General features: G+C 45.5%; 106 protein-coding genes (2 of these 106 running past the window's edge). 67 read left to right on the forward strand and 39 right to left on the reverse strand.

All coding sequences use genetic code 11. From position 1 onward, the window contains the following. Window positions 1-295, reverse strand: the beginning of a protein-coding gene (locus MHI14_RS07565) for a phosphotransferase family protein (RefSeq protein ID WP_341130099.1). Its footprint begins 656 nt before the window's first position; 295 of the gene's 951 nt are visible here — the first part of the coding sequence; its start codon is at window positions 293-295; its stop codon lies beyond the left edge, outside the window. Window positions 296-398: 103 nt separating this feature from the next. Between MHI14_RS07565 and MHI14_RS07570 the strand changes: the two genes are divergently transcribed. Then, window positions 399-1,562, forward strand: a complete 1,164-nt coding sequence (locus MHI14_RS07570; RefSeq protein ID WP_341130100.1) for an iron-containing alcohol dehydrogenase — start codon at window positions 399-401, stop codon at window positions 1,560-1,562. A gap of 154 nt (window positions 1,563-1,716) precedes the next feature. Here the strand turns inward: MHI14_RS07570 and MHI14_RS07575 are convergent, their stop codons facing one another. Together MHI14_RS07575 and MHI14_RS07580 are read right to left on the reverse strand one after the other, a co-directional pair. Then, complete coding sequence (locus MHI14_RS07575) at window positions 1,717-2,142, reverse strand: hypothetical protein (RefSeq protein ID WP_341130101.1); 426 nt, start codon at window positions 2,140-2,142, stop codon at window positions 1,717-1,719. A 25-nt stretch (window positions 2,143-2,167) separates the two neighbouring features. Further along, on the reverse strand, window positions 2,168-2,572 hold the full coding sequence (locus MHI14_RS07580) for a hypothetical protein (RefSeq protein ID WP_341130102.1): 405 nt from the start codon (window positions 2,570-2,572) through the stop codon (window positions 2,168-2,170). A 239-nt stretch (window positions 2,573-2,811) separates the two neighbouring features. Between MHI14_RS07580 and MHI14_RS07585 the strand changes: the two genes are divergently transcribed. Continuing rightward, complete coding sequence (locus MHI14_RS07585) at window positions 2,812-4,869, forward strand: methyl-accepting chemotaxis protein (RefSeq protein ID WP_341130103.1); 2,058 nt, start codon at window positions 2,812-2,814, stop codon at window positions 4,867-4,869. A gap of 99 nt (window positions 4,870-4,968) precedes the next feature. On the opposite strand, the gene MHI14_RS07590 is transcribed toward MHI14_RS07585, so the two are convergent. From MHI14_RS07590 to MHI14_RS07615, 6 genes are all read right to left on the reverse strand, one after another. Beyond that, window positions 4,969-5,355 (reverse strand): RidA family protein, encoded by a 387-nt coding sequence (locus MHI14_RS07590; protein WP_091027950.1) that lies wholly within the window; start codon window positions 5,353-5,355, stop codon window positions 4,969-4,971. A gap of 19 nt (window positions 5,356-5,374) precedes the next feature. Next, entirely contained in the window at window positions 5,375-6,751 is a 1,377-nt protein-coding gene (locus MHI14_RS07595) for an amidase (RefSeq protein ID WP_341130104.1), read from the reverse strand. A gap of 193 nt (window positions 6,752-6,944) precedes the next feature. Continuing rightward, window positions 6,945-7,973, reverse strand: a complete 1,029-nt coding sequence (locus MHI14_RS07600; protein ID WP_341130105.1) for an ABC transporter substrate-binding protein — start codon at window positions 7,971-7,973, stop codon at window positions 6,945-6,947. Between the two features lie 34 nt (window positions 7,974-8,007). After that, on the reverse strand, window positions 8,008-8,874 hold the full coding sequence (locus MHI14_RS07605; protein ID WP_091027958.1) for an ABC transporter permease: 867 nt from the start codon (window positions 8,872-8,874) through the stop codon (window positions 8,008-8,010). Next, window positions 8,874-9,650, reverse strand: coding sequence for an ABC transporter ATP-binding protein (locus MHI14_RS07610; protein ID WP_249911987.1), 777 nt, complete (start codon window positions 9,648-9,650; stop codon window positions 8,874-8,876). Before MHI14_RS07610 ends, MHI14_RS07605 begins: the two co-directional genes overlap by 1 nt. 241 nt (window positions 9,651-9,891) lie before the next feature. Then, window positions 9,892-11,571, reverse strand: coding sequence for a PucR family transcriptional regulator (locus MHI14_RS07615; RefSeq protein ID WP_341130106.1), 1,680 nt, complete (start codon window positions 11,569-11,571; stop codon window positions 9,892-9,894). A 218-nt stretch (window positions 11,572-11,789) separates the two neighbouring features. Here MHI14_RS07615 and MHI14_RS07620 point away from each other — a divergent pair, with 218 nt between their 5' ends. The 3 genes from MHI14_RS07620 to MHI14_RS07630 all read left to right on the forward strand — a co-directional run bounded on the left by MHI14_RS07620 (window position 11,790) and on the right by MHI14_RS07630 (window position 13,177). Next, window positions 11,790-12,266, forward strand: coding sequence for a hypothetical protein (locus tag MHI14_RS07620; RefSeq protein ID WP_341130107.1), 477 nt, complete (start codon window positions 11,790-11,792; stop codon window positions 12,264-12,266). Window positions 12,267-12,369: 103 nt separating this feature from the next. Continuing rightward, window positions 12,370-12,708, forward strand: a complete 339-nt coding sequence (locus MHI14_RS07625; protein ID WP_341130108.1) for a hypothetical protein — start codon at window positions 12,370-12,372, stop codon at window positions 12,706-12,708. An 88-nt stretch (window positions 12,709-12,796) separates the two neighbouring features. Next, window positions 12,797-13,177 carry a hypothetical protein gene (locus tag MHI14_RS07630; RefSeq protein ID WP_341130109.1) on the forward strand — a complete coding sequence of 127 codons (381 nt, stop codon included), beginning with the start codon at window positions 12,797-12,799 and terminating at the stop codon, window positions 13,175-13,177. Between the two features lie 283 nt (window positions 13,178-13,460). Here MHI14_RS07630 and MHI14_RS07635 read toward each other — a convergent pair whose 3' ends face one another. Continuing rightward, window positions 13,461-14,675, reverse strand: a complete 1,215-nt coding sequence (locus tag MHI14_RS07635) for a peptidase M56 (RefSeq protein ID WP_341130110.1) — start codon at window positions 14,673-14,675, stop codon at window positions 13,461-13,463. Window positions 14,676-15,141: 466 nt separating this feature from the next. On the opposite strand from MHI14_RS07635, the gene MHI14_RS07640 reads away from it, so the two are divergent. Then, on the forward strand, window positions 15,142-15,567 hold the full coding sequence (locus tag MHI14_RS07640; RefSeq protein ID WP_341130111.1) for a hypothetical protein: 426 nt from the start codon (window positions 15,142-15,144) through the stop codon (window positions 15,565-15,567). 82 nt (window positions 15,568-15,649) lie between these two features. Here the strand turns inward: MHI14_RS07640 and MHI14_RS07645 are convergent, their stop codons facing one another. Together MHI14_RS07645 and MHI14_RS07650 are read right to left on the reverse strand one after the other, a co-directional pair. Next, a complete protein-coding gene (locus MHI14_RS07645; RefSeq protein ID WP_146117046.1) occupies window positions 15,650-16,075 on the reverse strand; it encodes a hypothetical protein in 426 nt (141 codons plus the stop codon). Window positions 16,076-16,448: 373 nt separating this feature from the next. Continuing rightward, window positions 16,449-16,811 (reverse strand): iron-sulfur cluster biosynthesis family protein, encoded by a 363-nt coding sequence (locus MHI14_RS07650; RefSeq protein ID WP_017687018.1) that lies wholly within the window; start codon window positions 16,809-16,811, stop codon window positions 16,449-16,451. Window positions 16,812-17,100: 289 nt separating this feature from the next. Here MHI14_RS07650 and MHI14_RS07655 point away from each other — a divergent pair, with 289 nt between their 5' ends. The 8 genes from MHI14_RS07655 to MHI14_RS07690 all read left to right on the forward strand — a co-directional run bounded on the left by MHI14_RS07655 (window position 17,101) and on the right by MHI14_RS07690 (window position 30,063). Beyond that, window positions 17,101-18,129 (forward strand): LacI family DNA-binding transcriptional regulator, encoded by a 1,029-nt coding sequence (locus MHI14_RS07655; RefSeq protein ID WP_091027982.1) that lies wholly within the window; start codon window positions 17,101-17,103, stop codon window positions 18,127-18,129. 180 nt (window positions 18,130-18,309) lie between these two features. Beyond that, window positions 18,310-19,581 (forward strand): ABC transporter substrate-binding protein, encoded by a 1,272-nt coding sequence (locus tag MHI14_RS07660; RefSeq protein WP_091027983.1) that lies wholly within the window; start codon window positions 18,310-18,312, stop codon window positions 19,579-19,581. Window positions 19,582-19,682: 101 nt separating this feature from the next. Continuing rightward, a complete protein-coding gene (locus MHI14_RS07665; protein ID WP_036668619.1) occupies window positions 19,683-20,570 on the forward strand; it encodes a carbohydrate ABC transporter permease in 888 nt (295 codons plus the stop codon). Beyond that, window positions 20,563-21,408 (forward strand): carbohydrate ABC transporter permease, encoded by an 846-nt coding sequence (locus MHI14_RS07670; protein ID WP_017687022.1) that lies wholly within the window; start codon window positions 20,563-20,565, stop codon window positions 21,406-21,408. The genes MHI14_RS07665 and MHI14_RS07670 overlap by 8 nt, the downstream gene beginning before the upstream one ends. 90 nt (window positions 21,409-21,498) lie before the next feature. Next, window positions 21,499-22,995, forward strand: a complete 1,497-nt coding sequence (locus tag MHI14_RS07675; protein WP_091027986.1) for a glycoside hydrolase family 30 protein — start codon at window positions 21,499-21,501, stop codon at window positions 22,993-22,995. Window positions 22,996-23,351: 356 nt separating this feature from the next. After that, a complete protein-coding gene (locus MHI14_RS07680) occupies window positions 23,352-26,387 on the forward strand; it encodes a beta-galactosidase (RefSeq protein WP_341130112.1) in 3,036 nt (1,011 codons plus the stop codon). Window positions 26,388-26,830: 443 nt separating this feature from the next. Beyond that, window positions 26,831-28,177 (forward strand): glycoside hydrolase family 43 protein, encoded by a 1,347-nt coding sequence (locus MHI14_RS07685; RefSeq protein WP_341130113.1) that lies wholly within the window; start codon window positions 26,831-26,833, stop codon window positions 28,175-28,177. Between the two features lie 41 nt (window positions 28,178-28,218). Beyond that, window positions 28,219-30,063 (forward strand): RICIN domain-containing protein, encoded by a 1,845-nt coding sequence (locus tag MHI14_RS07690; RefSeq protein WP_341130114.1) that lies wholly within the window; start codon window positions 28,219-28,221, stop codon window positions 30,061-30,063. A gap of 130 nt (window positions 30,064-30,193) precedes the next feature. Here MHI14_RS07690 and solA read toward each other — a convergent pair whose 3' ends face one another. Next, window positions 30,194-31,327, reverse strand: coding sequence for an N-methyl-L-tryptophan oxidase (gene solA / locus MHI14_RS07695; RefSeq protein ID WP_341131683.1), 1,134 nt, complete (start codon window positions 31,325-31,327; stop codon window positions 30,194-30,196). A gap of 132 nt (window positions 31,328-31,459) precedes the next feature. Between solA and MHI14_RS07700 the strand changes: the two genes are divergently transcribed. The 6 genes from MHI14_RS07700 to MHI14_RS07725 all read left to right on the forward strand — a co-directional run bounded on the left by MHI14_RS07700 (window position 31,460) and on the right by MHI14_RS07725 (window position 36,097). Next, window positions 31,460-32,017, forward strand: a complete 558-nt coding sequence (locus MHI14_RS07700; protein WP_249912002.1) for a GNAT family N-acetyltransferase — start codon at window positions 31,460-31,462, stop codon at window positions 32,015-32,017. A gap of 110 nt (window positions 32,018-32,127) precedes the next feature. Next, the gene (locus MHI14_RS07705) at window positions 32,128-32,883 is read left to right on the forward strand and encodes an exodeoxyribonuclease III (protein ID WP_249912003.1); all 756 of its coding nucleotides are present in this window, start codon (window positions 32,128-32,130) and stop codon (window positions 32,881-32,883) included. A 233-nt stretch (window positions 32,884-33,116) separates the two neighbouring features. Continuing rightward, the gene (locus tag MHI14_RS07710) at window positions 33,117-34,100 is read left to right on the forward strand and encodes an alpha/beta hydrolase (RefSeq protein ID WP_249912004.1); all 984 of its coding nucleotides are present in this window, start codon (window positions 33,117-33,119) and stop codon (window positions 34,098-34,100) included. 50 nt (window positions 34,101-34,150) lie between these two features. Then, window positions 34,151-34,297 carry a hypothetical protein gene (locus MHI14_RS07715; protein ID WP_221824551.1) on the forward strand — a complete coding sequence of 49 codons (147 nt, stop codon included), beginning with the start codon at window positions 34,151-34,153 and terminating at the stop codon, window positions 34,295-34,297. A 32-nt stretch (window positions 34,298-34,329) separates the two neighbouring features. Then, the gene (locus tag MHI14_RS07720) at window positions 34,330-34,908 is read left to right on the forward strand and encodes a hypothetical protein (RefSeq protein WP_341130115.1); all 579 of its coding nucleotides are present in this window, start codon (window positions 34,330-34,332) and stop codon (window positions 34,906-34,908) included. A gap of 211 nt (window positions 34,909-35,119) precedes the next feature. Continuing rightward, window positions 35,120-36,097 (forward strand): diaminopimelate dehydrogenase, encoded by a 978-nt coding sequence (locus MHI14_RS07725; protein ID WP_434060076.1) that lies wholly within the window; start codon window positions 35,120-35,122, stop codon window positions 36,095-36,097. A 160-nt stretch (window positions 36,098-36,257) separates the two neighbouring features. On the opposite strand, the gene MHI14_RS07730 is transcribed toward MHI14_RS07725, so the two are convergent. Together MHI14_RS07730 and MHI14_RS07735 are read right to left on the reverse strand one after the other, a co-directional pair. Beyond that, window positions 36,258-37,112 (reverse strand): pentapeptide repeat-containing protein, encoded by an 855-nt coding sequence (locus tag MHI14_RS07730; RefSeq protein ID WP_289390047.1) that lies wholly within the window; start codon window positions 37,110-37,112, stop codon window positions 36,258-36,260. Window positions 37,113-37,206: 94 nt separating this feature from the next. Next, a complete protein-coding gene (locus MHI14_RS07735; RefSeq protein ID WP_341130116.1) occupies window positions 37,207-38,250 on the reverse strand; it encodes a LacI family DNA-binding transcriptional regulator in 1,044 nt (347 codons plus the stop codon). 245 nt (window positions 38,251-38,495) lie between these two features. On the opposite strand from MHI14_RS07735, the gene MHI14_RS07740 reads away from it, so the two are divergent. From MHI14_RS07740 to MHI14_RS07755, 4 genes are all read left to right on the forward strand, one after another. Next, window positions 38,496-39,770, forward strand: a complete 1,275-nt coding sequence (locus tag MHI14_RS07740; protein WP_133385756.1) for an apiosidase-like domain-containing protein — start codon at window positions 38,496-38,498, stop codon at window positions 39,768-39,770. A 66-nt stretch (window positions 39,771-39,836) separates the two neighbouring features. Beyond that, window positions 39,837-40,880 (forward strand): Gfo/Idh/MocA family protein, encoded by a 1,044-nt coding sequence (locus MHI14_RS07745; RefSeq protein ID WP_249912009.1) that lies wholly within the window; start codon window positions 39,837-39,839, stop codon window positions 40,878-40,880. A gap of 2 nt (window positions 40,881-40,882) precedes the next feature. Continuing rightward, window positions 40,883-41,971 (forward strand): ethanolamine utilization protein EutH, encoded by a 1,089-nt coding sequence (gene eutH / locus MHI14_RS07750; protein ID WP_249912010.1) that lies wholly within the window; start codon window positions 40,883-40,885, stop codon window positions 41,969-41,971. 89 nt (window positions 41,972-42,060) lie between these two features. Next, window positions 42,061-44,001: a beta-glucoside-specific PTS transporter subunit IIABC gene (locus MHI14_RS07755; RefSeq protein WP_341130117.1), complete on the forward strand. Its 1,941-nt coding sequence runs from the start codon at window positions 42,061-42,063 to the stop codon at window positions 43,999-44,001. Window positions 44,002-44,125: 124 nt separating this feature from the next. Here MHI14_RS07755 and gdhA read toward each other — a convergent pair whose 3' ends face one another. Further along, window positions 44,126-45,511 carry an NADP-specific glutamate dehydrogenase gene (gene gdhA / locus MHI14_RS07760; RefSeq protein WP_176872533.1) on the reverse strand — a complete coding sequence of 462 codons (1,386 nt, stop codon included), beginning with the start codon at window positions 45,509-45,511 and terminating at the stop codon, window positions 44,126-44,128. 388 nt (window positions 45,512-45,899) lie between these two features. Between gdhA and MHI14_RS07765 the strand changes: the two genes are divergently transcribed. From MHI14_RS07765 to MHI14_RS07785, 5 genes are all read left to right on the forward strand, one after another. Further along, entirely contained in the window at window positions 45,900-46,373 is a 474-nt protein-coding gene (locus MHI14_RS07765) for a GreA/GreB family elongation factor (protein ID WP_091028010.1), read from the forward strand. Continuing rightward, window positions 46,363-46,869, forward strand: a complete 507-nt coding sequence (locus tag MHI14_RS07770) for a cation:proton antiporter regulatory subunit (protein ID WP_341130118.1) — start codon at window positions 46,363-46,365, stop codon at window positions 46,867-46,869. The genes MHI14_RS07765 and MHI14_RS07770 overlap by 11 nt, the downstream gene beginning before the upstream one ends. Window positions 46,870-46,872: 3 nt before the next feature. Then, window positions 46,873-48,078, forward strand: a complete 1,206-nt coding sequence (locus MHI14_RS07775; protein WP_341130119.1) for a cation:proton antiporter — start codon at window positions 46,873-46,875, stop codon at window positions 48,076-48,078. A gap of 559 nt (window positions 48,079-48,637) precedes the next feature. Beyond that, a complete protein-coding gene (locus MHI14_RS07780) occupies window positions 48,638-49,354 on the forward strand; it encodes an expansin EXLX1 family cellulose-binding protein (protein ID WP_017687038.1) in 717 nt (238 codons plus the stop codon). A gap of 110 nt (window positions 49,355-49,464) precedes the next feature. Next, window positions 49,465-50,412 carry an alpha/beta hydrolase gene (locus MHI14_RS07785; protein WP_341130120.1) on the forward strand — a complete coding sequence of 316 codons (948 nt, stop codon included), beginning with the start codon at window positions 49,465-49,467 and terminating at the stop codon, window positions 50,410-50,412. Between the two features lie 72 nt (window positions 50,413-50,484). On the opposite strand, the gene MHI14_RS07790 is transcribed toward MHI14_RS07785, so the two are convergent. Next, window positions 50,485-51,363 (reverse strand): PhzF family phenazine biosynthesis protein, encoded by an 879-nt coding sequence (locus tag MHI14_RS07790; RefSeq protein WP_341130121.1) that lies wholly within the window; start codon window positions 51,361-51,363, stop codon window positions 50,485-50,487. A 194-nt stretch (window positions 51,364-51,557) separates the two neighbouring features. Between MHI14_RS07790 and MHI14_RS07795 the strand changes: the two genes are divergently transcribed. Next, complete coding sequence (locus MHI14_RS07795; protein WP_249912016.1) at window positions 51,558-52,484, forward strand: NADP-dependent oxidoreductase; 927 nt, start codon at window positions 51,558-51,560, stop codon at window positions 52,482-52,484. On the opposite strand, the gene MHI14_RS07800 is transcribed toward MHI14_RS07795, so the two are convergent. After that, the gene (locus tag MHI14_RS07800; RefSeq protein WP_341130122.1) at window positions 52,468-53,103 is read right to left on the reverse strand and encodes a type 1 glutamine amidotransferase family protein; all 636 of its coding nucleotides are present in this window, start codon (window positions 53,101-53,103) and stop codon (window positions 52,468-52,470) included. The genes MHI14_RS07795 and MHI14_RS07800 overlap by 17 nt on opposite strands. Window positions 53,104-53,304: 201 nt before the next feature. Here MHI14_RS07800 and MHI14_RS07805 point away from each other — a divergent pair, with 201 nt between their 5' ends. Further along, complete coding sequence (locus MHI14_RS07805) at window positions 53,305-54,042, forward strand: cyclase family protein (protein ID WP_341130123.1); 738 nt, start codon at window positions 53,305-53,307, stop codon at window positions 54,040-54,042. Window positions 54,043-54,262: 220 nt separating this feature from the next. Here MHI14_RS07805 and MHI14_RS07810 read toward each other — a convergent pair whose 3' ends face one another. Then, window positions 54,263-54,583, reverse strand: coding sequence for a winged helix-turn-helix transcriptional regulator (locus MHI14_RS07810; RefSeq protein WP_091028020.1), 321 nt, complete (start codon window positions 54,581-54,583; stop codon window positions 54,263-54,265). Window positions 54,584-54,774: 191 nt separating this feature from the next. Between MHI14_RS07810 and MHI14_RS07815 the strand changes: the two genes are divergently transcribed. The 4 genes from MHI14_RS07815 to MHI14_RS07830 all read left to right on the forward strand — a co-directional run bounded on the left by MHI14_RS07815 (window position 54,775) and on the right by MHI14_RS07830 (window position 58,118). Beyond that, a complete protein-coding gene (locus MHI14_RS07815; RefSeq protein WP_341131684.1) occupies window positions 54,775-56,208 on the forward strand; it encodes a DHA2 family efflux MFS transporter permease subunit in 1,434 nt (477 codons plus the stop codon). A 256-nt stretch (window positions 56,209-56,464) separates the two neighbouring features. Further along, window positions 56,465-57,139, forward strand: a complete 675-nt coding sequence (locus MHI14_RS07820) for a nitroreductase (RefSeq protein WP_091028023.1) — start codon at window positions 56,465-56,467, stop codon at window positions 57,137-57,139. A 105-nt stretch (window positions 57,140-57,244) separates the two neighbouring features. After that, window positions 57,245-57,670 carry a hypothetical protein gene (locus tag MHI14_RS07825; RefSeq protein WP_341130124.1) on the forward strand — a complete coding sequence of 142 codons (426 nt, stop codon included), beginning with the start codon at window positions 57,245-57,247 and terminating at the stop codon, window positions 57,668-57,670. A 322-nt stretch (window positions 57,671-57,992) separates the two neighbouring features. Beyond that, entirely contained in the window at window positions 57,993-58,118 is a 126-nt protein-coding gene (locus tag MHI14_RS07830) for a hypothetical protein (protein ID WP_339310297.1), read from the forward strand. A gap of 457 nt (window positions 58,119-58,575) precedes the next feature. Here MHI14_RS07830 and MHI14_RS07835 read toward each other — a convergent pair whose 3' ends face one another. Together MHI14_RS07835 and MHI14_RS07840 are read right to left on the reverse strand one after the other, a co-directional pair. Next, the gene (locus MHI14_RS07835) at window positions 58,576-59,076 is read right to left on the reverse strand and encodes an AAA family ATPase (protein WP_341130125.1); all 501 of its coding nucleotides are present in this window, start codon (window positions 59,074-59,076) and stop codon (window positions 58,576-58,578) included. Window positions 59,077-59,306: 230 nt separating this feature from the next. After that, a complete protein-coding gene (locus MHI14_RS07840; RefSeq protein WP_091034774.1) occupies window positions 59,307-59,507 on the reverse strand; it encodes a hypothetical protein in 201 nt (66 codons plus the stop codon). 219 nt (window positions 59,508-59,726) lie between these two features. Between MHI14_RS07840 and MHI14_RS07845 the strand changes: the two genes are divergently transcribed. The 3 genes from MHI14_RS07845 (at window position 59,727) to MHI14_RS07855 (ending at window position 62,440) form a co-directional block, all read left to right on the forward strand. After that, window positions 59,727-60,179, forward strand: a complete 453-nt coding sequence (locus MHI14_RS07845; RefSeq protein ID WP_341130126.1) for a hypothetical protein — start codon at window positions 59,727-59,729, stop codon at window positions 60,177-60,179. 549 nt (window positions 60,180-60,728) lie between these two features. Beyond that, complete coding sequence (locus MHI14_RS07850) at window positions 60,729-61,736, forward strand: ROK family protein (RefSeq protein WP_341130127.1); 1,008 nt, start codon at window positions 60,729-60,731, stop codon at window positions 61,734-61,736. Between the two features lie 62 nt (window positions 61,737-61,798). Then, entirely contained in the window at window positions 61,799-62,440 is a 642-nt protein-coding gene (locus MHI14_RS07855; RefSeq protein ID WP_341130128.1) for a sugar O-acetyltransferase, read from the forward strand. Between the two features lie 60 nt (window positions 62,441-62,500). Here MHI14_RS07855 and MHI14_RS07860 read toward each other — a convergent pair whose 3' ends face one another. From MHI14_RS07860 to MHI14_RS07870, 3 genes are all read right to left on the reverse strand, one after another. After that, window positions 62,501-64,321, reverse strand: a complete 1,821-nt coding sequence (locus MHI14_RS07860; protein ID WP_341130129.1) for an ABC transporter substrate-binding protein — start codon at window positions 64,319-64,321, stop codon at window positions 62,501-62,503. A 75-nt stretch (window positions 64,322-64,396) separates the two neighbouring features. After that, the gene (locus MHI14_RS07865; RefSeq protein ID WP_339789852.1) at window positions 64,397-65,908 is read right to left on the reverse strand and encodes an ABC transporter permease; all 1,512 of its coding nucleotides are present in this window, start codon (window positions 65,906-65,908) and stop codon (window positions 64,397-64,399) included. Between the two features lie 36 nt (window positions 65,909-65,944). Beyond that, entirely contained in the window at window positions 65,945-67,387 is a 1,443-nt protein-coding gene (locus MHI14_RS07870; protein ID WP_256332201.1) for an ABC transporter permease, read from the reverse strand. A 150-nt stretch (window positions 67,388-67,537) separates the two neighbouring features. Here MHI14_RS07870 and MHI14_RS07875 point away from each other — a divergent pair, with 150 nt between their 5' ends. After that, window positions 67,538-69,289: an ABC transporter ATP-binding protein gene (locus tag MHI14_RS07875; RefSeq protein WP_339310290.1), complete on the forward strand. Its 1,752-nt coding sequence runs from the start codon at window positions 67,538-67,540 to the stop codon at window positions 69,287-69,289. 111 nt (window positions 69,290-69,400) lie between these two features. On the opposite strand, the gene MHI14_RS07880 is transcribed toward MHI14_RS07875, so the two are convergent. The 3 genes from MHI14_RS07880 to MHI14_RS07890 all read right to left on the reverse strand — a co-directional run bounded on the left by MHI14_RS07880 (window position 69,401) and on the right by MHI14_RS07890 (window position 72,188). Next, complete coding sequence (locus tag MHI14_RS07880; RefSeq protein WP_341130130.1) at window positions 69,401-70,180, reverse strand: hypothetical protein; 780 nt, start codon at window positions 70,178-70,180, stop codon at window positions 69,401-69,403. A 114-nt stretch (window positions 70,181-70,294) separates the two neighbouring features. Then, window positions 70,295-71,056 carry a LuxR C-terminal-related transcriptional regulator gene (locus tag MHI14_RS07885; RefSeq protein ID WP_341130131.1) on the reverse strand — a complete coding sequence of 254 codons (762 nt, stop codon included), beginning with the start codon at window positions 71,054-71,056 and terminating at the stop codon, window positions 70,295-70,297. 67 nt (window positions 71,057-71,123) lie between these two features. Beyond that, complete coding sequence (locus tag MHI14_RS07890) at window positions 71,124-72,188, reverse strand: suppressor of fused domain protein (protein WP_341130132.1); 1,065 nt, start codon at window positions 72,186-72,188, stop codon at window positions 71,124-71,126. A 147-nt stretch (window positions 72,189-72,335) separates the two neighbouring features. Between MHI14_RS07890 and MHI14_RS07895 the strand changes: the two genes are divergently transcribed. The 5 genes from MHI14_RS07895 to MHI14_RS07915 all read left to right on the forward strand — a co-directional run bounded on the left by MHI14_RS07895 (window position 72,336) and on the right by MHI14_RS07915 (window position 79,115). After that, window positions 72,336-72,629 (forward strand): antitoxin Xre/MbcA/ParS toxin-binding domain-containing protein, encoded by a 294-nt coding sequence (locus MHI14_RS07895; protein WP_091028056.1) that lies wholly within the window; start codon window positions 72,336-72,338, stop codon window positions 72,627-72,629. A 291-nt stretch (window positions 72,630-72,920) separates the two neighbouring features. Next, the gene (locus MHI14_RS07900; RefSeq protein WP_074096040.1) at window positions 72,921-74,378 is read left to right on the forward strand and encodes a glycoside hydrolase family 1 protein; all 1,458 of its coding nucleotides are present in this window, start codon (window positions 72,921-72,923) and stop codon (window positions 74,376-74,378) included. A 192-nt stretch (window positions 74,379-74,570) separates the two neighbouring features. Continuing rightward, entirely contained in the window at window positions 74,571-75,995 is a 1,425-nt protein-coding gene (locus MHI14_RS07905; RefSeq protein WP_091028057.1) for a glycoside hydrolase family 1 protein, read from the forward strand. A gap of 233 nt (window positions 75,996-76,228) precedes the next feature. Further along, window positions 76,229-77,080, forward strand: coding sequence for a BglG family transcription antiterminator LicT (gene licT, locus MHI14_RS07910; RefSeq protein ID WP_036668684.1), 852 nt, complete (start codon window positions 76,229-76,231; stop codon window positions 77,078-77,080). Window positions 77,081-77,207: 127 nt separating this feature from the next. After that, complete coding sequence (locus tag MHI14_RS07915; RefSeq protein ID WP_091028060.1) at window positions 77,208-79,115, forward strand: beta-glucoside-specific PTS transporter subunit IIABC; 1,908 nt, start codon at window positions 77,208-77,210, stop codon at window positions 79,113-79,115. A 70-nt stretch (window positions 79,116-79,185) separates the two neighbouring features. On the opposite strand, the gene MHI14_RS07920 is transcribed toward MHI14_RS07915, so the two are convergent. Next, window positions 79,186-80,091, reverse strand: a complete 906-nt coding sequence (locus MHI14_RS07920) for a LysR family transcriptional regulator (protein ID WP_091028062.1) — start codon at window positions 80,089-80,091, stop codon at window positions 79,186-79,188. Between the two features lie 184 nt (window positions 80,092-80,275). Between MHI14_RS07920 and MHI14_RS07925 the strand changes: the two genes are divergently transcribed. Beyond that, complete coding sequence (locus tag MHI14_RS07925; protein WP_091028065.1) at window positions 80,276-80,863, forward strand: ankyrin repeat domain-containing protein; 588 nt, start codon at window positions 80,276-80,278, stop codon at window positions 80,861-80,863. A 50-nt stretch (window positions 80,864-80,913) separates the two neighbouring features. Beyond that, the gene (locus tag MHI14_RS07930; RefSeq protein ID WP_341130133.1) at window positions 80,914-82,257 is read left to right on the forward strand and encodes a uracil/xanthine transporter; all 1,344 of its coding nucleotides are present in this window, start codon (window positions 80,914-80,916) and stop codon (window positions 82,255-82,257) included. Between the two features lie 69 nt (window positions 82,258-82,326). Here MHI14_RS07930 and MHI14_RS07935 read toward each other — a convergent pair whose 3' ends face one another. Next, window positions 82,327-82,704, reverse strand: a complete 378-nt coding sequence (locus MHI14_RS07935; protein WP_133385742.1) for a PilZ domain-containing protein — start codon at window positions 82,702-82,704, stop codon at window positions 82,327-82,329. 188 nt (window positions 82,705-82,892) lie between these two features. Between MHI14_RS07935 and MHI14_RS07940 the strand changes: the two genes are divergently transcribed. The 7 genes from MHI14_RS07940 (at window position 82,893) to MHI14_RS07970 (ending at window position 87,381) form a co-directional block, all read left to right on the forward strand. Then, window positions 82,893-83,360, forward strand: a complete 468-nt coding sequence (locus tag MHI14_RS07940) for a DUF6386 family protein (RefSeq protein WP_176872535.1) — start codon at window positions 82,893-82,895, stop codon at window positions 83,358-83,360. Between the two features lie 28 nt (window positions 83,361-83,388). Further along, window positions 83,389-84,069 carry a hypothetical protein gene (locus MHI14_RS07945; protein ID WP_341130134.1) on the forward strand — a complete coding sequence of 227 codons (681 nt, stop codon included), beginning with the start codon at window positions 83,389-83,391 and terminating at the stop codon, window positions 84,067-84,069. Continuing rightward, window positions 84,029-84,745: an SMI1/KNR4 family protein gene (locus MHI14_RS07950; RefSeq protein ID WP_341130135.1), complete on the forward strand. Its 717-nt coding sequence runs from the start codon at window positions 84,029-84,031 to the stop codon at window positions 84,743-84,745. The genes MHI14_RS07945 and MHI14_RS07950 overlap by 41 nt, the downstream gene beginning before the upstream one ends. A gap of 14 nt (window positions 84,746-84,759) precedes the next feature. Continuing rightward, complete coding sequence (locus tag MHI14_RS07955; RefSeq protein WP_341130136.1) at window positions 84,760-85,089, forward strand: hypothetical protein; 330 nt, start codon at window positions 84,760-84,762, stop codon at window positions 85,087-85,089. A gap of 36 nt (window positions 85,090-85,125) precedes the next feature. Then, a complete protein-coding gene (locus MHI14_RS07960; RefSeq protein ID WP_341130137.1) occupies window positions 85,126-85,527 on the forward strand; it encodes a hypothetical protein in 402 nt (133 codons plus the stop codon). 173 nt (window positions 85,528-85,700) lie between these two features. Further along, window positions 85,701-86,249 (forward strand): sigma-70 family RNA polymerase sigma factor, encoded by a 549-nt coding sequence (locus tag MHI14_RS07965; protein ID WP_249912037.1) that lies wholly within the window; start codon window positions 85,701-85,703, stop codon window positions 86,247-86,249. Beyond that, the gene (locus MHI14_RS07970; RefSeq protein ID WP_341130138.1) at window positions 86,239-87,381 is read left to right on the forward strand and encodes a DUF4179 domain-containing protein; all 1,143 of its coding nucleotides are present in this window, start codon (window positions 86,239-86,241) and stop codon (window positions 87,379-87,381) included. The genes MHI14_RS07965 and MHI14_RS07970 overlap by 11 nt, the downstream gene beginning before the upstream one ends. 123 nt (window positions 87,382-87,504) lie before the next feature. On the opposite strand, the gene MHI14_RS07975 is transcribed toward MHI14_RS07970, so the two are convergent. Beyond that, the gene (locus tag MHI14_RS07975; protein ID WP_341130139.1) at window positions 87,505-89,490 is read right to left on the reverse strand and encodes a beta-galactosidase; all 1,986 of its coding nucleotides are present in this window, start codon (window positions 89,488-89,490) and stop codon (window positions 87,505-87,507) included. Window positions 89,491-89,604: 114 nt separating this feature from the next. Here MHI14_RS07975 and MHI14_RS07980 point away from each other — a divergent pair, with 114 nt between their 5' ends. The 4 genes from MHI14_RS07980 (at window position 89,605) to MHI14_RS07995 (ending at window position 94,974) form a co-directional block, all read left to right on the forward strand. Further along, window positions 89,605-90,447 carry an AraC family transcriptional regulator gene (locus MHI14_RS07980; RefSeq protein ID WP_091028081.1) on the forward strand — a complete coding sequence of 281 codons (843 nt, stop codon included), beginning with the start codon at window positions 89,605-89,607 and terminating at the stop codon, window positions 90,445-90,447. A 289-nt stretch (window positions 90,448-90,736) separates the two neighbouring features. After that, window positions 90,737-91,780, forward strand: a complete 1,044-nt coding sequence (locus MHI14_RS07985; protein WP_036617386.1) for a pectate lyase family protein — start codon at window positions 90,737-90,739, stop codon at window positions 91,778-91,780. Between the two features lie 306 nt (window positions 91,781-92,086). Continuing rightward, window positions 92,087-93,565: a methyl-accepting chemotaxis protein gene (locus tag MHI14_RS07990; protein WP_176872537.1), complete on the forward strand. Its 1,479-nt coding sequence runs from the start codon at window positions 92,087-92,089 to the stop codon at window positions 93,563-93,565. A gap of 185 nt (window positions 93,566-93,750) precedes the next feature. Beyond that, the gene (locus MHI14_RS07995) at window positions 93,751-94,974 is read left to right on the forward strand and encodes a GNAT family N-acetyltransferase (RefSeq protein WP_341130140.1); all 1,224 of its coding nucleotides are present in this window, start codon (window positions 93,751-93,753) and stop codon (window positions 94,972-94,974) included. Window positions 94,975-95,100: 126 nt separating this feature from the next. On the opposite strand, the gene MHI14_RS08000 is transcribed toward MHI14_RS07995, so the two are convergent. Both MHI14_RS08000 and MHI14_RS08005 read right to left on the reverse strand, forming a co-directional pair. Next, a complete protein-coding gene (locus MHI14_RS08000) occupies window positions 95,101-95,466 on the reverse strand; it encodes a VOC family protein (RefSeq protein ID WP_341130141.1) in 366 nt (121 codons plus the stop codon). A 164-nt stretch (window positions 95,467-95,630) separates the two neighbouring features. Beyond that, the gene (locus tag MHI14_RS08005; RefSeq protein ID WP_341130142.1) at window positions 95,631-97,283 is read right to left on the reverse strand and encodes an alkaline phosphatase; all 1,653 of its coding nucleotides are present in this window, start codon (window positions 97,281-97,283) and stop codon (window positions 95,631-95,633) included. Window positions 97,284-98,008: 725 nt separating this feature from the next. Between MHI14_RS08005 and MHI14_RS08010 the strand changes: the two genes are divergently transcribed. Continuing rightward, the gene (locus tag MHI14_RS08010; protein WP_341130143.1) at window positions 98,009-100,252 is read left to right on the forward strand and encodes a carboxylesterase/lipase family protein; all 2,244 of its coding nucleotides are present in this window, start codon (window positions 98,009-98,011) and stop codon (window positions 100,250-100,252) included. A gap of 146 nt (window positions 100,253-100,398) precedes the next feature. Then, window positions 100,399-100,611 carry a hypothetical protein gene (locus MHI14_RS08015; protein ID WP_289390004.1) on the forward strand — a complete coding sequence of 71 codons (213 nt, stop codon included), beginning with the start codon at window positions 100,399-100,401 and terminating at the stop codon, window positions 100,609-100,611. A 136-nt stretch (window positions 100,612-100,747) separates the two neighbouring features. Here the strand turns inward: MHI14_RS08015 and MHI14_RS08020 are convergent, their stop codons facing one another. Both MHI14_RS08020 and MHI14_RS08025 read right to left on the reverse strand, forming a co-directional pair. Further along, on the reverse strand, window positions 100,748-102,334 hold the full coding sequence (locus MHI14_RS08020) for a choice-of-anchor I domain-containing protein (protein WP_341130144.1): 1,587 nt from the start codon (window positions 102,332-102,334) through the stop codon (window positions 100,748-100,750). A 227-nt stretch (window positions 102,335-102,561) separates the two neighbouring features. Further along, window positions 102,562-103,344, reverse strand: a complete 783-nt coding sequence (locus MHI14_RS08025; RefSeq protein WP_341130145.1) for an SDR family NAD(P)-dependent oxidoreductase — start codon at window positions 103,342-103,344, stop codon at window positions 102,562-102,564. A 148-nt stretch (window positions 103,345-103,492) separates the two neighbouring features. Between MHI14_RS08025 and MHI14_RS08030 the strand changes: the two genes are divergently transcribed. The 5 genes from MHI14_RS08030 to MHI14_RS08050 all read left to right on the forward strand — a co-directional run bounded on the left by MHI14_RS08030 (window position 103,493) and on the right by MHI14_RS08050 (window position 107,627). Next, window positions 103,493-104,386, forward strand: a complete 894-nt coding sequence (locus MHI14_RS08030) for a LysR family transcriptional regulator (RefSeq protein ID WP_341130146.1) — start codon at window positions 103,493-103,495, stop codon at window positions 104,384-104,386. Between the two features lie 126 nt (window positions 104,387-104,512). Further along, a complete protein-coding gene (locus MHI14_RS08035; RefSeq protein ID WP_341130147.1) occupies window positions 104,513-105,472 on the forward strand; it encodes a helix-turn-helix transcriptional regulator in 960 nt (319 codons plus the stop codon). A gap of 5 nt (window positions 105,473-105,477) precedes the next feature. Further along, window positions 105,478-105,642 (forward strand): hypothetical protein, encoded by a 165-nt coding sequence (locus MHI14_RS08040; protein WP_341130148.1) that lies wholly within the window; start codon window positions 105,478-105,480, stop codon window positions 105,640-105,642. 147 nt (window positions 105,643-105,789) lie between these two features. Beyond that, window positions 105,790-106,992, forward strand: coding sequence for an MFS transporter (locus MHI14_RS08045; RefSeq protein ID WP_341130149.1), 1,203 nt, complete (start codon window positions 105,790-105,792; stop codon window positions 106,990-106,992). Between the two features lie 191 nt (window positions 106,993-107,183). After that, entirely contained in the window at window positions 107,184-107,627 is a 444-nt protein-coding gene (locus MHI14_RS08050; protein WP_091028110.1) for an Hsp20/alpha crystallin family protein, read from the forward strand. A gap of 139 nt (window positions 107,628-107,766) precedes the next feature. Here the strand turns inward: MHI14_RS08050 and MHI14_RS08055 are convergent, their stop codons facing one another. Beyond that, entirely contained in the window at window positions 107,767-108,324 is a 558-nt protein-coding gene (locus tag MHI14_RS08055) for a DUF1697 domain-containing protein (RefSeq protein ID WP_341130150.1), read from the reverse strand. Window positions 108,325-108,358: 34 nt separating this feature from the next. Further along, a complete protein-coding gene (locus tag MHI14_RS08060; protein WP_341130151.1) occupies window positions 108,359-109,009 on the reverse strand; it encodes a hypothetical protein in 651 nt (216 codons plus the stop codon). 336 nt (window positions 109,010-109,345) lie between these two features. On the opposite strand from MHI14_RS08060, the gene MHI14_RS08065 reads away from it, so the two are divergent. Then, on the forward strand, window positions 109,346-110,980 hold the full coding sequence (locus tag MHI14_RS08065) for a nucleoside hydrolase-like domain-containing protein (RefSeq protein WP_341130152.1): 1,635 nt from the start codon (window positions 109,346-109,348) through the stop codon (window positions 110,978-110,980). Window positions 110,981-111,065: 85 nt separating this feature from the next. On the opposite strand, the gene MHI14_RS08070 is transcribed toward MHI14_RS08065, so the two are convergent. Then, entirely contained in the window at window positions 111,066-111,629 is a 564-nt protein-coding gene (locus tag MHI14_RS08070) for a TetR/AcrR family transcriptional regulator (RefSeq protein WP_047843882.1), read from the reverse strand. Further along, window positions 111,622-112,836 (reverse strand): MFS transporter, encoded by a 1,215-nt coding sequence (locus MHI14_RS08075; protein ID WP_133385719.1) that lies wholly within the window; start codon window positions 112,834-112,836, stop codon window positions 111,622-111,624. The genes MHI14_RS08070 and MHI14_RS08075 overlap by 8 nt, the downstream gene beginning before the upstream one ends. A 219-nt stretch (window positions 112,837-113,055) precedes the next feature. On the opposite strand from MHI14_RS08075, the gene MHI14_RS08080 reads away from it, so the two are divergent. Together MHI14_RS08080 and MHI14_RS08085 are read left to right on the forward strand one after the other, a co-directional pair. Next, a complete protein-coding gene (locus tag MHI14_RS08080) occupies window positions 113,056-113,862 on the forward strand; it encodes an alpha/beta fold hydrolase (protein WP_341130153.1) in 807 nt (268 codons plus the stop codon). Between the two features lie 25 nt (window positions 113,863-113,887). Beyond that, window positions 113,888-114,871, forward strand: coding sequence for a sensor domain-containing diguanylate cyclase (locus tag MHI14_RS08085; protein WP_341130154.1), 984 nt, complete (start codon window positions 113,888-113,890; stop codon window positions 114,869-114,871). A gap of 134 nt (window positions 114,872-115,005) precedes the next feature. On the opposite strand, the gene MHI14_RS08090 is transcribed toward MHI14_RS08085, so the two are convergent. Then, on the reverse strand, window positions 115,006-115,343 hold the 3' portion of the coding sequence (locus MHI14_RS08090) for a DUF5123 domain-containing protein (RefSeq protein ID WP_445670331.1). 1,150 nt of this gene lie beyond the right edge of the window; the window shows 338 of its 1,488 coding nt (coding positions 1,151-1,488); its start codon lies off the right edge, out of view — the gene reads right to left on this strand; its stop codon occupies window positions 115,006-115,008.

The following is a 115,343-nucleotide window of genomic DNA, read 5'->3' on the forward strand; positions in this document are numbered from 1 at the left end:
AGATCAAGCTTCGATCTTGAGTATGAGGTTCAGTTGATAAACTAAAGGGTACATTGGCTCCCTGTAAAAATAATCTGGACAAGGCAGAGCGTTCAATGAACGTGGCCTTTTTTGTCACGAGAGAAATATCCCTGTTCACTCCATTTACAAGGAATTCAATATGATGTCGAAGCAATTCAACGGCTTGAAGTCCCGCACCGACAGGGTTACTTTTGATACTTCGAATGTGAATATCCGAGGATACATATTGATTAATGGTTTGTTTTATTAATTGTTGTAATGTGATAGACTCCATACTTATCTGTGAACTCCTTTTTGTATGTATTTGTTTTTACGAATAAAGAGAATTATAATGGTGGATGCACAAAATTTCAGACTTTTTTGGAGGAACATACGTAATGAGATCTTTTCAGTTTTATAATCCGACCCGGCTGATTTTTGGCAAAGGGCAACTTCAAGCACTACAGACCGAAGTTCCAAAATACGGAAAACGTATTTTGCTTGTATATGGTGGTGGAAGCATCAAACGCAGCGGGCTGTACGATCAGGTAATCAGCCAGCTGAATGAAATCGGAGCAGAGGTTACGGAACTGGCCGGTGTAGAACCAAACCCACGTCTGTCTACGGTTCACAAGGGTGTAGAGTTATGCAGAACACATGATATTGATTTGGTTCTTGCGGTTGGCGGCGGCAGTGTACTAGATTGCGCTAAAGCCATCGCAGTAGGGGCCAAATACGATGGAGACATGTGGGATGTTGTGGTGCGCGAAGCAACTCCAGAAGGCGGACTTCCACTGGGTACAATTCTGACGATGGCAGCGACAGGTTCCGAGATGAACAACGGTTCAGTAATTACCAATCAGGACACGCAGGAGAAATGGGCATGGTTCAGCGAGTATTCTTTCCCAGCGTTCTCGATTCTTGATCCGGTGAACACATTCACCGTACCTCTGGATCAGACGGTATACGGCATGGTGGATATGATGTCTCATGTGTTTGAACATTATTTCCATCTGGATACAAATACACCGGTTCAGCTTGGGTTCTGTGAGACGATTCTTCGTACCGTCATCGATACAGCTCCTCGCCTGATCAAAGATCCAGAAAACTATGAACTGCGCGAAACCATTCTCTACTGTGGAACAATGGCGCTTAACGATGTCCTGAATATGGGTCTTGCCGGAGATTGGGCTTCTCATAATATTGAACATGCCGTGTCGGCTGTGTATGACATTCCCCATGGGGGAGGCCTTGCGATCCTTTTCCCACACTGGATGAAACATAATCTGGATGTGGATGTAGATCGATTCAAACGTATGGCCGTTAATGTATTTGATATCAACCCTGCTGGAAAGTCGGACAAACAAGTTGCTGAGGAAGGCATTCAAGCGCTGCGTACATTCTGGACTTCAATTGGTGCCCCTAGCCGTCTGGCGGACTATGACATCGACGACAGCCAGATTGATGTGATGGCTGATAAAGCGATGCGATTTGGTCCGTTCGGATTCTTCAAAAACTTGCAGCGTGAAGATGTAGTACAAATTTATCAAGCTGCACTGTAATTGTAAATCTCACAATCACTTTGTATAGTGAGTCATATTAAACAAGGACCTTCCTGTATTACTTAGGAACGTCCTTGTTTTTTTATTATGACATCATATCGTGTACTCTCCACCGTTTATCTGGACTTCAATGTCATGTGATCCCCTTTTCGAATTAATCCTTCGGTTCAACTACGGCTTCATTGACAGGGGGATCCTTTCGTTTCAGATACATCTTGCTTGGACGATGCAAGAGCACGATAAGCAGGGCGAAAAGATGAATCAGGGTAAACAGGTTACTCTCATTCGGAATGGCAACGAATAGCGCCAGACTCAGAAACGTCACGGTGAGCTTGAACTTTCTTTTGGTGATGAATATAACAGCGAGCAGGCTGGGACCGATGATAAACAACATTCTGGCTGAGATTACGCCAGAGGCGTAAGCCAGATCATCTCCTTTGCGTAAGAAACCCAGATAGGCCTCCATGTTCTGGTTGAAGTCAATGAGGAACACGATAAAGGACACAATCACGTAGATCAGTTTCACACTCAATAAAATGCGCACGACATTTAATAGCGTAGGTAATGCTGTTTTTACCATATCACTTCTCCTATTCTCTTCGAATCTATAACCGCAGATTCTTCTGGTTGTATTCTTCCCGAGAGCTTTCCTGCTTCAGATACACCTTGCTGGGCTTGTGGAGCAACAGAGTAAGCAACATAAAGACGTGCAGCAAGACGAGAAAATTCTGAAAGAACACAACGCAAAAAAATAAGGCCAGGCTCATAAATGTAATTGTTAGCTTATAACTTCGTTTGGAGATAAATACGATAGTCAGAATTGGGGGAACCAGAACCAAGAGCACACGGAGCCCGATGCTTGTAAAATAGGCGATCTGATCAGATAGCGGAAACGCGAAGTAATCCGCACTATTACGGAATAGATCTGCAATAAGGAATGTCATGGAAATCCCAATGAAGATGGATTGTACGCCTAACAGGGCACGGATAACATTTAATAAAGTAGGCATTTTCGGATTCAATGCGTTTTCCCTCTTCCTGCACGATATGTATTTCATATATTATACGATGTTGATGTCATATTTTGTATTAACCCAAAGTCTTCATTTTCCAATCGTGTGCAGTGGCCTTTGACCTAGTATAACTGGGGAAACAGCTTACAGATTATTTGATATCGACCGATATAAAGTAGATACATAGAATTTGGACTTCATAATGATGAAAATGAAAATGGATGGTGAATGTAATCATGGTATTTAGCAAGGCAAGAGAACGCATGCGCAACATGTCGTTCAGAGTCAAATTACCACTTATGATCAGTCTGCTGGTGTGTATCGTGCTGGCGGTAACTGCGGTAGTGTGTTACAGCGTAGCGGCAGTTATTACACTCGACAAAAGCAAAGATGAAATTAAGGCAACCTCGGACCGGGTGGGGGCAGGTTTGTATGCTTCACTAAGTTTGGAAGAACAATCTACCTTTCTGATTACAACACATCGTACCTTCCGGGATCTGCTAGAGATTCGGAATACGGATGGGCAGGAAGGTGAGAACTTTTTCTCGGAAAACAATGAACTGCTGGATAAGGCAAGTGGTATTCTCGCGGACAGTCTTGCAGGTATGGAAGGTAACAACAGTCTGATTTTGTTGGATCGGAATGGCATTATTGTTGCAGCGAATGATCCGGCAGTTATCAAGGCGGAACGCGGAGATCGGGCATATTTCCAAGAAGCGATTCAGGGTAAAAACGTGATTAGTGAAGGGATTGTAGCCAAGTCCTCAGGACAACTTGGTACGGCTTTTGCCATGCCAATCTACAATGAGAATCAAGAAGTACAGGGAGTGCTCGTATCTGCGGCATCCACCTCGTTCTTCGTTAATCAGCTACAAAATATCAATATTAATGATGAGGGAAAAGTGATCATTCTGGACCGTGTAGGTACGGTCATCTACGATTCAGCGGATGAGAAGTTGGCAGGCCAGAAGATGGAGTCCGGCGAATACCAATCATTGATAGATCTTGCTCCTGGCGCTGAACTACAGCAAGGGGATATTAGCACAGATGAGAAAGTGGCGTATTACTCCAAAATCCCAAGATCCGACTGGACCGTCGTTGTTGAAGATAAACTGAGCGATGTGCAGAAGCCTTTGCGTGCGATGGCAAAACAGATGTATATTGTTCTGTTTAGTGCTATTGCGGTTTCCGTCGTTGCGGGTATTCTGATCTCTTTGCTGGTAACCAGACCAATTACAAGACTAACCGTGTTGTTCAGACAGCTCGCGGGCGGCGACCTGACGGTGCAGGCTCAAGGTAAATATAGCGGAGAATTCAAACAATTGGTGGACAGCTTCAATACCATGGCAGCAGGCAATAAACAGTTGATCTCCAGCATGAACCATTCCATCGGCATCCTGAAAACAAGTACATCCGAGCTGGAACAGTCCACTCAGCAAACTTCGACCACGATTGCCGAAACAACGACAACAGCATTTGAGATTTCACGAGCCATGGAGTCCCAGGCGAACGATACGGGAGCCATTGTGGATAAATTCATGAATGTTGGTAACAAGATTGCCAACGTGAATGGGATGTCGCAGGCAGTGAAGTTCAAGGCAGATGAAATTACGGATGCATTCAAAAATAATCATGAAGTTATTGATGCACTCATTGCGGTGAACGGGCAAAACGAGATTGAAGTTGGCAACATCTCCAAAATTACAGTCCAACTCGCTGAAAGCTCCTCGGGCATTCACCAGATCACGGGTACGATTGCCGAAATTGCAAATCAGACGAAATTACTTGCGTTGAATGCTTCGATTGAGGCCGCAAGAGCAGGTGAGCAAGGGCGCGGCTTTGCCGTGGTTGCTTCCGAGATTCGCAAGCTGGCAGAGCAGACAACAGCTCAATCGGAGGATATCAACCGAATTGTGATGCAGACCATTGATCACGTGGAGCAGAATAACCGAAGTGTTCAGGCTATTGAAGCGATTGCGGAACAGCATAAGAGCAGCGTTAGCCAGACCAAGGAGACATTCAATTTTGTCACCGAGAATATGAATGAGATGATGAGCCAGGTTCAGGCTATTGCCACTGAGATCGAATCCATTGAACGTGATAAGGATGAAGTCATTGGAGCTGCACAGAACTTGTCCGCTTCCGGTGAAGAGGTGTCGGCTTCTGTTGAGGAAGTCACAGCAACAATGCAGGAACAGTCCGGCATGACGGAACATTTGACAGATATGGTGCAGAGAATCGATGAACTGACCAAACAACTTGCCGAAGAAGCATCTCGCTTCAAAACAAAATAGGAATACGAAAAGAAACCGATTTCTCAAAAGAGAACCGGGTTTCTAGACAAAGAGAGCACCTGTACCCATCTATGGCTACAGGTGCTCTTTGGTGATGTGTTACTCTCCTCGGACGGAAGGCGCATACGCCAGCACTTCCATTTCAATTAAATAAGGGCCTAACCCGCTAAATACGGTAATACGGGCGGGATAGGGCTGCTTAATCATTCGCGCATACACTTCGTTGTATTCGGGCTGATCCTCGACTCGGGCCAGATGAGTGGTTACCTTCACAATATGATCGAGTGTAAGTCCGGCTTCTTGAAGGATCACCTCAATATTACGAATGCACTGCTCAGTCTGCTCCTTAATGCCGCCGATAGGCTCAAGCGTCTGTGGATCAACGCCTACCTGACCTGCAACGTAGACCAAATCTCCTGCGCGGACAGCATGGGAGAAAGGAAGCGGGAATTTGGGTGCTGCACTTGCATGTATGATGGTAGACATCGTAGCTGTCATTCCTTTCCTAATGAGTGTGTATATTCGGTGTTATCTGATTCCAGTTTGTAGCCTGCTGATAATGATGAGCGATGGACAACAAGCGGTCTTCTCTCATGTGTGGACCGGCAAGCTGCATGCCGATAGGCAATGGCTTCCCTGAGGTGGTATCAAACCCGATGGGTACGGTGATGGACGGTAGACCTGTATTGGTAAACGGTCCGTTGAAAATCGGGCTGCCTGTCTTGTATCCATGTGGAGCTACATATGGTGTTGACGGAGTCAATAACACATCCACTTCATCGAACATCATCATCATCTCGCTCCGGAATATCGTTCGGATGCGTTGTGCCTGCAAATAATCAACGGCACTCGTCTGGTAGCCGAGCTCAAGCTGTTCCCGCATTGTGTGGCCGTAACGATCAGAGGCTTCCGCGAAGCGTTCCTGATGGAAGGCGGCAGCTTCCGCTCGCATAACCGTACGATGAGCAGCAATGGTTTCTTCCATATAAGAAGGCAGGTCAACTTTCTTCCATTGCATGCCCAGCTTCTCAAGCACAGCGCTTGCCGACTCTACTGCTAACAAGATCGCCGGTTCATCGGTCTGGAAGAAGTTGCTCGGTAGCCCGATCACCATTCCTGAAATAGGATGCTCAAGAGCACTTGTTAAGTCTGGCTTGCCATAAGGAAGCGTGAAGGAGTCCAGCTCATCTTGCCCGGCCATCGCTTCCAGAACGATTGCGTTATCTTGTGCAGATCGAGTGAAGGCGCCAATATGATCCAGGCTCCAGCTGGCTGTGATGACACCATTACGGCTAACCCTGCCGTAAGTCGGCTTCATGCAGGTTAATCCGTTGTAAGCTGCGGGTCTAAGCAGAGATCCAAAGGTCTGTGTTCCGAGTGTGAAGGAAGCCATGCCAGCCGCTACTGCAGCGGCGGAGCCGGAGCTGGAACCGCCCGGGGTATGTTCTAGATTCCACGGGTTGCGTGTTGGCGGTTCACCTCCCTGAAAGGCGTATTCCGTCGTAGTTGTCTTGCCGAGCAGGATAGCGCCTGCAGCTTGCAACTTATTAATTACAGTTGCATTCGTTCCGGGTACGAAGTCAGGAAAGGTACTTGAACCGGCCGAGGTGCGTATGCCAGCGGTATGGATAATGTCTTTGGCTCCATATGGAATGCCGTGCAGAGGGCCGAGATATTCGCCATTCATCAGTTTTTGTTCAGACTCTCTTGCGGCCTGCAAAGCCTGTTCGGCGGTGACTGTAACGAAGGCTTGCACAGCAGGTTCTACTTTCTCAATGCGATTCAAATAGGATTTCGTAAGCTCAACAGGAGATATCAACTTGTTTTTAATCAATTTTGCGGCTTCAGCAATGGTCAGCTCATTCAGTGGTTTCGTAATCATCGCAGAGGCACGCTCCTATGCGGAGGGTTGGGTCCTATTTCTTCTGGCAACTTGAAGCTTCGAATCAGCTTCAAGTCGGCTGTAAATAGGGCAAGCTCCTCGCTGGTAATAACTCCGTTCGCGTATTTCGCACTTTCCGTACGGCGGTGTGTGTGATAGTCGTCTTGGTTCAGAGTAATCAACCTTTCTCTCTCTATTTGGTGAAGCTTGGATCGATAATATCCTCGTAAGCGAGTTCTTCCTTCAGATTACCGATGAATCGCTGCATATCGATTGCGGTGTTAAAAGCTGATTCATTGATGAGCCCATCAGCAGGGTATACCTTGCTGTCGATCATGCGTTGTACTGCTTGCTCCACGACTTTCTGGTCCAGATTCGGGAATTCCTTCACTGCAACAGCTTTGGCGCCTTCAGGGTTCGATTGAATAAACTCCAGGGCTTGCTCGATAGAGTTGACAAAGCGCTGGGTGAGATCAGGATTCTTTTCAATGAAGCTTGCGGTTGTATTCATCGTTGCAAAGGCAAAGTCAGGATAATCCTTCGTGAAATCATGGACAATATGCAGCCCTTCTGCAATGCCTTGATCCAGCTGAGGTTCGTAAACAATAGCAATATCGGCTTTGCCGGCTAATACAGCACCAAGCTCTGAGCCATTCTGAACCTCGGTGATCGTCACATCCTTGTCGATATCAATGTTGTTGTCAGCAAATAGTTTCCTCAGTAAGCTGTTCGAGCTTGTAGGTGCCAAGCCCACAACGATGGTTTTACCTTTGAAATCCGCTGTCGAATTCACGGTTACTCCTTCTCGTGCAACTGCCCATACTGGAGCACTGCCAGATAGAAGGACCAGTGAGCGAGCATCTCCGCCCTTTGCATTAGCAAATGCGACATGCTCAGGACCGTGGAAGGAGAACGCGGACTCGCCTGAGATCACCGAAGACAATGCTGTTGGACCGCTTCCGGCAGCCCGGATGGAGGATAGCTCAATGCGATTCTCCTTTAGGAATCCTTGGTTATTCGCTACATAGAGCGGAAGGTAGAGCAGGTTGTGATATACCTCCGACACCATAATTTTGTCCACCTGCGTATTGGGTTCGCCCCCAGTACTAGATGAACCTGCACCACTTGCGGGTGTTGTGGCATTGCTACCGCACGCACTGAGCAGTGTAGTCAAAATAACCGTCATCGCTGCTAGAAAAGCTATCTTTTTGAATGTACGCATTAGTCATCAGGCTCCTTTAATGGTTGTAGGTCGGCTATACGAATGTGGATTTGCTGCTGGTCTTGTTGTCATTCCATGGAAGGAGACGGGATTCGAGATAACCGACACAGGTGTAGAGGAGCATCGCGACCAGCATAAGCATGAACACGCCGACCCATACGGCCGGAAGGTTGAACAGGTTACCTTCGACGAACACCATATGTCCGAGTCCTTTATCTGAAGAGATGAATTCTCCACCAACAACAGACACCAGTGCCAAACCGATATTGATCCGGAAGGCTGAGATGATCCATGGCAGAGAGGAAGGAACGATAATTTTACGGAAAATTTGTGATTTCTTTGCACCGAAGGATTTCATCAGGTTGATCTGGGATTCGTCGATTTGATGAGTCGCTTGATAGGCGGATAATAGCGCTACGATAAATGTTGCTACGGAGGCCAGAGCAATCTTGGAGAAGATGCCTGAGCCAAACCAGATGATAATCATGGGAGCGAGTGCGATCTTCGGAATACCGTTCATAGCTACGATGAATGGATCAAGCACACGGGCGACGGACTTGGAATACCACATGAGCAGTCCTGCCAATGAGCCGATTAAGCTACCGGCTACGAAGCCGATAACGGTGGCATTCACCGTTGCAAATGCGTCTGTAAGCAGCTGCCCTGAGCTGGCCATCGTGATGGCAGCATCGAGAATGGCGCTTGGTGATCCCATGAGGAATCCATTAACGAGCTTCAAACGAACGGCGGATTCCCAGATCACCAGGATGACCGCTACAATAATGAACCGCCACAGCATCGTTATCAGCCATTCTTTGGAGAATGTGGATTGTCTCCGCTTGTTCTTCGCAACTCCAGCAGGCTTCCCGGCAAGGGTAATTTCAGGTGATGTGCTCTTCATTAGCTGATCCTCCCCATTTGGATATCAAGCTCTGACCAGATCGATTCAAAATACTGCTTGAACTTCTGGTCGGAGCGGGCTTTCAATGCTGAGCCATATTGCGAGGCGAGACCAATGTCATACACCTGCTTCACGGTCGTTGGTCGCTTACTCATGACGGCAATACGGTCGGATATGGCGATGGCTTCCTCAATGTCATGAGTGATCAGGACGCCTGTCTTGCCCTCGGATTTGAGAATGGATAAGATTTCATCTTCCAGAATGAGTCTGGTCTGATAATCAAGTGCTGAGAAGGGTTCGTCCAGTAATATAATATCGGGCTGGGTAACGAGGGTACGAATGAGGGCTACACGTTGGCGCATACCGCCTGATAGCGTGGAGGGATAGGCTCCTGCGAATGAAGCCAGGCCATAACGATCCAGATAATCCATGGCAATATCGCTGCGATCCTTTTTGGACAAGCCCTTCACTTCCAAGCCTAACGTGACATTGTCCAGGATGCTTCTCCAAGGAAGTAACAGGTCCTTCTGCATCATATAACCGACATGCCCGGTGGTCTGATCAATCTCTTCGCCACAGACGATAACCTTGCCATTTGTTGGCTTAAGCAGACCCGCGATAATGTTGAAGATCGTACTCTTACCGCAGCCGCTCGGTCCCACGATGCTGAAGAACTCCTGCTTTTTGATTTGCATCGAAACCTCAGCCAGGACCTGAATATCTTCTCCGGTTGCACTGACAAATGATTTGGATACGCCTTGTATCTGTATAGCCATGATAGGTAGCCCCTTTCCTACAGCCTGATGTTTGTTTATTTCTTGATGTGAAATGGTGTTAAGTAATATAACATTGATGAATATATTCCTAATCATATAGACTGATTGACGAATTGTCATTAGTTACTCTGAACATAAAAATAGAATTAAATCAGTTAAAATGCACAAATGAAGATTGAATCTGAATTGAATATGAAAAGAAAACAAAAAAACGTGTCATTATACATGACACGTCCTCGGTTCAAGTCGTATGATTAGCTTCGCTAGGGGCTGGATGAACATTCAGAAGGGACTCAAGTGCGAAGGCAAGTCGGAAGCGCAGGCTCTCCATCGGGTCCTTAATGTTCCTGCCGGTTAGTTTCTCGCATTTCTCCAATCTGTAGATCACTGTATTGCGATGTACGAACAACTCTTTCGCTGTATCGACGATCTGGCAATGATTCTCATAGAAAGAGGACAGGGTTTTCATAAGTTCACTGCGCTCGTTCGGATCTCGGTCTTCGAAGGGTTTAAAGGTTTCTTGATGAAATTGCAGCATCTCATCGTAAGGAATCATGCGCAGCAGACGGCTTATATCCATGGTTTGATAGGAATGAGCGAAGCGTGTCTTGCGCATCTGATAGCCGGATTGGAGCGCCTTGACTGCTTCTTTATAGGAGAGTCCAATATCCAATACGTTCGTGTAGGGATTACCTATTCCGAAGGATAGGCTGAGCTGCGACTCCGTATACAGATTGCTCGCGATCCGCTCAAGCTGCTGAACAACGGTATGTTCGTCCCAAGACGATTCGGCCAAAAAGACGAGTATGCCGAACTGGTCGTTCTTAGTGAACATGACAAAGGAGAGATCCAATCTGGCCAACTCCTGCTTAATCAGCTCATAATTAGCGTCTCGTTCCGAGATGAACCGCTCTTCCCCGGAGGAAGTAGAGTTCTGCTTAGGTATGCCCGCTAAGGATTCATCCTTTTTGGCAACGATGAGAACAGAACTTCCTTTGGCTTGCAGCCCATATTTCTTGCCGCGGTGCAGCGCTTCTTGTTCCGAACGAATGAAGCCTTGAATGAGATCGGAGAAATATTCATTTTTGTAACGGCGGGAGCGTTCCTTGACGGCTTGTTTCTTGGTTAACTCCAGACCGATCACATTGACGGCTTGTTCCAGTGCCAGAGTGGAGAGCTTAGAGCTTGCGGAACTGTCGTATAGTGCGATCAAATAGCCCTCGTGCCGATCCGTGAAGATGGGATGAAGCTCGGCGTGTCGATATTTATCAGCAGTAAGCAGGCAGATCGAGATTGCGGTATGGAAGGAAGGATGCTCATCTATAATTGTCAGTATGGGCGCGGCGAGAGACTGATGATCCATCTGTTGTGCATAATGGGAGCTTGCCGTAATCTGCTTCTTTGAACCAAGCAGAAGTACAGGTGAGGATAGCAACTGAGACAACGTATCTACGATGGATGGTATGCCTTTTCCCTGCATCACCATCGTGGAAAATTGCTTATGAATAGACAAGGCGTAGTGTAGCTCATGGGTTTTGTTCTGAAGGATAGCACTGATTGAATGTTGAAATATTTCACCGAGAGTATTGTCTATCTCGGACAGTTCGATGATTGGGAAGCCCAGCCTGTCGGCTGTCTCAAGCAGTTGCGGAGATAATTCAAGAGAGAAACGCTGTGTCTTGACAGCAAGCGCCGCACAACCAATCGCGTGCATATCTGTAATGAATGTAAGATGAGCATCGGGGCGATCTTTCAGGATATAACCGTTTGTCAGCAGCATATCTCCCGTCTTCAGGAATTGTACAATATCTGGGGCATCCATAATATTAATAGATTGCACCAAGCGATCAAGGCCGCGATGCCCGGCAATAACCTTTGCTTTGGAGAGAATGGGGATAGTTAATAACTGTTGCAGATCCATCTTCAACCCACTCGCTTTCATAATGATATGTTATAAAATCTAACATTAAGTGAGGTGGGCGTAAAGAAGAGTTTGGATAAAGAGGCTGAAAGATAGATGTAAACAAATTTCTCATAAATATAAAAACTTTCCAATAATTCAATGCGTTATACTAAATAGATCTAAAGAAAATTTGATCACTATTACCAACGCTATAACTAAAAAGGAGTTCTCAATCCATGAAAGGAAAAGGATTAGTATCGCTTTTACTTGCCAGTGTTGTTGCTAGTTCTATTTTAGTAGCATCGACTACAACTGCGGAAAGAGTTGTAGCCCAAACTCCGATGGAAGCAGCAACGGAGTATTTTCAGGCTTACATTGCTAAAGATGTAGAGGGAATGATGTTTTATTCTAAAGATACCAATTATTTGGATGAGAAAAGTCGTGAAGAAGGATATGTAAAGGATCTTAAAACTAATCCAACTACAGGGTATGAAATTGTGGAAACCAAAAAAATCAACACGGATGAAGTTCAACTTTATGTAGTTCAAAAGTATGCAGGACAAGGCTACGAACAGTCACCACCACTCCCGTATAAAATTTTCAAAAGCGAAAATGGATGGAGGGTTTTAGTAGAGCCACTAGAAATCAATACAGTGACAGGTGAAGTCACTAAAGGTACACCGATTCACGCTTGGCAGTATACAGATCATTAGTTGTTGTATCTGGTTTCTACTAAAACAAAGGCCCAGTTGAACAAGAAGGCAAAGAATTTATGAATGCACACACATTATAGAAACGATTGAGGAGTGACCTCCAATGAAAAAATTCTTTATCAGTACGGCATTAATAATGACTGTTTCGGCAGTGACTGCTTTAAGTATTTATGCGAGTAATTATTATGATGATGCTAAAGCGGATAACCCAAACTATCCGGATTTTGGTCCTGCAGTACAATTATCAGAAGAGGAAATTAATAGAGCTCTAGAAAATGTCAGTAGTATAACGACTTCTTTTGGAACATTTAATAGGGTACCCGAGAAAGACGCCTTCATTTCCGAAAATGAAACGGTGGATAACTTAGATCATTTAACTGCTGATACCAAACAGATTTTTTCTCACGGTAATTACTTTGTGAAAAGCGGTTCCGAGGAATAAATTTATCAGAAATTAAGATCGACACTTCATTGATTGGGAATGGTTCTTTTTAGGGAGTGGGAACGATAGAAGTCACTGGTTAAATTCAGTGTTTGATGAAAGCGTTGAGTTTATTATTTTGGATTTGTTACAGATGGGGAAAGAGAAGCCAATCGTAGTAGATACTTTTATGGAACCTGCTTATCTAAGGGAGATTGTTAACCCCAACCGCGTTGTTTATATGTTTGCAGAAGATGACCTAATTCGAGCGGAGTATCTGGATCGGGATCATCTGAGAGGCATGGAGGGTTTGTTCCCTAGTTTATCAGATCCACAACGTGCACGAGACGAAACATTAAACACGGTGGTTAGAGCATCGAATCATTACCTGCAACAAGCAGAGCAGTATCAATTAAAATGGTTTATGAGAACATCTCAGTCCAATAAAGATCAGATGTTACTGGAAGTTGAAAAGCATTTTGGTTTTTGATGATACTGAATTGTCAAATTATATCCGTCGTCATTTGATACATTAAATGAACCCCAGAAAGTAGCCGATCAGCTTGTGAACTGCACCCATTTGTTAAACACGACTAACAATGGAGGTGCAGTTCACGTGATCGGTTGTTTTTGTTCAGCTAACAGCAGGTTAACTTAGCCTTAGCTGAAAACCTCCGCTTCAATACTTATAATTCAACGTAATGACCGACGGTACGAATTGATCCTCCTTAAGTGCTAATCTGATTTTGATAATGTTGACCTCATTTTCCTGGTTATTGGACAGGAGCGATTACTAAAGCTTTAAGATTTTCTTCCTGGTGTTTGTCCACCCCAAGGAAAAAAGCCGCATAATAAATACCGTCTTGCTTCCACACGTAATACGTTTGAGTTTTGAACTTCAACTGATTGTTATCCGAATGGACAGGCTTCCAATAGATATGATCCTTATCTTTATATGCCGATATTTCGATACCGTTAATCACCAATTTGTGCATGAACGACAACTTGTTCACATCCACAATAGGGGCTTTGCTCTGATAATAATCAATCATGTCATTTATTTCATAAATGGAGGAGTTGTAAGGAACGCGATAACTATTCTTTAAGGCGTCTGTGTCCGGTCTGATGGAGAACCCGGTGTTCTGATCGTCAGCTTGCTGCATAATCGAATCGGAAAGTTTAAGACCATAGTCTGATATGGTATACGGGAATTTCACTGGAAAGCCAAGAATATGTTTTGCTTCCTGCAAATCCGTCTTATCATATAAAGGGAATGAATTGCCCTCACCCTTATAATCGACATATTGAACTTGTTCTGGCAAAGCAAATGACTGAACGATTTTCACCAGCTCTTCTTGTGTAAGATCAGCGCTAAAATAATTGATCGAATACGTTACACCGTTTTCCTGCCATACAAAACTTTTGGCTTTTTCAGGTTTTTTCTTATACTTGGGCCTTGTAGTGGTGTACATAATACCCTTCATACTGCCTAATGTCAGGTCTACTTGCTGGTAAGAAGGAGCAAGGTCTGGTTCTTGGGAATATGAAGCCCCCCACAACAATTGATGCTCCAGCAAAGTGCCGTTCCCTTTGGAAGCTTGTACTTCAAAGTATTGTTCGTCTTGTTGGCCAAAGTTCGATACGAAAGTGATCGTAACGAATTCAATCCAGTCTGCTTTATTGGCTTTACTGAAATTCTCATTTAAATCCACACTTCTTAGGCGATACCCTTCGGGCAGATAATCAGGCACTTTAAAGTCAAACGTTGAAAAAGCGAGCGCCCGGTCCAGATTATGAAACCATTTGAACGATGGAATCAGTCTGTCGATCTGAAAGGAGGAAACCGTATTTTCTTCCTTTGAATCCGTTGCTTGAGAAGCATTTGAATCGACAATGGCGTTGGTAACCAAAACTGCGCTTAAAACTAATATCAGCAAAATAGCCGTGGCAAATAGTTTGTATGAACCTTGTTTAAACTTCGTAATCATTGTAACTCTCCGTTTCGTCTCATTCTAGTTGTTGAAAATGAAAGATTAATCCGTGGATGAGAGCTTTGGAAAAAACGAGACAGCATAAGAAGTGTCATGCTATGAAAAAGATTCCCGCTCACCCAGCGCTTCAAGGACGACCGCATCATAGGCCATTTCCCAATCGGAGGCCATTTTTTGCCGCGCCAGCCAAACAAAAGGATTAAACCTATGTAGCTATACCACTAACATCCATAAGGAATTGAACCCATTTGTTTGAATTTTGGTTAAATTAGTTAATAATTTTTCCATACTTTAAATTATACAACAATATATTCTAAGAAAGTAATAGTACGTTCGATACAATATTGATAAGATATCGAGGGACAGAAATAGTAATAGCTTTTTTAAGAAAGATAAAATAAGTCCGAGTTATTGAAACGTATCATTCGTTAGAGTATGAGAGAGGTGAGATGAAATTATTAAAATGAGTAATAACATCTTAATGTTGGTATTAGCGGTATCCATGACAATAGCTGGGTGTTCATCAACCGAAAAAAATGACGATAATGTTACTGAACGTGTAGTAGCATCTGATTTTATTCTCGAAGTAACAACACCAACAGTTTTAAGTATGGGTGAGACAATTAAAGTAAAAGGAACATTAAAATATACAGGTATTAAACCTGTTGAAGTAACCCATGGAAAACCTATCATTCGTTTTTTCTTTTCCGGTAGTGACGAGGAGCGTAATTATACGGATGTGGGATATGTAACTGAATTTAAATCAGGTCAAGTGGTTGAGGTTGAAGATGAGTTTATAGTAACCCAAAAAGGGAAACAAAATCTCATTGTGGATATGACCGCGGATATTTCTTTAACCATGAATCCAATTGAAATTGTTGTGAAGTAATCTTAGTAATCTTGAATTGGCGGGTTTAGAAGTAGGCTTAATGATTGTGTGCAAAGAAACCAAAACAAATAGAGCCAAACGTTTAAGTTAGGCTCTTCTTGGCGATATATTGTGTCTCTGTGTCATTTGAATCCTGGCGCTTTAAAAATATCTTACTTGGTCGATGTAAGAGCACAACTAACAAGGCGAATAGTTGAATAAGTCCAGTTAATAGTCCTTCATTCAGTAGTCCGATAAATAAAGCGATACTCAGGAACGTAACAGTCGATCTGAATTGTCGTTTGGTGATGCAAATGATAGCAAGCAAACTAGGAATGATCAAAAATATGATTCTCCCAGTAATTTCATTAGAGAAATTAATCAAATCATTGCCGTTCACTTGGTAACCGGCAAAGGCTTCAGGATTTTGACTGAAAATATAGAGAAATACACTGAAAGAAACAATAAGGTATATAACTTTAATACTCAACAAGATGCGGACTACGTTCAGGATTGTGGGTAACTTCATAAGTTTCAATTTTCCTCCTCGACACTTCTAAACGGATACAATGTTCTAACCGTGTTCTTGGTATAACTGGACTTATATCTTTAATTAGGTATTCCGTTTTGTGTATCTCCTAAATTCATATGTGGTTATCTAAGTATACGGTTTGCTTGTAATTATTTGTATTAAACTAAAGTCCATATTAATTAATCAAATTTTCACCTCTTTTGTCCTGAAAAAAGGTCGGAAATAGATTGGCAGAGGTACAGAGGCACTGCACGAATATGAAATGTTTACAAGAATAATGCCTAATGAACTCATTAAAATTGATAAAAAACCTCCCGTCCCGCATGACATCTGGGCTTGGGAGGTTTTGATTATAGTGCTAATTCAACGTTTATCGTACAAACCATCCAGTGGGCTGTGGGGCTACGTCTGCGGTATCTCGTAAATCATGGACTTTGACATTACTGCCATAGATCATGGAATCACTGCTCAGTCGGAACGAAGGGAAACTGTGCTCGGATTGCAGACGCAGAGAGGGTTCAAAGTAAATCTGCTGCTGTTTGTTGATTACAAAGGGAAGCGACCCCGCCTCTACGGTAACATCATCGCTATCCGGTTCGTTTAAGATCAGAAGTACCGCAATTCCGTCACAACCGCATCCATCGGTATCATAAAACAATTTGAAATAGCCTGGTCGATCTCCCAGCTTTTCAGTAAGTCTTGCTTCTGCCAGCGGACTGACTTGAATGATCATGACGTTGTTCACACTCCTCTAATCTCCAATGAATTCGCTTACAATTTAATATATGGACCATAAACGCAGATTAGAAGGTGAAATAAAGAAAAGCAAACATGTCCTGTAAAAATATTGACGCTAATGCGTAATGCAACGAACCATTCACGTATGAATGTTATACCCGGAATTTCTATGGGTTCAGTGTGAAATCATTCGCCCGTCAATGAAACCCATTTCATCGGCATTCCTTATCTGGTATGATAAGCAGGGAAAATAGGGAAAATTAGAGAAAAAGGAAGGTTCCGCTATGACACCGATCACCATATACGACATCGCCAAGGAAGCAAATGTATCTGTAGCGACAGTCTCCCGGGTACTGAATGATACGGCACCTGTGCGTGCAAGCACCCGAGAGAAGATTATGTCCATCATTGAAAAACACCAGTTTCAGCCCAATGCGCAGGCGCGCAGTCTGATCAAGAAAGAGACGGGTACCATCGCCATCATCCTGCCGGACATTACGAATCCCTTTTTCCCGGAAGTGTTCTGGGGTGCGGAGAATGAGGCTCGCGGATTGGGGTACACCTTCTTTCTGTGCAATACCGCAGGCGACTACAACAGGGAATCTGAATATTTGTCCATCCTGCGAGAGAAGCGGGTAGACGGGATTATTTTCCTCGGCGGGCGAATTAACATGCAGGTCTGTCCGGATGACATGGCTCAGGAATTGATTGATATGGGCAAGCGTATGCCAATTGTACTGGTCAATGGCAATATTGCGAAAGGCGGGTTTCACCGGGTATACACGGATGAGGGGGCAGGGGCAGCCCTTGCAGCTGAGCATTTGCTTGAACTGGGGCATCGCGATATCGCCTTTGTTGGCGGTCTGAAAGAGTTGTCCACAACCATGGTCAAGGTCAGAGCTGTGCAGAAGAAACTTCGGGAGCATGGACTCGAAATACCAAAAGAACGGCAACTGCTCGGCAGCTTCTCCATCGACGACGGCAAACGGGAGATGTCCAAACTACTGGATCGTGACAATCCGCCAACCGCAGTCATCTGCGTTAATGACAACACAGCGATTGGTGCGATCAAGTCAACGATTGAGCATGGGCTCTCGATTCCGAAGGATATATCCATTGTGGGTTATGATGATACACCGCTCGCCAGTGCCGTTATACCGGAACTGACAACCGTATCCCAGAATACGTATCAGCTTGGCAAACAGGCTGTGGATGTGCTGCATGAGCTGATTAACCAAGGCAAACCGAAGAAGCAGATCATTCTGCAACCGGAGCTGATAGTGCGTCAAAGTACAGGGCCTGCTGCAAGATAAAGGGCCTGTAATTGGAAAAGAAAGCGTTGACATTTCCTCGAAGGGTGAAATATAATGAGTGCGTGAATGAAACCCCTTTCATAAAGTGGAACGGGTTTTATGTTTCAGCTTAATGAAACCCATTTCATGAAACGGGTTTCAGTGTAGTCATCCATTCATTATATCAAGGGGGCGTAACGTATGAGAAGAAGTTTAAAGGTCATTTCGTTATTGATGCTGGTCATGGTAATGGGTCTGACAGCCTGTAGCAGCGGGAGTAAAAACGGTTCTTCCGGCGAGTCCGGTGGCAAGGTTGATTTGAGCATGACGATCTGGGGCTCGGAGGATGAGAAGAAAATTTATCAGGAACGACTCGACATTGTGAAACAGACGTATCCCGATATTAACGTGAAGCTGAACGTGGTTGCAGGAGATTATGACCAGAAGGTACAGACCATGATCGCCGGAGGAACGGCACCGGACATCATGATGATTGCCGAGAACTATCAGGCTTACGCCTCCAAGAATCAGATTATACCGCTGGATGACATGATTCAGGCGAACAATGTGAACATGTCCGAGCGTTATTCCGATGATATTGCCAACCTGATGAAGTATGATGGCAAACAATTTGGTTTGCCGGATCGGGCAGGTGCGATGGTCCTCTTTTATAACAAAGATCTGTTCGACAAGGCTGGGGTGGAATATCCAACCAAAGATTGGACGCAGGACGATCTGATGGCGGCAGCTCAGAAGCTGACGGTGAAGGAGAATGGCAAAACGGTTCAATGGGGCTACTACCCGGGTAGCTGGTGGCCGCAATGGATGCAGCTGATCTACCAGAACGGTGGCTCATTGTTCGATGAGAGTGGTAAACCAACCTTCAATACAGAGCCTGTGCGGAAAGCATTACAATTCATGAATGACCTGACCTTCACACACGGTGCGGGACCAACGCCAACCGAGATTGCCGACATGGGGAATATCGGAGCCGATCCGTTGTTCGCTCAAGGCAAGATCGCCATGGAAACGACAGGGTTCTGGAACATCGGTTCACTTGCCAAGGTGGAAGGCATTAATTGGGATATCTCTCCGGTATGGGGCGAAACGAACGCATTCTTTAACGGGTTAACGATTACCAACGCTTCCAAACACAAGGAAGAAGCTTTCAAAGTCATCGAAGCACTGACCACACCGGAAGCACAGATGCCGATGGTCAAAGCCGGTCAGGATGCTCCTGCAACCAAAGCAGGTTTGTCCAGTGATGAATTCCTCAATGCTGAATACGGCGGCAAAAAAATCAACATGGCTGCGTTCAGTGAATCGACGATCTATGCAGAACCGTTCAACCCGCAATGGAACGAAATGATGAAGCTCATTAACGATAAGCTGGGTGTGTACTTCAACAACAAAGCCTCGCTTGATGATACCGTAACCGAAATTCAGAGTGGACTGGAAAGACTCTACAAATAGAGGATTTTTCTGAACATGCACAAATAGCAGCGACAGCAGGACAGGTGGAATCGGCGTGAATGCGGGTTCCATCTGCTCTCTGCGTCATGGGAGGGCTTAACGTGAGAAAAAAGGACGGGAAATGGTTCTACATCTTCATCTCGCCTTGGCTGATCGGGTTTCTGGGGCTGACCCTGGGTCCGATCCTGTTTTCCATCTATATGAGCTTCACGAATTGGGATCTGTTCCAGTCCCCTGAATTCATTGGTATCGACAATTACAAAACGTTACTGACCGATGATCCGATTTTCTGGAAATCCGTAGGCAATACATTCTTCTATGCGCTAATATCCATTCCGCTGGGCATGTCGATCTCGCTCTGGATTGCATATTACCTCAACAAGAAAATCAAAGGGATCACCTTCTTCCGTATTCTGTTCTATCTGCCTTCCGTTGTTCCGGTGGTTGCGAGTTCATTGCTCTTCATCCACTTGCTTGCACCGACGGAAGGGTTGATCAACCAGGCACTTGCGATCTTCGGTATTCAGGGTCCCGCCTGGCTTCTTGATCCGAACTGGGTTAAGCCTGCATTGATTCTCATGTCCTTATGGGGTGTAGGTGGTGGCGTGGTATTGCTGCTTGCAGGTATGAAAGGTATTCCACAGGAGCTGTACGAGGCCGCTGCCATTGATGGAGCGAAGAGTACACAATCGTTCTTCCATATTACATTCCCGATGCTGACTCCCGTCATTTTCTTCAATCTCGTGACTGGTATGATTGGAGCGCTCCAGACCTTCGCGCAGGTATTCATCGTTACTGCCGGCGGACCTGACAATTCAAGTCAGATGGTTGTTCCCTACTTATTCCAGAATGCGTTCCAATTCTACAAAATGGGATATGCATCGGCGATTGCCTGGGTACTATTCATCATCATCATGGCGTTGACACTCGTTGTATTCCGTTCATCGGCGCTATGGGTGCACTACGAGGAGGGAAAAGCCAATGAGTAATCCATCGACTGTGGAGAAGACGATATCCTATATTTTTCTGATTCTGGTCGGGGTGCTGCTTGCTTCGCCTTTCCTGTACATGATCTCCATTGCACTGGCAAGTGACGCAACAACCGTCAAATCAGCTTTTACCTTCGTTCCAATGGAGTTCCAATGGTCGAACTTTTATACGATTTTTACGAATAACAATCTTGGAACATATCTCAAAAACTCGGTCATCATTACCGTCTTTACGATTGTCGGATCGGTATTATCAGCTTCGATCGTATCCTACGGCTTTGCCCGAATCAAGGCAAAAGGCAGCCGTTTCCTGTTTATTGTGTTGCTCAGTACGATGATGATTCCGGGTGAGGTGACGATGGTACCGCAGTTCATCATCTTCCGTCATCTGGACTGGATTAATACATTTTACCCGCTGATCGTACCAAGCTTCTTCGCCGGAGCATTCAACGTATTCCTGATTCGGCAGTTTGTCATGAGTATTCCCAAATCACTGGATGAAGCCGCCATGATCGATGGTATGGGGCACCCGGGAATCTACTGGAAGATCATCATGCCACTGACTTATCCCATACTTGCGGCCATTGCGATCTTTTCATTCTCCTATAACTGGGGCAACTTCATGGGGCCGCTCATCTATATCAATGATCCGGAGAAAATGCCGCTGGCACTCGGAGTGCAGCTGTTGACTACGGTAGGTGGTGGGCAGATGCCACCATGGAACCTTGTGATGATTGCTTCCCTGTTCCTCACTATTCCGATGGTACTGGTATATCTGTTCGGACAACGTTATGTGTACGAAGCCAACATTAGCGGCGGAAGCAGCGGAATCAAGTAACCGAAGTGTCTGTAATGTGTGTATGTATTGAACCTGACGTTCAAGGTCAACGAAGTAATCACCGTACATGGAGAAGGGATTGTATAGCCCATGGCGCATAAAGAACAACGCAGCAGGAGCAAACGGAACTATATCCTCATGGGTGTAGCCCTGATTGCCCTTCTGGCAGGAGGAGGAATTGTTATCAATCATTTTGCCAATGAATCATCCAAAACACTTGTATTTCAAGAGGAACCGGTACGTCTGAAGCTGGATCAGTCCTATGACCATTTTGAAGGCTGGGGCACGTCACTTGCCTGGTGGGCCAACGATCTGGGCGGATGGAAGGATCAGGCGAAGGTTAGTGAAGTGATGGATCTGGTCTTTGATCCGGAGAAAGGATTAGGTCTGAACATCGTTCGTTACAATATCGGCGGTGAGGAAAATCCGGAGATGAAAGCTCTTCGTCCCGGCGGGGATGTACCTGGCTTCCAGCCTGAACCTGGAGAGTGGGATTGGGAGGCTGATGCAGGTCAGCGGGCTGTACTACAAGGCTCGATGGAGCGCGGCGTGAATATTGCTGAAGCATTCTCCAATTCACCACCTTACTGGATGACGATCAGTGGATCGGTGACCGGAGCCGTGGATGGCAGCAATAATCTTCGTGACGATCAGTATGATGCGTTTGCAGATTATCTGACTGAAGTCGTGAAGCATTATCGGGACGAGTGGGGCATCACCTTCCGCACACTGAATCCGCTCAATGAACCTTCCTCCGACTGGTGGAAGAAGGGCAATATGCAGGAAGGCAGTCATTTTACGAATGAGAAACAGGCCGAGATTATCAAGAAAGTTGCTGCATCGTTGAAGAGCAAAGGACTGGATGGAACCGTCATTAGTGCCGCAGACGATAACAGCATTGATGAGACGGTGTTTAATTTCAACCTTTACGATCAGGATACGCTGGACGTAATCCAGCAGATCAATACCCACTCCTATAACGGTAGCAAAATGGAAGAGCTGCGCACATTGGCAGAACGCCATGGCAAGAAGCTGTGGATGTCTGAGTACGGAACGGGTGGCAGCGAGCCGCACAGTCATGAGGATATGACCTCAGTACAAGAGTTGGCGGAGCGAATCATGTTTGATCTGAAAATCATGCAGCCATCCGCCTGGGTATACTGGCAGGCTGTTGAAGATGAAGGCGCCAATAACAATTGGGGGTTCATTCACGCCAACTTTAACGGAGAAGAGCAGTATGAGATGACCAAACAGTATTATGGTATGGCCCAGTTTACAAAGTTCATTCGTCCCGGTGCGACGATTATTCCAACGGATGGCGGACGCACACTGGCTGCTTATGACGCGGAACGTCAGAGACTGGTGCTGGTGATTCGTAATGAATTGTCAGCTGGAACAACGGCGTTTGAACTGGAAGGGTACACGTATGGAAAATCAGCCACTGCGCAGGTGTATCAGACTTCACCGGACCGGAACATGGAACAGCTTGAAGACATTCCGGTGTATGCCAACGGACTGGAAGTACCTACCGCAGATAATTCCATCACAACGGTTGTACTGGAAAGCGTGACGTTGCAGGGGAACTGATGATAGCACTCGGAAAGTTGTTCTGTAATCGTAGTACCCGTGTAAATCACTTTTAGTTTAACGGATATGGTTCACCTTAAATTAATTACAGGACATATGAACCTATATAAATTGAACTAAACATTTACACCAAACGGAGAGACAGAAAGGACCTGAAGAAGCGGAGCGTGCGCCTACAAGCTTCCTGCAAGAAAGCTACATCGGAAGCATACGCTATCACCAGATTTTCCCCTTGAGAAAAGGGAATCAAAAAATCTGGGGATAACAGCGATCGGAAGGTTGTTCTGTCATCGAAGTGCACAGTGTAAATAATCTTTAGTTCAATTTATATAAATACAGAGAAGGAGGGGATATCTTTGACAGAGAAAACATCCCTTTTGCTCCAAAAGCAGGAGAAGAACACCAGCAGGGCTGAAAACGATGTTCAATCTGAATTAACATACGATGCACGCAGTTTTTTCCTAAACGGAGAGCGTGTATTTCTGAACAGTGCCACGATCCATTATTTCCGTATGCCGAAGGAAGAATGGCGTGAGGTTCTGTTGAAGGCGAAGCTGGCAGGCATGAACTGCATCGACACCTACTTTGCGTGGAATGTGCATGAACCGGAAGAAGGACAGTGGTCCTTTGAAGGGGACAACGATTGCGGAGCATTTCTGGATTTGTGCGCAGAACTGGGCATGTGGGTCATCGCGCGTCCGGGTCCGTTTATCTGTGCAGAATGGGATTTTGGCGGTTTTCCATACTGGCTTGGTACGAAGGATGGCGTGAAATTCCGGGAAAATAATGAGACGTATTTGCACTATGTGAATTTGTATTTTGACCGGCTTGTGCCGATTATTCGGGAACGCCAGCTGTCCGCTGGAGGCACGGTCATTCTGGTTCAGGTGGAGAATGAATACGGGTATCTGATGGATGACGCTGCTGCAAGTGACCATATGAATACGCTGAGAGATGGATTGTTGCAACGTGGCATTGACGCTACGCTGATCACTTGCGTTGGCGGGGCGGAAGGCACAATTGAAGGGGCTAATTTCTGGTCAGGTGCTGACGGGCATTATGAGAAACTCCGAGCCAAACAGCCGGACACCCCGAAGATGGTCACGGAATTCTGGACCGGATGGTTTGAGAATTGGGGAGGACCTTCAGCCATTCAGAAGACAGCGCCTTTGCTGGAGAGACGCATCATGGAAATCCTGCGTGCCGGGTATACCGGAATCAGTCACTACATGTTCTATGGTGGCACGAACTTTGGTGGATATGGCGGCAGAACGATGGGTAGCAGTGATATTTTCATGATTACGTCCTATGACTATGATGCACCCCTGAACGAATATGGACGGGGGACACCGAAGTATGCAATAACCAAGAATTTGTCCTATTTCGTCCATGCTTTCGGGGCCCTTCTGATGGAAACAGAGGAAATTCCAGAAGAACAGATCGTTGTACGTCATCCTGAAGGCATATCTGTACGAGGCAGACAGGCTGGCAACCAGAAGATTTGGTTTCTGGAGAGTCACAAGGATGAACGCGAGACCATGCACATTACGCTGGAGGAAGGCCGGACTCTTCCCGTATCGGTGAATCCGGGTCAGATTGTTCCGTTGCTGGATCGAGTACAGATTGCTGAACACGTATATCTGACTGCGGGTACGATGATTACGGGCAATGAAATGATAAACGGAGAATTAACCCTGTTCATCGTGGCCGCTGCCGGGCAGCGGTCAGTTGTTGAACTGGAAGCTGGGGCACTAAACGTTACGGGCAGTACGGTGCAAGTGCTGGTTGAACATGATTCAGCAAGGAACGTATACCGCTTCGATCTGTTCCATTTCCAAGAGCCGGGAATGATCCAATTGGAAGCAAACGGCACACCGATCCGTTTCGTCATTCTGGATCAAGAGACGATGAATCGAACATGGCGATTGGAAGCAACAGATCAGAAGGGACTACGGTATGTGATCGGCTTCGATGACGCAGATGTATTGCCATCTGGTCAGGTCAAGGGCATGATCACGGATCCGGATCGCACAATTACGCTGCTTGGTGACTGGACCGATGGAGAACGGACGTTAACAGGTGACGAGTTCTATGCCAGCGAGAAGCCTATTGCAGGTATGCAGCAGCAGCTTCCATGGACATCACCGAGTGCGCCGACGTTGTCTAATTCTCCTGAGCTGTCACGTATTGCATTAACTGCGAAGCAACGCTCGGCGAGTAGACAACCGGAAGACTTTTCCCGGTATGGACAAGATTTTGGTTATTTATTGTACGAATGTGATTTCGAGAGTCCAACCGAAGGGATCACTAACCTCATTTTGCCGGATATCCAGGATACTGCCAGAATCATTGTTAATGGTGTTCAGCAGGCATTAGTGCGTCAGGTAGGTGCCGCTGGAGTGCAGTTGCAGGTGGCCAAAGGGAAGAATACACTTCAGATTCTGGTGCAGCATATGGGCAGATTGAACTTCTCCCCGTATTTGGGTGAGAGCAAAGGTCTGGCTGGTGCTGTGTATCTGGGCGGCAAAGTTCGGGATATTCGTCGGGATTGGCGTATGGAGAGTGGACTTGTGCATCTCGATGAGGTGAACTCTATACATGGGGCGCCACTTCTGAGCAGAAGCTTTACGCTGGATGGCATGGATCGGGCGATTCTTGTGGGTGCCTTGAGCAAAGGTCTTCGTATCAATGGCATCGAAGTTCCGATGGAGGGATATCAGGATTGGTTTGCCTTCCAGACGTTAGACATATCTCTGTATATCAAGCCCGGAGAGACGAATACACTGGAAATGCCGTATAGCCGTTCATCGCTGAATCGACTGGAACTGATCACGTATCCAAGTCAGGGAGAACTGAAGGATTGGCGTATGGCAGGGACGGATGTATTACTTCCGCAACAATGGGAGAGATACGAGGTAGAACAGGAAGCGCTACATCCTGGACAGGGATCAATCCAGCGTGCAGGACAGTCTGGTATCGCCACAGGTGGCAATTGTACTGCCAATTTGGATCCCCACACCACGAATGGATCGGTTAATCGTGCTACATTGAGCGAGAAGTCTCATCCTGTATCCAATCATACTCCAGTCAGAGGATCGTATGGTCAGCCCGTTTGGTACCGCTGGCGTTTCACCAAGCCTACTCTTTCTGAGCATCATAAAGTGAATCTGATGCTTCGCCTGACCGGGATGAGCAAAGGAACCATTCACCTGAACGGACATCATCTGGGCCGTTACTGGCAGATTGGTCCGCAAGAGGATTACAAGATTCCAGTAGCATGGCTACAGGAAGAGAATGAATTACTTTTGTTCGATGAAGAAGGCAGAACACCAGAACGTGTACGTTTTCTTTTAGATGCGCCATCCCGTTATCCATGGGTTGTGGTAGAGTAGTTCATGTATTGATCGTTAGCTGTCTTACCGATCCAACTATGGTTGGGAACAATAACTGGATCGAGATAGTTCGAGTTGGACGCAACATTTCACCTTTTACCACAGTCACACTACCTCATTTTCTTAGTCAAATAACCAGAGCTTGTGAATCTTTCGGATTCAGTCTTACGGAGTGAATTAGGCTAAGGGAATGGGGGAACTGTGGTGACTAGGTCTGTACAATGAACTAAGGTAACACTTGTAACCTAATTAATTGTAACCGTTTACATATATATTAAAGTGTTTATCCATGATCTGTGAAGGGAGTGATGCTTCATGTAATTGGAATTCGAACAGGTAGTCGTGAGGTGTTGCTCATCAGTGGCAGTCTCAGGTACGCTTTGTCATTGGTACTACAGTAAGGTATTCCTCTGTTCATCACATATGGATAAGGAGATGACCCAATGTTGACGAAGAAGGAAGAGGGGATAGGAATAGGAGCAGGAAAATCCAATGGTTTAAAGGCCGGAATGATTCTGCTGCTTGGAACATTGCTTCTATTAACGATGTTATTCCCCAATACAGCCAGAGCAGCGACAAGTGTTTATACGATATCCGCCTTTACGAACACAAGTGAGTCCAATATGTATATCTATGAATCGTATAATGCGACCCACTATGGTTTGCTGAAAGGGCCAGCCTATACACCTCCGGTCGATCTGATCCGCGATCCCAGCATCATGAAGCACACAGATGGTCTATATTACGTTGTTTACACCACGAACTGGTCGGGTAACACCATCGGCATTGCCTCCAGTCCGGATAAGGTAAACTGGACATTTGTCCGTAACATTACATTATCCACACCTACTACAATTGCACACACCTGGGCACCAGAATGGTTCAAAGACAGCAACGGCAGTCTGAACATTATCGTGTCCCTCTCACCAGGCAACTATCAGAATTTCAAACCTTATGTACTCACAGCTTCAGGTAGCAATCTAACATCTACCTCATGGTCTGCACCTACTGAACTGGCAGGCATTGCTCCCAATTATATCGACACTTTTATCGTGAAGACAGGCTCAACCTATCATGCTTTTACCAAAAACGAGACCACCAAATACATTGAATATGCGACATCCACCTCGCTAAAGGGTCCTTACAACTTTAAAGGCACAGGGGATTGGGCAGGTTGGGGTTCTTGGGTGGAAGGCCCGGCGCTTGTTCAGTTGGATAATGGTTCATGGCGAATCTACTTTGACGGCTATGCGACACAAAAATATTATTACAGCGACTCTGCTGACAACTTCCAGACTTGGGGTGCCAAACAAGAGATTGCGGGTCTTACCGGACTCGTCCGGCATATGACCGTATTGAAAGAGTCCGGACAACCGGGTGATATCCGCAAGCTGGAGTCCTTCAATGTACCTGGCAGCTTCATTCGTCATTACAACTATCAGGCACGGATTGATGCGAGTGTCAGTCCGGCGGAGGATGCACAATTCCGGGTCGTTCCCGGGCTGTCAAATGCAACAGGCATTTCGTTTGAGTCCATGAATTATCCGGGTTATTTCCTGCGCAATAATAATGGCAACATTACACTTGTGAAAAATGACGGCAGCGCTACATTCCGAAATGTCGCCACGTTCAAACGTGTAAATGGACTTGCTAATGCTAGTTGGACATCGTACGCGTCATTTAGTAACCCGAACCTGTATCTGAGACATTACAATAATGTGCTGAAATTGGAAGCTGTCGTTACTGCACTCGATAAGTCAGACGCGACCTTCCGAGAGGTTACACAATAATTGGTGTTCGTGTTTCGAAAAATTCATAAGGAGTGAAGCGGATGAAGTGGTTAAAACGAATGAGCTCGCTGCTGCTGGCAGGAAGTCTGCTAACAAGCAGTTTAGGTCTGGGCACAGAGGTATCTGCTGCGGGAGCTTACACGGCTGTTGCCGATCCATCGAAGCAATATCAGACGATGGAAGGATGGGGAACATCCCTCGCATGGTGGGGCAAGGTGGTTGGAGAATATTCCAATCGGGATGAGTATGTGGAGAAAATGTTCAACGCGAATACTGGACTGGGACTGAACATCCTGCGGTACAACATTGGAGGCGGGGATAATCCATCGTCCAATATCCTCGAATATCGCAAAGCCGTTCCTGGTTACCAGCCTTCTCCCGGCGTGTATGACTGGAATGCAGATGCAAACCAACGATATATGCTGCAAGCTGCCAAAGCGCAAGGTGTGAATGTTATCGAAGCTTTTGCGAATTCCGCACCTTACTGGATGACGATCAGTGGTAATGTGTCCGGTTCGGCGAATGGAGGTAACAACCTCAAGCCTGATTACTACGATGATTTTGCCGATTACTTAACTGAGGTTGTGAAGCATTTTCGGGATAACTGGGGGATCACATTTGATAGTGTAACTCCGCTGAATGAACCGATCTCGACGTGGTGGAAGCAGGGTAATGACCAGGAGGGCATGCACTTTGACCGGGCGGATCAGAACACCATTCTGAGTCAGGTACAAGGTTCATTGAATGCGAAGGGCCTGTCTACAAAGCTGAGCGCACCGGAAGAATACAGTATCGATGATACGAATGTGTCGTTCAACAGCTATAGCAATGCCGTTAAATCAGCGATCACTCAGATCAACACCCATACGTATGGCGGAAGCAATCGTACTGCTTTGCGTAACACAGCGACGTCTGCGGGCAAACATCTGTGGACCTCGGAATATGGAGATGGGGATGCAAGTGGACTTACGATGTCACGGACCATCCTCAAGGATATTCGCAATATGGGCGCAAGTGGATGGGTGTATTGGCAAGCCGTGGATAGTGCAGAAGGATGGGGATTCTTCAAGAACGTGTTGAACAATACACAAACGACCAGTTACACCGTAAACCAAAAATATTATGTCATGGGCAACTACAGCAAATTTATTCGTCCTGGATACAAGATTATCGGCATGAGTGATGCCAATACCCTTGCAGCCTATGATACAGTTTCCGGCAAAGTTGTTCTGGTAACAACCAATTCGGAATCAACGGATACAACGGTAACCTATGATCTAAGTCGTTTTACTAACACAGGCACGTCTGCTCAAGTATATCGGACCTCTTCAACAGAGAAGTTGCAGCAACTGACCAATATTTCGGTGCAAAACAAAACCTTTACCGCTACAGCCAAGGCCAACTCGGTCACAACTTACGTCATTTCCGGTGCAACTTACAATGGTGGTACAGGATATGAATCCGGGGCAATCTACAAATTAATCAACCGCAATAGTGGACTTGCACTCGATGTTAACGGTGCTTCTTCTACGGGTGGGGCAACGATCATTCAGTGGAATGATAATGGAGCAGCCAACCAGCAGTGGAAGCTGGAGTCGGCAGGTAACGGATATTACAACATCCGCAATGTAGGCAGTGGCCTTTTATTAGACGTGAATTCGAGTTCTACACAAGGCGGAGCCGCTCTGATTCAGTGGCAGGATAACGGAGGCAACAATCAGCAATGGCTGCCAATTGATGTGGGAGGATATGTGGTACTTGCGAATCGAAACAGTGGCCTGACGGTTGACATCAATCAAGGGTCTCTAACCGCAGGTGCCTCCACGATTCAGTGGGCCGACAATGGCGGGGCCAATCAGCAATGGAGCCTAGTCAAAGTTAATTAGTGTGAGTACGCATGAAATAAACGTTGTTACGTGTCCTTCTTTCTTGGAGGTGCAGTGCTCTTAGCGACACTGCACCCTCAAGGAAAGTAGCTATTTTAGACATACATATATTCATCCACCCAGCTGGTACTTAACGAAAACGGGATAGGGTGAACCTGCTAATATCCTGATCCGTGTGCCCTGTTTGCACCAAGTCGGATAGAATCTGCCCAATGGCACTTGCAAACTTGAAGCCGTGACCGGAGAAACCGCCTGCGAGCCACACACGTTCATGGGCAGGGTGTCGGTCGATAATAAAATCTTCATCCGAAGTGAATTCATACTTGCACACACTACCACGTTTCAATTCTCCAGCTGCCTGAGGCATATGAAGTTCGAGCAGCCTGCGCAGATCCCCCTCGTCCGTTTCTTCCGTACCAAATGGAGCCATTGTACTTCCTGGTGTCCACACCTGACCCGTATCATGACGACCCATCTTCAGACCTGATCCGCCAATGCTTGGAAATCCATAATATGTACCTTCTTTTCCTGCCAGTGTAAAACCGGGGAAGTGTGCCTCCCCGTACAAAGCTTCTGGTGCATCAAACCATCCAACCGTTTTACGCACTGCCTGGATCGGGAGATCCACGAAAGGTTTTAACGTCTGAAACCAGGCACCAGCGCTCAGGATGATTTGGTTGGCATGGTAGGTCTCACCACCTGAAGTTTGAACTGCGACGGAATGTGGTCCGTATTCGATATGCTCTACCCGAGTGTGAGTTAACAAGGTGGCACCATGAGTCTCGGCTGCCTTGCGGTAGGCACGAATACAGGGTTCACTATACAAATAACCCGCATCAGGTTCATACATGCCCTCGTAATGTTCAGGTACTGTAATACCTGGCCAGCGTTTCATTACCTCGGCTGCGTGCAACGTTTCATACCGAATACCTGCATCATCTGCATGGCTCAATCGGTTGCGGAAGGAATGAATCTCCGGATCAACCACATTTAGTACACCGGAAGGAACAAACAGTTGGTCTCCGGTCGTTTCCTCCAGCTCGTGCCATAACTTCTGTGCAAGTAATGCCATGGCAATATAGTCAGGCCCTCCACTGTACACATGGCGCATCAGTCTGGTATCCCCATGATGACTTCCTTCCGTATGCGGAGGATCAAAGGCATCAATTAATAAAGTTTTGCATCCACTGCGCGATAGATAATACCCAGCACTCATACCCATGGAGCCGGCTCCAACGATAATAACGTCATATGAATGTGTGATAATAGCACGTCCTTTCCTATGTACCCTTTTATACAGTAATGCCTTAATAGAACATATTAATAGTAAAAGCTTGATGAAGGCAAGTGTAGTAAAATGGACTTCTACAATAAATGTTGGCAAAGGAGACCAAGCATGAGTGAGCAATTTAGGTTTGATCTATTTCCGTTAATTCAGACAGAACGATTCATCCTCCGGTCGGCAGAGGCTGAGGACAGCCATGATCTGGTGGAGTTATATTCGGATGAAGCTGTGGTGCAATATATGCCATTCACTCCCTTTGAATCCGTGGAGGATGCACAGGGTGAGATGAACTGGTATACGAAGATTTTCAAGGAACACACGGGTTTACGCTGGATGATTGAAGACCGTGAAACTCGTAAAGTGATCGGAACCTGTGGGTTCCTGAACTATGAAGATGTACATAACCGTGCAGAGATCGGATACGACTTGCGTTCCTCTTTCTGGGGCAGCGGTGTGATGACTGAAGTGGCCCGTGCTGTGTTACATTTTGGATTCACAAGCATGCAGCTCAACAAGATTGAAGCAAAGGTTGAACCGGAGAACGAGGCGTCAATTCGCCTGTTACACAAGCTTGGTTTTCAACAGGAAGGTGTACTGCGGCAGCATGAGTTTGAGAAAGGCAGATATATTGACCTTGCGGTGTTCTCCAAGTTACGAAGCGAAATATAGGCAAGCTAGCCCCCTAAGGATTCCAATGACTCCATCTCATTCCAGAGCCGCAAGGCTTGTCCCCCGGAATGGGCCCATGCTATATTGGAGAGATGTGAGGAGATGAGGATATGAAGCTGGTGTCCTGGAATGTGAATGGCTTAAGGGCATGTGTGACCAAAGGATTCATGGATTATTATCAGGAGAGTCAGGCGGATATTTTCTGCCTTCAGGAGACCAAATTACAAGCCGGACAGATTGAGATGGACCTGGGGGAAGATGTTTATCAATATTGGAATTATGCGATCAAAAAAGGTTATTCCGGTACGGCTGTATTTAGCCGAATCAAGCCTTTATCCGTTCGTTACGGGATGGAGGAGGACAGCGAGCCGGAAGGACGGATGATTACACTGGAGTATGATGAGTTTTATCTGGTGAACGTCTATACCCCTAACGCAAAGCGGGATCTGACCCGGCTGCCTTACCGTCTGGAATGGGAGGATCGATTCCGGGGGTACATTCTGCAATTGGAGCAGACTAAGCCGGTTATCGTCTGTGGTGACCTGAATGTGGCTCATCAGGAGATTGATCTGAAGAATCCGAAGCCCAATCTGGGCAACTCGGGATTTACCCTTGAAGAGCGTGGCAAGATGACCGAGTTGCTTGCTTCTGGTTATGTGGACAGCTTCCGCCATCTTTACCCGGATCGTACGGATGTGTACAGCTGGTGGTCTTATATGCCGAAAGTCAGAGAACGGAATGTGGGCTGGCGCATTGATTATTTTCTAGTATCCAATCAATTGGCACCTAAGGTGGCAGATGCGCATATCGACTGCCACGTGATGGGCAGTGATCATTGCCCCGTGGGTCTTACTTTGCAATTATAGGTAAGGATCATCGTGATATAGATTGAGGTAAGAGTTTTAGAATACAAGTATAGATGAACTGCAAGTTTCCTGAATGGGAGATTTGCAGTTTTTTTGCATTCACAGGTAGGGGAGGAACACTGGACTTTGGTTGGGGAAAGAACTGGACTCGGGATTGTTTCAATCCCGCTATTTCTTGGGTACGATTGAAGCATACATATATAGATGAACCTTTGGGGTAAGGGGTAGAGAAGATGAAGAAGGGGTTACGGAGAGGGTTAAAAGTGCTGGGAGGCATCATGCTTGCCACAGGACTTTTGCTGCTGGCAGGTACAGCGTATGAAACGTATCAATCCACGCAGGATATGAAGTCCTATCCCCCGCCAGGCAAGTATTATGAAGTGAGTGGTCGCAACATGCACCTCTACACCGCTGGCAAAGGAGAGGTAACCGTGGTGTTTGCCTCAGGCTGGGGTACACCTAATCCGTATGTGGATTTCAGTCCGCTATATGACAAGTTGAAATCACAGGTAAAAATTGCGGTATATGATCGGTTCGGGTACGGATACAGCGACTATACGGATGAACCTCGTGATGTCGATACCATCTCGGAAGAGATCCACCAATTGCTGCGAACATCCGGTCAACGTCCACCTTACATCATGGTCGGTCACTCCCTGGGTGCGTTGGAGACACTGCGGTTTGCGCAAAGGTATCCTGATGAGGTGGCTGGCATGGTCATGATCGATGGCGGAAGCCCGGAGTATTACAGTCGTACAGACCTGAATACACCAGAATGGATGATGGATTGGTCCCGTTTTCTGGTGAAAACAGGCATTGCACGAACATTGCTGCAATCGGATCGCATGATGGCATCTCTGGTCATTGACCCAAATCTGGTAACGGAACCGATGAAAAAAGCCGTCACGATATCCACGCTGAGACATGCGTACAATGACAATGTCATGGAAGAGGTTCGGAATTCCAGAACAAATGCAGCGTGTGTGCTTGAGAACAAAACGAAGTTTGGCTTCCCCCTGACGATTCTCACAGCCGGTTCGGAAGAGTCGGATGAGGACAGTCAGGCATGGCAGGCCGATCAAGCGGTTTTTGCTTCATGGTCAAGATACGGAACACAGCTGACGGTTCCACACGCGAAACACGGTATCCACAGAAGTCAGCCGGATATTGTTGCCGCCGAAATTATGAAATTAGTGACAACGTCCAGTGACTTATGAGTAAGATGATCCCACAAACACATGATGAACAGGATGAGGAGGAGGGATGGATGAAAAAGTTTAGAGTGATTACCCGGTTCCTCTCCATTCTCGTAGCCAGTTGTCTATTGTCTTTAAGTGTATTATCTGTATCTGTGATATGGGTTAAGAATAACGTTCATGCGGTGCCTGTGATCCAGCCGTTTGAACGTGATTAGCACATGAAATGAAGAAGAAGGAGTGGTAACGGATGGTGAAGAGGAGGAAGCTTTTATTGGCTTGTGCGGCACTGGCTATGGTAGTGGCCTTAAGTGCTTGCAGCAGCGCAGCAGACGAACCGAGTGATACTGAGAAGGTGGACACTGAAGTTTCCTCCGAAACTGGTGAACAAGAGACTAATGAAGGTGAAAGCGAAGCAACAACAAGTGAAGTGACCGAAACGGAGGGTACTACTGCACCAGCAGACTCCGATTCAGATCGTGGTGAGGAAGCGGCTACTGGAACCAATGAGTTGCCGGAGAACTTGCCAAGTGATTTCCCATTGCCGGAAGATGCAACGATTCGTTTAGCCAATTCTGGTGAGAATGAAGGCAAGCAATCGGCCATGGTGATTTTCTCAACTGAACAAGATATGAAAACCGTATCTGAGTTGTATAAAGATTACTTCAACGCCAAAAAGTTGACGGATGCGGGTCAGACAATTGATGACAAAAATATTATCATTCAGGGAACCGATCCGGAGACGCAGGATGTCTGGTCCTTGATTGGAGGAACATTGGCGGGACAGGAAGGCGTCATTGAACTGACGTTGACCTGGACAGAATCATAAGCAGAAGATAAGGGCTACTTTTCTTTCCTGCTTTTTTTCTTCCTAAAATAACGAATGAACGCCATAATACCTTGCATACGGAGCCGCATTATTGCTGCACCGCTGCAAGGTATTTTTATTTCGAACTGGAAACCTGACAGGTTACATGGTATGTTATATCATTAGAATAGAGTAATAGACAACTATAGAAGAAGACAGGAGAGGATTGAACATGATTAGAGTGGGTATTGTTGGTTACGGTAACTTGGGTAAAGGTGTAGAGAAAGCCATTTCCCAGAACGAGGATCTGGAACTGATTGCTGTGTTTACACGTCGTAATCCGGAGCAGATGGTCGCTGAAGGTACAGAAGTACGTTTTGAGCATATCTCTGCAGCGGAGCAATACATAGGCAAGATTGATGTTATGATCCTCTGTGGTGGTTCTGCAACCGACCTTCCAGAGCAGACACCAGCCATCGCCAAATTGTTCAATACGGTAGATAGCTTCGATACACATGCGAAGATTCCTGAATTCTACAAAGATGTGAATGCTGCGGCAGAGCAAGGCGGTCACGTAAGTGTCATTTCCACAGGTTGGGACCCAGGCTTGTTCTCCATGAACCGTCTGCTTGCACAGTCCATCCTGCCAGAAGGAAAAGAGTACACGTTCTGGGGTAAAGGTGTGAGTCAAGGTCACTCGGATGCGATTCGTCGTGTTCCAGGCGTTAAAGCGGGTGTGCAGTATACGGTTCCTGTTGAAGAGGTGATCAACCGCATTCGTGCAGGGGAAACACCAGAGCTGTCTACACGCGAGAAACATCTGCGTCAATGTTATGTGGTAGCAGAAGATGGTGCTAATCAGGATGAGATCCGTGAGACGATTGTGTCGATGCCTAACTACTTTGCAGATTACGATACAACGGTAACGTTCATTACCGAAGAAGAATTGAAATCCGAGCATGAAGGCATGCCGCATGGTGGATTTGTAATTCGCAGTGGAGTTACAGGTGCCGGTCAAAAGCAAATTATTGAATTTGGTCTGAAACTCGACAGCAATCCTGAATTTACAGCAAGCGTACTTGTGGCTTATGCAAGAGCCGCACAACGCTTGAGCGTGGAAGGACATAAGGGAGCGAAAACGGTATTTGATATTCCACTCGGTCACTTGTCTCCGAAATCGGCTGAAGATCTTCGCCGCGACTTGTTATAATTCTGATTCGTTCCAGTGATTTGTACAACAAACAGCTCGTCCTTGGATGTTTAGGACGAGCTGTTTTTTTACTATTGCGGTATACGATTCATACATTCATATGAATTAGCAGGTACATTCCTGCCTGTATTTTTGCTCGTGCTCTTGCGGAAATGGCACCCTACACCCAGTGTGAGGGAATGTTGAGATGATTCGGCAACTTGGTATTCACATTACCTTTCGCTGCATTAATCTGCGATTGCGTGAGGAAGATGCCACCTCGCAGGTCTGCACCGCCCAGATCCGTATCCCGCAAGTCCGCGCCAATCCAATCGGCATTTCGTATATCTGCATGTTGGAGGTTGGCTGCGATCATTAAAGCCCCTCGGAAGCTTGCGCCCCGCAGGTCAGCCCCTTTTAAGTTGGCACCAAAAAAGTCACTTCCGGTACGTTTTTTGCTCTTCTTCGACTTCCCTTGTCCTTGAGAGATAGATGGCACATGCGCGCGTACCATTTCACTTGCCTGGACCAAGAGTTGATTCACACTGGACCGATAATCGGCGATGTCCAGACGGAGGAGGGCCGCAGGCTCCAGATTGCTCAAGCGCTCAATCTCCTCATATAACTCACCAAATGCCGAGTGAAGGGATGACGTCTCTGGTCTCATCATCATTTCCTTCATATAACTGAGCAACTCGTGAAGTTGTCGCAAGGCAGGCAGACAATCAAACATCTCCTTTGCAGACTCTGGATGATCACGCCAATCTTTGCCCGCGTAGGTCACTTGGGACAGCTTCTGTCCAGCTCCGAAACAGTCGTATACCGTGCAACCTTTGAACCCTTTCTGCCGAAGCTGGGTATGGATACCGCAGCGATTGTCCGTGCGCAGATTGGGACAGGGTGTGCCGCTGGCTTTATCAAAAGCAAAGTCAGATGACTTGCCGTAGGGCAAGGCAACACAGCACAGCCCAAAACATTGCTCACAGTCTGCGCTCAGATGCGGACTCGCAGTGCTGGCATATGGTTGGTTAGACAATGTAAACACTTCCTTATAATAGTACAAATAGATGGAATTACGTCAGTACCACTTTACCATCCCACCGGAATGCGATCAATTGTATTGTTAACAATTATTCAACAGCGGGCGTGGCGACAGGTACACAGGATCTGCGTTCCACAATTTCTGTATTTACATAGATGTGAGTACCGTTTTTCTCATTGTTCCCCAGGTTAGTCATAATCAGATTGACGGCCGTTTTGGCCATCATATCTTTTTTGACATGTACGGTGGTTAATTCAGGGCTGATTACATTGGCTTCGAAAATGTTGTCAAAACCCATTACCGAAATATCTTCGGGCACCCGGATGCCGATATTTTGCAATGATTTGATCGTGCTGATCGCCATATAATCGTTCTCGCAGAAAATAGCAGTAGGTCGTTCCTCTAGATGCCGGATCGATTGCTGTAAATGTTCCTGAGCCATCACCAGCATGGGCTGCAGATGGAAGGTTAGTGCCTCAGCAACGGTCAGATGATGTTCGGCCAGCGCTGTGCGAAATCCATCTTCCCGTTTGATGAAGTTTGGGATTCGTGTACCGGATTTCACATATCCGATGCGACTGTGCCCCAGCTTGACCAGATGTTGACCTGCCTGATATCCGCCCAATGTATTATTAATGGACACGAAATTCGCATTCACATGTTCATAGGACGTGTCCAGAATGACAACATTGTCATGAATGGATTGAATGGTTTCAATCATAGGCGCAGTCAGGTTGATCCCGAGCAATAACAGGCCGGCGGACGGTTGTTCCTTTTCCAACGTTTGCAGTTCTTGCTGCAAATCCTGTACGTCAATGGACGAGATGACAAGTGTACTGCCATGTTGCTTGACCTGTTCCGTAATGTGGTGGATCAACTCATTGAAGAACGGGAGTGAATCATAATGCTCTGTGACGATGTCGGAATTTTTGCAGGCAACAAAACGAATAATAGCATTTGTTTTCGGTACTTCTTTTCCTATTTTTACGGTTCTCGGTTTGTAGCCATGTACTTGTGCGATGTTAAGTATATGTTCACGTGTCTGTTCGCTGACACCAGGTTTATTGTTAAATGCCAGAGAGACCGCTGCTTTGGAAACTCCAGCAAGCCTTGCAATATCATCAATCTTCAATAGGGAACCTCCTAAATAGTGTACATTGGTTCAGTATACCATGAATGAAGCGTTTAGTTTAGCTGATTACTAAACTAAACTTAACTAAAATATTTGGGTTGTAAACTAAAATTGTAATTGACTGTTTATGTTTACGGTGCTAACATTCAAATTGAAAACGCATTTATAATCCCTTTTGAATGACTTTTTATATTAATTTAACTAAAATAATATTAATTAATTTAGTTAGAAGGATAGGTGAAATGATGTCTGTTGAGGTTACGACTCACCGCAGGACGTTTGAGAAAGAAGGCAATCCGTTCTTTTATTTGGCGGATACGGTTTGGAGTGCATTTACCAATGCTTCATTGGAAGAATGGGAAGAATACCTCGATTATCGCAGTATGCAGGGATTCAACGTTGTACAGATCAATATTTTGCGCCAATGGGATGCAAGTGGTTCTGATCTGAATATCGAACCTTTTAACCAGCAAGGAGATGGCTCGACGGACTATTTTTCACTTAATGAAGCTTATTTTGACCGTGCACAAGACATGGTTCGTATGGCAACAGAACGTGGATTCACACCCGCACTTGTGCTCCTTTGGTGCAACTATGTACCCGATACCTGGGCCACCATGTTTCAGAAGGATGGCAAGATGCCACTTGAAGCTGTTGAGCCTTATGTGACCTATGCGGTAAATCGATTCTCGGAGTTTAATCCGATGTATCTGGTCAGTGGGGATACCGATTTTCCTTCCGAAGAGGCGAATGCCTACTATCAGATAGCGCTGGAGACTGTAAAACGCATCAGCCCATCCAGTCTGACGACGCTACACATCCAAGGCAGACTACGAGAGATTCCTGAAGTGTTTGCAAACCATGAAGGGCTGGACTTTTACATGTATCAGTCTGGGCATAACTCGGAATTCCAAGCCTATGCGCATGAGATTGCAGATCACTTCTATCATCAGTCGCCTGTACGTCCAGTGATCAACGGTGAGCCTTGTTATGAACAGATTAGTTATAGCCGCAACGTCTATGGGCGCTACTCTGCATTCGATGCTCGCAAGGCTGCATGGCAGAGTTTGCTTGCCGGAGGTGGGGCCGGTGTCACTTATGGGGCACATGGCATCTGGAGCTGGCACAAGAAAGGCAAGTCTTTTGGCATTGTGGAGGGTGAAGGTTTTGATAGCCCTTATGATTGGAGATCAGCTCTAAGGTTCGAAGGTGCGTGGGATTATTCCTTTATCAAGTATCTCTTTGAGCAGTACAAGTTGGTGGGTGTGAAGCCGATGGATATCGTATTAAACAAAACGAAGGAGATTCGTGCGGCAGGCACGGAGGACACGCTCGTGCTGTATGTTCCGGTAAATACCAAGGTACGTCTGGACTTCCCGGTTGAAGAATACGATTTTACGACCATTGATCTCGTACAGCGCCGATTTGCCAAGACAGCAGCTTATCGCGAGAACGAATATGGTGTGATTCCCATGCATGCTTTTGAACATGACGTGGTGATGATTGGTACACGTAAATAAGAGTTACCAGAGAGAGGTGCCAAAGCTGGCACAAATAGAGATTTACATTATAGATGGGGTGAAGGTATGTGGAAAATTGGTATTGTCGGAACAGGGTACTGGTCAGAAAAACACATTAAGGCTTGGCAATTCGTTGCTGATGCCGAGATAACAGGAATTTGCGACAGGCACGAAGATACATTGAATGAAAAAGCAGAACAATTTAACATCCCGGCAACATTTCGTTATTCGGATGTGACAGTGATGCTAGATAATGCGAATCTCGATGTAATCGATATCATCACGCCACCGGAAACTCATCTGGAGCTGGTGAAAATGGCTGCAGCAGCGGGGAAGCATATTATGTGCCAGAAGCCGTTTGCCCGTTCTATTGAGGAAGCTGAAGAGATGGTGCGTATTGCGGAAGAGGCAGGTGTGCGTCTGATGGTGACGGAGAATTGGCGCTGGTTAGAACCTTTTCAGTTGATCAAGCAACTGCTTGAGGAAAGTACTGTGGGACAATTGAATACGATTCGGTATATTCATACGGATTATTATTCTCCGAGATTCGCACCGGAAGAGAAGGTGCCACAGCCTTTTTTTAGAGACATGCCACAATTGCTGTTCTATGAGATGGGTGTGCATTGGTTTGACACCTGGCGGTTCTTGTTTGGTGAGCCTGAACGTCTATATGCCGAGACCAGAAAGATTAGTAAATATACGTTGGGGGAAGACAGCGGTATGGTCATGCTGGGATACAGGGATTATGTCGGTCTCATGGATATGAGCTGGGCGACCCGTCGTGAACTGAGTGAACCTTTGCCGAGCCAGGTGCTTCCGGATCATAAGGAGCAACTCATCATTGAAGGGGATAAGGCTTCCATTAAGCTATATAAAGACGGAAGGTTGTCCATCATTGATAATGCTGGTGTGGAGACGGTATATGCTGAACGTACAGAGTTAAACTACGAGGACAGTCATCGAAAACTGCAATCCCACTTTATTGAATGTTTGAATACAGGTGCGGAATTCCAGACCAGCGGTTCGGATAATGTTAAAACGCTTCGCTTGGTATTCGATACGTATGAAAGCGCAACCCATCACAACGTGAAGCGGTATGTACAGGAGTAATCATGCCCATTAATGATGTTGTCATGATCCTTATTGCATTTTTCCTGGTGCTTGGCGCTCTGGACAAGGCTTTCGGGAACAGGTTGGGCCTTGGAGCAGCATTCACGGAGGGCATTATGGCGATGGGCACACTCGCCCTGGTGATGGTGGGAATTGTATCACTTGCACCATTCCTAGCGAATATGCTTATGCCGCTGATATCTCCATTATATGAAGCGATCGGTGCCGATCCGGCATCGTTCGCCAATACCATCCTCGCGGTAGATATGGGAGGGTACGCTCTGGCTGGACAGATGGCCCAGAGTGAACAGGCTGGCCTGTTCTCCTGGGTGTTCCTGGGTACCATGTTTGGGCCAACTATCGTGTTTACCATCCCTGTTGCACTGGGCATTCTGGATCGGAAGGATCATCCGTACTTTGCCAAAGGGGTACTGATCGGCATCAGTACCATTCCCGTTGGTTGTTTAGTCGGCGGTCTGGTAGCGGGCATCAATTTTACAGTGATATACCGAAATCTGATGATACCGATTCTGTTATCTGTAATTATTATGATCGGCTTGCGCTATTTTACGAATCAGACCGTGAGGTTGTTTAAAATATTTGGAAGCGGTATCACCTTGTTGTCCCTGATTGGACTGGTGGCTATAGCTGTAAAAACCCTTACAGGTTGGGCACTAATTCCCAATATGGCACCGCTCTCGGAAGGCATTACAACGGTAGGTACAATTGCGATTGTGCTGGCGGGTGCTTTTCCCATGGTTGCGGTAATCAATAAAGTCTGCCAAACCCCGCTTGAGCGAGCGGGCCGTTTGCTGAATCTGGATGCGCCAACAACCGCCGGACTCGTTGCTTCACTGGCTCACAATATTCCGACCTTTCGAATGGTCAAAAATATGAATCCAAGGGGAAAAGTTATTAGTATTGCTTTTGCAGTCAGCGGCTCCTTTGTGCTTGGGGGTCATCTGGGTTTCGTAGCAGGAATGGACAAATCTATGGTAACTGCCATGATTGTGGGCAAATTGACAGGGGGCATCAGTGCGGCGATTGTAGCAGCATGGGCTACACCAATCAAGAACGACATTCAAATATAAATCATTTAACAACGTTATATAAACACTAATTTGTCTGATTAAGAAATTATTGCAAGATATTACGGCATCCATGTAAAGGAGTATATGACATGAATCACGACCAAACAGCAAAGGAAATTCTCAGCGCCGTCGGTGGCAATGATAATATCAATAACGTCATTCATTGTGTAACTCGTCTCCGATTCAACCTGAAAGATATGAAGGCACCCAACAAGGAAGAGATCAAGAAGATTGACGGAGTACTCACTGTTGTGGAGAGTGGTGGCCAGTTCCAGGTGGTCATCGGCAATGAAGTTCCCAAAGTCTATGAGTCCCTGATAGGAATAATGGGAAAAGAACCGATGTCAGCCACTTCAGAACAAAAGGGGCAAGGAGATAAGCATGGTCTGTTCAATCGCTTTGTTGACGTGATATCTGGCGTATTTATGCCGGTAATCGGTGTGCTCGCGGCAGCGGGTATTCTCAAAGGGTTGCTAGCCCTGTTCAGTACGTTGAAATGGCTTACGGAAGACATGAGCACATACAAGATATTGTTTGCAACCGCAGATGCACTGTTCTACTTCTTCCCGATTCTGCTTGGGTTCTCTGCAGGGAAAAAGTTTGGAGGTAATCCATTTATCTCTGCAACCATTGGTGCTGCACTCGTATATCCAACGATGACCGCTGCCGCTACGGCAGGGACAGGTATGTCCTTTCTGGGCATTCCGGTCATTTTAATCAACTATACACAATCGGTTATTCCAATTATTATTGCTTCTTATCTGGCATCAAATTTCGAGAGATGGGTTACAAAAATATCTCCTTCTCCCATTAGAATGTTTGCCGTACCGCTGGTTACACTGACAGTAATTACCCCGGTTGTTTTTATGGCAGTGGGGCCGGTAGCAACGCTAATCAGTGACTATTTGGCCAAAGGAGCAATGTGGACTTACGGGCTAAGCCCTATTGTTGCCGGATTGCTTCTGGCTGGCCTCTGGCAAACCATTATTATTTTTGGGTTACACTGGGCATTTATTCCCATCCTGCTAAATAATTTGGTAACAAACGGATTCGATCCAATCAATGGTATGTTGTATGCTACTACGTTTGCCCAAACCGGGGCAGCATTTGCAATTGCGATCAAAACCCGGGATAAGAAGTTGAAGCCGATTGCGATGTCTGCGACAATTTCAGGCCTCATGGGTGTAACGGAACCCGCCATTTACGGTGTAACATTACCGGCAAAAAAAGCGTTTATTATGGCTTCCATTGCAGGTGGTATCGCAGGATCTGTCGCTGGTTTCATGGGTTCTACTGCGTATGGCTTTGGTGCAGGGGTGTTCGGTATTCCGTTGTTCATTAATCCTAATGGAATTGATACCGGATTCATTGGTTTCATTCTTTCTGTCCTGATCGCCTTTGTATTGGGCTTTATTCTGACGTACATGTTCGGTTACAAAAATGCAGCCACGTCTTCTGCTTCAATGAAGCTGGAAAAAGCAGAACAGGTGCAACCAAACCGTATATCATCGGATGACAAAGAATCTGCTGGTGATGTTTCTGCCACGACTCCAGTTCAGGCAACTACGGAAGTGTATGTAGAGAAGATCGTGTCCAGCCCGCTGACGGGCCAACTGATTCCGTTGACAGAGGTCGGGGATGAGGCGTTCTCTAGTGGAGCCATGGGTCAAGGAGCGGCGATCATTCCGACAAAGGGTGTGGCATATGCCCCGTTCGATGGTGTAGTGGTTACGATTTTCAAGACGAAACATGCCATTGGACTGTTGTCTGAGGATGGCGTGGAGATTTTGATTCATGTGGGTATCAATACCGTGACTCTCAAAGGCAAGCATTTTACTTCATATGTCTCTGATGGCGATACTGTTCGCAAAGGAGACAAGCTGGTGGAGTTCGATCTGGAGGGCATTACAGCCGCAGGGCTGGATATAATGACCTCTGTGATCGTATCGAATACAGCTATTTACACAGACATTCAGGCTAAACAACAAGGTAACATCGAACATGGTGAAGCTTTGATCACTGTAAAATAAAAACGTATGATATGTCAGAGCAATAGCATTTCAATATAATTATGTAACAATACCAATAAGGGCAGTTCTCCGAATTTACGGGGAACTGCCCTTATTCATTCCGTATAGATTAGTGAGAGATGAATTAAACCACACCTTGAGCAATCATGGAATCGGCTACTTTGAGGAAACCGGCGATATTCGCTCCGGCTACGAGGTTACCTTCACAGCCATACTCTTCAGCAGCTTCTACACAACTGGTGTAGATGTTCTTCATGATGTCATGCAGCTTGGCGTCTACTTCTTCAAATGACCAGGACAACCGCATGCTGTTCTGTGACATTTCAAGAGCAGACACGGCTACACCTCCGGCATTAGCCGCTTTGGCTGGACCAAACAGCACGCCTGCGCCGTGGAAGACGTCAATGGCAGCCAGGGTGGAAGGCATATTCGCGCCTTCGCCAATGGCCTTCACGCCACCTTTAACCAGCAGGGCCGCAGCTTCTTCATCGATCTCGTTTTGCGTTGCACATGGAAGAGCAATATCACAAGGGATAGACCAGATGCCTTCACAGCCTTCGGTATATGTAGCATGCGGATGTTCTTTGATGTATTCGCTGATGCGAAGACGATCAACCTCTTTCAGACGTTTCACGGTATCCAGGTTGATGCCTTGTGGATCGTGTATGTAGCCGCCTGAGTCACTACACGCCACGACTGTAGCTCCAAGCTCCTGTGCCTTCTGAATGGCATAGATGGACACATTACCAGAGCCAGAGACAACGACTGTGCTGTCTTGGAAGCTGAGACCTTTGGATTGCAGCATCTCCTTCACAAAGTACACACAGCCGAAGCCAGTCGCTTCCTTACGTGCCAAGCTTCCTCCATACAGCAGTCCTTTACCTGTCAAAACGCCTGCTTCATGCCCGCCGTGAATACGTTTGTATTGGCCGAACATGTAACCGATTTCCCTTGCGCCTACACCAATGTCACCTGCCGGTACATCCGTATCGGAACCGATATATTTGTAAAGCTCAGTCATGAAGCTTTGCGTGAAACGCATGACTTCCAGATCCGATTTTCCTTTGGGATCGAAGTCAGAACCGCCTTTACCACCGCCAATGGGCAGACCGGTCAAAGCATTTTTGAAGATCTGTTCGAAGCCAAGGAACTTGATGATGCCCGAGTATACAGAAGGATGGAAGCGAAGTCCGCCTTTGTAAGGGCCAATGGCACTGTTAAATTGCACCCGGAATCCACGGTTAACCTGAACTTTGCCCTGATCATCTACCCATGGGACACGGAATGTGATTACACGTTCAGGTTCAACAAGCTGTTCCAGCAGACTATGGTTCCTATACTTGGGGTGTGCTTCAATAACAGGAATAAGGGAATCCAGAATTTCTTTGACAGCCTGATGGAACTCATCTTCATGCGGATTTCTGGCGACAACCGACTCGTAAACGGAATGAACATAATCTGCGGCAGTAACTTGAACGGACTCTGTAGTTTCTTTTGTTATCGTGGACACTTTTTCGATGCACTCCTTTATTGTGTTAAAGTCTGTAGATGCTTATTTGTATAAATTGCATAAAAGTTTGTAGTTAAATATACAGTAAAGCAAATAAAAATACGAGATGAAAATCCATAAAATGTTTTTTATGCCGTAATTAAAATGTTCTATGGATCTACCATATGATGTGAAGAATTAAGTTATTAAATGGAAGATATGACCACAAATGATAATAAAAAAGCAAGTTAGACGAATATACTGGATTAAAATATTAGTTTTGGTAAGATGGTAAGAAGGTCTCGTATCCCGGGGTCTTTTTATAATAAAAAGGAGGAAAACAAGATGATGAAGAGAAACATGCCAATCAACATGGAGAACAAGGCTTGTATAGGGGGTGAAATCTATTATGAACCATAGGACTTCCCGCCATAATTGCAGAGAGAAGCTGGTGAGCCAGCTATTTACATTCGGTGAAGAGAAAAGAACATTTCTCGACGCCTATTTCGACGTGCGCGATCCAGAGCGGATACAATTAGAAAAACAATTGTCGGCATATACGGAGTATGTGGAAAAACTGCTCCTGGGCCCTGATGAAGATCTCGATTCGGCTGTATTGATCGGTAGTCATATTGATTTTGAATATATCGATTTTCATACGTCAGATTCGTTCATGATTGTTATGCCAGAAGATACCAATCCTGATGAGGGTCGTATTTCCTTCCTCTCTCCAGTAGGGAGTCAATTACTGCTTGGCAGTAAAGGGGAAGTTAGGTCTGTTCATACACCATCAGGTTCCATGAGAATCCGCATTACGGGGATTGAGCTGAGGAGCGAAACCTTGAACGAGCCGGCCCTAGGGGGTGCAGATCATGCACTTTAAAGAGACAGACTTACCAGGGATTGGACGTAAATACTGGCTGCATACCCGTAGTGGTGAGCACTTGGTCATTGTGATTCATAACGACGAGCGACGTGACCTGTTCCATATGGAGTCAGGGGATACGCCTGAAGAGGTGGGTGATATGGTATCCCTTGTCACCCTGGACGATGATGAAGCCCGGGCGGTAGCCGCTATCGTTGGTGGTATGACCTATAAACCGAAGTTTCAGGATGAGCGTGAAGTGATGCTTGAAGGGCTGTTAATCGAATGGCTACGAATTGAGCCTCACGCAGCAAGTGTAGGCATGACGATTGGTGAACTAGATATCCGTCAGGCTACGGGCGCCGTTATTCTCGCTGTTGTGACCAAGGATAAGGAGAAGCATTTTAATCCAGGTCCGGATTATGCTTTTACCACTGGAGCTACAATTGTAGTTGCTGGCGAACGAAATCAGATCAAACATCTCAAACAATTGTTGACTGATGGACGGACTTAGCCTATGGATATGCTCATATTCGAAGTGGGAATTGCCGTTGCGCTGATTACACTTACTGGGCTGATATCTTCACGATTACGATTTTCGGTCATTCCTTTCTATATCCTGATTGGTATGGCTGTTGGACCACATGCACCACAGATCGGCATAGTGGATTTACGTTTTATCGAAAGTTCGACCTTTATTGAATTTATGGGCAGGCTTGGTATTTTGTTTTTGCTATTTTATCTGGGTCTGGAGTTCTCGGTCTCCCGTTTATTAAAGTCTGGTAAAGCCATTCTGACCGGAGGCATGTTCTATGTAGGCCTGAATTTTGTCTCTGGATTGCTGTTGGGGTTGTTCATGGATCTGCCCCTTCAGGAGACACTTGTTGTCTGCGGGATCATGACCAGCTCTTCTACAGCCATTGTGGCTAAAGTGCTGGTTGATCTGAAACGAACGGCAAACCCTGAAACAGAGATTATCATGGGCATGATCATGTTCGATGACTTGTTCATCGCGATTCATATCTCCATCCTGACTGGGCTTGTGCTCAGCGGGGCAACTTCATTCTTAAGTGTTCTGCTGGTATCACTGTCTGCCCTGCTGTTTATTGTGCTGTTCCTGATTATTGGCAGGAAAAGCATCAAATATATTGATAAGGCACTGAATATCAAGTCATCAGAGTTGTTTCTGCTTACCGTCATGACACTGCTCTTCCTGGTGGCTGGTTTCTCGGAGACACTGCATGTAGCGGAAGCTATTGGAGCGTTGATGATGGGGCTTGTGCTGGGCGAATCAAGACATGTAAGTCGGATTGAACATCAGATCATGCCTTTCAAAGATTTTTTTGGTGCAATTTTCTTCTTCAGCTTTGGCCTGACCATCGAGCCGGCTTCACTTGGCGGAGCTATTGGGATGACGATTATTGCCGTTATTCTGACGATTGCCAGTAACTATGGTGCAGGCATGATTGCTGGCAGATTGGCTGGAATGAGCCCTAAGGCCTCGTTGAATGTGGGCTTTACCCTGGTCTCCCGGGGCGAATTCTCCATTATCATGGCGAACATCGGCAAGGCCGGAGGGCTGATGGCATCCATCCAATCGTTTGCCGTGTTGTATGTGTTAATTCTGGCTGTGCTGGGGCCAATCCTGACAAAAGAATCTCCGCGGATTTACGCATCGTATGAGCGACTAAGGAAGCGGATGAAACGAAGGGAAACGGGTTGAGTCAAATGCTGACTGTCCTTGGACAGACCGGGTATTCTGACCGTAGTGTTTAATAGGCGTCACACCATTCGGAGAGCGAAATTACTCCGGGGTGTGGCGTTTTTTTATTACTGGGAACCCATTCAATACAGGCTTGTTATTATATCAATTTCACCAAATTATGGTATGTATCCATATCTTGTGCGTGGTCATGAATGTTCAAGTCCACGGGCAGGACTATAGATGTGATTTGGTAGATAGGGATTGAAAATAAACAGTTATTATGTAAAATAATGTTATATTCGAATCTAGCAGTTGAATAGATATTTTACACGAGAACGTAGAGGACAGAAGAGACCTGAAGAAGCGGAGCTAAAAGCTTTCTGGAAGAAAGCTACTTCGTAAGCATGTACTTCACCTTTATCAACAGATTTTTCACCTTTGCAAAATTGAATCAAAAAATCTGGGGATAACAGTGATCGGAAGGTTATTCTGTCATCGGAGTGGCAAGTGTAAATATTCTTTTGTTCAACTTATGTTTCAGTGTAACAGAAGGTAGAATGACGAGGAGGAATAGCTCATGAACAAGAAAAGTAGATTTCAACGGTTAAAATGGGCCGGTACAGGGATGTTGCTCAGTCTCGTATTATTTGCTCTACCTGCATCTGCTGCATGGAATGATACATATCAGGGTTACGCGACGTATACGGGCTCAGGTTACTCGGGAGGTGCGGTGTTGCTTGATCCCATCCCGGCGGACATGAAGATTACTGCACTTAATCCGTTCCAACTCAATTATAACGGTGTCAAAGCCGCTTTAGCGGGAGCCTATCTCGAGGTGCAGGGTCCTAAAGGCAAAACAACCGTCTATGTAACAGACCTCTATCCAGAGGGCGCCAGCGGAGCGCTGGATCTCTCACCGAATGCCTTTAACCTGATCGGTGACCCAAAGGCAGGCAAAATCAATATCAGTTGGAAAGTGGTCAAAGCCCCAATTCAAGGCAACGTCTCCTATCGGATCAAGGAAGGCAGCAGTCAGTGGTGGGCAGCCATTCAGGTTCGTAATCACAAATATCCGGTGCTGAAGTTCGAAGTGAAACAGAAGGATGGTACGTGGCTCAATCTTGAAAAGCAAGACTATAATCATTTCCTCGGAACCGGACTGGGCAAAGAAAAACTAAACGTTCGTATTACCGATATTCGCGGTCAGGTATTAAATGACACGATCCCGGCTCTGCCTAATGATGGGTCAGGCGGTGCATATATCGTACCGGGCAATGTACAGTTTCCCGATTGACAGATATACGGAAGGTGTTATAAAAAGAAGTATGGTCATAGACGTATTCTTAACGAAAAGTCGTACACTGTACGGCTTTTTTTGTATACGAAAAGAGGAGAATGTACCGTATGAAAAAAAGTTTGCCTTCATATCAGACAACACATCCCTATTGGAAACAGTATCAGGCCTTTTTCCCGGAGGAAGTGAGGTTAGGAAAGCATACAGCTCCTGAGGAAGAATGGTGGGAGTCAAATGGGGTTCATCTGCATATCGATCGCTTGCCTGCGCCGGAGTCTTCAATCAAGATTCTGTTCATTCATGGTGCGGGGGGCAATGGCAGGTTGCTCGCTCCGTATGCCCGCATGTTGCAGCGACATGGATACGAGGTGGTATCGCCAGATCTTCCGCCGTATGGGTTAAGTTACGCAATGTCTGGTACACGTATTAACTACGAACTTTGGATAGAGCTACTTGTGTCACTCATCGAACGGGAACACAAAAAAGATGGCAAGCCAATCGTTGTATTGGGAAGTAGCATCGGAGGGATGCTTGCCTATCACACCAGTGCACGCAGCAAGCGCGTTAAGGGTTTAATCGCAACTACATTTGTAGATACGAGTAACCCGGAAATGCGTGATCAGCTTGCGCCGAATCGTCTGGTGAGTCGGGCGGGAAAACGGATGATGGATCTGTTCCCTGGTCTGCTGGATCATGTACGTATTTCGGTCAAACAGGTATCCCGAATGCAACTGATTACTAATAACAAGGACTTAACCCGGCTTATTATGGATGATCCACAAGCGGCAGCTACACGTATTCCGTTGGAATTATTAAGAACATTCCTTAATAAAAAACCGGAGGTAAGCCCGGAACAGTTCAACCAGTGTCCGGTCCTGTTGGTTCACCCTGAACTGGACCCCATGACACCGATCAGGTTCAGCCAATCTTTTTTTGATCGTCTGGTGGTGGACAAGGAATGTGTGATCTTGGAAGGGGCAGGCCATTTTCCTATAGAGCAGCCAGGACTGAACCAGTTGGAGGTAGCGGTACTACGATTTTTACAACAAATTCAATGATGACCACAGGCCAGGCTGCTACTGCTTCGCATAAGATAGTTTACATATCCTAAGTACGGAAAACACCTCCCATTAAGGGAGGTGTATTTTAATGTTTTTGATATGAACTGCGCTACCTCCAACCTGAATCTGTGTGATTTCATTGGAATTGTCCAAAGTTAATCTGGCTCGGATCTCAGAGGGGCGGTTCATGGTATACCCTTGTCTGATCGTGTACGTGTGATGATGAGGATCTGTGAGTTGGTTGTACTTGTATAAATAACAGAGCATTGCACCATTGGATGTGCCTGTTGCGCTCTCTTCCGGTATATCATAAAGCGGTGCAAAATTACGGCATTCTGCCAGAACGTCATTAACATCTGATTCGAGTGTAAACACGTGATAACCTATGGCATGATGAGCCTTGCTTATTTCAGTGATACGCTGGAAGTCAGGATCGATTTTGGTCAGAACATCAACATCTTTAACGCCTATCATGATATCGAGTAGCCCGGTAGACACAATCTGTACAGGTAGCTCGGAATGCAAATCCTCCATAGAAATACGTAACGAGTCGGCAATCTGCTGTCGATCCACGATCTCCCCAAACTCCGGCAACGTCTGAGACAGATAGACTTCTCCATTGACTGCGATATCAACTTTAAGAATTCCGGCCAATGTCTCCAGTGTATATGTACCAACATTAACGAGCTGCTGTGTCTTCATTAGATAAAATAAAGCAATTGTGGCATGTCCACATAGATCGACTTCATCACTTGGGGTGAAATAACGCACTTTGAAATCAGCCTGATCCGAGGGCATAACAAATGCAGTCTCTGAAAAACCGACTTGTCTGGCAATCTCCTGCATCTGGGTCTCAGACAAATGCACTGCTTTTAAAACAACACCTGCAGGGTTTCCGCCATGAGCCTTGTCCGAAAATGCATGTAATGTACTTACTTCTACTTCCATCGTGTTACCTCGCTTGTTCAGTTATTGGATTAAGATTTAACGTAATCGATAATCGATATTATATCACGATTGTTGAACGGGCTTGTGAATCCCAAATTGTTGTGAATTTGAATGAATAGGTCAAGTGATTGCTGGGAAAGGGTAATGATGGAGGAGAGCATAACGATAATCCAATGGAAAGGCTGGGATCTCTAATGAAAGCAATTGTGATTGAGGAATTTGGTGGAGCGGAACAATTGAAAGAAAAGGAAGTAGCCAAGCCAACATGTGGAGTGAATCAGGTGTTAATCCGAACGCATGCCACGTCGGTGAATCCGGTAGACTTCAAAATCAGACAAGGTGATATGAAAGAAGCAGCGGAGAATTTTCCGTTGATTCTGGGCGGCGATGTTGCCGGTATTGTGGCTGAAGCAGGCTCAAATGTCACGCGGTTCAGAGAAGGTGATCGGGTATTTGCGCGTCCGCGTCAATTCGGAACCTATGCAGAATATGTTGCTGTTGATGCAGACATTATTGCCCGTATACCGGAGAACTTGAGTTTCGAGGAAGCGGCAGCGATCCCCCTGGCTGCGATGACCGCCTGGCAGGCACTTGTGGATCACGGACGTTTAGGCAAAGGGCAGAAGGTACTCATTCATGCTGGTGCAGGTGGTGTGGGAACGTATGCCATTCAGATTGCCAAGTCCCTCGGCGCTGAAGTGGCTTCCACGGCAAGTGAATCAAACGAAGCGTTGCTTCGCTCGTTGGGTGTGGATCATTTTATCAATTATAAAAAAGAAGATTTCTCGGAGATTCTCTCCGGTTATGATGTTGTGCTGGACACCATGGGCGGTGATATTCAGCGTAACAGCTTCAAGGTGTTAAAGTCTGGCGGGCATCTGGTATCCTTGGTGGAACAACCGGATGAGAAGCTTGCCAAGGAAGCCGGAGTAACGGCCAACGTCTTCATGATGGAGCCCAAAGGGGATCAACTGGATCAGCTGGCTGAACTGGCTGCGGAAGGCAAACTCAAATCGGTTATTGATGGAACGTACCCGCTAACTCAACAGGGAGTACGGGAAGCACACGAGAAGAGTGAAACCCATCATTCCCGCGGGAAACTGGTTATTCAGGTGCAATAGAATTCATTAACTGGTAGAAGTATGTGGACTCATGAGTCTGATACAGATTGAACCAGGCCTGTAATGTTTCTGGTGTATAGACATTCAACAGCTTTAACACATGCATCGTAAATTCTAACGGAGCTATTCCAGATGCAGTAACTACATTTCCATCGGTTACTGCTGGCTCCGTTTCATAATATGTTTCTCCAGTATAATCTGGGCATATCATCTTCAGGTATTCTAAATCATTGCTTGTATGGTGTCTTGAATCCAGTATCCCTATTTTTGCCAGTGCAACTGTCGCACCGCAAATCGCCGCAATAACCGTACCCTCTTCTATAGAGGTAGCAACTTTTTTTAATAGGGGATCATGGATGGTGTCCATCCAGGTGTTTCCTCCTGGAAGAATAATGACGTCATCACCTTTCAATGTACATTCATCAATAGAAATTTGGGGAAGGATGTTCAATCCGCCCATGGTAGTTACCGGATGTTTATCTACACCTACTGTTACGACCTGCAAAGGCGTGATCTCTTTCCTGAAATACCTTCCCGAGTTAAGTTCAGCAGTTAAATAACCTACCTCCCAGTCTGACATCGTATCAAATACATAAAGATATACGTTCCTCGTTTGCATCATACACGCTCCTTTTGTTATTCATGATTAAATGGATTACTCTTGTATTATAAAAAAACTTCACTGACAACTACGGTCAGTGAAGTTTTTAAATTTGAAAATTAACAGCCCTAAGAACCAATATAGGGACTGCTCCCCAATTGTAGTGGAATAAGATATAATAGGAGAAATTTATTCCATTTTGTGCATGAGGTGATTAGGATGTCCAACGAACTCATTCAAGCCATTCAATTATTGAAAGAAAAAAAGTGGGTGGATCTGACCCATACATTTGGACCAGAATCTCCACATTTCTCAGCTTTTGAAGCAGCACAATTTGATACCCTGTTTGATCACGATCAAGGTTTCTTTGCCCAGAGCTTCAAGTTCCCGGGTCAGTACGGGACGCATCTCGATGCGCCGATCCATTTCGTACGTGATACCCGGTATCTCGATGAATTGGGTTTAAAGGAGCTTGTGCTACCGCTTGTGGTCATTGACCAGTCCGCTGAAGTGCAGAATAATCCGGATTTTACACTGGATGTGGAGCATATTCTTGAATTCGAAAGAGAGCATGGCGTCATTGAAGCTGGGAGCTTCGTAGCCTTACGTACAGATTGGAGCAAACGCTGGCCTAACCATGAAGCATTTGATAACAAGGATGATGAGGGCAACAGTCATGCACCTGGATGGTCGGTTAGTGCGCTTATGTTTTTATTTGAGGAGAGAAAAGTACAAGCTATTGGGCATGAAACCTTTGACACGGATTCAGCCGTGGATTATCAGAAGAATGGAGCACTTCTCGCAGAATATTATGTACTTGCTCAGGATACATATCAGGTTGAGTTGTTAACGAACCTGGATCAAGTGCCAGCTAAAGGCGCAGTGATCTTTAACATTGTACCGAAGGCGGAGAAAGCATCTGGTTTTCCAGTTCGATCTTTTGCCATTTTGCCGTAAAACTAGCTAGATCAAAAGCGGAAATAGTTAAATCAGGCACAGAATTCAGAATGATACTCAAATAGACAGCCGGCTAAATAGTCGGCTGTTTTTCAGTTAAGCTAACGGGCAGGTTAGTTGAACAAGAGTGAATAAAAAATCTGCTAAAATTGATAAATGAGTGGGATTAGGTTATTTGTTAAAAAATCTTTAATCTTTTTTTATATAAAGTTATCGATTCTTATTCTAAATTGTAATCTCCCCACTTGCACATAGTTTGAAGGATTGGTAAAAATCCCTTACCAAGAGGGGTTAAACAATATTCGACTCTTGGTGGAACCTCTTTATAAATTTCACGATGTAGGAGTCCGTCACTTTCTAACTCTCTGAGCTGCTTCGTTAGCATCGATTGCGTAATATCCGGAAAAACACGATTTATCTCCCCAAACCTTCTAGTTTCCTCAGCAATATACCATAAGATCGATAATTTCCACTTCCCTGCAACTATTTTTTGTACTTTATTTAGTCCACAATCAGACGAATACTTGTTGTTGTGATACATATTTTCCCCTCCAAAATAAATATACAGGCTCTTAGAAGCGTGTAATAACTCATTAGTATTGTTTTTTATAGTATGTTCTAAAAATGATCGTACTTGTTTAAAGTAAGATACTTTAATAAGATTACGGAGCGAAACAATATGGTAATTATACTTTATATATGATGGAGGAATAAAGGTTGAAATCTTTGGAGATGAAAAAATACAATACGAGTGCGATTATGGCAGCTTTGCTTATATGTGGTTTTTTCGGCTATCTAAGCGAAACTGCCATCAATATTGCAATGACTAATTTGATGGAAGTATTCCAAATCTCGGCTGCGACGGTACAGTGGTTAACGACGGGCTACATGTTGACGATAGGCATTTTAACGCCAATAAGCGCAATGTTGTTGCAGATGTTTTCTACGAGAAAGCTCTTCACAGTTTCGCTCATCAGTTTAATCGTGGGTACATTGATCGCGGCGTTGGCGTTAAATTTTGAAATGTTGATGTTCAGTCGAATTTTACAGGCAGTAGGCATGAGCACCTTGATCCCCCTGTTGTTCAATACAGTTCTCGTCATCTATCCGCAAAATAAACGGGGTGCAGCGATGGGATTAGTCGGGCTTGTTACCATGTTTGCCCCAGCGCTCGGACCGACCTTTGGGGGGCTGGTAGTTGGATATTTAACATGGCAGTATATTTTCTGGTTCTCACTTCCATTTTTAGTCGTAGGATTGTTGATGGGGTTGAAGTATTTAGAGAACGTTACTGATGTCAAAAAGCAGCGGATTGATTTACTGTCTGTGTTGTTGTCAACGATTGGATTCGGCGGAGTTGTTTTTGGCTTTAGTCAGGTAGGCGAAGGATCTGAAGGCTGGGGGAATCCGGTTGTGATCACTTCAATCATTGTCGGCCTCATTGCACTGGTGCTGTTCGTGTTGCGTCAGAACGTTATGAGTAGTCCGATGATGAATCTGAGCGTGTTCAAGTATCCCATGTACGTTGTTGGGCTGATTCTGGTAGCGTTATGCCCGATGATTTTTATGACGACCCTGATTATCCTGCCGATGTTTCTGCAGACGGGCGCCGGATTGTCTCCGTTCACTGCGGGACTCATGCTTTTGCCGGGTAGTGCGCTTTTCGGTCTCCTCTCCCCGCGCATAGGGCACTTATTCGATAAACATGGGCCAAAATGGCTCGTTATCCCCGGATTCGTGATCGTTTCAGTCATGTTATGGTTCTTCACTACGCTATCTCCTGCTTCTTCAATCGCCTTTATGGTGGCTGTGCATATAGGGCTCTCTATTGGGACAGCCTTGATCTTAATGCCTGCTCAAACGCACGCGCTAAATCAATTGCCGCCAGACTTGTACCCGCACGGTACGGCAGTCATAAACACATTGCCACAGGTTACGGGAGCGATTGGAATTGCTGTAGCTGTCAGTATCCTTATGGACGGTATGGATAAATACCTGCACGGCTTCTCGGCTCTTGCCAAACAGGTCGAGATGGCAAACGCGATGTTGGCAGGAGCATACAACGTATTCGTGTACATGATTATCCTGGCCCTAATTGGCTTGGTCACAGCGTTCTTCATTCGCCGCGGCGTAGTCAACCGTAAAGAGGTGCATTCGCACCATTAATGTTTTGTCAGCGAATCTTATCGGTGCCTATGAAGAACGTTCACACAAAATGGTAGGGAACTTTATTTATCCATAAGTACAAAAAAGTGTACTAAGGCAATTTAAATTGCCCTCTTCCAAAAGATGAGCAATGATTTTATTCTAAAAGATGAATGTAACAAAAACAATCAATACAATTCAATCATATCCAAATAAGCATGGATTTATCAAAAGCATTATGTGAAGAAACATCGAAAAACAAGAGGAGGTTACACTAATGACTACTAAATCTTTTCAAGAAGTTGTACGCTCTCGACAATCTGTGCGTCAATTTCTCTCTACACCCGTTAAGGAAGAAGTGATTCGTGAGGTTCTCGAAGATGCTCAATATACACCGTCTAATTGCAATACGCAGCCTTGGAATGTTCATATTGTTTCAGGTGATAAGAAGGATGAATTGAGTGAAGCTTTGTTACGCGCGAATGAGGAAGGGAATCATACACCAGATTTTACATTTGATATGAACGCCTTTTACGGCCGATATGGCGAACGCAAAAATACGCATGGAAAAGCTTATTATGAATCACAAGGAATAGCACGAGAAGATTACAAAGGTCGCAAGCAGGCAGCTGCACAAAATTATAATTTTTTTAATGCACCCCATGTTGCTTTCTTATTTATGCCTTCATTTGGAGATAATGTGCGTGTCGCATCTGATATTGGAATGTATGGTCAGTCATTTCTACTAGCGCTTGAGGCACGTGGGATAGGCGGTATTCCCCAGACAGCATTAGGCTTTTCTGCTGATACTGTCCGTGAAGTTCTTGGAGTATCGGGCGAACTAAAATTATTATTTGGAATATCATTTGGTTACCCAGACAAAGAAGCACCAGTAAATGGTTTGCGGATGGGTCGTGACTCAATCGAGGACAGTGTGACATTCCATCGATAAACAAAATCTATAAATTGGTTATATAATCAACAATCCCTTCTTCAAACTTAATTGGAGGACTACAGGCTGTGCTGGAACAGATTTCGGTTAAACGTTTCATGTTTAATGTTTAATGGCACAACCAGTGGTAAAGAAAACTTTGATAAATTACTGGACACAGCCATGGAACGGAACATTCCTCTATACGCCATTCAGCAGGGCATGTCCTATAAGGCTGATAAGGAGACGAGTTTACATTTTATAGCTCCAGATCTGGCACACATGGAAGTAGAAGCTTCAGGCAGTTTGCCTGTGTCTGAACACCAGAATCATGATTCCGTTGTCTTTTTGCTGGAAATGGCCGGGGCTTCCTTGTTGTTCACCAGGGATATGGATGCTGCGGCCGAACAGGACCTGCTCTATATGATTCAAGATGGCTCATTGGCGGCCCAGTTTGAACAGAAAGGTGCAGATCTTGGAGTTAATGAGGGGGTGCACAAAGGGTACTTATACATCCGTTGCAGATTAATTCAAATGATGCATCAGCTGTGACTTAAACCATAAGAAGATAAATTTTCACCTATATGTGTGCCGGAAATTGCTTTAATTTCCGTTGTTTTTTGCTTTTCGGAACACAAACAGAAGCATAAGTTTGTCAGGAGTCGAAATTGGAAACATAAAGTTGCCGTGGGCCCCCAAATAGATTGATATTCGAGTATATAGCGAGCTAATCTATAGGGGTTCTTTTGCGTTAAGCTAACGGGCAAGTTAGTTCAATCATGTCGACAGTATCTTTTAGAAATTCACAAAGGCAGTAAAGTATGAGAAGTATGTGGAATAAATATACAACTTTATCTTATTTGGAGGTTGTAGAATGGTGTTCCCGACACATATTGTATCTGCAGGTGGAATTGTAGAAGATGGAACTGGAAATATCCTTTTTGTAAAAGCCCATGACGATGGTTGGGTGTATCCTGGTGGGATAACTGAAGTAGGATAAAACCTGATTGATGGTGTCATCCGTGAAATCAAAGAGGAAAGTGGAATAGATGCCACGGTTAGTTATTTGATTAGTGTTATTTCGAATACAGCAATCCATAAGTGGTATGACGGTGTGACTGATGTCCCTACGAAGGTCATGTTTGATTTCGTGTGTAAAGCTGTGAGTCGAGAGTTAGCTACTTCTAATGAAACGAGCGAATGCAGGCGGGTTCCAAAGGAAATCGTTCTGAATTTGATTACTTCACCTGGAATCCGCATGCGATATGAAGCTTATTTGAACTTTAACGGCTCTGTGAATTATATGGAGTATGTCACTGCGTCAACGACAGAATTTAATGTCAAGCTTCAAAGAAGTGTTTAGTTGTACGAGGGATCGTGTATTGAACTAACGGGCAGTTTAGTTTAACCAGGTACTTAGATTGAACTGGGCGCTTTTGTACAGTGTGAAGAAGTGATCAGCTAGTGGAGTTGGCAATGAGCTCAAGCTCGGTTACAACTTCATCAAGCGGCTTCCTGGTGTCGATCTCAACAGTAGCTCCAGCACGTAAGAGAGGCTCAACACTAGCGACGTTTTGTATAATTTCTTCACGTTGTTCGACAGTTTTTCCATAATCGTTCGTCTTACGGGAAGCTATACGTTCAAGGATTACTTCGAGGGGGGCACTTAACAACACTACTGCATCGAACATCGGGTAAAACTTCCCCTGATTTGATACACAACCTGAAATGAATAAAGTACCTTCGCTATGTTCAGTGAGCAGCTCATCAATTCGATTCTCGTGCCATAACCACCCAGAACCATCCACATTCTCACTCCAACCATCATAATCGGTGTCGATAACTCTATGCCCCCTATGAGCAAGTTCGCCCAGAACCGTTGATTTACCTGTACCCGACATTCCTGTCACCAGAATTATCGCCTTCTTTTTTGATATTGAGCCCGAAGTATTTGTCATATTTTCCCTCCCTTTATAAGAAAGTCCCTTGGACTAGATTAACACATAAAGGCAATAAACTGGCAACAGGTAAGTAAGCTTATCAGGAACCAAGTCTAGCTAGGATTTGATTTATTAGAAGCATAAATCTGTGCTTTGGCAAACTTATGGATTAACTCACAACTAACTAATCTAAATAATTCACTTATGTAAATAGCAAGGGAGGCGTATTCCGCCTCCTTTTTATGTTGTTACTTTTGATCCGAGTGAGGATCTTGATTAAATCTTTGAGAGATTTTTTTCTCTGTTTTCTTACGCCGTATCCAGCGCTTGAGTAAACCTTCTTCTTTGCGTTCTTGCAGTGTTTCCTTCAAACCTTGAATCATAAATTCCGATCTTCGTCTGTCATCCCGACTAATCTCGCGTAATTCCTTAATAAATTTGTCGTCCATATCTGCCTCTCGCTTATTCAGGATAATTCCATTATACCGAACGTACGTTCTTTTATCAAGTTTTTCCATTACGAATGATTTTCGAGACCAATATAGTGAAAAGAAGCACAGGAACAATGCACGGCATGTGTGAGAATGGTACTAGAGGGTTTGATAATAATCCGCCTATGAATGACTGTATGAGGTTGAGAAACGAGAGGACGGAAGGAGCAATTCATGATGAAGCAGAGTGAAGGCAGATCGTGGTTACTCATTTTGATGCATGGAATGCTGGGGATTGGGGCGATTGTTGGAGGCGTCATTTTAATCATAGACCCATCTGGAAGTATGGTGAATTTGCCCGCATCTTTGTTGCGGAATTCCCCGTTTTCCAGTTTTTTGTTCCCGGGGATCATCCTATTGCTGGTACTTGGCGTGATGCCTACAATGATTGCTATTGCGCTCATCCGGTACGCTCATTGGGGCTTGGGTGAGAGACTGAATCTCTATCCTGACCGCTACTGGGCTTGGACTTTTTCCTTGTACACGGGGTTTGCACTCATCATCTGGATTATGGCGCAGGTGTACTGGATTCAGGATGTCTCTATTATTCACTTGGTCTATTTTGCATGGGGAGTGGGTATTCAAGTTGTGACTTTATTGCCTGCTGTACAGCGAGTCTATTCAAAATAAACTGCTGGTATATTGAACAAACGGCTGCCGAAAGAATCGTTAAATGATTCTTTTGGCAGCTATTTTTTATGGGCATCGAGATGATACGTGTTGTTGTAGTCATGTTGTCCACATGTTCCTTGGACTGAAAAGGGCTCGGATAAATCTAAATCATATTGACAAAGAACTATTATCCTCGCATACTTACGTAATATACTTTATAAAGTGTATTTATTAAGAGGAGAAATAAGCACATATGATGAGTATCGCAAAATCATAAATCCGCATGAAACAGGGAGGTAAGTATGGATGGTATACGTTATTATGGCAGTTATAATATGGGCAGGTACCTATGCCAGTATGGCCTTGTCAAAACAACCGATTGAAGTGAAGCCTGTGAAGTCAATGGATGATTTGTTTGAGTGAACAAAGTAGCTCTGCCGATTTCGATCCAGTGCCAGCACGGTGGGACTCATGTGTTCGAGTAAGTCATTATGTTATGATATGGAGTGAAATGACATCCATACCATTGCTTTGGCTCAATTGAACCAGAGTAGAAACGAGAGGGTTATGAAAAAAGCCAATGCTACAATGATGAAATACATCAATATGAATAATGTGCGTGAAGTCATGCAGCAGATTGAAACGGCGACCAAACCGCAATTAGCTTCACTAACCAATCTTAGTGTTGTTACCATTAATGCACTGATTCAGGAATTATGTGATGGCGGAGAGTTGTTCCAGGATAAAGTGGTTCCCTCTAACGGCGGTCGTCCTGCTCAGGCATATCGATATAATTATAACTTCAAGCTTGCTTTGGTTCTTTACATCAAAGAGATGAAAGGCCAGGAGTTGATTTCGGCAACGGTCATGAATCTGGAGAATAAAGTTGTGCTGAAGGAAGAGAGCATCTTGCCTGCTTTTGATAAACAACATGTGCTGCAACTTATCGCGCGTTTCGTTGCGGAGTACCCTTCCATTGATATGATCGGCATCGGTATTCCGGGGCAAGCCGTGGATGGGGATATCACGGTGAGCAGTCATGAAGAGCTTATCCATTCACATCTGATACGGGAGATCGAGAGCGAGTTCCAACTGAACGTTCTCGTGGAGAATGATGTTAATGCAGCGATTAGCGGATACTGTACACAGCATGCGGATATGAAGGAACAGAGTGTAGCAGGAATTTATTTTCCGAACCGATACCCGCCGGGTATGGGCATGATGTTGAATGGACAGATGATCCGGGGGAAAAACGGGATGTTTGGTGAGATCAAGTATCTTCCATATTCACCTGATTGGAAACGCGACATGAGCAAAGATGATTTTGTAGTGCAGGTATGTCATATTCTGCAAACGATTAATGCCGTCGTTGCCCCGCACCAGATTGTCATTTATCAGGAACGTGTGGAGAGAGAAGAACTGGATTTGGCGTGGAAACAGTACGGGAAGGATCACCCCATGCCGTCGTTGCCGGAGATTGTACATCAGGACTCGTTCCAACATGATTTTGATGCTGGGTTACGAGGAATGGTGCTTCAGGCGTTGAAGTCAGGCATTCTATCAGAAGCGTTATAACCCCACAGGCCATGTCTGTGGCTTTTATTTTATAAGCTAACTCTTGTAGAGGAGGATTCATGATGCGTGAAGAAGAGAGAATCATGCAGGGCATGTTGTTTAGTCCAAGTGATCCGGAATTAAAGACCATCAAAAGGCGGGCCCATAATCTCAGTCAGCGTTACAGTCAGACCTTTGAAGAACAGACTGAGGAAAGGAATCAGATATTGCAAGAGCTACTGGGGCAGATCGGTGAAGGTGGATTTATGCAAGGCCCCATCTTCTTTCATTATGGTGTGCATACCCGGATAGGCGATCACTTCTTCGGTAATTACAATCTGACGATACAAGACGATGCGCAAGTGACGATCGGGGACTATACCAGTTTTGGACCCAATGTTACGATTGTTACCCCCATTCACCCCATGATTGCCAGCGAGCGGAGACATATGGTGGACCAGAACGGTGATGTGAAGTCGCTATGTTATGCCAAACCGGTCACGATTGGTAACGATGTATGGATCTCGGCAAACGTCACAGTGTGCGGGGGCGTAACGATTGGAGACGGCTGTGTGATCGGAGCAGGTAGCGTGGTGACTCGTGATATTCCACCGCATTCTTTTGCAGCAGGCGTACCGTGCAAAGTTATTCGCAAAATTACTGGTGAGGACAGCATGCGAAATTATCCCGATGTTCTGGCAGATTGCCGTGTGCTGGAAGAATAAAAAAGGCTGCCATCAGGATCAAATAGATGATCCTGGTGACAACCTTTTTTTGTTATACGTTTACTTGGAGGCGTTGTAGTTACTCAAGAATTCTTTTACTTTTGCAGGATCAGCTTTCAATTCATTCCCGGTCTGAACGAGCGGGCTTACTGTAGAGTATGCTTTAAGTTTGTTGTTCTTGTAGAAACTCAAAATCTCATCCTGATTAATGGAGTACAGTACGGCTTTTCTCAAGTCGCTGCTCTTGGCAACATCACGATTGGCTGTGTTAAACAAGAGATAAGAAACGGCGTTACTTGGAATGCTTTGCAGTTTCAGCTTATTGTCATTTTCGATGATGTCATACTTGGTTTCAGGTACACCGTAGTATAAGTGAATTTCACTGCTGCGAAGAGCAGAGAGGGCGCTGTCTGCATCCGCGATGAATCGGACATTAACCTGAGCAATTTTTGGTTCATCTTCCGTGCCTTTACGGTAGGCCGGATTTTTTAAGAATACACCTTCATAGTCATTTTTATAAGACAAAATATAAGGTCCGCTAGTATAAAGCGTGTTATTGTATGCTGCGCCTTCAGTCACCGTGTTCTGGTCACCGTAAGGAATATCTTTGTTGACGTCAAAGGAAGCTACATCATATGTGTTGATGCTCTCCACCTGTTTTTTGGACACGATACCCGCAGATTGGTGAGCCAGGTAGTTCAGTACTTGCGGGAAAGGTTCAGTTGTTGTCAGTTTAACTACCTGATATTTACCTGCGCTATTATCTGCTTTGGTTTTGTCCGTCACGAGTTCTGTAATTTTGCTGCCCAGTCCTTGTTCCAATGCTTCGAGGATTGTACCGTTACCGCTGGATTGTTTAATGGATTGTAATGCACTCAGATCCGTTACAACCTCAGCTTCTTTGATGTGTTCATGCAGACTGTACGTCCGGTGATCCGGAACGGAATCTTTATTTTTAGCACGATCCAGGGAGAAGATCACATCATCTGCACCGACACGTTCTCCTGTATCTACAGCTTTTTTGTTATCAATCTTCGCAAAGTTGATATCGTCTCTGAGAATGAAGTAGTAGTCCGAATTACCTTCAGCAATACTGAAATTATGGGACAGTGATCCTTCTGCTGTCAGCTGATCGTCATCTGTCAAGTTAACGAGACGTACATACATATTGGTGTTCAACTGGTTGATGGAGCCGTCGTTTCCTTTGATTGGATCAAGGGAAGTCAGTACGGATGCGCTTTGCGTCAGAATCAACGGATCTTTGGCATTTTTGGAGCTGTCCTTGAACTCAATCGGTTCCCAAGCCATCGCGCGGGATTTGGAGAGACGAACGGTGTCGACATTCAGAATGTCTTTGTTCACAGCCTGACTTTTCAGGGAAATGTACAAAGGTGCGATATACGCCTGATCCGTTACCAAGCGATCTTCCAATTGTTTGTACGTGTCTTTGTACTCATCTGGAGTTTGAGTAGCTGCCTGATCGATGAGCTTATCAAGTTCCGCATCTGCAAGGATACTGTAATCTCCACCTGTTTTGAAAAGGGAACGTACCGCATAATCGGGATTTCCCGTTACCGTTGTCCAGCTGGACAAGGCAATGTCATAATTCCCTGCATCCTGCTGGGATTTGAAGCTGCCGTAATCCGGCTGCAGGTTCAGCTTCACATTGAAGCCGTTTTTGGTCAGTTGGTCGCGGACAATGTTTACATCATTTTCGGAAGAACTCATGGCGAGCAGTTCAATGTCAGCCGGTTTTTGTGCAGTTTCTGTTGTATCCGCTGGTGCGGTCTCCGCCTGGGATTCGGTTTTTGTTTTTACACTGCAGCCGGAAATCACAATGACGAGAATTAATAGCAATGAGATCAGTGTACGTTTTTTCATGGGATTACCCTCCATATCTTGAATGTGTGATGTGTGAATTCTTTTTTTTATATATCATTCATTTCAACAAATCATTTAGGCCTTCTCCAGCTTGGGATCAAGCGCATCACGCAGACCGTCACCGAGAAAGTTAAACGAAAGAACCAGCAGAATAATAGCCAACCCTGGATAAATCGCCAGATAAGAGTGGGTCTCCAGGTATGTACTGCCGAGCTTCAGAATGTTACCCCATTCCGGAATATGCGGCTCCACGCCGAGTCCCAGATAACTCAAGCTGCTGGTAGCGATAACAGCTCCACCAATCGTGAGTGTGGACTTGATAATCATGGGCGCAAGGGAGTTGGGAATAATGTGTTTGAAAATAATCGTACGATTGTTGTACCCCAGTGCACGTGCAGCTTCCACAAATTCAAAAGTGGATACATAGAGCACACTGGCTCTCATCGTACGGGCGTAAGTTGGAATTGAACCCAGACTCAGCGCCAGAATGAGATTGACCGTATTGGCTCCAAACGCCGCAATAATGGCAATGGCGAGCAGAATTCCCGGAATGGCATAGAGAATATCAAGCAGCCGCATGATGATGTTATCCGTATGCCTTCCGTAGAAACCGGAGAATGCTCCGAGGACTCCGCCGATCAATACAGGAATGATGGTCGACATGCAACCTACGATTAAGGAGATCCGGGCACCAAATACAATCCGGGAAAATAAACATCGTCCGAAGTCGTCCGTTCCCAAGGGATACGCAAGGGAAGGCGGTTGAAGCAGAGCCGAGTAGTTATTTTCCACAGCCATGCTGTAGTCAAAGGTAAAAAAGCTGCAGATCGATATCGAGAACAGAAAAATGATAAAAAACAAACCGGACATGGCAGTCATATTCGGAGCAAGGCGCTCCCACAGATCGTTCCAGAAGTTTGATTTTTGTTTCCCCTGTCTGCGAATGCGTCCAATGATGGAAATGCCGAGCAATAGTGCAAATACATTACCAGTGATCGAGGTCAGAATCAGTATTACACTGACACCGATCATCCAGCGAGGGAGGATAGAGGTCGCGTTATATCGGGATACGATAATCAGTACGACCAGGTCGATGATCAGAATAAATATGAGCACCGCCATGGCTGGCAGAAAGTGATCAGCCACATAGGGTTTGAAAACATTTAACGCAGATACACCGATGACGAACAGCTGAGTTAACAGCATATACACCGCAAAGGTATACTCCACATTCCTCGCTTTTCGAATCAGGTGAAAGGCTGCCGTTACGATAAATATATTGCCTGAAATGATGGCAAGTAGCTGAACCCAAGCTAACCTGCGAGTTAGAACAGAGACCGTACCGGTACGGATCAAGTCTTTTCGAATCCGAAGGGTGATGACACTTTGGACCAGTGTGAAGAATACATAGATCCCAAGTATCGTTAGCAGAAATGGTTTGAACGTCTGTCCGCTCCAGTCATAACTGTTGAACAGCAACAAGGCAGTCAAGAGAAGGGACGTGATCCAGGCGAAGCTTGCCTGACTGTATTCTCGAGAAGACTTAAGTCGGAAACGCATTTCTTGTGTTAAGGAAGAGTTTGTCATAATACACCTGCTTTAAGAGGTAGTTCAACACACACTTTAATATTGTTTCATCTTGGAGCGCACTCTTGGATCAATAAAAGCGTACAGCAGATCAACCGCTACATTGATAATGGAGATTGTAATGGCTGTGTAGATTACTCCGCCCATGATACTCGGAATATCGGGGATAAATTGTTTATCCACAATGTAGCTGCCGAGACCGCTGATATTAAACACTTTCTCCGTCACTGCTGCCCCGCCCAGCATGGCTCCGAATTGAAGTCCAACCACCGTTACAATTGGAATCAATGCATTACGTACAGCGTGTTTCAGCATGACCTGACGTTCGCTTAACCCCTTGGCGCGGGCAGTCATGACATAATCCTCATGAATGACTTCCAGTGTAGAAGACCGGGTCATCCGTGCCACCGCAGCCGTAAGTCCCGTGCCCAGCACAATGGTTGGCATAATGATCGACAGCCAGTTCTGCGGGTTGAAGGTGGCGGGAAGCCACTGCAGTTTGATCGAAAAGTTCAGAATGAAAATAAGTCCTTGCCAGAAATTCGGGATCGATAATCCAATCAGAGCGATAAACATAAATGTATAATCGAACCATGAATTAGGCTTAATCGCTGAGATAATACCGATGGGTAATGCAATGACAAGTGCTAACAGCAGGGAGATGACCGCGAGGGTCAATGTAATCGGAAACTTCCTTGCAATCGTTGCTGTTACGTCTTCATTTCCTGCAAAAGACTTGCCAAGGTCGAAGAGAGCAACTCCCTTAATATTGTTCCAGAGCTGTGTAAGATAAGGCTGATCCAAGCCATACACCTGATTGAATGCTGCAATCTGTTCCTGCGTTGCTGTCTCTCCGAGAATGTTGGCTGCCGGGTTGAACGGAGACAGATACAAAATCGTAAATACGAGTGTTGCTACACCCAGAATGACAAATACCGTCATCAGTATTCTTTCAAATATGTACTTTAGATAAGGATTTCCATACAAAAACAGGATGCCATACATCAGACAGCCGGGAATAATCGATATCGCGAAAAACCATGGTTTGTTAATCAGTGAGTGGAACGTATCAGCCATTGTAAGACGTTGATTTCCTTGTTCCTGAAGTATGCGGGATGTCCGCTCCTTCAACTCTGCCTGAACACTTTCTTCCAACCATTCCTCGGTCTGACGCTTGAATTCTCCCTCACTGACCTGCTGCTGGAAAAAACGATGTTTGCGACGCAGTTGTTCTTCCACTTCCAACTTCAGCTTGTTCCGGTAGGAAGAAGCGAGCAGTTCTTGCTCAGCTGCCTGCCTGGCAGCTACCCAGCCGTCATTTTTTCGATTCGAACGCCATATTAGAAACACGACCAGATTGATCGGTAATCCAAGAATGAACAGAACATATCGGTAGGAAGGATGAAGCAGCATTTTGCCATAAATAAAACTTAAATTGTGCACCAACCGCGAGAGTCTGCTGCCTTCTGCAAGATTCAAACCAAGCGTGCCTCCTTTCATTCAGGTTTAAATTGCATTATTCCGATTGATATAGTATATATTATTTATGGTCTAAACAATTGTCAAGGAATTAAATGGTATACATATGAGATGAGTGAATGTGAAAAATGGATGAGAGCTGGTGATGGCATGGAACCTTTACTGAAAGTTAATGATCTATCTGTCTCGTTTCACTCTGGAGAGAGTGAGTTTCAGGCAGTGCGAGAAGTGAGTTTTGAAGTACGAAAAGGCGAGACATTGGGCATTGTAGGAGAATCGGGCAGCGGAAAAAGTGTAACCGCACGTTCCATTATGAGGCTGCTTGCATCGCCGCCTTCGCAGATGAAAAATGGAGAGATTCTTTTTAAAGGGGTCGACTTGGCCAATAAAACGCAGAAAGAGATGGAAAGCATCCGTGGGCGTGATATTGGCATGATCTTTCAAGACCCGATGAGTTCTCTTAATCCGACCATTAAAGTGGGGAAACAGATCTCCGAGAGTCTCATCAAACACCAGAAGGTGTCCAAAAAGGAAGCCAAGAAACAGGCGATTGCCATGATGGAGCGGGTGGGGATAACTCGCAGCGAAATACGCTACAACCAGTATCCGCACGAATTCTCCGGAGGCATGCGCCAGCGGGTCATGATTGGTATTGCACTTGCTTGTCGTCCTGAATTGCTCATTGCCGATGAGCCGACAACCGCACTGGATGTTACAATTCAAGCTCAGATTCTGAATTTGATGAAAGATATGCAGGACCAACTGGGTACATCGATTATTCTGATCACGCATGATCTGGGCGTAGTGGCAGGCATGTGTGATCGGGTTGTTGTTATGAAAGAAGGACAGATTGTGGAAACCGGGACTACGACAGAGATTTTTGCTAATCCCAAACACCCGTATACGATCAGACTTCTGAATGCATTACCACGTCTGGATCAGAAGAAAAAGCCAAAACCGGTATCATTGGTCCCGAGAGATCTGGAGGATGATCAGCCGTTGCTTGAGGTGAAATCGCTCAGACAACATTTTAATCTGGGGAAAGGCAACACCTTAAAGGCTGTGAATGATATCAGTTTCCATATTCGTCAAGGAGAGACACTCGGCGTTGTAGGGGAATCCGGCAGCGGAAAATCAACGACGGGGCGTGCGATTCTGCGGTTGCATGAGCCAACAGGTGGAGATGTACTGTTTAAAGGAGTCCCGCTCAATCGTCTGTCAGCTTCAGAGATGAAAACGATGCGCAGACATATGCAGATTATTTTCCAAGACCCCTATGCATCTTTGAATCCCAAAATGAGGATTATGGATATCATTGGAGAAGCGCTTGATATTCATCAACTTGCAGGTACAGCATCTCAGCGGGAGAAGCGGGTGGAGGAACTACTGGAGATGGTGGGTCTTGATCCTACCCATGCGCAGCGTTATCCACATGAATTCTCGGGTGGACAGAGACAGCGGATCGGTATTGCACGAGCTCTGGCTGTGGAACCTGAATTCATCGTATGTGATGAGCCGTTGTCTGCACTGGATGTGTCGATACAGGCTCAGATCGTACAATTGCTTGAAGAGTTACAGCAGCGACTCGGATTGACGTATCTCTTCATCGCGCATGACTTGTCCATGGTTAAACATATCAGTGATCGAGTGGCTGTCATGTATAATGGGAAAATTGTGGAGCTGGCTGAGAGTGAAGAACTCTACTCCAACCCGCAACATGCTTACACCAAGGCATTGCTGTCTGCTATTCCTGTGCCTGACCCAGCGGTAGAAGCGAAGAAAAAGAGACATGTTGTCAAAGAAACAACAAGAGAAAATGTTGAAGTAGAGGACCGTTATAATCTGGAACATTCCAAGTGGGTAGAAGTCACGGATGGACATTGGGTCGCAATATCTAGTTAGTTAGTGCAAGATATAGTCTTTTTCAAATACAAAAGAACCCCGACGATGATCTCCACAGATCGTTATCGGGGTTGAGTTATATCTTCGTATAATGGCAGTAATCAAAAGCGATTATTTGAATTGAACCGATTTTTTGATGGTATCAATCTCGGCTTTGGTCTTATCATCCATGTAAGTGAAGATGAAGTTGAAAGCATATCCTTCAATAATTGTACTATAGTAATCTTGAGTAACGGTTGAACCGTCACCTGGATCCATCGTGATTTGCATCAGATCCATCTCTTTACCACCGATGGTTTCCGTTGTCATTTCTTTATAATCGTAAGGGAACTGGCTATCCACCATGAATTTTTTGGTTGCTTCCAGGTAGTCTTTACCTGTACGAATGCCTTGCAACAAGCTTACTTTCTCAGCAATGGCCATAGCGGATGGGCCAACTTGACCTCCGTCCAATGGGTACTTTGAAGCCATAAGCAGATTCAATGTTTTGGTCTGGGACAGCTCAATTTGTTTTTTCTTCGTTTCATCATCACCAGCAATCGCTTCGGATGAAGCACTTGTCAGCTCATTCATGCCTGCAGCATCCTGGAACTCCCATGCTTCCGGGAATTTCAGAGATACGCCGAAATAGTCATTGGTGTAAGAACCTTTTTCCGTAGTCCCCAGCTCAACGTCTTGGGAATTATCAGTTTCCTTGGACTCTTCGCTTGCTGGTTCTGTGTTCTCTGTTTCTTCTGTACTCGCTGGTTCAGAATCAGTACCCGTCGTTGTTTCTGTCGGGGTAGGCTCTTCTGTTGCGGCTGTGTTATCTGCTTTGTCACCGCAAGCGGCGGCAACCATCATAATCATAATGAGCATGGCGAATAAAGAAACTTTTTTTGGAATTGTCATATTACCCTCCTGAAATGTGTGTGTGTTTGTTTTTCTCTCTCTACATGTTACCTGTTTCCTAAATTGTAGCACAAACGTTCTCATATACTACCTATAGGAATCTATAGGGGTCTTCTATACATAAGACATTCGGCTGGCAATTGAAACAGCTTCTGTGCTGGATTGCACACCTAATTTGTTAAAAATCACTTTTTTGTGATGATTCACGGTGCATTCCTTGATCTTTAATTTCAAAGCAATGGCTTTTACCGTGAGGCCTCCGGCGATCATCTCCAGGATGGTTAACTGACGCTCGGTGAACTCCACTGCCGGTTTGTCGCACAGTTCAGCAGTCTGTTGACTCTGATAACAGTTCTGCATGTACGCTGGAATTAGCTTGGCAATGGCGATCAGTTCACCCTGCATATCGGCATTAATGGTGGACACATCCAGATAACCTACATGTTGCGATCCCATGAACAGAGGTGCGGCGTAACAATGCCAGCTTTGAAAATAGGGACTTTCATGCTGCTCGGGCAGCAGAAGTACAGGCTTGTTGCTTTCCATCGTTACAGATATGGCGTTTACACCACAGCTCTGTGCAGTGAAGAACATGCCCGGACGAATGGGGGAATGTTCTACTGCATCTTTAAGATCTGAACTGTAATTCATAGAGAGGAGCACACCGTTGGTATCTGTTAGTAAAAAAAGATAAGTGCCCGTTAAATTCTCTTGGATAACCGAGATACTGTTCTGGAATGCATGAATCAGGAAATGATTGTTTTTACGAAGCCTGTCCAGACTGGATTTTGGTAAATAGTCGAACGGAGCCGTTCCTGCTGCATGCGAACAAGTCGGGGACTCTTCGTGTCTTGTAGAAAATCTAATGGCAGGCATGTTGTTCCTCCTTGCTGCACAGTCGTTAGATAGAAAGGTAGTTCTTATATCGAACTTGAGAATGTTCTCATCCAATCGTTTGAATGACGTGTCCTTCCTGGTCCTTGATTTCTGTTCTAACAATCTGAATGATAATATGATCCAATGAAGTTATCTCGAATGTTCCTTCAACCGGGCGAAGGTTCTTTGCCAGCTCCTCAACAATTTGTTTGTTCACCGTCAGGGTAACTTGTCTGTCCGATTCCAATACGGCTGGTTGTTCTCCTGCTTCAAACAGAATATTAGTATCAGGTCCGATCAAGGATAGAGAGGCACCTTTTGAAATTCGGCTACGAAGGATGGTGCCAACTAATACAGCTTGTTTGGCTCCGAGCTGGAGTTTGGCCGGAATCGCTTTTTGCAGCAATTTTTTGCGAGGAGACTCCCAGCCCAGTTGTTGTATGAATAAAAACGCTGTGCTGGACCCGTCCTGTTCAATTCCATCCTCAACCGCTTGTATAACCGAAGGAATATCTGCGTACGAATTTCTCATCAGATCCGTCACATATTTGGGCATGAACATGGAGGAGGCAGACAGGAATCCACGAGCATTCCAGCTTTGAATCATTTCCAGTTCCCGACCTGTAATGCCTACCATCTGAATAAATTGCATTGAACCATTAGGCGTAGAGATTGCGGGTAGATCCGGGTCTTCTATAAAGGAGAGCGCAGTCAGCAAAGTATCGGACTCCAGGCAGATGGGACCATTAGCGTCCATGTAATCTCCTGGCTGAAAGATATTTCCACTGTTGAAGACGTATCGTCCTACATTCTGTAACAGATTCAGCGCCCAGGCTGGCGGTTCAGTTTCTTCTTCAGTGCGTGTAAGACGAAATGTGAGTTCGAATCCATACCCGCTTTTGGATGCATCCTGCATCTCTTTTTCATATAATTCAGAGAAACCATAGGTGACAAAATGCCAGTGAGGCATAGGTGTGTTCACTTCATAAACGCTAATGCCATCGAGTGGATCAGGACCACCGAGCATATACGGAAGGGCAGTGCCGTAGTGTTTTGGCTCTTGTTCCCCATACAATTCACGCATGGATTGATCAATCGCATCCCAACCAGCTGTGTTATCTTCATGAGTCATTATTGAATCCTCCTAGACTGTTCTTTCCCCCGAAAAACATTTAAAATTAAGTCTACCTGTTACAGAAGTGGTTTCAAGCGGCTTAAGGATGAATTGTGTTAAATAGGACCACAGGGTTACAAATGGCGATATGGGGAGTGAAATTACATGAGTATGAAAGGTATTTATTCAAGCGAGTTTGATCAGGCAAGCTGGGACTCATTTTCCGAACTGTTTGAAGAACTTGGACAAAAGTTGGACCCCGCGTGGGTAGAACGTGCGCGATTACAAGGAATTCCGGCGGATATAAGTCGGGTGCTTTTGTGTGAAATGGGGGAGTACGCTTTTGAATGGATGGCGAAAGATATCCCGGCTTTAGGGGACCAAAGTCCCGCTGTTTACCTGGAAACGGAGGAAGGAGCGCAGGCATTAAGGGCAGCGATTATGCGTATGCCGCGTTGATTTTTTCGATGTTGAGAGTGTGCGAACGATCATATGATCCAGTGAAGTTGATTTTGCAAAATAGATATGTTACGCTTACATTACAAGAGCAAACACAACAGAATATGCAATAACATCTTTTGATGGATTGTAACTGTGAAGACAGGCAAAACCTAAACTGATGGTGAAATGAAGGCTCCTTTTTTTGGTGCTATTTTACCTTGAGTTTAGGTTTTTCTTGTTTTCTGCTCTAAATTACACAATGTTTTACCTGGAAAAACCAAAATAAATTTCGAAAAGAGGTTGTTGTTCATGACCACGGCAAAAAAAGGATTCCCCGAAAACTTCCTATGGGGCGGCGCTACAGCTGCCAATCAATTGGAGGGTGCATTCGATAAGGACGGCAAAGGCCTCTCCACAGCGGACATGATCGCTCATGTTCCCAAGGAGAAGCGTACAGGCGGACATGCCATGGAAATTTCCTCTTCCCGAATCGAAGAGATCCTCTCCGGCAAAATCGAAGAACGGTTCCCGAAACGTTTTGGTATCGATTTCTATCATCACTTTAGAGAAGATATTGCATTGTTCGCTGAAATGGGCTTCAAAGTATTCCGTTTGTCCATTCACTGGGCACGTATTTTCCCGAACGGTTATGATCAAGAGCCAAATGAAGCTGGCTTGAAATTCTATGATGAAGTATTCGACGAATTGTTGAAATATGGCATCGAGCCGCTTGTTACATTGTCTCACTACGAGACACCGCTTGGCTTGACGCAAAAATATAACGGCTGGGCTGGCCGTGAAGTAATCCAGCACTATGTTCGATATGCAGAAACGGTGTTCAACCGTTATAAAAATAAAGTGAAATACTGGCTGACGTTTAATGAAATTAACGTCATGCTGTTCAGCCCGTACACTGGCGGCGGCATTCTGATCGATAAAGTGGACAACAAACTGCAAACAACTTATCAAGCGCTGCATCATCAATTTGTAGCAAGTGCATTGGTTACGAAGCTTGCTCACGAGATTATCCCTGGTTCCCAAGTGGGTTGTATGCTTGCTCGTATGGAAACCTATGCAGCAACATGTAATCCGGTAGATGTTCGTCTGGCTCAACACGAGAATCAGATCAACCTCTTCTTCACGGACATGCATGCTCGTGGTAAATACCCGAACTACATGGCACGTTATTTTGAAGAAAACGACATCGTGATCCAAAAAGAAGCAGGCGATGATGAGATCTTGCTGAACAATACCGTTGATTTCATCTCCTTCAGTTACTACATGTCCGTAACCAAATCTGCATCCGCAGACAAGGAAGAAACATCGGGTAACCTGACTGGCGGCGTGAAAAACCCTTATCTGGAAGCGTCCGACTGGGGCTGGGAGATCGATCCGATCGGTCTGCGCGTAACCCTGAACAACTTCTGGGATCGTTACCAGAAACCATTGTTCATCGTAGAAAATGGTCTGGGCGCATATGACCGTGTTGAAGAAGACGGTTCGATCCATGACTCCTATCGAGTGGATTACCTGAAAAAACACATCGAACAAATGAAAGAAGCCATCAAAGATGGCGTGGATCTGATTGGATTTACAGCATGGGGCCCGATTGACCTTGTGAGTATGTCCACTTCCGAAATGTCCAAACGTTATGGTTTCATCTACGTGGATCTGGATGACGAAGGTAACGGAACACTCAAACGTTCCAAAAAGGATTCATTTGACTGGTACAAAAACGTAATCTCCAGCAATGGTGAGCAGCTGTAAAATCTCGTTTCCAGGATTGTTACCGCATAAAAAGCGGGCAAAACCTAACGCGAAAGTTGGCATGGAAGGAATCTAATTTTCCTGATGGCCCTTTCAGTTGGAGATTGTCCGCTTTTTCCTGTCGGCAAAGGATAGAGTATTGCATTTAGACAAAGAATGAAAATATCGTTAATTTAGAGAGGAATGATTGATATGACTACACCATTTCCGAAAGACTTCCTATGGGGCGGCGCTGTAGCAGCCAACCAACTTGAAGGAGCTTATAATACAGATGGCAAAGGTCTGTCTGTTCAAGATGTAATGCCACACGGGATTACAACGCCTAGAACGGAAGCACCTACAGAAGATAACCTGAAACTGATCGGTATCGATTTCTACAACCGTTACAAAGAGGATGTTAAACTGTTTGCTGAAATGGGCTTCAAAGTGTTCCGTACATCCATCGCTTGGTCCCGTATCTTCCCTAAAGGTGATGAATTGGAACCAAACGAGAAAGGTCTGCAATTCTACGATGACCTGTTCGATGAGTGCCACAAATATGGCATTGAACCACTCGTAACGATCTCTCACTATGAGACACCGCTGCATCTGTCCAAAACGTATGATGGCTGGGTTAACCGTAAAATGATCGAGTTCTACGAGCGTTATGTAACAGTGCTTTTCAACCGTTTCAAAGGCAAAGTGAAATACTGGCTGACATTCAATGAGATTAACTCCATCCTGGAGGAGCCATTCATGAGCGGCGGGATCTATACGCCAAAAGCAGAACTGTCCAAACAGGATCTGTACCAAGCGATCCATCATGAATTGGTAGCTAGTGCCCTGGCTGTAAAACTGGGTCATGAAATTATGCCTGAAGCCAAAATCGGTTGTATGGTACTGAGCATGCCTACGTACCCGTTGACTCCGAATCCGGATGATGTGGTTGCAGCGATGCATGCGGAACAGCGCAATGATATCTTTGCTGATATCCATGCACGTGGTTACTATCCAAAATACATTAATCGTTATTTCAAAGCGAATAATATCAATATCAAGTTTGAAGACGGCGATGCTGAAATTTTGAAGCATACCGTAGACTTTATCTCGTTCAGTTATTATGTAAGTATCTGTGAGACAGGTGATCCCGAGAAACGTATCGAAGGAAAAGGAAACTTGTTCGCGGGTGTACAAAACCCGTACCTCAAAGCGAGTGAGTGGGGCTGGCAGATCGATCCGCAAGGACTGCGCGTAACCCTGAACAAATACTGGGACCGTTATCAAAAACCATTGTTTATTGTCGAAAATGGTCTGGGTGCAGTAGATGAGCTAATCACGGACGAAAATGGCAATAAAACGGTGAACGATGATTACCGTATTCAATACTTGAATGACCATCTGGTACAGGTGGGCGAAGCTCTTGAGGATGGCGTAGAAGTGATGGGGTATACGTCATGGGGCTGTATTGACCTGGTAAGTGCTTCGACAGCAGAAATGAAGAAACGTTATGGTTTCATCTATGTAGACCGCAACAATGACGGTTCCGGAACATTGGATCGTTACAAGAAAAAATCATTCCATTGGTACAAGGAAGTTATTAGTACAAATGGCGCAAGTCTTAAGAACAACAACGAGTAAATACTAGTGCTATAAGCAGAGTTGTACAAGCACCTTCTTATGTCACATTAACGCACATTAACCGCTTTCACAAAAACATTGTCATATGGATAATTATATGGTAAGATGGGCCTAAGGCTAATGAATACTGGATTGTTACTGTTCAATCAGGCAAAACCAGAGGCGGGGCATATTTCGTGACCTGCTTTGGTTTTGCCTTTTACTACTTTGACGGTGCAAGGTGATGTGAAGAAATGAAAATTGAGAAGGTGCTGAACAACAACGTAGTTACCGTAATTGATCCGGGAGGAAACGAACTGGTCGTTATGGGACGTGGAATTGCCTTCAAAAAGCATACTGGTGAATCGATTGACGAGAGTCTCGTCGAAAAAATATTCTCGCTTGAAAGTAAGGAAGTATCACAGAAACTTAAAACACTTCTGTCTGATATCCCGGTTGAATATGTCGAGTGCTCGGATGAGATTATCCGTTATGCCGAGACGGTGTTAGGTGAGAAGCTGCATGAAAGCATCTACATTTCACTGACGGATCATATTCATTTTGCCATTGATCGACATCGTCAAGGATTGCAGATCCGTAACGCATTGTTCTGGGAGATCAAGCGCATGTACCGGAAGGAATATGCCATTGGACTCAAGGCGCTACAGATTATTGAGGAAACATTAGGGGTCCTGCTACCCGAAGACGAATGCGCATTCATTGCAATGCATCTGGTTAATGCCCAGATGAACGGTGAGATGAGGGAAACGATCAGTATTACAAACATTGTTAAGGACATACTTAACATCGTAAGACGTAGCTTTGTGATTGAACTTGATGAAGATTCATTGAGTTATTATCGATTTTTAACTCATCTGAAGTTCTTTGCCCAACGTGTGTTGCAAGGAACGGCGATTGAAGATAAAGAAGAAGATAACCCGCTTCATGACTTGGTGAGTAAGCAGTATCCGGAAGCACATGCATGTGCAGTAAGGATCAGTGATTATACGCGTAAGATTTATAATCGGGTGTTGTCCAAGGAAGAAATACTGTATCTGACCATTCATATTGAACGAGTTGTCAGAAATGAACAAACAATTGAATAAAGTTGGGATTGTTACTGCTAAAAAGGCAAAACCTAAACGTTGAATAATGATAAGCTTTTCTGCTTTGTCATTATTCAGTGTTTAGGTTTTTTTTAACCTTCATTACACATAAAAGGAGCAAAACACAATGGATAAACAACAATTGTCCAAGGATATTTTGAAGCTTGTTGGTGGCGAAGAGAATATCGATCAAGTCACTCACTGTATGACAAGACTCAGATTTAACCTGAATGACAACCAAAAAGCGGACAAAGCGACGCTGAAAAATACACCAGGCGTTATGGGCGTGATGGAAAACGGTGGACAGTTCCAGGTTATCATTGGTAACGATGTGCCTATCGTGTATAACGCACTCGTTGGCAACATGTCCAAATCACCAACCGCAGATAATGCCTCATCCGGTGCTTCAACTGGAGAAAAGAAAAAGAGAAATCCAATAAGTGCGCTGTTCGACTTCATCTCAGGTATGTTTACACCAATTCTGCCTGCGATTACGGGTGCAGGTATGATCAAAGGGATCGTGGCCATCCTTGTCGCAGTTGGATGGTTGTCCGATACCAGTTCGACCTACATCATTTTGTCTGCAATCGGTGACGGTGCATTCTACTTCCTGCCAATCATTCTGGCGATTAGTGCTGCACGTAAGCTGGGTAGTAATATGTATATTGCTGCGGCGCTTGCTGCGGGTATTATGCACCCGACCATTACAGCATTGCTGGCCGATGGTCACAACTCATCCTTTATGGGGATTACAGTCATAGCGGCAACGTATTCTTCTACAGTTATTCCAATTGTTCTAGCAGTTTGGATTGCTTCATATGTAGAAAAAGCCGTTGATCGTGTTGTACATGCTTCACTTAAGTTACTCATTGTTCCAACAGTTACCCTGTTAATTATGGTTCCACTGACGTTGATGACTGTTGGACCACTGGGTACGGTTCTTGGTAATGGTTTGTCTGGTGGTATTTCATGGTTGTTCGACAATATGTCCATCTTCGCAAGTATTCTGATTGGTGGTACGATGTCACTGCTGATCATTACAGGTATGCACTATGCGTTGCTGCCAATCGTTGTAGGTTCAATGACAACACTGGGTTACGACTTTATTATTCCACTGATGTTTGCAGCTAACTTGGCACAAGGTGGTGCAGCATTTGGTGTAGGTCTCAGATCGAGAAATAGCAAAACCAAATCCCTTGCCTATTCCACAGGTCTTACGGCTATTATGGGGATTACGGAACCAGCGATGTATGGTATCAACATGAAGTTCAAAAAACCGTTTATTGCAGCGCTTATCGGTGGAGCTATCGCAGGTGCATTTATGGGGATCTTCAATGTTAAATCGTATGTTATTACAGGACTTGCGGGTCTGCCGAGTATTGCCGCATTTGTCAGTCCAGCAATTAGCACATTGATTTATGCTCTGGTTGGTGGTTTGATTGCCATCGTAGCAGCAGCAATCATTACGTATATCTTGGGCTTCCAAGAAGAAAATGCATCAGAGCCAGTAGCTGCACCAGCAGCTGAGCCAGCAACACCAGCAACAACTTCTGCTGCTGTAACTGAAGAGGCAAAAGCACAAGATGAGCAAGTATTTAGCCCGATCACAGGTGAAGTTAAACCGCTGAGCGAAGTGCCGGACCCTGCATTCTCTGAAGAGATTATGGGTAAAGGATTCGCGATTCAACCCTCTGAAGGTCGCGTCGTATCTCCGATCAACGGAACCGTGTTCTCGTTATCGAAGAGTGGACATGCCATTGGTCTGGTAAGTGATACAGGCGCAGAGATGTTGATTCATATCGGGATTGATACCGTGAAGCTGAAAGGTCAATTCTTCTCTCCTAAAGTTCAAGCAGGTGCGAAGGTTGCCGTAGGTGATGTACTGATGGAGTTCGACCGGGAACAGATCGAAAAAGCCGGTTATACAACGATTACACCAGTTATTATTACAAACATGCACCAGTATGAGTCTATTGAGTCTGCTGGTCGCACGACGATCAAAGAAAAAGACTTGTTGTTCACAGCTAAAGCTTAACCATAAAAATGAAACAGCAGCTTCACCGGAATGTAATCCGGTAAAGCTGCTGTTTTTTGCTTATAGCCTTTTACACCACGGGAAGCATACCCTGGACCAGTTGCACAAAGTGTTGTGCAGGCTTGGACAGATAACGGTTCTGCAGCCAGACCAGCGCCGAGCCAACCGTGGAATGCTGATCCTGGATGCGATATACGTGGAATGGGTGCTCGTGATATAGCTGTAGTACCGTGTGAGGCACGATGGAACTGGCGAAGCCGAGTCGGACCAGTTCTAGCAACATATTAATGTCTGAGCACTCACCCATGATGGAGGGGGTAACCTGATGCTCCCGGAACTTGTCCAAAATTAGCTCGAACATACCGAGTCCTTCTGTGCTTGGAAGCAGTAGAGGGATACCTGTAAGCTGATTGAAATAAGTCCGCATCTCCGCTCCAGGGGTCATCTCCGTTGGGCTATCCAGCGGTGTTGAAGAAATATAGAAGAGGGGCTCCTGTGGCAGGTGCAGCACCTCATAGCGTTCTGTCTGGACGGGCATGCGTACACAGGCGAGTTCAACTTTGCCATCTTCCAGCAGGCGGCATAATTGTGCAGACTCATTTTGCTGAATTTTATAGGTAACCTGTGGATGGGTGGTGCGAAACTGTTGCAGTGCTTGTGGGATCAGGCGATCCGATATGGTATTGATGCCAATGGAGAGTTTGCCCCGTATGCCGTGACGGAAACTTTGCATCTCCATTACAGCTTCCTCCATATATTTGGTCAAGGTAACCGCATAATCATAGAAGCTGCGACCCGCCTGCGTTAGCTCCATCATGCGCCCTTTGCGTTCAAATAGAATCACACCAAGCTCTTCTTCCATTAACTTAAGCTGCTGGCTTAAGGGCGGCTGAGCCATGTGAAGTCTCCGGGCTGCTGCTGTAATCTGTTTCTCCTCAGCAATGGCAATGAAATAGCGACATTGTTTGATATCCAAGTGGTTGTTCTCCTTCGCCTGCGATGTATATGTAATTCGTATGGAAAGCCAACAAAACATGTATTTTTAATATACTACGATCTTATGTTACCATACATTAGATTTGCATACCTGACTAACGGGACTTGGTTTCCATATAAATATTGCTGCACGAGAAAGACCTTGAATTGGAGGATGAAGCAACGTGGTTAGAACAATACATGATGCCGCTCTAGCGGGCCATACTGATGAGGTCATTCGATTTATCACACAACAGGGCAGCCGGTTGAATGAACGGGATGCATTGGGGCGAACACCTCTGATGGCAGCGGTGCACGGTAACAAGATAGACACGGCAAGGATGCTAGTGGACGCCGGAGCCGACATTAATCTTCGGGATGCACGATTGGACAACCTGCTGTTATACGCGAGTGCTGAGGGTATGTATGACATGGTCGAACTGGCCGTTGAAGCAGGTGCAGATACAAGGTTAACGAATCGTTTTGGCGGTACAGCCCTTATTCCAGCAGCGGATCGGGGCCATGTGGACATTGTGGAGCTTCTGCTGACACGCAGCGATGTGGATGTGAATCATATCAACAACCTGGGTTGGACAGCCTTGCTGGAAGCAGTCATTTTGGGAGATGGTGGACCGCGTCATCAGCAGATTGTTGCCTTGCTTTTGCAATATGGTGCAGATCCAAAGATTGCGGATCGGGACGGGATTATACCGCTTGCACATGCGAGCCGGCATCGGTATGCCGAGATGGAACGACTATTAACCCAAGTCTGAAGAGACTTATACATTTATGATACAGAACAGTGAAAGGATATTCCGAACGAATGAACAGACATCAAGAGCATTTTTTACAAAAGAATATGAAGGACGTATCTTCCCTGATTTTGGCAGGTATACAATGGTTTTTCTTCCTGTTTACCAATACCGTTGTTGTTCCGCTATCCATTGGACATAATTTTCATCTGTCCCCGGATGCGATCGCTGGCTCGATGCAGCACGCATTCATACTTACCGGAGCAGTGTGTATCCTTCAAGCCGTATTCGGCCATCGATATGCGGTCATGGATGGTCCATCAGGATTATGGTGGGGATTAACGCTAAGTTTGACGGTATCTGCTTCATCGGCCGGTATGAGTCTGGAGCGTATCGGCGGTGGGCTGGCTGCAGGTTTTCTGTTAGCGGGACTAACCATGATGATTCTGGGTTGGCTGGGGGCAGCGCAAGTGCTGCAGAAGCTGTTCACACCTATGGTGAAGAGTGCCATGTTGTTTCTAATGACGATTCAATTAACCATGAATTTTTTCAAAGGTATGATTGGATATACGGAGTTTGGTCGTTTCGATCTGCCTGTTGCCGCATTGTCCGTTGTCATTGCATTTTTGGTGGCATGGATTCAATTAAAGGGTAGGGGGAAACTGGGGAACTACGCGATCCTGATTGGGATTGTGGCAGGCTGGATCGCTTATAGTTTATTGTTTCCTGGACAACATAGCGGACAGCCTAATCAGGCCCCGGCAGGCCTCGAACTGTTTCCGTGGGGAGCACCCAGATGGGAACCGGGTATTGTCATTACTGCATTTTTCGTAGGGCTGGTGAATATGACGAATTCGATCACCACATTAAGTACAGTCGAGAAGCTATACCGGACAGAAACAACAAGCCGTCAGTATAGGCATTCCTATGCGCTAACGGGTCTGTTCACGATGTTGTCAGCCTGTGTAGGTGTGCTGCCCTTTGGTTTATTTGCATCATCGATCGGGTTCCTGGAGAGTACTCGCATTCTGCGTCGTGCTGCCTTTATTATTGGAGCGGGGTTGTTATGTATGATGGGTCTTACACCTTCTGTGACAGCATTTTTTGCACAAATACCACCAAGCGTTGGCAGTGCTGTTCTGTTTGTGGCTTATCTTCAGATGTTCGGCACGGCACTAAGAACGCTTGAAGGTACAACGTTTAATTCTAAAACGATCTATCGTGTAGCGTTGCCGGTCCTCACGGGAGTTGCTGTCATGAATATTCCTGCTGAAGCCTTTCAAACCTTGCCCATGTATCTTATTCCAATCATAAGCAATGGTCTCGTCATTGGGGTATTGGTCTCACTCATTCTTGAAAAAACCGTGAACTGGTCCAAAATGGAACAACCAGCGACAGTTAGTAAAGCGGCATAAAGAGTTTCATCTTGCGACAGTCCAATTTGATTGGGCTGTTTTTTTGTTTTTTGTTATCAGGCTATATGGCTATTTCACGATAATTTTGCCTTGTCCTGCAAGCATTCGCATCTCTCTGGAGAGGCGGTCCTGGTTTCCATCCTGCATTTCCAGTTGAACTCCATAGTGCCATGAGGTATTTTTTTCATGACCCCAGCGGAGAGTGCCTTCCATATATAGAGGGTCTTCAAAGAGCAGCATATTCATTCCAATCCGAATATCGTTATTCTCTACAGGAAGGGATAGCGGAAATGACAGCTGACAGCCGGATCGACTGATATCGCAGAGTTCGGCCTGAATGGGTTTGGCTGGTGCGTTAACCCCGTTGATGCTGAGAATATAGATCTCAAAGTGGATCGGTTCCTTCAATGTGTAGCGAAAGGGTTCTTTTCTATTGTTAATTGACATGGCTTGGCTTCCTCCATCAGGTTCAAAAAAAGTCAGTTATGCTTATATCGACCATTTGGAGCGAGAAATGAAGAGTTGCGCAAGCAGAGATGGTCCATGGGTTCCTTTTACACGTGTATCAGGCTTGATATAATGATGGAATATATTTCTGAGGTCAGACCTGGATCAGACAGAAGGGACGGGTGAATATGAGAGGAACATTTCAAATGGTTACAGATACGGCAACATTGTGCCTGTATGATCTGGCAGCGTTAAAACATCGTGCCGAGGATACTTCGGACTGGTGGTCCATTCCAGTGGATGAGCTGGCTGAGGTGAATGCAGGTCATTGTCTGTTCCTGAATCTGGGTGCGGATGGAGTGTATGAGGTGGAATGGAGCCTGGAGGATGTAGGGGAGGATTCAGGTCCAGATCACGCAGCGGAACGGGAAAAGGTGTATCATCTGCAAGTTCCGTCTGGGCACATCTATCTGGGAGCGGCGGATGATGTCACTGGCGGTGAATTGGAGCCGGATGAGACGTGTGAAGGGGTTCTGTTTCAGTTAAAGCCCGGAAATTATGCGTGTATCGTCTCCAGAGAAGCCAGTCGGATCACCATTGTCATGACACCAAGTATTCAGGGAAATAACACGCTGGATGAATTAATCCGGATATAGTGTACATATACAAACAGGAGGGATTCATATGCAGGATTGGAACGAGATAACGATGATGAATGCAGATGCCCTGCGTAAACGGATGAGAATACTTGCTGCTTTGGATATCATCTTTTCGGAGGAAGAATGGCTACGCGTTCATCATTATGAAGATAAACTTCAGCCAGGTGTGGCATGGGGAAGCATCAATAACGGCGCAGGTGATCATCTGCATGTATTGTTTACGGATTCGGGCACGTTGATCAAGGGATTTGATCATGAGTCACCTTTAAGTCCGCATGCTCGTGAGGATGGTGAGATCTACCCGGGCATGTATGATGAAGTGCCGGAGACGTTGATGGCTGTTCTGCGAGATCAGGAGGAAACATTGGATATGGAAGATGTGACCTTTTGCCTATGGCAGGAAGGGAACGACTTGTCATGGAAGGTTGGTAACTGGATTCAGCTGGCGATGACCGAGGAAGACAAAGCGGACGCCAGAGGTGGTGCGGAATTTTTACTTGGATATATAGAGAAGAACTCGGAAGATTACGTTGATTGGGCAAAAGGGTACTACGACTTGCAGGATCTTCCGTTGGAAGCCGTAGCTGAAATATATGAAGAAAAACCGGTGACCGCCAGCCTGATTAAGCAGTTGTGTCCTGAGCGAGATGTGGCAGCAGCACTGGATGAGTTACAGCAACGCGGGTACGCCGTGGGACAAACGTAATAGAGTAGCTAAGGGAGATGGGGAAGCCATGTACAAGATGCAATTGGAACGTATGCGTGAAAAGTTGATCACTCTCCGGAGTCTCGACCCCGATCTGGACCTGTTTGGCGCAGAGAACCATAAATATGAAATGGCGTCTTTGTGGACGCAGAAGGATATCGCGCTATTTGAACAGAAATGGCGAATTGAGTTGCCGGAGGAGTATAAGGCATGGCTTCTTCATATGGGAACGGGTGGTGCAGGACCTTATTATGGTCTGGAAAACCCGGATGACGGTGTATACGCTGTGCTTGGTTATGACGATGAGCTGAATGCAATCTCGGACCCTTTTCAATTCACGGAATCATGGAACTGGAACTATGACTGGTTCGAAGACAGCAAGGAAGAAGAGGAATGGGATGCGCTGGAACACGAATATTTTGATCCAAAGTGGTCGGCAGGTATGCTGCGCATCAGTGATTTTGGTTGTGGCATCTCCATGAATCTGATTGTTAAGGGAGCCTCCTACGGAGAGATATGGGTTGATGACCGGGCTAACCGAAATGGAATATATCCTGATCAGTATTGGGGCAATACGAATCGATTGCATTTTCTGGACTGGTATGAGTTGTGGTTAGATCGTTCAATCCATCAAATGCATGAACAAAAGCAACAATCTGGAGCGAACGAAGTCTGAAGGAGGTTCTACATATGGGCTGGGAATATGGGATTAGAACAACGGAGCCTGCGATTTTACCTGAAGTCGTCGTGAAGCGTTTGGCAAGTTCATTAAAATTTACCGAAGTGTATAGTTTGGAACACCAAGCCAACGGCTTTGTATTGAAACGTGAAGATCCTTCCTGGCCTATAGCTCTTGAAGTGTGCATAGAAGAGGCCTCTGGGTTAGAAGAAATTGTGGATGGGGAGTTGTATATCTACTGTTTGTTCCATATCTGGGGTGAAAAAGGTCGGAGCTGGATGCATCAGATGGAGCGAGAAACCAGGCAGGTTGATGGTGGTTTAATCTGGTTTGAACTCTGATCGGTAAGAGATTTGCCTGAAACAGGAGGAGCATATATGGCTAAAAAATCAAAGAGAACAATTCCTGCGCTCATGTATCAGTATCAAGGTCCACAGCGGAATGTGGGTTTTGTTTTATCCCCTTTATACATAGAAGAATCGGTTGAAGTAGAGATGGAAGACATGCTATTCATATATAATGAAGACTTTGACTATATTCGTTCCGCATTGGATCGCGCATTTCCATTAACTGACCCGCGAACTGGAGAAGAGATGAAGGCACTTGATCCCTGCTGGGACAATCCCATTACGAAGGATGTATGGGTAGAGATTTTATCAGAGTTGGATCAACAGGTGGTTGCAGAGCCTGAATTACGGAATTTTTTGAATCAGTTCACAGCTTGGGTGAGAAACCATCTGCAATTGGCCGACGGGATCGAAGTCACCGGCAATTTGTAAGTTAGTTGATCTTGAATTGTTCATGCTTGTGCGTAATTCAGTATACCTGCGGCAGAAGTGCTATGTAATCAAGCTCCCTCATGATGATGGCGGAGCTTTTTTTGATGAATAAAAACCGTTTGCTTCACTCACCCGTCTTATACCACAGAAAGAGAGAGAAGGAGGGATGCGGGGTGGAAACAAAAGCAGAGATGAACCAGAGGATCTATGTACAGACCGAAGATGAGACGGAATTTGTGCAATCCATTATGGAACATCAAGATACGCTCATTTCTATTGCCTACAGCTACCTGCGTAACCGGCAAGATGCGCTGGAAGCTGTGCAGGAGATGACATGCCGAGCTTGGATCAAACGTCGTACGCTGAATAATGAGAAGGCGTTCAAGTCGTGGATCATTCGGATTCTCATCTATGTCTGCATCGATGAACAGAGGCGCCGCAAGCGGGCGACACCTCTGGCGAAGGAGAATCTGGAGGACAGCATTCCGGCGTCTTGGATGATCAGTGTAGATGATAACCGAATTGCTATGGAATCTCTTTTGCAAAAGGTGAAACCGAAATATCGCCATGTATTATTGCTGAAATATTATAACGACATGACACTGACGGATATTGCCTCGATCCTCGGCAAACCGGAAGGGACGATCAAGACCTGGCAGCACAAGGGACTCCAGCAGTTGCGCAAGTTGATGAAGAATAGGAGGGATTGGCATGACCACTAACCCGGAGGAGAAAGCACTTCTTGCAGATGCATATCAGGTGAAAAGAGAGAAGCAGCACTGGAATCCGGCGGACACGACTGCTGCAATTCAACGTGGTCTCGCAAAGGCCAGAACAAAAAGATCAGGTAGGACCTTTCGTGTCAAATGGATCACGGCAGTGCTGGTCACGGTTCTGGCTGCGGGTTGGTTTCTTATGGGCCCGCTTGGAAACTATGGGCAACAACCGGCAACATATACTGAGCCTGTAATCCATTGGGGAGTACTTGAGCCCTTCCGTGGCCTGCTAACTTCGGATATGGACCGTGCTACGATTACTTCAACGCTCAATAATGGTTATGTGCAACTCGTGGATCGGACGGTTACATCGGGCATATATCAGTTTACCGTGAATGCGGTTCTGGCAGATGAGAACAGGATAACGGTATTGTATACCGCTAGAACGGATGCTTCGCAAGAGATGTATTCGATAGTCAATACCAAGATGACGGATGCAAGAACAGGTTATGTCCTTGATAACGGAAATATAGGAGGGGTGCATTTCTCGAATGATAAACATACCATTTATGGCCGGAATACAATTGAGCGAAGTCGAAATAAACCGCTGCCTGAGCAAGTGAATCTACAATTCCAGCTGTCCTCAGTTGTACCAGATGTGGTGAATTATGCAGACAACGGGGAGAAAGAACGAAAATATAAATTTTCCAAAAAAATGAATCTTTCTTTTCCTCTTGATCCTAAGTTTTCTATCCCCAAAACGGAAGTCATTAACGTTAATCGGACTTTTACTCTTGGAGGCTATGAGGTCTTATTGTCGGAGGTGGAGATGTCTCCGCTAGTAACTCGGGTCAAATTTGTCCATGCACCTGATCAAGAGATTGATTACAAAACGAAGTTGTCGATCAGCGAGGTCGTTCGGCCTATCGAGATCATTTCGACCTCCAGGAATGGGAAGCAGACCAAGTTATCCATGGTAGGCGGGAGCGGATCGGAAGATGAAATGATGTATTCTTTCAGTAGCAATCTGTTGGACCATCCGGAGTCCATGGTATTAAAACTTCGTGGTAAACCAGATAAGGTCTATGATGATTTGCAGGAAGCCAAGAATGATGAACTGGAAATCAAAATCAAATAAGATGAACTAACTGGAAATACTCTTATTCAGATTAGGTGGATGTTAGTGAAAGCAGAGAAGGGATGTCCCTGAAGGTCGTAAGCCTTGTGAGACATCCCTTTTTAAATATGAAAACGGCTGATCTTATACAGTTAAAATATCTACTCCCAGAGCTGGAAGGGTCAACTTCTGATCCAACCTCGCGCTGTTCAACAAGCTGCGATAAGGAACGTCCAGCGTAATCTCTCGTTGCTCATTCATCAAATTGATCAGGAAGAGGAAATTTTGCTCCCCCTTCGTTCGAATCGACAGCTCGACACCTTCCGGCAACTGGATTTTGGGCGCCAAATCCTTTTCCTTCAATATGCCTTCAAACAGCTGATAGAAATACGATGGCTCCGGCCAAGTGCCGACATAATACACTTCACCTTCACCAAACTTATTGACAGTAACCGCCGGTACACCCTCGTAAAAGTCGTTGTCATACCAGGCGATCGGCTCTGCCCCTCGCAGTTCCAGTAGATCACACCATTGCTTTGCAGCGAATGTCTTGCCCTCCGCGTTCCGTATCCGATGCTCACTGCTGCCGATGGCATCATATTCACTTACGACAACACCCGCCGCTTCTGCCAGTAGCCCCGGCAGAGGCAGCATCTCACATACATTCCTCATGTTCTTCACACCAGTCCGATTGGTGAGGACAACCGTCCCCCCTGTAGCTGCGAATCGCTCCAGTCGTTGTGCTACTTCTTCACTTAACAGGAAGAGGGAAGGGACAACGACCAGCTTGTACCCATCGAGCTCCTCGGTCCAATTGATAACGTCTGTACCTACGCCCATTTTAAGAAATGCATTATGCATTGAGGACAGGTTGTCTATATAGTGCATTCCCCCTTCCGCCTGCGGCTGAAGGGAAAGCGCCGTATGCTGATCATGCGAATGCAGAATCGCAACTTGGGTAACAATGGTCGAGTCGGCTAGCATTTCTCCTAACTGGTTCACCTCGCGAGTAAGCTCCGCGAACTCCCTGAACCTGCGTCCAGGAACATTGCTGTGGTCGATCAGCCCATGCCAGAATTGTTCGGCTCCGACGGTTGCACTCCGCCAGCGGAAATGGACGACCATATCTGCACCGCGAGCGATTGTCTGCCAGGAGCGAGCTCGGATCAGTCCAGGATACGGGGTGCGCTGAATAGGCATCCAGGCGCCCTGTGCTCCGCTGAGCTGTTCCATTACCCAGAAATTCCGGCGTTTGATACCGCGAACCAAGTCCAACGTAAGCGCTCCGTTCCTCGGAAACCGATCGCCATAATCGCGATACAGCTCATTCGGATAATAATCAACAGAGACGAAGTCCAATTCGTTGTGCATATCATAATAGTCCAGGCTATTCGGATACTGCCACATGTTATGCGTCACAAATTGGCCTGGACAGTTACGGCGTAAAATCTCAAGCTGCCATCCCAGCAGATAGCCTACGCTGTCAGAACAAAATCGTTTGTACTCCAGAAGATAGGAAGGATTCATCGGTTTGCTGGCACCGAGTGGTGTTGTTACCTCAGCCCAGCTGCTGTACTCACCACTCCAGACGACCGTTCCCCACTCCCGGTTCAACTCCTCCAGATTGGAATAACGCTTTTGAAGCCAAGCGACAAATGAACGATTACATGTATCACAATGGCATTCCTGGTAGTGCATCTCGTTATCGATTTGCCAGCCTATGACGGCGGGATGCTTACTATAGCGCTGTGATATCGCTTCCACAAATTTGGAGCCCAGCATTCTCAAGGAAGGGCTGTTGTTGCAACGATGTCCACGCACACCTGGCCGAATGATGTGGCGTTGTTCATCCATGGGCAGCACATCCGGATAACGGGTTGTCATCCAGTTTGGCGGGGTATTGGTGGGGGTGCATAACACAATTTCCATGCCGCGCGAAGCGAATACTTCTATAGCCGCATCCAGCCATTCAAACTGATAATTACCCTCAGTCGGTTCCATTCGGCTCCAGGCGAACTCTGCCATTCGCACAACAGCAACCCCTGTCTGTTGCATAAGTATGGCATCTTTCTCCCATAACTCCGGGGTCCATTGCTCTGGATAATAATCAATTCCTATCTTAATTGTCATCCTGTGATCTCCTTTATTTATCAATATATTGCGATTATATGTTATATTAATTCGAGTGAATATCTTAAATAATTAATATGATATAACAATATTAAGATCAGGAGAGTTAGTCGTATGCCTCATCCCAATCGTAATTTCCCGGTGTTATCTGCCCGAGACAAGCTGCTCCCTTTTTATTTACTTGGCATCGGCCTGCATCATGAACAGGAGCATATCCGCCGAGACCAAGGCATTGAGGATTATCAGTGGATACAATGCCGCAGCGGTGTGGGTAAGCTCAAGCTAAGTGAAACGGAACATATCGTCAAGCCAGGTATGGGCATGCTGTTATTCCCTGGACAGAAGCACGAATACTATGCGCTATCCGACAGTTGGGAAGTCGACTGGATCATTTTCGATGGCAACGGGTCAGCAAACTTGTTTGAAACCGTGGGCATTGTCGACACATGCGTATACACGCTTGCACAGCCTGAATACCTTCTATCCCGAATGCGGGAGCTGCTGCAAGCTGCCTTAACACCACAAGAGCAGACATTAAGCAATTACGCCTGCTCCGCTGTCCTCTATACCTTATTGACAGAGATTATTCAACGCGTATCTGTCGAGGGCAGCGATACCGTCGGGCAGCAGTATGAGCGAATAAAGCCGGTTCTGGACTATATTGAACAGCATTATGCTGAAGAGATTACTTTGCCAACGCTGGCTGGATTGATCTGTGTCACACCAGAATATTTCTGTCATTTGTTTAAGAAGACGACAGGTATTCGTCCCATCAGCTATGTTAATCAGGTAAGAGTCAACAAGAGCAAGGAACTGCTGCTCGACAATGTGCAGCGCGGGATGGAGGATATTGCTCGTCAAGTCGGTTTCGAATCGACCAGCTATTATGGAGCCATCTTCAAAAAGCTGGAACGACTTACACCTGGCGCCTTCCGACGCAGCTATCAGAAGTCGTGACATATTATTATCCGCAAGCGATGGATTTTCGTCAGAGGCTTCAGGAACTGATCCGAGGGCAGATCAGTTCCTAGTTGTATCACATAGTACTCGTTAATAGAGCCGCTAATTAGCGGCTCTATTTTGTGTGAAAAAATGGCCTGGTTTTACGTTTTTTCACTATATCTGATCTGCTGTTGCATAAAAATGATAATAATTGTCTTTTTGCAATTTTTGTATTGTCACAGCCAAAGTTACACGATATAATCGAGTTGTCTTTGAGGATAATATTATAAAGGATGGTGAAATTTTGAAGAAATTTTCGATGCTTTTACTCGCTGTAACTCTATTGTTGTTAACTGTCTCCACAGCCCCGTCTACATATGGTGCGGCCAGTTATCCAAACACAGGTACGAATGGGTTGACTGGTTTTGCAGGCAGTGCCAAGAATGAAAATGGTGTGTCCAAGTCAGCTACGACAGGTGGCAAGAACGGCCAGGTGGTTTACGTTAGTAATCTTAATGACTTGAGAACACATATGGCAGGCTCTACAGCCAAGATTGTCGTCGTTGAACAGAATATTTCTTCCTCCACGCTACAAAAGGTTGAATTCGGAGCGAACAAGACACTTGTAGGTTCCTTTGGCAAACATACATTAACGAATATTCATTTCAGATCCACAAGCAGTTCAAGCAATGTGATTTTTCAGAATCTGACTTTTGAACACGCTTCCAATATTAATGCCAATGATGATATCCAGATGTATATCACTTCAGGCTCCAATTACTGGATTGATCATGTGACGTTTGCTGGTCACAGCTACAGCTCTGGCGGTAGTGATCTGGACAAACTTCTGTATATTGGCGATCGCGCCGACTATATTACGATTAGCAATTCCAAATTTGCGAACCATAAGTATGGCGTCATCTTGGGTCATCCGAATGATGGTAACAGCAGTTACAATGGAGTACCTCATGTGACGATGTCCAATAATTACTTCGAAAATTTATATGTACGTGGTCCTGGACTTTTAAGATATGGTTACTTCCATCTCAAAAACAACTATGCAAACAACTTTAATCAGGCCATCACAATTGGTGAAAAAGCACGGATTTATTCTGAAAACAACTACTTTGGTGCTGGCGCTGAAAAGGGTGGCATCTTAGATGACAAAGGAAAAGGTGAGTTTACGGATACGGGAAGTACACCAGCGCTTAATAGTCCGACTTCTCCTAAAACGAACTGGAGACCAAGCTCCAATTACAGTTATCAGGTAGAGAGTGCCAGCTATGCGCGTGAGTTCGTCACCAAGTATGCAGGTTCCTCCAATACAACACTTGTATTCGGAAAATAAGACCATGTATTCATGTTTATTAGCGTAACCAAGAAGCCTTTCTTGTACGTAACAGCGTATAAGAAGGGCTTTTTATGTTTTTTTTATATGGAAGCACATTAATTAAAAGTAAATATTTAAATTTATATCCGGAATACCGATATACATAATGTAGCGCTGCTTTCATGTTTGTGAAGTAACATTGTACTATGGCGGTGGCCTGAGCGTTGCGTCGAAATATGCACGGTAGAAAACCATAAAGAGGCCGGTGTGAGTGCGAGTATGCCCTACAATCGCAAGTTATTTTATCTAAAGGACGGGGTATGCATGAATCGTATTGACGAAATTATATGGAAACGGAACAAGATCATCAGCATCATTCTATGGGTTGTATTAATTGTAGGATTTTCTGTAGCTTTAATTGAGCCCAAATTATTTATTTCCAACGGTGTTGTGATCTTGTATGGAATATGGCTCGCTTATGCAAACGCCAAAAAGAAGCACATCCATCTAATTCCTTGGGTGAACACTGTGCTGATCTCGTTGTGTGGGGTATTCGCCGGATGGGGAAGTGTTGAACCGCTGCTTGCCATTCTCATCTCTTCGATCCTGCTTATTTATCCAAATAAAAAATTATTTGTCATCGGATTTTCGGTTATGCTTGCGAACAACATTCTTCAACTTGTGATTATTCCTACAACGACTCAGGATCAGTTTGTGACTAATGCAATCAACGTAGGGCTGTTCGCCGTTACGGGCGGAATCATGTTCATGGTGTCCTATCTGAACCAAAAGCTCTTTCATGAAAGTGAAAAAAGATGGAGCGAGGTCGAAGCGTCGCGGACCCGGGTGGAAACGATGCTTGAACGGGTTAAGGAGTCTGTTGGCGGACTATCTCGTTATACGGATCAATTGAAGCAAAAGGTGGATTCAACAGGTTCCATTACCCATGAAGTGACCCTGGGATTCAGTGAAGTTGCCAAAGGTGTGGAGTTCCAGGCGACCAGTGTGGCCGACATTTCGGAATCCTTAGCTGTATCGGATCGGCATATTAAGGACGTTGCGTTGTACTCCCAGCAGATGAAAGAGTTGTCTGCAAGTATGGCAACGAGTACGCAAACAGGAAGCGAACATATGGACCAACTGAATATTCAGATGCAAGAGTTATATGAAACGATCAATACAACTGCAAATGACATGCGAAAGTTCAATGAGGAAAGTGAATCCATGACACTTATGCTGAACAGCATAGCGGATATCGCAACTCAGACCAACCTGCTCGCGCTTAATGCAGCCATTGAAGCGGCTCGTGCAGGCGAGCATGGACGCGGGTTTGCCGTTGTATCAGAGGAAGTACGCAAGCTGGCCGAGAGCTCAGGTCAATCTGCGAATGATATTTCAACCATTCTGTCTCGATTAAAAGGACAGACGCAGGCACTGACAGATCGATTCGAACGTATTCGTCTATCGTTACAACACGGAAGAGACAGTGTGCAAACGGCAGATGAAGTGTTCCGTACAATTAACAGCAACTCTCAGCATGTGTTGAATCAAGCGACAGATATTGAGATGAGTTCGGCTACAATGAAGGAATCTTCCACCAGAGTAGTGAATGAGGTTTCCGAGATTTCGAGTGTAACGGAGCAATCCAGTGCAGCGACAGAAGAGATTCTGGCGAGCATGGAAGAACAACGTAACCTGACACAGAAGATGGTGGAAAGTTTCGGAGAACTGGAACAACTGATTGTGAACCTGAATGACTTAGTCTCGGACCACCAGGCTTCTTCCGTTGAGAATAAACTTTAATATTAATTGTTGAGGGCCTGTCGGTGCGAATTTAGCGTACTGGACGGGCTTTTTTTTCATCTGCAAGACAGCTTGATGCCGACATTTTTTTCCTATACAGTGTGTTGTGTAGAGTATGAAGAGAGTAGAACTAAAAATGTAAATAGTAGTCAAAAGAAGACGTTACCTCATGGGGGAGTAAAAGCTTGAAGAATAAAAGAATGGAAGATAGCTCGGCCTACGATGACCTTACATATGAGCATAGGAATGATAATAGCGTTGCACGCGTGCATCTGTATGATCAGAATTCGTTTAAAGACATGGACTGGCCCAATACGGAGGATGGCAGATATGCCAGAGCTTATATGGAACCTATGATGCTGGACGGGACTCAAAGCTTTATGTCCAACGTGGAAACGACATTGTTGCTCGCCCGGATTGATGATCTTGTTGTTCCACTGACGGTGAATGATACAGAGTATGATAATGCTTACGTTTGTTCGCCATATACGCATTATGTGAGTTACGCCAAGCAAGAATTGACCATGTTGCAGAAGCCTGTGTTGGAAAAGGGTCTTTCTGTGCTGCTCAGTCTAATAGGTTGGGGAATGAAGCAATCACAGATCAACAAAGTTGTGCATGTGAACAACTGGTTGTTGTCTACGAATCTGTATCCAGCCATGTCCGGTGAACAGGCAGAACGCTTGCTTGAAACGGTACAAGAGCGATACCCTGAGCATGTCATTGTGTTTCGCTCCTTGTGTCCGGGACTTCATCCCGATCTGACAGCGAGGCTAGCGGAAGTGGGGTGTAGACTGATTCCGAGCCGACAAATCTATTTGTATCATGCGCATGATCCGAATTTTGGGAACTCGAAATCGCGCTGGCTGTTGAAGCGGGATTACGAATTATTGGCAAAGCACGACTACGAATTCGTTTCCGAGTCAGATATGACGGATGCAGATATTCCGCGAATCGTTGAGCTGTACAAGCTGTTGTACCTTGAAAAATACTCCTATCACAATCCGCAATTTACCGAGCTGTTCATTGCTGCTGCGATGGCATCAGGAACACTCAGACTCTATGGACTGCGAAAGGAAGGGCGCCTGGACGCGGTGATGGGTTATTTCTGCCGAAATGGAATCATGACAACGCCACTGTTCGGTTACGACACAGCGGTGCCCCAATCCGTCGGACTATACCGCATGTTATCCGCTTGTCTGATCGGACAGGCCCGCGAGAACGGCCATCTGTTACATGAGAGCGCCGGGGCGGCGCAGTTTAAGCGCAATCGCGGTGCTGTGGCGGATTTTGAGTATTCGGCTGTGTATGAGCGCCACCTTCCATGGGGCAGACGCTGGTGCTGGCTGCTGCTTGATCGATTGTTGAATCGGATAGGTGTGCCGCTGATGCGCCGCATGAAGCTGTAAACAAACATAATAACGTTTTTGCGCTGCCCGATGCAGGTGTGAGCTTGCAACTGGTTTGACTGCACACATACACACCCCACCGGTTATCCTGATATGTACACTTAGTGCTTAGTTACACTCGCCTAATTAGACATGCTCTGCGAGTTGTACCTCGAAGCCATCGGGATCTGTAATGTAAATAAAGCGCAGATGCGGATTGGGCTGGATGGGGCCACGTACAATCGGAATATTCAGTTCTGTCAGTCGTTCCATGGCTTCATCCAGCGAGTTCACCTCATAACCGATCGACACGCCGGCCTCTGGTTTAAGAATGGATTCACTGCCCTCAATCAGTTCCAGTTTGGTTTCATTCTCTATGCCCAGCATGGCAATCTGCCGTCCACGGCTTTCGAATCTGCGCTGAATTGGAAGTCCAAGCATGTCGTGGTAGAACCCGAGTGAAGCTTCCAAATTACTGACCCTCAGCGTGATCCAGTTTAATTTGATCAACATGGGTGAATCTCTCCTTTTTCTTGCATGATATGTATTTTTGTTACGTTCATTATACGATAGGTGTCAGAAGGAGCCTACTCTTTATCAGTAAACAATAAAATAGCTGCCGAAATATTCGGCAGCCAGATGGTGTAATCTCCTGTAGTTCCAGTAGTTCTAACGAATTATTGAATCAGATCAATGGCCGTTTGTGGTACAAATGCTTCGACACCGTTATAAACAATGACACCCTCCAAAGGTGTCTTTTTGCCGTTCACTAGTGCAATATTTTTGTAGATTTGCAGTTCCAGCTTGGTAGTGCCTTTTGTTACGAGGATCTTCGGATTTTTAGCGTCAGTCAGGTCCATTTTGTACGTCGCGCCTTTGGCTGTAAATGCCTGTTTGGCAGGTACAAACAATTGTTTGCTCACGCTGTCGAGATCCAGATCCAGTACTCGTGCCATATATTTGGCGACATCCGTGTTGTCGATTACACCGAATGGACGGTCATTGTTCGGAGCATACGTGTACAGCACGACATCTCCACCTGTATGACCACCGGTTGTCCAGCCAATCCCTGCGCGTTTGCTGATCATTGGACCGATTGCATAGTTAAGACTGCCTGGCTCGGCCGATTTAATGGTCGCAATCTCTTCGGAAGTCAGATCGGTAATACCATAATATTGTTTCATCACTGCTTTGATGTTTGTGCGCTTCGCATTCAGCTTCGCTTCAACGCCCTCGCCTGTCAGTTTGGCCTTTTTCAAAGGTCCGATAAATGTGGACAACGGCTCTTTGTCATAAGTGCCGGAAGTTGCGTTGTTACCAATGGTGAGTCCACCATTGCCGTGGTCCGTAACAGCCACAACGGCAGTCTCTCCATCTGCTTTGGCAAAATCCATGGCTACTTTTACGGCATCATCAAAAGCCAGCACGTCACTGATAATACCAATCGGATCATTGGCGTGAGCTGCCCAATCCACTTTACTGCCTTCAACCATCAGGAAGAAGCCATCTTTGTCTTTGGACAGAACTTCAATGGCTTTGGATGTCATCTCGGCAAGGCTTGGCTGCTTCGCAGGATCACGGTCCATATTATAAGCCATGCCTGCGGGTGCAAACATACCCCACAGTTTGTTCGAATCGGATGCTTTCATTGCAGCTGGTGTAGTGACGTAATCGTAACCCAGGGCTTTGATGGACGAAATCAGATTCTCGCCGTCTTTACGTCCGGCTGGCTCAAGATATTTGCTACCTCCACCCAACACAACATCCATGCCATTGTAGACTTGTTGCTTGCTGAGTGCATCATAGTTTTTGCGGTCCGGATAGTGAGAGGAGAAGTCCGCTGGTGTGGCGTGCATAATCTCGGATGTAGCGACAATGCCAGTTGCTTTACCCGCCAGTTTGGATGCTTCCAGTACGGAAGCGATCGGTTTTCTTTCGTCTCCAGGCGCAATAGCCTTTTGTCCAGGCATGGTAGCCTTGTCCGGCAGTACACCGACAAATCCGGTATGAGATTTATAACCTGTAGCAAAAGCGGTTCCGGCAGGGGCCGAGTCGGCAATCGGCGCATCGGCGGAGTGAGTCCGAACCATGCCGCTTGCCATGGAGTCCAGTGTCAGGGACGAGCCCTTATACCAACGAGCCAGAGCGGTAGCATCGTTAGCCATACCGTCAGGAATCAGAATAATCACATTTTTAATCGGTGATGTAGATGTCGTTGAGGTGGTGTCTTCCACAGCCCACGCTGCACTGCTACCTCCGAGTGTAGCCGTAACAATTGTTGTCACCGCGAGCATCATTTTGGCTGCACGGACATTAAACCGGTTTAACATGAATGCATCCTCCTAGAATATATGTATAGTTTGGTATCTCAAACCAAGTGTATACAACAATTGCTAAACTACCGTATGAAATGGGTTAACTATATGTAAAATTTACGATTAGTGAAGGATGCTGGAATTCAGGTAAACTGGACAAAATGAAGAGTCGACGAATTAAGAGACAGTATTATAGATCATCATGTTGTATGTTGAGTTTAAACCCGCATGAGAATGCAGTTTTTTATGTTGCCCTGTCAGAAGTCCTATGAAGACGATTAGAAAAAGATATTGCGAACGCTTACATTATGTGCTAACATCACCATAACAACAGGATTGTAACCGTGTTTAGGGCAATACCTGTGTCAGTTCATTCGTTGGTTCTTTGTTCATCAAACGATTGATTGCGTTTACATTTTCATATGGAATGAACCTCATTCCTCAGGGTTGTTACTGATTGCAGGCAAAACCTGAATTGAGGGCAGTAGACCACGCTAAAGCGATGTCTGTTTGCCTTCGGTTCAGGTTTTTTTATATAAAAAAATGCCTGATGGCATGACTGCAAGCGCCGTAGCAGATATTTCGAGCAGAAAGGAGCGAGCGTAAGAGACCATTTTTCCTAAATAGAGATATAGACTCATCCAGACATTGGAATACTGATTCTTAGATACACATCTCTAATGGACATTCCAATGAACTTATCCCATCACACACTATTCGACAGCGAGGAGATTTATGACATGAAAACCATTAAACGTTCGATTGCTGTAGCAACAATTCTGGGGTTATGTATATCCGGTTTACCGGCATATGCAGCAGGCAATACAGCATCCTCTTCTTCAGCAGCGATGGACAAGTTGATCCAATCCGAGCTTATTCGCGGCAGCGGTCAAGGTGTTAATGCAGCTTATCTGAACAAAAAGGCTACACGCATTCAGGCCGCAGTACTTTACTTGCGTTTGTCCGGATTGGAGAAAGAAGCACTCGCCTATCAGGGATCGGAAACGTATGACGATGCGGCTCAGGCAGGCAAAGTATTGCAACCGGTCGTTGGTTACTTGAAGCAGCATCCGTATGTGTCTGAGATCGTAACAGGAACGGAGAAGTTTGAACCTAATGCACCACTTACAGCGGAAGGTTATGCCGAAATGCTGCTGAAGGTGCTTGGATATGAAGCAGGTACGGATTATGAGCAGGGATCGGCTTCCACCTATGCGGCTGGTAAAGGAATCAAGGCACTTCAAGGGAAGGGCCCGAGTCAACTTACCAATCGCCTGATGGCAGAGGCAACCGCGCAAGCATTGCAGATGCCGCTCAAGAATGGCAGTGGAACTTTGGAACAGAACTGGTTAAAACATAAAGAAGCTGGAGTGTTCAAACCTCAAACGGTGCAACAGACCAAGTATGGCGCGATTGAAGGCAAAACCTATGAGCAATATGGCACGCTCGGCTGGCTTGGTGTTCCTTACGCGGCACCTCCGGTAGGGGAACTGCGCTGGAAAGCCCCGCAAGAACCGGAATCATGGACAGGGACCAGATCGGCTAAGGAATTTGCAGCGAACAGCTTGCAGATCTCCGGCAAGACTACAGCGGGGAGCGAAGATTCGTTGTATCTCAATATCTGGCGTCCCGACACAACCAGTTCGAAACTTCCGGTTATGGTGTTCCTGCACGGTGGCGGGAATATGACCGGATCAGGCAAAGATTTTCAGGGTGAACAGCTTGCACGAAGCACCAACAGCATCATTATCTCGGTGAACTACCGTCTGGGAGCTCTCGGATTCTTCGAGAATGCAGCGTTGAAAACAGGCAATGCCTTGGATGATTCCGGTAACTATGGTCTGCTTGACGCATTCCGTGCACTAGAGTGGGTACAGGATAATATCGAAGGTTTTGGCGGAGATACAGGCAATGTTACATTAGCCGGACAATCTGCTGGTGCACGTGATGTGTTGGCAACCCTGATCTCTCCACTTAACAAAGGATTGTATCAAAAAGCAGTTGCTTTCAGCGGAGGATTGACGACAGCATCACCGGAAGAAGGCGAGCAAAAATCCGAGGATGTACTTGTGAAGCTACTCGTGCAAGAGGGGAAAGCGGCTAATGCAGAAGAAGCAAAAGCATGGATTGGCAAGCAATCTCAGGCACAGCTGGAGAGCTACCTGCGTGCACTGCCTGCGGACAAGTTGGTCACAGCTTTTGGTGCAACCGCAATCCGTATGGACCCATTCCCGCATCTGTTCCGTGATGGCACAGTGATTCCAAAAGAAGGATTTGACGCCATCAATAATGGCAATTATAAAAAAGTTCCTGTATTGCTCGGCAGCCTGGAAACGGAGTTCTCCGGATTTGCCTTCGGTGATCCGAACTTCGCTCCATCCATCACGGATGAGACTCTGTTTACTGATAAAACCAAGGCGGAACAATATGCAGCTGCGTTGAAATACGGTAGCGAAGCTTATGCAGGCTTTAATGCAGAGCGTGTAGCGGAGCAATTAACGAGTGAAGCAGGTCAGCCACCGGTATATGCGTATCGTTTTGCATGGGGCACACAACCTGGGGTCATCTCTGAGCGTTTGCTCACATTACTGGGCGCACCACATGGTGCGGATATGGACTTTTATACAGGACACGCAGACGGAATTGCTGCCTATTTCCCTGAGGGGTACTTTAGCGATACAAACAAACCAGGACGTGATCAGTTGTCCGCCGCGATGGCAGCATATCTGAAGCAGTTCCTGTACACAGGCAATCCAGGTACGGGTGGATCACTTGATCTGGCGGCATGGACACCTTGGACGAAAGATGCTCAAGCCCCAATCATGCGTCTGGATGCAAGTAATACAACGGCAGAGATTGGCATGTCCACACAATATAATCAAGACAAAGACGCCGTTATGGCAAAGATGAAAAAAGAATTGCCTGAAGAAACGTATAAACTGCTGACGGAAAAAGTGTTCGCAGGTCGTTTTTTCTGGGAATAAGGATCACCGGATAGGAAGGTATATATAGATAAATTGAAAGCCAAGGGAGCATGCTCTCTTGGCTTTTTGTACTGTTCGTTATACTTAAATATGGTATTGTTGTAAATATAAATTAATAAGATATGGGAAAGGGGAAAACGTACATTATGGATGGAGTTAGTAATTTTGGTATTGCAGGTATTATAACGCTATTAATTTTCTTTATTATGATTGGTCTTGTATTATATCTGGTTTTCTATCTTGGGATGAAGAGGTCTGGCGTCAAAGAGGAAGTATCCGCATTAAGGATGGAAGTACAAGTGTTACAAGAGGAAGTAGAGCGGAACAGGCGGGAATTGGAAAATATGAAGCGTCGATAACCTTTACACCACTAGTTTTGGATACGCGGAATGGTGTGGGTACAACAGTAGGAGAGGACAGGGGCTCTACGCCCCTACCTACTCAATATAACGTGACACCGTTCAGTTCAGCCTGTGCATACCAAGGGCACTCAATCTATTTCTTGGCAAAAAAACTAAGTGTTCCGGTGCTTTCATCTGCACTCACAAACAGGCTGCGTCCATTTACCCCGTGAATTCCTTCCGGTGATTCTCCGGCTGTAGGAATCAGACCCAGGTAGTCCGGATTGACCGGATCAGCAAGATCAAAGAACAAAATGGCATCTGCCCGTTCGGAAGCTACCGCCGCATATGTTGTGCCGTCTACAGTAGCAACGGTCAGATTCTCCACTTCACTTCCCTTGTTGGGACTGCGATCATCCGGATACAAGCCGACCATAGCTGTTGCCTCGTCAATGAGGTTCTGGCTATCGTACATCCGCTGGCCTTGCAGATCCCAGATAGCAATATTGCGTCCGCCTGCTTTTACACCATCCTCAAATTCATTCTTGCCCAAGTCCCCTTCATTAGCTGTCAGCAGGTATTTACCATCTGCCGAGAAAGCAATCCCATCCGGTTCATAACGAGCTGTCAATGTCTCTTTAAACTGAACGATACCATCATCTTTCAGATCCGCTTGATGTGAAGTGGTACCCAGAGCGAAGATTGAACTAATTTTTTTTGTCTCCAGATCTACAATGGCAACAACATTGTTTTCCTGTAACGTGATGGCTGCTGTTTTACTATCTGGACTAATGGCAACATACTCTGGTTGTGGATCATGCGGATAGATGGCACCTTCTACATTGTCCAGAGATACTGGCAAGTTGGTGATTTCACCCTCCAATACGTTCCCGCCAGCAAAAGATACTACCATAATGCTACCCGGACGTTTGGTGTTGGCATAGTCAATTTCATCGGCAGCTTTATTCAGCTCTTCATCCTCTATCGCGATAACCGCATGCAGACCGTCAGGTGACAGTGCAATGGAGTCAGGACCAATGCCGAGTTCATACGTTATGACGGTTTTGTAGGTTGTCAGATCCACAATGGCAAGCAGTCCTTTGTTTGCTTCGCTATCTGTATCCCCTGTACGAATAACAGCAAGACCGTATTTACCATCTTTGGACACGGTTACGCTTGTGACTTCAGCTTTGGCGGAGAGGTCATGGAAGCTTACCGTCTTCAATACGTTGATGTTTTTCAAGTCAGCAATGTCCAGCACGGAAATGCTGCCATTGTCTGCTTCGGTTACGAGCAGGCGCTGTCCATCTGGCGTAGAGGCTGATATTTCTGCTTTGCCACCGGGCATCTGAAACGATGCGGTCTGTTCAAAACCGGTTTTATTTTGATTCAGGATCAATTGATCCGTAATTAATTTTAGCGTTTGTGGAGATACATACGTTGTACCTTTGGTGATGTAACTTTTACTGTCCAAAGGAGCTTTCACACCGTTGATGGTGGCTGAAGACGTTCCTATTGGAAGTTGTACTTTAGTATCTGCGATCTGGATATCAACACTGCGACTGCTTCCGTTCCATGTGACTGTACCCTGCATATTTTGGATGGCTGTACGCAGTACGATATGATCGTTGGCAGGTTTAGTTACGTCAGCGGCATGAATCATGGATGTGTAGCTGGTTGCTCCTGCGGTAAGAATGGCAGTCATCGACAGAACAGCAAGCCATTGATTTCTCTTTTTCAATGTTCCAGATCCCCTTTATCGTTTCGTGTGTAATGAGTTGTGCAATTGTTTTAGTATAGGGAGCTTATGTTAAGGAAAGGTAAGAGAAGTCTGCAATTTGTGTAAAATATGATGTTTTCCAGATATGAATGCAAACAAAAAGCCTATTGGCAGAATGATATCTGTCCAATAGGCTTTACTTTACGTTAGTGTGGGCAGAGCCCAGGAGATCTATACCTTTTGCTGGGTTAGAACCAGCGACTCAAGTCAGGATAACCGGTAGTCGCCCAAGCGCCATCCACGATCAGACTGGAACCCGATACATAACCCGCATCCTCACTCGCGAGGAACAGGGCAGGACCTGTCATTTCCTCCGGCTGTGCAGCCCGTTTCATAGGAATGCGCTCCATATAAGCTTCTTTAATATCTGCATTGGAGAGCAGTTCCGCAGTTAAAGGTGTATCGATCAGGCCCGGAAGAATGGCATTCACGCGAATACCGTTGCGAGCCATTTCAAGCGCTCCGTTCTTGGTAAGCATTTCGACGCCAGCTTTGGCAGAAGCATAGGCCGATCCGGCATACATAGGTACCTGGGAGTTGAGAGAAGCTACGTTCACAATGGCTCCGCCACCATGTTTGGACATCTCAATCGCTTCGTGTTTCATGCTCAGGAAGACCCCCTTCATACATAGGTCCACGGTAAAGTCCCAGTCCTTCTCGGAGAGTTCAGTGATTACGCCTGCCCGGGATGCACCAGCCACATTAAAGGCCAGATCCAGCTTTCCGAACTGTTTAACCGAGGCTTGAACCATGTCCTCCACATCTGCTTCAACGGTCACATTGGCTTTAACTCCGACAAAACGTTCCCCAAGTTCGCCCTGAATGGCTTCCAAACGTTCCGTATTAAGGTCTGCGGCAAGTACAGAAGCCCCTTCTTGGACAAGTCGTCTGGCAATGGTGTAACCGATACCAGATGCACCGCCTGTAACAATCGCTACTTTACCTGCAAAACGGTTCTCAAACGTATTCATATGTAACACTCCTTTGTCTAATGAGATAACATGATTTCGCTTACATTTATCTTCCGTTCAAAGTATACTTAATTTTATGATTCATGTATATTTAACAAAAATGTAGTTAACTTAAATAAAATTAATGATAGAAGGATAGAGGTTGTCTATGAATTTGGAGCAAATGCAATATGTACTTGAAGTGGAAAAAACAAAATCGATTACGCTGGCTGCTTCGGCCCTGTCGGTAACACAATCCACCATCAGTCAGGCTATAACACGTCTGGAGAATGAGCTTGGCATGCCATTATTCAGTCGTTCCCGTAATGGTGCGTTTATGCTGGAGCAGGCCAAGCCAATTTTGGATAAAATGAAATCCGTCGTGGACATGGTACAAACGATCAGAGAGGATGCCCAATATATTGGGGAGTCCATCCGTGGAGAACTGCGATTGTCAGCCATACCCGGCGGTGTACCCGGTATTATACCTACGATCGCGAGTATGAAGAAGCGATATCCTGATTTGAAATTTGAACTTTCCGAGAGTGCTGCACGCAATATTATCAGAGATGTCCGTAACAAACAGGTGGATCTCGGCCTGATTGCCCTCTACCAAGACGATATGGAGCAGCACTTGGCAGGACTACACTTTGTACCGATTGATGAGGGCGTCATGCGTGCGTGCGTGAATCTTACGAACCGGTTGGCGGGTCAAAAATCAATCTCCTTGCACGAGCTGAAGAATGAGACGCTTGTGTTATTTAATGATGAGTTGGTGGATGATTTCATAGGGGAGCTTTCACAAAGGGTGGGAGATGTAGATGTGCTTTTTCGAACTAACAATTCTGAAGTGGTCAATGCTGCGCTTGCTCAATTAAATGCTGTGACGATTGGGCATGAATACTCCTTCACACATGACAGAAGTGTACTGCATTATGACTTTACTACCCTTGAGATTGAGGGCATACAACGTGTTATTTCAATTGGCTGGGTCATGAGGGAGAACAAATCCTCCAACCATATTATTCGACGTTTTCTGGATCGGTTTCAGTATAAAGGGTAGCGATCTTGTCATGGGTCTGTTCGAACGGGAGAAAATACGCTAGAATTATAATTGAGAATCATTATCAATTAATTCAGGCTATCTTTACTGACGAGTCTGATCAAGTTATAGGCGAGGTGAATACCCATGCGCACGGATGATGCATTAGGCGTAGTATATCAGCATTACCTGACCCAGGAGCCTTACAGTCAGCAAGATGAACACACGTATCTGCTCTCTCCCAAGGCGGGTAGCGGTAAGGTCAAAAGAGTGACAACATACAGTGGCATTGAGATTTTATATTCCCAGGTTGAATATCATCAGCCGTATCCAACGTATTTTGCATCCGAAACGCCCATTGTGGAATTGCAATTTGCCTTGTCAGGAGAGCGACATGTGGATATATCCGGTCAGGATTATTCATTATCGATAGGGCAAGGGGCCCTTATTTTTATGCATGATTTCGAAGCGTGGTTTCATCCTCCGGCAAGGGAGTTGTATACGTCCTTTTCGCTGGGGATTCCTGTTTCTCTGTTCAATTATGCGGCGGCGCAACTGGGCAGTTTTAAACCAATTGCGTTTAATCAGGTGTTAGGGCAAAAGGTGTTTAAGCCGATTGTATTTCAATTGGATAACCGGATACGAACGATGATTGACAGTCTGATTGTAGAATTAAACAACAGTTATCGATCCTCCTTAATGATGGAAGCGACAGCCTTGGAAATCTTGAATCAATTTATGTTCCAACTGTTTGATCTGGCGCCAATCCCCGCGGGATTCTCCAGAGAGGACATCCGGAAGTTACATAGGGCACGGGAGATTATGGAGGCCTGTATGGTAGATCCTCCATCCTTGCTAGCATTGTCCAGACAAGTGGGTCTTAACGATTTTAAATTAAAAAAAGGATTCAAGGCGCTATTCGGAAGCACGGTCTTTGAATATTTGCGTCAGGTTCGTCTCGACAACGCCATGAAGTTGCTGCGCAATCAGAATAATAACGTCACCGAGGCCGCCATTGCGGTCGGTTACAGCAATGTCAGTGCCTTTTCGCAGCAATTTTATCGCAAATTCGGCGTGAAGCCTTCCGAGATGAAAAAGATTTATTAAATAAGATGAACAGAAACATTACACGAGAACGAAGAGTGCAGAACCAGTCTGGAGAAGCGGAGCGTTCGCCTTTATCAACGGATTTCTCCCTTTATATAGAAGGGAAACACGGAAATCCGGTGATAACACCGATCGGAAGATGGTACTGTAATCGTAGTGGTCTTGTGTAAAGTTTTAAGGGTTCATCTTTTTAAAAATAAGATTAATAAATCCGGCTTGCCGTGAATTGTTCCGTATAGAGGCAGTGGGGATTCTCTCAGCCTTGTATACTCCAGGTACAGTGGATACTGTACTGAAATATAGAGGAGTGTATGAGCATGAACCGAATCAGAGGAAGTATTTTTTTTAGCGTATTTGCAGCCATGCTGGGTCTGATGCTGATTGCACCCATCATGCCACCGCTTATTCGCGAGTTGGGCATGAAAGAAAGCCATTCCGGTCTTATTATCTCGCTTGGGTCCATTATGATGGCTGTTATGGCTCCTTTATGGGGCAGATGGAGTGATATAAGAGGGAGAAAACCAATCATATTGATTGGATTCATAGGCATGTCTGTGAGCTGTGCATTATTTGCACTGGCATTGTACGGGGGATTAAATGCATGGATCGGAGGGGGGCTCTTGTTAACCCTTCTGATTGTGACGCGCAGTCTGATCGGTATGTTTATTCCGGCTGTACTTTCTTCTGCCCAGGCCTATATGGGTGATGTGACAGAAGGGGAAGAGCGGGGAAGCGGGATGGCGATTATCAGCGCTGCGAATGGACTTGGCCTTGTATTTGGACCTGCGATTGCAGGAGCTTTTACCCTTATCGGTCTGCTCTGGCCGCTTTATTTTGGCATTTTTATAGCGATCGCTGCTTTTATTATCGCCTTGTTGTTAATCCCGGCAGCCAAACCGGTCATTCAGGCAAAACCGCCTAAAGTCAACCCGTTCCAACGTGGTTTGCGAATGTACCTTGCTGCAGGCTTGGTTACGATGATGGGCATCATGGCATTGCAGGTTGTCGGAGGATTTTATTTTCAGGATCAACTGGCTCTATCCCCAGCGGCGACGGCCCGAATGGTTTCGTTTGGACTCATGTTCTCTGGAGCAGCGATGTTGATCATGCAGGTCATTCAGATGAAGTGGTTGAAATGGCAGCCACGCCCAATGATTTTGCTCGGGTCCCTTTTCCTGATCGCAAGCATGATTCTGTTTTTGGTCTTCCATGTGTTATCCATGTATTATTTCTCATTCTTCCTGTTTGGTATGGGTTCGGGTCTGATGATGCCGGGGTTCATGGCAGGTGCTTCGCTGGCAGTTAGCAAAGAACAGCAGGGGGGTGCAGCGGGATTGGTAGCAGCGATTCAGGGGATATCCGCCGTCATTACGCCTTTACTTACAACGACACTCTATCAAGTGGACAAACATGTTCCATTTATGCTCGTAGCTGTTCTGGTTGTCTTGTTGGCAATCATGATGCTGGGAATGCGGAAGAATCAATCCAATACTGTAGCGGACGCTATTCATTCGTTATAGTCAGACAAAGTCAGAAGGTCAAAAAAGGTCAAAATAAAAGAAAAAAGGATCTATTTTAAAATAGTGAACCATGATGAAAGAAAATCGGTTTTTTTCGTCTTTTACGGACTTTGAGCCTTATTTGCAAGGGTATTATAATAATCAATGTAAGCAACACCAATAAACCAACCACACAAAAGGAGCTGATTTTCATGTTTGATCTGATTCCGTTTCGTAAACGAAATGAAGACCCGTTCGGACACATGTTGAAATCCTTCAATGACATGGTTGAGAACTCATTCCTCTCCCCTTTTGGAACTGGCTCCCAGCCATTTCGCACTGACATTCGTGAGGAAGAAGACAAATACTGGGTAGAAGCCGAGCTTCCGGGCATTGCCAAAGAGAATATAGACATTCAGGTTGAAGGTAAAGAATTGATCATTCGTGCCAAACGCCATGACATGGTTGAACAGAAGGATGACTCCAATCGGATCATTCGGCAGGAGCGTCGTTCAGGTGAATTTATCCGGCGTTTCTATGTGGATCATATTGATGAGGAGAACATTAAGGCCAGATTGGAAGATGGTGTGCTGAAGCTTGAAATTCCGAGACGTCCTGGGGATGATCAATCTCGCAGACGAATTCAGATTAACTAATATACAGAGAAAAGATTTGTTCCCTAAGCTGGCAAAAAGCATGCAGGAGATATCCATAAGGATGTTTTCTGCATGCTTTATTTTTCATATGAATTGGACGAGATGAGACATAACTGAATATCCATTTTGTTGGTCCAATTTATTTGTCTGCTGCTGCCTGCATTAATGCATAGATCTTACGTGTGGTATTCACATTTCTAACCGTCATATAAGCATAGATTTTGGAACCCACAAGCTTGTTCATGCCACTTTTGGATGCATCTTCTCTGCTGACTGAATACAAAATGGCTCCAGGAACATAGATTAGTGTGCCGATTTCCGGTTTGATAGGCAGTTGGTCCAGCACGGAGGGCTCATTGATCTCATCCCAGAGGAACATGACATCACTTTTGGCGGTGTCATCATTAACCCATTCTTCTGGTAGCGCCTGAATAACGCTATGGATTTCATCCATATTCCTCACCATCACCCTGATCTGTAAGCCAAAATCGGCGGCGATGGCCTGTTCTAACACATGGGATATCTCCACATTTGCATCGGCACGTTCCTGATGATCGGCAAAAATAATATTGCCAGAGTTGATATAGGTAACGACATCCAGCATGCCTGCTTGTTCAAATGTTTCTTTCAGCTGCTTCATATTAATTTTATTGTTCCCGCCTACATTAATGCCTCGTAGCAAAGCCACATAGATCATATGGGCGCCCCTCCAATTCCTTCAATTCACCGTTTTAACAAAAGGACAGATATTCGAACAGATGAGCAGTACACTCTTCTCCCAACAGATCTTGCAATAAAGGTTCCACTTGCTCCAGATACTCGGGCTTGGTTTCATAGGTTTCTTCATCTTTTACTTCTCCAGCATAGGTGCGCGCCGCCTCAATCAGGATGGCTAGTGCACTGAAAAAGTCTGACAGCGAATCTGCAACACGGTTTGGTTCTCCACCTGTAAAAGCGGCATATACGGGAGAGTTTGGTGCTTCTACATCTACAATTAACGGATCATCGTTAAAGTTTGCGATGACAACGTGATTTTTTGGCCAGGTGGAGGACTCCTCATAAGGTTCATTCATGCCAATCCAGCGGAACCCCAGTTGCTGACGAAGCAGATGTTCAGGTGCAACAAAGGAGATCAGCGCTGCATCACCGATTTCGACGGCGGCATTTTTCATTTTGAGTGTACCTTCCGCATCCGCATCCATCATTTCATAATGACTGTACAGATACTGAAGTTCTGGAGAAAGAGGTATTCGAGTATCCACTTCCGGCTGGTGATGTTGTTCGCGGGGACGTAGATCATGATTTTGGAAAAGTCCATAAGCTTCATTATATAAATCCTGCTGTTCCACCAAACGGCTCAAGGCCGCATCCAGTTGTTGCATGATGTCTGAGTCCTCCTAATAAGATTGATATAATAACAGGCCGATTCGTTTGATTCTTGGCTATAAGCATTATACTATATCAAAGATAAATTCAAAAAAACATTTGAATACGTTTACATTAATGAGTGGACATGATATACTTTCACTCAAATAAGGATTGTTACTGCTTCGGGCAGGCAAAACCTGAACATCACTATGTGTGGACTTTGTTCCATTCATAATGTTGTTCGGGTTTTTTTGCATTCTACGGTCCATATTAAGGATAGAAAAAACAGAGGACGTACTTATTTCCAACCCAACACTAACATCACGCTGTACAGAAGAAAGGGGAGCATTATGAACAAGAGAAAATGGTTAAACGGTTTTGCCGCAGGTTGTCTCAGTATCATCCTGGTGATTAGTGGATGCGCATCCAAAGCGCCACAAACCGCAAGTGACACACCAAATCAGGCGACAGAACAGACAGAGAATGAAACCCAGAAACCTGCAAACAACCAAGCTACCAAAGGCAGAACAGTGATTACAACCGACGGTGAAGTGGATGATATGAACTCGGTTATTCGTTTCCTCTTGTATTCGAATGAGATGGACCTTGCCGGAATTGTACTGACCAGCTCGGTGTATCATTATGCTGGAGACGAGGAAGCAGGGATCAAGCCGTTCCGCTGGACAGGCACACAGTGGGTATACGACATGATCGATGCCTATGGCGAGATCTACCCGAACTTGTCCAAACATGCGGATGGGTACCCGGAGCCGGAACAGCTTCGAGCGATGACAAAGATCGGTAATATTTCCGATAAGGGGGAGATGGAGAAGGAAACCGAAGGTTCCGAGTTCCTCGAAACTCTTTTCCTCGATGATGACTCCCGAGACCTGATTGTTCAGACATGGGGTGGTACCAATACCACAGCCCGAGCGCTGAAATCGATTGAGGAACAGTACAAGGACACAGCTGAGTGGGATACGATTCGCAAAAAAGTCAGCGACAAACTGGTCCTCTACATCATCCTCGATCAGGATGACAGCTACAATGACTATATTGCGAAGAATTGGCCGGATATCCGCATTCTCAACGACCAATCGAACTTCTGGCATTTTGCCTATGCATGGAAGATGCATGCCGAAGAAGTGAACAGTAAGCTTCATGGAGACTGGATGGTCAAGAATATTCTGAACGGACATGGCAAGCTGATGGATATGTATGCATCGATGGGTGATGGCAAAATGATCGAGGGCGAACTAGCCGAAGAACAACGGGGAAGTGCTGAATATCTGAAGAACAATCCGCAATATGACAAGTACGATTTTATATCTGAGGGTGACTCTCCTTCCTTCTTTTATCTGATCGATAATGGGCTGCGCAGTATGGAAGACCCTTCCTATGGCGGTTGGGGTGGTCGCTTTGGCGTCGTGAACGACAAGCTGTTTAGAAACAATGTGCTTGATTACGATCCCTACACCAAACGCTATGAAGCCGAATACTCTCTGATGAGATGGTTTGACGATATTCAGGATGATTTTGCAGCACGTGCAGACTGGGCAGTTGCAGACACTTACGAAGGTGCCAACCATAATCCGTCATTAACGATTAAGGAAGGGCTGGATCTAAGTGTTAGTCCCGGGGAGGAAGTTACTCTTCACGCGGAAGGCACAGACCCGGATGGAGATCAACTGACGTATACGTGGTGGAGATATTTCGAAGCGGACACGTATGAGGATTCCAAAGTAACACCGAACAAAGTTCAGCCTGAAATGGCGGGTGATCTGCAGCTTGGATTGCATCGTGAACTTGCCAAGGATGAGCAGGTGGATACGATAAAATTGCAGGGCAGTGACACAGAAGCGGTGACATTTACCGTTCCTGACGATGCCAAATCGGGAGATACCATTCATATTGTTGCCGAAGTACAGGATGATGGAGAGCATCAGTTGAAGCATTATCAACGTGTGATCCTAACCGTGAAATAAAGAAATAGAGGGGCTGTCCCAAAAGTCATCAACATGGCTGGTGGGGCGCCCCTCTTATTTGTGTAGTCTGATCGTAATTGATCCTTTAACGCTGGATGCCTGACCAGAAGACATTCCAGGTGATCGCCAAAGCTTGTTCATAGGATTGCCGTGTCTCATACACGAGCTGTACATCCAATCCATCCATCACGGTGACAAAAGCTACGGTGGCTTCTTCCGGACTCAGGCGTATATCGGAATGTCTGGTAAATACGGCTGCCAGCTCTTCCTTCAGTGTTCCGAGGTACGTTCGATACTGGGCCAGCACAAAATCATGCACCTCCAGCGGTGTGATAAAGGACAGGATATACATAAAAGCAACGTTTGGATGAGTCAGAAAGCGATTTTTGTGTTCATGCAAAAAGGCATATAGCTGCTGATCCAGAGTTTGGGTAACAGACTCGCTGAAAAATTGGCGTACAAACTGTTGTTCCTCCTGCACAACTTCCTCATATAACTCCAGCAATAACGCTTTTTTGGATGAATAGTGATAAGCCAGGGATTGCTTGCGAATGCCTGCCTCTTCGGCAATCTGCGCCATCTTGGTCCCCTCGTAACCCAGACGATTAAAATGTTGAATGGCAATTTCCTTGATTCGTTTTTTACTCAATGTCTACCTCCAGTTGGCGAGCTGTAAACCTCTGCTGTTTTTGGGAGTATACCAAATATAACAAGATATATACCACAAAAATGCCTACAGAGATAGCATACACCACCGTATAGGAAAATGCAGAAGCCACTACGCCCAGGATCAACGAGCCACCACCAATCCCGAGGTCAAAAAAATTAAAGAAGGAAGCCATCGCATTTTCATGCTCATGTTCTTCTACAAGATTCACACACCAGGTCTGAATGGCCGGGAATATGGCACCAAAGCCAAAGCCGTATAACGCGCCGGCGATCAGGAATTGCACATCACTCTGGGCGATAATCAGAACCAGTAGCCCCGCGATTGCAAACACGGCAGAAGGTAACAACACGGAACCTGGTCCCCATCGATCAAACATTTTCCCCGAGAACAGTCGAACGGCGAAGCTGGCGATGGCGACGATGAAGAAAAACCAGGCTATATTCTCGAACCCTCTTTCGGCGGCGAATAAAGCCACAAAGGACATGATTGAACCCGCTGCAATACCAACGAGCATAATGAGAAGGGAAGGGAAGAGTACCTTCTTTTCAATCAGTTTCACCGAAGGGACATGAGTTTGCATAGACTCGCTACTACCTCCTGTTTTCGGCTTTCTGGATACAAACACTGTCATCAGGAGAGCTAACAGCAAAATGCACATACCTCCCATAAACAGGCTCTGGTAGTCGTACCTAAACAACAGGCTTGTTCCAATCAATGGACCGATGGATATGGCGACCGTTTCCCCTACGCCGAAATATCCCATGCCTTCTCCCCGGCGATCTCTTGGTATGTTTTCAGTGGCAATCGTTGCAAAATATGTTGTTGCCAAACCAAATCCGAATCCGTGGATTACTCGGAATACAAGAATCATCCAAATACCTGACGAAAGGTAGTATGCGCCTGTCATTAATGCACAGATGGTGATACCGATAATCAATAGATATTTTTTATCTATTCGAGCTGCCAAAACAGAAGTGAAGGGTCGAATCAAGATGGCAGAAAACATAAATACGCCGGTAACAAGCCCAATTTGGGAGGCTTCGCCACCAAGGCTTGAGACAAACAAAGGCAAGGTGGGAAGCAACATTTCAAATGCCATAAACAATAATGCGTTGGCTAACATGATAAATAGGAATGATCTTCCCCAGAGTTGCTGAGGTATAGAGCTATGTGTTGAAGTACTCATGGTTTTCCTCCGTAATGTTGATCTTTGTCGCGCGACATGTTGAACTGATTTTACCTGACGATGGTCAGATTGTAAAGCGTGTTTTCAGAGCAGGGGTTCATGACTTTTTGGTGGATGAGAGAAGTTATTAAACATTTTTAATCCATATCCCAACATTTTCCGGTATAATAATCAGATAAAATGATTCAAGTGAATACTACCTCGGAGAGGTGATATGCAATGACGGTTGATATACTTGTAAGAAATAATGTTAAGGTACTTGGCTCGGGTAGCCAAACGATTGTATTTGCTCATGGTTTTGGATGCGATCAAGATATGTGGCGTTACATTATTCCAGGTTTTATGGAGAACTACCGTGTGGTGTTGTTTGATTATGTTGGATCTGGCGAATCTCAAATTAACTATTATGATGCTGTCAAATATAGCAACCTTCAAGGATACGCCCAGGATGTGCTGGAAATTATGGAAGCGCTTGAGCTAAAGGACACCATATTTGTCGGGCATTCCGTCAGCAGTATGATTGGTATGCTGGCATCGATTCAGAACCCTAAATATTTCAAAAAAATTATAATGTTAGGGCCCTCCCCACGTTACGTGAATGATCTGCCGAATTATTATGGAGGTTTCGATCGGAATGATATCGATGAATTGCTTGAGATGATGCAGATGAATTTTATTGGATGGGCGAGTTATCTGGCACCCATTGTGATGAACAATCCGGAACGGAAAGAGTTAACCGAAGAGTTGGAGAAAAGCTTCTGCTCCAGAGATCCGCATATTGCGAGACAATTTGCCGAAGTGACGTTTTTATCGGACTGTCGTATTGATCTGGAGCAGGCAACTGTACCAACATTAATTCTTCAGTGCTCGGATGACAGCATTGCCCCGGTAGAAGTAGGGGATTATTTACACGCTCATCTGAAGAATAGCAGGTTGCAGCAGATGACGGCTAAGGGACATTATCCGCATCTAAGTCAACCGGAAGAAACCATCCGAATGATTAAGGATTATTTAACGAGCGCATAAAACGCGGAAGAAAGGCAGTTATTCCATGGATATACAATTAGATCTGGCTCCCTGTGGATACTTCTCTATCTCTGATTCGGGCGTCGTACAGTCGGTTAATCAAACTTTGCTTACGATGCTTGGATATGAACGCGATGAGCTCATAGGGCAACATATTGAATCCACCATGTCGGTGAGCAACAAGGTGTTTTTCCATACGTATTTCTATCCCTACATCCAGTTATATGGACATGTGGACGAGATGTACTTCACGTTCCGTACCCGTGATCAGCAGGCTGTTCCTGTTCTGCTTAACGGTGTTCGTCAGACCCGTAACGGGGAAAGCGTTGTCGATTGTGTCGTTGTAGTCATGCGTAAGCGAATCGAACATGAGAAGGATATTCTGCATACCAAAACCAAACTACAGGAGCTATATCAAGCGACGCAAGAAGCGAACAAAGAGCTTGAACGATTACACGAGGAATATAAGATCAAAGAGCAGGCACTCATTAAAGTGAATGATCAGTTGGAGACACTGGCCTCCACCGACTTGTTGACGGGATTGAAGAACCGCAGGTTCTTCCAGGAAAAAATGCTTGAAAGCTTGATGATGTTCCAGGAGAAACAACGTTATTTCTCCCTTCTTGTTGTGGACATTGATCATTTCAAAAGCATTAATGATACGTATGGACATCCGATCGGAGATCTGGTGCTCGGTAATCTGGCAGGGCTGCTGCAATCGGTATCGCGAAGTACGGATGTGGTTGCACGTTACGGCGGGGAGGAATTTGTGATCATTCTTCCAGATTGTGAAGAGGAGCAGGCGATCGGTATCGCAGAACGATATCGTTCACAGGTTGCTTCAGCCGACTGGGGTGAATATAACATTACTGTGAGTATCGGTGCGGCCACTGTAGTAGAGGAAGATACGGAAAAGACCTTGTTCCAAAGAGCGGACAACGCCCTGTATGTCTCCAAAACCGGAGGACGAAACCGGGTGACACATGCAGCTCAGATGGTAAGAAGTTAAGGATTGGTTTGCATCAAAAAAAAGCGAAAAGGAGCCTGTGCACTGTGAGGGAGATGATCCCACATAGCACAGGCTCCTTTTATTTGTATGGAAATAGGCAGGGCTAATTCCGCTTGAGTAACATCAGATTAACTTTATCGCGGAGCAAGGTAACCATACGCCTTAGCCGGAGAGTTGGCCTGAGGACGAAAATCTTCGCTCAGTTCATCCATAAATGCCGGGTTCACATATATGGAGTGTGCATCATTGCCAGATCCCTTGATGTAGGCGGCGATGCCGGAGTAGGCTTTATTTTTCCAAACCCACAGGGCATCTCCCTGCTCACCTGGTGAGTAATAGACATTATGGTCAAACACATTGCCGGTATTGCTAGTGTATTCGTTGTATATCAGTACTTCCGAGCTGCTCGATACGAGAATGTTATGCATGAACGTATTGTTCTTTGTCCGTGACTGCATGAATAACTGTCCAT

Origin of the sequence: Paenibacillus sp. FSL K6-2393 (assembly GCF_038002545.1) — a bacterium.
Taxonomy (GTDB): Bacteria; Bacillota; Bacilli; order Paenibacillales; family Paenibacillaceae; genus Paenibacillus.

What these genes read in the sequence shown, in the direction of transcription:
- MHI14_RS07570 (WP_341130100.1), top strand. Translation starts at nt 399, where the DNA reads ATGAGATCTTTTCAGTTTTATAATCCGACCCGGCTGATTTTTGGCAAA.
- MHI14_RS07575 (WP_341130101.1), bottom strand. Translation starts at nt 2,142, where the DNA reads ATGGTAAAAACAGCATTACCTACGCTATTAAATGTCGTGCGCATTTTA.
- MHI14_RS07580 (WP_341130102.1), bottom strand. Translation starts at nt 2,572, where the DNA reads ATGCCTACTTTATTAAATGTTATCCGTGCCCTGTTAGGCGTACAATCC.
- MHI14_RS07585 (WP_341130103.1), top strand. Translation starts at nt 2,812, where the DNA reads ATGGTATTTAGCAAGGCAAGAGAACGCATGCGCAACATGTCGTTCAGA.
- MHI14_RS07590 (WP_091027950.1), bottom strand. Translation starts at nt 5,355, where the DNA reads ATGTCTACCATCATACATGCAAGTGCAGCACCCAAATTCCCGCTTCCT.
- MHI14_RS07595 (WP_341130104.1), bottom strand. Translation starts at nt 6,751, where the DNA reads ATGATTACGAAACCACTGAATGAGCTGACCATTGCTGAAGCCGCAAAA.
- MHI14_RS07600 (WP_341130105.1), bottom strand. Translation starts at nt 7,973, where the DNA reads ATGCGTACATTCAAAAAGATAGCTTTTCTAGCAGCGATGACGGTTATT.
- MHI14_RS07605 (WP_091027958.1), bottom strand. Translation starts at nt 8,874, where the DNA reads ATGAAGAGCACATCACCTGAAATTACCCTTGCCGGGAAGCCTGCTGGA.
- MHI14_RS07610 (WP_249911987.1), bottom strand. Translation starts at nt 9,650, where the DNA reads ATGGCTATACAGATACAAGGCGTATCCAAATCATTTGTCAGTGCAACC.
- MHI14_RS07615 (WP_341130106.1), bottom strand. Translation starts at nt 11,571, where the DNA reads ATGGATCTGCAACAGTTATTAACTATCCCCATTCTCTCCAAAGCAAAG.
- MHI14_RS07620 (WP_341130107.1), top strand. Translation starts at nt 11,790, where the DNA reads ATGAAAGGAAAAGGATTAGTATCGCTTTTACTTGCCAGTGTTGTTGCT.
- MHI14_RS07625 (WP_341130108.1), top strand. Translation starts at nt 12,370, where the DNA reads ATGAAAAAATTCTTTATCAGTACGGCATTAATAATGACTGTTTCGGCA.
- MHI14_RS07635 (WP_341130110.1), bottom strand. Translation starts at nt 14,675, where the DNA reads ATGATTACGAAGTTTAAACAAGGTTCATACAAACTATTTGCCACGGCT.
- MHI14_RS07640 (WP_341130111.1), top strand. Translation starts at nt 15,142, where the DNA reads ATGAGTAATAACATCTTAATGTTGGTATTAGCGGTATCCATGACAATA.
- MHI14_RS07645 (WP_146117046.1), bottom strand. Translation starts at nt 16,075, where the DNA reads ATGAAGTTACCCACAATCCTGAACGTAGTCCGCATCTTGTTGAGTATT.
- MHI14_RS07650 (WP_017687018.1), bottom strand. Translation starts at nt 16,811, where the DNA reads ATGATCATTCAAGTCAGTCCGCTGGCAGAAGCAAGACTTACTGAAAAG.
- MHI14_RS07655 (WP_091027982.1), top strand. Translation starts at nt 17,101, where the DNA reads ATGACACCGATCACCATATACGACATCGCCAAGGAAGCAAATGTATCT.
- MHI14_RS07660 (WP_091027983.1), top strand. Translation starts at nt 18,310, where the DNA reads ATGAGAAGAAGTTTAAAGGTCATTTCGTTATTGATGCTGGTCATGGTA.
- MHI14_RS07670 (WP_017687022.1), top strand. Translation starts at nt 20,563, where the DNA reads ATGAGTAATCCATCGACTGTGGAGAAGACGATATCCTATATTTTTCTG.
- MHI14_RS07675 (WP_091027986.1), top strand. Translation starts at nt 21,499, where the DNA reads ATGGCGCATAAAGAACAACGCAGCAGGAGCAAACGGAACTATATCCTC.
- MHI14_RS07685 (WP_341130113.1), top strand. Translation starts at nt 26,831, where the DNA reads ATGTTGACGAAGAAGGAAGAGGGGATAGGAATAGGAGCAGGAAAATCC.
- MHI14_RS07690 (WP_341130114.1), top strand. Translation starts at nt 28,219, where the DNA reads ATGAAGTGGTTAAAACGAATGAGCTCGCTGCTGCTGGCAGGAAGTCTG.
- MHI14_RS07700 (WP_249912002.1), top strand. Translation starts at nt 31,460, where the DNA reads ATGAGTGAGCAATTTAGGTTTGATCTATTTCCGTTAATTCAGACAGAA.
- MHI14_RS07705 (WP_249912003.1), top strand. Translation starts at nt 32,128, where the DNA reads ATGAAGCTGGTGTCCTGGAATGTGAATGGCTTAAGGGCATGTGTGACC.
- MHI14_RS07710 (WP_249912004.1), top strand. Translation starts at nt 33,117, where the DNA reads ATGAAGAAGGGGTTACGGAGAGGGTTAAAAGTGCTGGGAGGCATCATG.
- MHI14_RS07715 (WP_221824551.1), top strand. Translation starts at nt 34,151, where the DNA reads ATGAAAAAGTTTAGAGTGATTACCCGGTTCCTCTCCATTCTCGTAGCC.
- MHI14_RS07720 (WP_341130115.1), top strand. Translation starts at nt 34,330, where the DNA reads ATGGTGAAGAGGAGGAAGCTTTTATTGGCTTGTGCGGCACTGGCTATG.
- MHI14_RS07725 (WP_434060076.1), top strand. Translation starts at nt 35,120, where the DNA reads ATGATTAGAGTGGGTATTGTTGGTTACGGTAACTTGGGTAAAGGTGTA.
- MHI14_RS07740 (WP_133385756.1), top strand. Translation starts at nt 38,496, where the DNA reads ATGTCTGTTGAGGTTACGACTCACCGCAGGACGTTTGAGAAAGAAGGC.
- MHI14_RS07745 (WP_249912009.1), top strand. Translation starts at nt 39,837, where the DNA reads ATGTGGAAAATTGGTATTGTCGGAACAGGGTACTGGTCAGAAAAACAC.
- eutH (WP_249912010.1), top strand. Translation starts at nt 40,883, where the DNA reads ATGCCCATTAATGATGTTGTCATGATCCTTATTGCATTTTTCCTGGTG.
- MHI14_RS07755 (WP_341130117.1), top strand. Translation starts at nt 42,061, where the DNA reads ATGAATCACGACCAAACAGCAAAGGAAATTCTCAGCGCCGTCGGTGGC.
- MHI14_RS07765 (WP_091028010.1), top strand. Translation starts at nt 45,900, where the DNA reads ATGAACCATAGGACTTCCCGCCATAATTGCAGAGAGAAGCTGGTGAGC.
- MHI14_RS07770 (WP_341130118.1), top strand. Translation starts at nt 46,363, where the DNA reads ATGCACTTTAAAGAGACAGACTTACCAGGGATTGGACGTAAATACTGG.
- MHI14_RS07775 (WP_341130119.1), top strand. Translation starts at nt 46,873, where the DNA reads ATGGATATGCTCATATTCGAAGTGGGAATTGCCGTTGCGCTGATTACA.
- MHI14_RS07780 (WP_017687038.1), top strand. Translation starts at nt 48,638, where the DNA reads ATGAACAAGAAAAGTAGATTTCAACGGTTAAAATGGGCCGGTACAGGG.
- MHI14_RS07785 (WP_341130120.1), top strand. Translation starts at nt 49,465, where the DNA reads ATGAAAAAAAGTTTGCCTTCATATCAGACAACACATCCCTATTGGAAA.
- MHI14_RS07790 (WP_341130121.1), bottom strand. Translation starts at nt 51,363, where the DNA reads ATGGAAGTAGAAGTAAGTACATTACATGCATTTTCGGACAAGGCTCAT.
- MHI14_RS07795 (WP_249912016.1), top strand. Translation starts at nt 51,558, where the DNA reads ATGAAAGCAATTGTGATTGAGGAATTTGGTGGAGCGGAACAATTGAAA.
- MHI14_RS07800 (WP_341130122.1), bottom strand. Translation starts at nt 53,103, where the DNA reads ATGCAAACGAGGAACGTATATCTTTATGTATTTGATACGATGTCAGAC.
- MHI14_RS07805 (WP_341130123.1), top strand. Translation starts at nt 53,305, where the DNA reads ATGTCCAACGAACTCATTCAAGCCATTCAATTATTGAAAGAAAAAAAG.
- MHI14_RS07810 (WP_091028020.1), bottom strand. Translation starts at nt 54,583, where the DNA reads ATGTATCACAACAACAAGTATTCGTCTGATTGTGGACTAAATAAAGTA.
- MHI14_RS07815 (WP_341131684.1), top strand. Translation starts at nt 54,775, where the DNA reads ATGAAAAAATACAATACGAGTGCGATTATGGCAGCTTTGCTTATATGT.
- MHI14_RS07820 (WP_091028023.1), top strand. Translation starts at nt 56,465, where the DNA reads ATGACTACTAAATCTTTTCAAGAAGTTGTACGCTCTCGACAATCTGTG.
- MHI14_RS07825 (WP_341130124.1), top strand. Translation starts at nt 57,245, where the DNA reads ATGTTTAATGGCACAACCAGTGGTAAAGAAAACTTTGATAAATTACTG.
- MHI14_RS07830 (WP_339310297.1), top strand. Translation starts at nt 57,993, where the DNA reads ATGGTGTTCCCGACACATATTGTATCTGCAGGTGGAATTGTAGAAGAT.
- MHI14_RS07835 (WP_341130125.1), bottom strand. Translation starts at nt 59,076, where the DNA reads ATGACAAATACTTCGGGCTCAATATCAAAAAAGAAGGCGATAATTCTG.
- MHI14_RS07840 (WP_091034774.1), bottom strand. Translation starts at nt 59,507, where the DNA reads ATGGACGACAAATTTATTAAGGAATTACGCGAGATTAGTCGGGATGAC.
- MHI14_RS07845 (WP_341130126.1), top strand. Translation starts at nt 59,727, where the DNA reads ATGAAGCAGAGTGAAGGCAGATCGTGGTTACTCATTTTGATGCATGGA.
- MHI14_RS07850 (WP_341130127.1), top strand. Translation starts at nt 60,729, where the DNA reads ATGAAAAAAGCCAATGCTACAATGATGAAATACATCAATATGAATAAT.
- MHI14_RS07855 (WP_341130128.1), top strand. Translation starts at nt 61,799, where the DNA reads ATGCGTGAAGAAGAGAGAATCATGCAGGGCATGTTGTTTAGTCCAAGT.
- MHI14_RS07860 (WP_341130129.1), bottom strand. Translation starts at nt 64,321, where the DNA reads ATGAAAAAACGTACACTGATCTCATTGCTATTAATTCTCGTCATTGTG.
- MHI14_RS07865 (WP_339789852.1), bottom strand. Translation starts at nt 65,908, where the DNA reads ATGACAAACTCTTCCTTAACACAAGAAATGCGTTTCCGACTTAAGTCT.
- MHI14_RS07875 (WP_339310290.1), top strand. Translation starts at nt 67,538, where the DNA reads ATGGAACCTTTACTGAAAGTTAATGATCTATCTGTCTCGTTTCACTCT.
- MHI14_RS07880 (WP_341130130.1), bottom strand. Translation starts at nt 70,180, where the DNA reads ATGACAATTCCAAAAAAAGTTTCTTTATTCGCCATGCTCATTATGATT.
- MHI14_RS07885 (WP_341130131.1), bottom strand. Translation starts at nt 71,056, where the DNA reads ATGCCTGCCATTAGATTTTCTACAAGACACGAAGAGTCCCCGACTTGT.
- MHI14_RS07890 (WP_341130132.1), bottom strand. Translation starts at nt 72,188, where the DNA reads ATGACTCATGAAGATAACACAGCTGGTTGGGATGCGATTGATCAATCC.
- MHI14_RS07895 (WP_091028056.1), top strand. Translation starts at nt 72,336, where the DNA reads ATGAGTATGAAAGGTATTTATTCAAGCGAGTTTGATCAGGCAAGCTGG.
- MHI14_RS07900 (WP_074096040.1), top strand. Translation starts at nt 72,921, where the DNA reads ATGACCACGGCAAAAAAAGGATTCCCCGAAAACTTCCTATGGGGCGGC.
- MHI14_RS07905 (WP_091028057.1), top strand. Translation starts at nt 74,571, where the DNA reads ATGACTACACCATTTCCGAAAGACTTCCTATGGGGCGGCGCTGTAGCA.
- licT (WP_036668684.1), top strand. Translation starts at nt 76,229, where the DNA reads ATGAAAATTGAGAAGGTGCTGAACAACAACGTAGTTACCGTAATTGAT.
- MHI14_RS07915 (WP_091028060.1), top strand. Translation starts at nt 77,208, where the DNA reads ATGGATAAACAACAATTGTCCAAGGATATTTTGAAGCTTGTTGGTGGC.
- MHI14_RS07930 (WP_341130133.1), top strand. Translation starts at nt 80,914, where the DNA reads ATGAACAGACATCAAGAGCATTTTTTACAAAAGAATATGAAGGACGTA.
- MHI14_RS07935 (WP_133385742.1), bottom strand. Translation starts at nt 82,704, where the DNA reads ATGTCAATTAACAATAGAAAAGAACCCTTTCGCTACACATTGAAGGAA.
- MHI14_RS07940 (WP_176872535.1), top strand. Translation starts at nt 82,893, where the DNA reads ATGAGAGGAACATTTCAAATGGTTACAGATACGGCAACATTGTGCCTG.
- MHI14_RS07945 (WP_341130134.1), top strand. Translation starts at nt 83,389, where the DNA reads ATGCAGGATTGGAACGAGATAACGATGATGAATGCAGATGCCCTGCGT.
- MHI14_RS07950 (WP_341130135.1), top strand. Translation starts at nt 84,029, where the DNA reads ATGAGTTACAGCAACGCGGGTACGCCGTGGGACAAACGTAATAGAGTA.
- MHI14_RS07955 (WP_341130136.1), top strand. Translation starts at nt 84,760, where the DNA reads ATGGGCTGGGAATATGGGATTAGAACAACGGAGCCTGCGATTTTACCT.
- MHI14_RS07960 (WP_341130137.1), top strand. Translation starts at nt 85,126, where the DNA reads ATGGCTAAAAAATCAAAGAGAACAATTCCTGCGCTCATGTATCAGTAT.
- MHI14_RS07970 (WP_341130138.1), top strand. Translation starts at nt 86,239, where the DNA reads ATGACCACTAACCCGGAGGAGAAAGCACTTCTTGCAGATGCATATCAG.
- MHI14_RS07975 (WP_341130139.1), bottom strand. Translation starts at nt 89,490, where the DNA reads ATGACAATTAAGATAGGAATTGATTATTATCCAGAGCAATGGACCCCG.
- MHI14_RS07980 (WP_091028081.1), top strand. Translation starts at nt 89,605, where the DNA reads ATGCCTCATCCCAATCGTAATTTCCCGGTGTTATCTGCCCGAGACAAG.
- MHI14_RS07990 (WP_176872537.1), top strand. Translation starts at nt 92,087, where the DNA reads ATGAATCGTATTGACGAAATTATATGGAAACGGAACAAGATCATCAGC.
- MHI14_RS08000 (WP_341130141.1), bottom strand. Translation starts at nt 95,466, where the DNA reads ATGTTGATCAAATTAAACTGGATCACGCTGAGGGTCAGTAATTTGGAA.
- MHI14_RS08005 (WP_341130142.1), bottom strand. Translation starts at nt 97,283, where the DNA reads ATGTTAAACCGGTTTAATGTCCGTGCAGCCAAAATGATGCTCGCGGTG.
- MHI14_RS08010 (WP_341130143.1), top strand. Translation starts at nt 98,009, where the DNA reads ATGAAAACCATTAAACGTTCGATTGCTGTAGCAACAATTCTGGGGTTA.
- MHI14_RS08015 (WP_289390004.1), top strand. Translation starts at nt 100,399, where the DNA reads ATGGATGGAGTTAGTAATTTTGGTATTGCAGGTATTATAACGCTATTA.
- MHI14_RS08025 (WP_341130145.1), bottom strand. Translation starts at nt 103,344, where the DNA reads ATGAATACGTTTGAGAACCGTTTTGCAGGTAAAGTAGCGATTGTTACA.
- MHI14_RS08030 (WP_341130146.1), top strand. Translation starts at nt 103,493, where the DNA reads ATGAATTTGGAGCAAATGCAATATGTACTTGAAGTGGAAAAAACAAAA.
- MHI14_RS08035 (WP_341130147.1), top strand. Translation starts at nt 104,513, where the DNA reads ATGCGCACGGATGATGCATTAGGCGTAGTATATCAGCATTACCTGACC.
- MHI14_RS08040 (WP_341130148.1), top strand. Translation starts at nt 105,478, where the DNA reads ATGAACAGAAACATTACACGAGAACGAAGAGTGCAGAACCAGTCTGGA.
- MHI14_RS08045 (WP_341130149.1), top strand. Translation starts at nt 105,790, where the DNA reads ATGAACCGAATCAGAGGAAGTATTTTTTTTAGCGTATTTGCAGCCATG.
- MHI14_RS08050 (WP_091028110.1), top strand. Translation starts at nt 107,184, where the DNA reads ATGTTTGATCTGATTCCGTTTCGTAAACGAAATGAAGACCCGTTCGGA.
- MHI14_RS08055 (WP_341130150.1), bottom strand. Translation starts at nt 108,324, where the DNA reads ATGATCTATGTGGCTTTGCTACGAGGCATTAATGTAGGCGGGAACAAT.
- MHI14_RS08060 (WP_341130151.1), bottom strand. Translation starts at nt 109,009, where the DNA reads ATGCAACAACTGGATGCGGCCTTGAGCCGTTTGGTGGAACAGCAGGAT.
- MHI14_RS08065 (WP_341130152.1), top strand. Translation starts at nt 109,346, where the DNA reads ATGAACAAGAGAAAATGGTTAAACGGTTTTGCCGCAGGTTGTCTCAGT.
- MHI14_RS08075 (WP_133385719.1), bottom strand. Translation starts at nt 112,836, where the DNA reads ATGAGTACTTCAACACATAGCTCTATACCTCAGCAACTCTGGGGAAGA.
- MHI14_RS08080 (WP_341130153.1), top strand. Translation starts at nt 113,056, where the DNA reads ATGACGGTTGATATACTTGTAAGAAATAATGTTAAGGTACTTGGCTCG.
- MHI14_RS08085 (WP_341130154.1), top strand. Translation starts at nt 113,888, where the DNA reads ATGGATATACAATTAGATCTGGCTCCCTGTGGATACTTCTCTATCTCT.